68 protein-coding genes, 1 tRNA gene and 1 pseudogene are annotated in these 85,006 nt (G+C 33.9%); 39 read left to right on the top strand and 31 right to left on the bottom strand.

Going from position 1 to position 85,006, the window contains the following annotated elements:
- Window positions 1-137, top strand: a 137-nt coding sequence (locus E0F98_RS14150; RefSeq protein ID WP_165929304.1) for an ATP-binding protein, incomplete at its 5' end; no start/stop codon positions are given.
- 203 nt (window positions 138-340) lie between these two features.
- On the opposite strand, the gene E0F98_RS14145 is transcribed toward E0F98_RS14150, so the two are convergent.
- The 9 genes from E0F98_RS14145 to E0F98_RS16125 form a co-directional block, all read right to left on the bottom strand.
- Window positions 341-973 carry an ATP-binding cassette domain-containing protein gene (locus E0F98_RS14145; protein WP_132112593.1) on the bottom strand — a complete coding sequence of 211 codons (633 nt, stop codon included), beginning with the start codon at window positions 971-973 and terminating at the stop codon, window positions 341-343.
- A gap of 979 nt (window positions 974-1,952) precedes the next feature.
- Window positions 1,953-2,084 carry a class IIb bacteriocin, lactobin A/cerein 7B family gene (locus E0F98_RS14140; protein WP_132112591.1) on the bottom strand — a complete coding sequence of 44 codons (132 nt, stop codon included), beginning with the start codon at window positions 2,082-2,084 and terminating at the stop codon, window positions 1,953-1,955.
- A gap of 805 nt (window positions 2,085-2,889) precedes the next feature.
- On the bottom strand, window positions 2,890-5,058 hold the full coding sequence (locus E0F98_RS14135; RefSeq protein ID WP_132112589.1) for a peptidase domain-containing ABC transporter: 2,169 nt from the start codon (window positions 5,056-5,058) through the stop codon (window positions 2,890-2,892).
- Between the two features lie 78 nt (window positions 5,059-5,136).
- Window positions 5,137-6,273: an HlyD family secretion protein gene (locus E0F98_RS14130; protein ID WP_165929330.1), complete on the bottom strand. Its 1,137-nt coding sequence runs from the start codon at window positions 6,271-6,273 to the stop codon at window positions 5,137-5,139.
- Between the two features lie 248 nt (window positions 6,274-6,521).
- Complete coding sequence (locus E0F98_RS14125) at window positions 6,522-6,707, bottom strand: class IIb bacteriocin, lactobin A/cerein 7B family (protein WP_132112587.1); 186 nt, start codon at window positions 6,705-6,707, stop codon at window positions 6,522-6,524.
- A gap of 24 nt (window positions 6,708-6,731) precedes the next feature.
- Complete coding sequence (locus tag E0F98_RS16225) at window positions 6,732-6,905, bottom strand: bacteriocin (RefSeq protein WP_243699253.1); 174 nt, start codon at window positions 6,903-6,905, stop codon at window positions 6,732-6,734.
- A 456-nt stretch (window positions 6,906-7,361) separates the two neighbouring features.
- On the bottom strand, window positions 7,362-7,730 hold the full coding sequence (locus E0F98_RS14115) for a biotin/lipoyl-binding protein (protein WP_132112585.1): 369 nt from the start codon (window positions 7,728-7,730) through the stop codon (window positions 7,362-7,364).
- Window positions 7,731-7,776: 46 nt separating this feature from the next.
- Window positions 7,777-8,301, bottom strand: a complete 525-nt coding sequence (locus E0F98_RS16340; protein WP_132112583.1) for a CPBP family intramembrane glutamic endopeptidase — start codon at window positions 8,299-8,301, stop codon at window positions 7,777-7,779.
- A 214-nt stretch (window positions 8,302-8,515) separates the two neighbouring features.
- Entirely contained in the window at window positions 8,516-8,731 is a 216-nt protein-coding gene (locus tag E0F98_RS16125) for a hypothetical protein (protein WP_207917109.1), read from the bottom strand.
- Between the two features lie 483 nt (window positions 8,732-9,214).
- Here E0F98_RS16125 and E0F98_RS14100 point away from each other — a divergent pair, with 483 nt between their 5' ends.
- The 5 genes from E0F98_RS14100 to E0F98_RS14085 all read left to right on the top strand — a co-directional run bounded on the left by E0F98_RS14100 (window position 9,215) and on the right by E0F98_RS14085 (window position 16,042).
- On the top strand, window positions 9,215-10,933 hold the full coding sequence (locus tag E0F98_RS14100) for a helix-turn-helix domain-containing protein (protein ID WP_132112581.1): 1,719 nt from the start codon (window positions 9,215-9,217) through the stop codon (window positions 10,931-10,933).
- A 135-nt stretch (window positions 10,934-11,068) separates the two neighbouring features.
- Window positions 11,069-11,242, top strand: a complete 174-nt coding sequence (locus E0F98_RS16080) for a hypothetical protein (protein WP_165929328.1) — start codon at window positions 11,069-11,071, stop codon at window positions 11,240-11,242.
- Between the two features lie 30 nt (window positions 11,243-11,272).
- Window positions 11,273-12,985 carry a S8 family peptidase gene (locus E0F98_RS14095; RefSeq protein ID WP_132112579.1) on the top strand — a complete coding sequence of 571 codons (1,713 nt, stop codon included), beginning with the start codon at window positions 11,273-11,275 and terminating at the stop codon, window positions 12,983-12,985.
- Window positions 12,985-15,183, top strand: coding sequence for a lantibiotic dehydratase family protein (locus E0F98_RS14090; RefSeq protein ID WP_132112577.1), 2,199 nt, complete (start codon window positions 12,985-12,987; stop codon window positions 15,181-15,183). The genes E0F98_RS14095 and E0F98_RS14090 overlap by 1 nt, the downstream gene beginning before the upstream one ends.
- Window positions 15,184-15,187: 4 nt before the next feature.
- Window positions 15,188-16,042, top strand: coding sequence for a thiopeptide-type bacteriocin biosynthesis protein (locus E0F98_RS14085; RefSeq protein WP_132112575.1), 855 nt, complete (start codon window positions 15,188-15,190; stop codon window positions 16,040-16,042).
- A 917-nt stretch (window positions 16,043-16,959) separates the two neighbouring features.
- Here E0F98_RS14085 and E0F98_RS14075 read toward each other — a convergent pair.
- From E0F98_RS14075 to E0F98_RS14045, 7 genes and pseudogenes are all read right to left on the bottom strand, one after another.
- On the bottom strand, window positions 16,960-18,285 hold the full coding sequence (locus tag E0F98_RS14075) for a site-specific integrase (RefSeq protein ID WP_132112573.1): 1,326 nt from the start codon (window positions 18,283-18,285) through the stop codon (window positions 16,960-16,962).
- 292 nt (window positions 18,286-18,577) lie between these two features.
- Window positions 18,578-18,658: transfer RNA gene (locus E0F98_RS14070), tRNA-Tyr, on the bottom strand.
- Between the two features lie 174 nt (window positions 18,659-18,832).
- A pseudogene (locus E0F98_RS16335) lies at window positions 18,833-19,219 on the bottom strand (peroxiredoxin family protein); the annotation flags it as partial.
- Window positions 19,220-19,237: 18 nt separating this feature from the next.
- Window positions 19,238-20,014 carry a DUF4369 domain-containing protein gene (locus E0F98_RS14060; RefSeq protein WP_132112571.1) on the bottom strand — a complete coding sequence of 259 codons (777 nt, stop codon included), beginning with the start codon at window positions 20,012-20,014 and terminating at the stop codon, window positions 19,238-19,240.
- Window positions 20,015-20,374: 360 nt separating this feature from the next.
- Window positions 20,375-20,620 carry a hypothetical protein gene (locus tag E0F98_RS14055; RefSeq protein WP_132112569.1) on the bottom strand — a complete coding sequence of 82 codons (246 nt, stop codon included), beginning with the start codon at window positions 20,618-20,620 and terminating at the stop codon, window positions 20,375-20,377.
- Window positions 20,621-20,802: 182 nt separating this feature from the next.
- Window positions 20,803-21,243: a KTSC domain-containing protein gene (locus E0F98_RS14050; protein WP_132112567.1), complete on the bottom strand. Its 441-nt coding sequence runs from the start codon at window positions 21,241-21,243 to the stop codon at window positions 20,803-20,805.
- Between the two features lie 175 nt (window positions 21,244-21,418).
- The gene (locus E0F98_RS14045) at window positions 21,419-21,667 is read right to left on the bottom strand and encodes a hypothetical protein (RefSeq protein ID WP_132112565.1); all 249 of its coding nucleotides are present in this window, start codon (window positions 21,665-21,667) and stop codon (window positions 21,419-21,421) included.
- A gap of 93 nt (window positions 21,668-21,760) precedes the next feature.
- On the opposite strand from E0F98_RS14045, the gene E0F98_RS14040 reads away from it, so the two are divergent.
- Window positions 21,761-22,306, top strand: a complete 546-nt coding sequence (locus tag E0F98_RS14040) for a hypothetical protein (protein WP_132112563.1) — start codon at window positions 21,761-21,763, stop codon at window positions 22,304-22,306.
- A gap of 29 nt (window positions 22,307-22,335) precedes the next feature.
- On the opposite strand, the gene E0F98_RS14035 is transcribed toward E0F98_RS14040, so the two are convergent.
- Both E0F98_RS14035 and E0F98_RS14030 read right to left on the bottom strand, forming a co-directional pair.
- The gene (locus E0F98_RS14035) at window positions 22,336-22,731 is read right to left on the bottom strand and encodes a response regulator (RefSeq protein WP_132112561.1); all 396 of its coding nucleotides are present in this window, start codon (window positions 22,729-22,731) and stop codon (window positions 22,336-22,338) included.
- Window positions 22,728-25,568: a PAS domain S-box protein gene (locus tag E0F98_RS14030; RefSeq protein ID WP_132112559.1), complete on the bottom strand. Its 2,841-nt coding sequence runs from the start codon at window positions 25,566-25,568 to the stop codon at window positions 22,728-22,730. The genes E0F98_RS14035 and E0F98_RS14030 overlap by 4 nt, the downstream gene beginning before the upstream one ends.
- 393 nt (window positions 25,569-25,961) lie before the next feature.
- On the opposite strand from E0F98_RS14030, the gene E0F98_RS16075 reads away from it, so the two are divergent.
- From E0F98_RS16075 to E0F98_RS14020, 3 genes are read left to right on the top strand one after another with little or no spacing between them, the layout of a single operon-like run.
- Window positions 25,962-26,114: a hypothetical protein gene (locus E0F98_RS16075; RefSeq protein ID WP_165929327.1), complete on the top strand. Its 153-nt coding sequence runs from the start codon at window positions 25,962-25,964 to the stop codon at window positions 26,112-26,114.
- Between the two features lie 11 nt (window positions 26,115-26,125).
- Window positions 26,126-26,356 (top strand): hypothetical protein, encoded by a 231-nt coding sequence (locus E0F98_RS14025; RefSeq protein WP_132112557.1) that lies wholly within the window; start codon window positions 26,126-26,128, stop codon window positions 26,354-26,356.
- A 10-nt stretch (window positions 26,357-26,366) separates the two neighbouring features.
- Window positions 26,367-26,741 carry a YchJ family protein gene (locus tag E0F98_RS14020; RefSeq protein ID WP_132112555.1) on the top strand — a complete coding sequence of 125 codons (375 nt, stop codon included), beginning with the start codon at window positions 26,367-26,369 and terminating at the stop codon, window positions 26,739-26,741.
- A 144-nt stretch (window positions 26,742-26,885) separates the two neighbouring features.
- Here the strand turns inward: E0F98_RS14020 and E0F98_RS14015 are convergent, their stop codons facing one another.
- Window positions 26,886-28,121 carry an ATP-binding cassette domain-containing protein gene (locus tag E0F98_RS14015; RefSeq protein ID WP_132112553.1) on the bottom strand — a complete coding sequence of 412 codons (1,236 nt, stop codon included), beginning with the start codon at window positions 28,119-28,121 and terminating at the stop codon, window positions 26,886-26,888.
- Window positions 28,122-28,266: 145 nt separating this feature from the next.
- Here E0F98_RS14015 and E0F98_RS14010 point away from each other — a divergent pair, with 145 nt between their 5' ends.
- The 3 genes from E0F98_RS14010 (at window position 28,267) to E0F98_RS14000 (ending at window position 31,792) form a co-directional block, all read left to right on the top strand.
- Window positions 28,267-29,385: a vWA domain-containing protein gene (locus E0F98_RS14010; RefSeq protein ID WP_132112552.1), complete on the top strand. Its 1,119-nt coding sequence runs from the start codon at window positions 28,267-28,269 to the stop codon at window positions 29,383-29,385.
- A 180-nt stretch (window positions 29,386-29,565) separates the two neighbouring features.
- Window positions 29,566-31,029 carry an AAA family ATPase gene (locus E0F98_RS14005; RefSeq protein ID WP_132112550.1) on the top strand — a complete coding sequence of 488 codons (1,464 nt, stop codon included), beginning with the start codon at window positions 29,566-29,568 and terminating at the stop codon, window positions 31,027-31,029.
- A gap of 169 nt (window positions 31,030-31,198) precedes the next feature.
- Complete coding sequence (locus E0F98_RS14000; RefSeq protein ID WP_132112548.1) at window positions 31,199-31,792, top strand: 2OG-Fe(II) oxygenase; 594 nt, start codon at window positions 31,199-31,201, stop codon at window positions 31,790-31,792.
- A gap of 84 nt (window positions 31,793-31,876) precedes the next feature.
- Here E0F98_RS14000 and E0F98_RS13995 read toward each other — a convergent pair whose 3' ends face one another.
- A complete protein-coding gene (locus E0F98_RS13995; RefSeq protein WP_132112546.1) occupies window positions 31,877-32,608 on the bottom strand; it encodes a DUF4339 domain-containing protein in 732 nt (243 codons plus the stop codon).
- Between the two features lie 99 nt (window positions 32,609-32,707).
- On the bottom strand, window positions 32,708-33,850 hold the full coding sequence (locus tag E0F98_RS13990) for a saccharopine dehydrogenase family protein (protein WP_132112544.1): 1,143 nt from the start codon (window positions 33,848-33,850) through the stop codon (window positions 32,708-32,710).
- Window positions 33,851-34,299: 449 nt separating this feature from the next.
- Between E0F98_RS13990 and E0F98_RS13985 the strand changes: the two genes are divergently transcribed.
- A complete protein-coding gene (locus tag E0F98_RS13985; protein WP_132112542.1) occupies window positions 34,300-34,860 on the top strand; it encodes a DUF6642 family protein in 561 nt (186 codons plus the stop codon).
- A gap of 234 nt (window positions 34,861-35,094) precedes the next feature.
- On the top strand, window positions 35,095-37,068 hold the full coding sequence (locus E0F98_RS13980) for a glycoside hydrolase family 20 protein (protein WP_132112540.1): 1,974 nt from the start codon (window positions 35,095-35,097) through the stop codon (window positions 37,066-37,068).
- A gap of 79 nt (window positions 37,069-37,147) precedes the next feature.
- On the opposite strand, the gene E0F98_RS13975 is transcribed toward E0F98_RS13980, so the two are convergent.
- Entirely contained in the window at window positions 37,148-38,017 is an 870-nt protein-coding gene (locus tag E0F98_RS13975) for an AraC family transcriptional regulator (protein ID WP_132112538.1), read from the bottom strand.
- Window positions 38,018-38,130: 113 nt separating this feature from the next.
- Here E0F98_RS13975 and fucP point away from each other — a divergent pair, with 113 nt between their 5' ends.
- The 11 genes from fucP (at window position 38,131) to E0F98_RS13920 (ending at window position 49,357) form a co-directional block, all read left to right on the top strand.
- Window positions 38,131-39,504 carry an L-fucose:H+ symporter permease gene (fucP, locus tag E0F98_RS13970; protein ID WP_243699252.1) on the top strand — a complete coding sequence of 458 codons (1,374 nt, stop codon included), beginning with the start codon at window positions 38,131-38,133 and terminating at the stop codon, window positions 39,502-39,504.
- A gap of 52 nt (window positions 39,505-39,556) precedes the next feature.
- Window positions 39,557-41,176 carry a UxaA family hydrolase gene (locus E0F98_RS13965; RefSeq protein WP_243699251.1) on the top strand — a complete coding sequence of 540 codons (1,620 nt, stop codon included), beginning with the start codon at window positions 39,557-39,559 and terminating at the stop codon, window positions 41,174-41,176.
- A 163-nt stretch (window positions 41,177-41,339) separates the two neighbouring features.
- A complete protein-coding gene (locus E0F98_RS13960) occupies window positions 41,340-42,104 on the top strand; it encodes an SDR family NAD(P)-dependent oxidoreductase (protein ID WP_132112534.1) in 765 nt (254 codons plus the stop codon).
- Window positions 42,104-42,841, top strand: a complete 738-nt coding sequence (locus E0F98_RS13955) for a (Fe-S)-binding protein (RefSeq protein ID WP_132112532.1) — start codon at window positions 42,104-42,106, stop codon at window positions 42,839-42,841. Before E0F98_RS13960 ends, E0F98_RS13955 begins: the two co-directional genes overlap by 1 nt.
- Window positions 42,842-42,845: 4 nt before the next feature.
- Window positions 42,846-44,222: a lactate utilization protein B gene (locus E0F98_RS13950; RefSeq protein ID WP_132112530.1), complete on the top strand. Its 1,377-nt coding sequence runs from the start codon at window positions 42,846-42,848 to the stop codon at window positions 44,220-44,222.
- Between the two features lie 2 nt (window positions 44,223-44,224).
- Window positions 44,225-44,809, top strand: coding sequence for a LutC/YkgG family protein (locus tag E0F98_RS13945; protein ID WP_132112528.1), 585 nt, complete (start codon window positions 44,225-44,227; stop codon window positions 44,807-44,809).
- A 116-nt stretch (window positions 44,810-44,925) separates the two neighbouring features.
- The gene (locus tag E0F98_RS13940; protein WP_132112526.1) at window positions 44,926-46,458 is read left to right on the top strand and encodes an alpha-L-fucosidase; all 1,533 of its coding nucleotides are present in this window, start codon (window positions 44,926-44,928) and stop codon (window positions 46,456-46,458) included.
- An 86-nt stretch (window positions 46,459-46,544) separates the two neighbouring features.
- Window positions 46,545-47,399 carry a fumarylacetoacetate hydrolase family protein gene (locus E0F98_RS13935; RefSeq protein ID WP_132112524.1) on the top strand — a complete coding sequence of 285 codons (855 nt, stop codon included), beginning with the start codon at window positions 46,545-46,547 and terminating at the stop codon, window positions 47,397-47,399.
- Window positions 47,400-47,402: 3 nt separating this feature from the next.
- A complete protein-coding gene (locus E0F98_RS13930) occupies window positions 47,403-47,741 on the top strand; it encodes an L-rhamnose mutarotase (protein WP_132112522.1) in 339 nt (112 codons plus the stop codon).
- Complete coding sequence (locus E0F98_RS13925; RefSeq protein ID WP_132112520.1) at window positions 47,738-48,565, top strand: amidohydrolase family protein; 828 nt, start codon at window positions 47,738-47,740, stop codon at window positions 48,563-48,565. Before E0F98_RS13930 ends, E0F98_RS13925 begins: the two co-directional genes overlap by 4 nt.
- 12 nt (window positions 48,566-48,577) lie before the next feature.
- On the top strand, window positions 48,578-49,357 hold the full coding sequence (locus E0F98_RS13920; protein WP_132112518.1) for an L-fucose dehydrogenase: 780 nt from the start codon (window positions 48,578-48,580) through the stop codon (window positions 49,355-49,357).
- A gap of 241 nt (window positions 49,358-49,598) precedes the next feature.
- Here E0F98_RS13920 and nagB read toward each other — a convergent pair whose 3' ends face one another.
- From nagB to E0F98_RS13900, 4 genes are all read right to left on the bottom strand, one after another.
- The gene (gene nagB, locus E0F98_RS13915) at window positions 49,599-51,527 is read right to left on the bottom strand and encodes a glucosamine-6-phosphate deaminase (RefSeq protein ID WP_132112516.1); all 1,929 of its coding nucleotides are present in this window, start codon (window positions 51,525-51,527) and stop codon (window positions 49,599-49,601) included.
- 41 nt (window positions 51,528-51,568) lie between these two features.
- On the bottom strand, window positions 51,569-52,951 hold the full coding sequence (locus E0F98_RS13910) for a sugar MFS transporter (protein ID WP_132112514.1): 1,383 nt from the start codon (window positions 52,949-52,951) through the stop codon (window positions 51,569-51,571).
- Between the two features lie 80 nt (window positions 52,952-53,031).
- Window positions 53,032-53,910, bottom strand: coding sequence for a sugar phosphate nucleotidyltransferase (locus E0F98_RS13905; protein WP_132112512.1), 879 nt, complete (start codon window positions 53,908-53,910; stop codon window positions 53,032-53,034).
- Window positions 53,911-53,938: 28 nt separating this feature from the next.
- The gene (locus tag E0F98_RS13900) at window positions 53,939-55,015 is read right to left on the bottom strand and encodes a GHMP family kinase ATP-binding protein (RefSeq protein ID WP_132112511.1); all 1,077 of its coding nucleotides are present in this window, start codon (window positions 55,013-55,015) and stop codon (window positions 53,939-53,941) included.
- A 563-nt stretch (window positions 55,016-55,578) separates the two neighbouring features.
- On the opposite strand from E0F98_RS13900, the gene E0F98_RS13895 reads away from it, so the two are divergent.
- Window positions 55,579-56,619 carry a LacI family DNA-binding transcriptional regulator gene (locus E0F98_RS13895; protein WP_132112509.1) on the top strand — a complete coding sequence of 347 codons (1,041 nt, stop codon included), beginning with the start codon at window positions 55,579-55,581 and terminating at the stop codon, window positions 56,617-56,619.
- Between the two features lie 5 nt (window positions 56,620-56,624).
- On the opposite strand, the gene E0F98_RS13890 is transcribed toward E0F98_RS13895, so the two are convergent.
- Complete coding sequence (locus tag E0F98_RS13890) at window positions 56,625-57,272, bottom strand: sugar-binding protein (RefSeq protein ID WP_132112507.1); 648 nt, start codon at window positions 57,270-57,272, stop codon at window positions 56,625-56,627.
- An 879-nt stretch (window positions 57,273-58,151) separates the two neighbouring features.
- On the opposite strand from E0F98_RS13890, the gene E0F98_RS13885 reads away from it, so the two are divergent.
- The 11 genes from E0F98_RS13885 to E0F98_RS13835 all read left to right on the top strand — a co-directional run bounded on the left by E0F98_RS13885 (window position 58,152) and on the right by E0F98_RS13835 (window position 79,879).
- Window positions 58,152-61,478, top strand: coding sequence for a SusC/RagA family TonB-linked outer membrane protein (locus E0F98_RS13885; RefSeq protein WP_132112505.1), 3,327 nt, complete (start codon window positions 58,152-58,154; stop codon window positions 61,476-61,478).
- Between the two features lie 12 nt (window positions 61,479-61,490).
- On the top strand, window positions 61,491-63,056 hold the full coding sequence (locus tag E0F98_RS13880; RefSeq protein ID WP_132112503.1) for a RagB/SusD family nutrient uptake outer membrane protein: 1,566 nt from the start codon (window positions 61,491-61,493) through the stop codon (window positions 63,054-63,056).
- A gap of 34 nt (window positions 63,057-63,090) precedes the next feature.
- Window positions 63,091-63,735, top strand: coding sequence for a fasciclin domain-containing protein (locus tag E0F98_RS13875; protein WP_132112501.1), 645 nt, complete (start codon window positions 63,091-63,093; stop codon window positions 63,733-63,735).
- A 107-nt stretch (window positions 63,736-63,842) separates the two neighbouring features.
- Window positions 63,843-64,925: a DUF5007 domain-containing protein gene (locus E0F98_RS13870; RefSeq protein WP_132112499.1), complete on the top strand. Its 1,083-nt coding sequence runs from the start codon at window positions 63,843-63,845 to the stop codon at window positions 64,923-64,925.
- A gap of 169 nt (window positions 64,926-65,094) precedes the next feature.
- Window positions 65,095-66,414, top strand: a complete 1,320-nt coding sequence (locus E0F98_RS13865) for a hypothetical protein (protein ID WP_132112497.1) — start codon at window positions 65,095-65,097, stop codon at window positions 66,412-66,414.
- Window positions 66,415-66,539: 125 nt separating this feature from the next.
- A complete protein-coding gene (locus E0F98_RS13860; RefSeq protein ID WP_207917108.1) occupies window positions 66,540-68,921 on the top strand; it encodes a family 20 glycosylhydrolase in 2,382 nt (793 codons plus the stop codon).
- A gap of 106 nt (window positions 68,922-69,027) precedes the next feature.
- The gene (locus E0F98_RS13855; protein WP_132112495.1) at window positions 69,028-71,226 is read left to right on the top strand and encodes a TonB-dependent receptor plug domain-containing protein; all 2,199 of its coding nucleotides are present in this window, start codon (window positions 69,028-69,030) and stop codon (window positions 71,224-71,226) included.
- A gap of 911 nt (window positions 71,227-72,137) precedes the next feature.
- Window positions 72,138-75,260 carry a SusC/RagA family TonB-linked outer membrane protein gene (locus E0F98_RS13850; RefSeq protein ID WP_132112493.1) on the top strand — a complete coding sequence of 1,041 codons (3,123 nt, stop codon included), beginning with the start codon at window positions 72,138-72,140 and terminating at the stop codon, window positions 75,258-75,260.
- A gap of 9 nt (window positions 75,261-75,269) precedes the next feature.
- Window positions 75,270-76,967, top strand: coding sequence for a RagB/SusD family nutrient uptake outer membrane protein (locus tag E0F98_RS13845; RefSeq protein WP_132112491.1), 1,698 nt, complete (start codon window positions 75,270-75,272; stop codon window positions 76,965-76,967).
- Window positions 76,968-77,076: 109 nt separating this feature from the next.
- Window positions 77,077-78,405, top strand: coding sequence for a DUF3472 domain-containing protein (locus E0F98_RS13840; RefSeq protein WP_132112489.1), 1,329 nt, complete (start codon window positions 77,077-77,079; stop codon window positions 78,403-78,405).
- 157 nt (window positions 78,406-78,562) lie between these two features.
- A complete protein-coding gene (locus E0F98_RS13835; RefSeq protein WP_243699254.1) occupies window positions 78,563-79,879 on the top strand; it encodes a Gfo/Idh/MocA family protein in 1,317 nt (438 codons plus the stop codon).
- A 362-nt stretch (window positions 79,880-80,241) separates the two neighbouring features.
- On the opposite strand, the gene E0F98_RS13830 is transcribed toward E0F98_RS13835, so the two are convergent.
- The 3 genes from E0F98_RS13830 to E0F98_RS13820 form a co-directional block, all read right to left on the bottom strand.
- A complete protein-coding gene (locus tag E0F98_RS13830) occupies window positions 80,242-81,237 on the bottom strand; it encodes a metal-dependent hydrolase (RefSeq protein WP_132112485.1) in 996 nt (331 codons plus the stop codon).
- Between the two features lie 284 nt (window positions 81,238-81,521).
- Window positions 81,522-81,698: a histone H1 gene (locus tag E0F98_RS13825; protein ID WP_132112483.1), complete on the bottom strand. Its 177-nt coding sequence runs from the start codon at window positions 81,696-81,698 to the stop codon at window positions 81,522-81,524.
- A gap of 350 nt (window positions 81,699-82,048) precedes the next feature.
- Entirely contained in the window at window positions 82,049-82,516 is a 468-nt protein-coding gene (locus E0F98_RS13820) for a thermonuclease family protein (RefSeq protein WP_132112481.1), read from the bottom strand.
- 110 nt (window positions 82,517-82,626) lie between these two features.
- Between E0F98_RS13820 and E0F98_RS13815 the strand changes: the two genes are divergently transcribed.
- Complete coding sequence (locus E0F98_RS13815) at window positions 82,627-83,430, top strand: hypothetical protein (RefSeq protein WP_132112479.1); 804 nt, start codon at window positions 82,627-82,629, stop codon at window positions 83,428-83,430.
- 161 nt (window positions 83,431-83,591) lie between these two features.
- Here E0F98_RS13815 and E0F98_RS13810 read toward each other — a convergent pair whose 3' ends face one another.
- Window positions 83,592-84,014: a DUF6943 family protein gene (locus E0F98_RS13810; RefSeq protein ID WP_132112477.1), complete on the bottom strand. Its 423-nt coding sequence runs from the start codon at window positions 84,012-84,014 to the stop codon at window positions 83,592-83,594.
- Window positions 84,015-85,006 lie beyond the last annotated feature (992 nt).

The raw sequence follows: 85,006 nt of genomic DNA, 5'->3' as shown, positions 1-85,006 counted from the left end.
CGGTTCAAGGCTGGTACGACATTATTGGAGAGAAAACCATTGCCGATGCAATTCTGGACCGACTCATCCATAATTCACACAGAATTGAATTATCAGGGGAATCAATGCGTAAAAAAAGAAGTAAAAATATCGGATAAATTTTTAAGTATATTTGAATAAATTATAACATCAGAAAAAAGTAGTTTTTTAATGAAAATTAGGGTGGTCAATTTCAACTGGAATTGCATGGTCACTTTGAACTGGAATTAGGTGCTCACTTTAAACTGGAATGGGGTGGTCAATATAGCTGGAATTTGCACAATGGGGTCTAAACTGAAGTTCATTTATGTTTTTTTTATAATTACGCGAAAAGTGCATTATGAATTTGATTAAAATTTTCTTTCTCAAACTTTGAAATGTAATTGTTATTCAAAACAAAAATCTCTTCACAGTTATTATATAAAACATCTAAAATATGTGACGAAATAATAATAATACTTTCTTTGGACTTTTCAATTAAATACTGAATTAATATATAATTGGACTCCAAGTCTAATCCATTAAAAGGCTCGTCCAGAAAATAAATGGGATATTCTTTTTGAAAAATGGCATTTAGATACGTTTTCTTCATCATTCCTGTAGAAAAATCTCGTATCAACTTATCATCAACTACATTAAATATTGGTTTATTATTTGACTTTTTAAAATCTAATAAATGACTGTAAAAATCATAAAACTCATTGGCTGTTAGTTCTTTATATATTGAAGGTTCGGTTGGGCACCAAGCTACATTTTGCAAAGCAATATTGACATTATTAATCTGACTATTTCCGATATAACTTTCTAACTCCAAAACGCACTTAAATAAAGTGGTTTTACCTACTCCATTTTTACCGACGAGCCCATAAATTCCCGCCTTAGCAATATGAATATTAATATTTTCTAATATTATTCGATTTGCATATTTTTTTTCTTTGATATTAATGGTTAGCATACTTTATGGTATTAAGGTTTTTAATTGCTTTTTTATATAAGAAAGGAATTGTCAATAGAGGAATTCCATAAAGCATCATGCTTGATCCAATAAAAAAAATAAAGACAATTTGATGTAAGATGGAATTATTAAAGTATATATATTTCAAGATTATATTTATTAATGGAATTATAAATATAATTATCGAAAAAGACAAGACTTCCCACTGTAACAAAACACATAAGATTACTACAACAGGGATTACTAAATAAAAGGTGTTTATTATTGAGTTCTTAAATTGTCTTTTCAAATATTTTTCAGAATCAAAAGGATTTAATTTTATTTCTTCCAATTTCTCTCTTTCAAAGGATGGGATACATGAAATTACTGTTAAAATAATCAGTGTAAAATAAATAATATTTTCATTTTTATTCTCAATAGCCAAAAATAGTAGAATTATAATTATCGGTAAAGTGGAAATAAGTTTATATTTTCTAAAACTAATATGCCAAAACACATTAAAAAGTTGAAAGGGATAAGGGATTATTTTGAAGTACACTTTTTCGATACTTATCAAAAATAGTTTTAAAATTAGAAATCCAAAAACCAGAATAAAATCGTTCTTTAAAAAAAACACCAAATAGAAAGGTGAACTATAAAATAAATATTCCAATAATAGTATTGTTTTGTGATTCTTTTGTAGCTTTAAAAATTCTATATCAGATCTATTGATATGATATACCGCAATATCAATAAACAATATAAACATATAATCTCTAAAATAGCTATAGTTTTTATAGACTAAAACGGCACTTAAAATATATCCTATCGAAATTAAGAGAATAGCAAAATAATCGTCTTTAGAAAGTATTTTTCTAAATCTAATAAGAAATAAATATTTTAATATTTTAATCATGATTTTATAAAAAAATGTAAAATTTCATTGAAGACCTGATGATAAAGTGTGCTGAAACAGCACACTTTAAAAGTAATATCTTTATTAGTATAATTTATGAGTTCCCAATGGGCTAAACAAAATCATTGCAATAAACAATATAGGGATAATTCCCCCATCAACTTCTTGTACTTCCTGAGCATTAAGCTCAACTAAATTCAAATTTTCTAAATTCATAAGTTCTAGTTTTTAAAATTAAACGTTTTGTTTTTACAAAGGAGTTTCTCGAGAACCTTCTTTCTACTACATTCTTTATTCCGGCAACTGTAAATTCCGTTTGCTTTGTTTTTCAAGAAACAAATTAGCTTTATCTAAAACCTCTTGCTTTGCTTTTTTTTAAATGGTTACAAAACAGCTGAAGCAATCCATTATAATCTGGCCAGATTAAAATTTAATAAAGGAATTAATTTAACAGTAACGTCTTACTCTAAACCATTTCACTTTCTTGAGGTCAAAACTACAGTATGAAGTCGTTCAACGCAAATTATCTTTATCGAGATTCGGGAATTTCGATATGAATTTCCCGAATTTCGAGACTAAAAAATCGTAAACAATTAATTTTAAAATATTTAACAATGGAGACACCCTGAACATGATTCTATAAATCAATTGAAAGTATATGATTGGAAATTTTCTCTATATCTACATTTTCCTAGCTTCGCCTTTAAGAATTTTTTCAAAGTAAAAATGAAGTGCTAAATCAATAGACTTGCTTTAATAAAAACTTTCCCTTTTTCTTACAATCTTTAATAACTGAATCACCGCTTTTAAAATAATCGATTAAATTATACCGCTAGCTTCTACTTTATTTTAGTTTATTGACACACTTGACAGGAGTACCCGTTTTTTCAGTATGAATTAAACGATGTACTTTTTTCAATCGTTCTATTTAGGTAATAAAATTCATTTCTCGTAGACTTTTTATTGTAGTATTAAAATCTTCGTAGGTTTAAATTTATGATTGAAGGTTAATGAGCCTTTTTTAAACCAATCCTTGTTTGCTCCACAAATCATTATACTTTCCTTTTTGTTCCAATAAGTAGTTGTGATTTCCAGATTCAACGATTGTTCCGTTTTCCATTACTAAAATGGTATCTGCGTTTGCAATGGTACTTAATCTATGTGCAATAACAATAATTGTTTTTCCTTGCGCTTTAAAATCATCTATAACCTGTTTTACAATATACTCAGCGTTTGTGTCCAATGAAGAGGTAGCTTCATCCATTAATAAAACTTCGGGGTTTTTATATAGGGCTCTTGCAATTGCTAGACGCTGTTTTTGTCCACCTGACAACATCGCTCCATTTTCACCTATTTGAGTAGCAAAGCCATTTGGCAATTTTTCGACAAACTCCGTTATTCCTAATTGTTTTGATAGATCTAAAATGCGTTGCATATTCGGGAATGAATCTCCCAAGGCGATATTTTCTATAATATTTCCTGAAAATAAATTTAGCTGTTGCGGGATTACTCCAATACAATTGCGCAAACTTTGATAATGAATGAATTGAGCATCATATTCTCCTATATAGATTTTCCCTTCTTTTATGGGATATAAGTTTTGCAATAGTGAAATCAGCGTGGTTTTACCGCTTCCGCTTTCACCAACGATCGCGGTAGTTTCATTCTTTTTGAAAACAGCATTAAAGTCTTTGAATACTTCGGTTCTAGAGCCGTATCTAAAACTCACATTTTCAAATTTGATGTCTCCAATATTTTCTCTTTGCAGTTCCACTTTATTTTCGGTTTCTTCTCGCTCTAAATCCATAATTTCAAAAAGTCTGTCAGCTGCAATCAATGCATTCTGTGCTGTTTTGTTCATCCCTATTAAAGAGGCAACAGGTGATGTAAAATAGCCAATTAAAGCATAGAAAGAAAACAACTCCCCGGGAGTAATTGCCCGATCAATCACATAACCTGAACCAATCCACATTAAAATAACGGTAAAGATGGATGCTAAAAATTGAGTAGATGTTCCGGCAAAAACGCTATTCAAACCTGATTTATAGCCTGAAAATAACAATTTAACAAATTTGTTTTCTGTTTTTAGATTGGAGAATTCTTCGATTCCAAATTCCTTTACGGTTCTAACGTGCGTAACGCTTTCTACCAATTGAGTTTGCAATTCAGCCGCATTTTCCATAATACTGCGTTCCACCTTTTTATTGAATTTATTTAAGATAAAATAAATGGCAGTATAAAACGGAATTACCAATAAAATCACCAGTGCTAATTTCCAATAGTAGGTAAACATTAGTGTAAACGAAAATATAACTATAAAAATGTTGACAATCATGTCTATTGCAACCTCGTTAATAAAGGATCTGATTTTTACGGCATCACCAATTCGTGATGTGATTTCCCCCACTTGCATGGTGTCAAAAAAACGTTGTGGTAAATGCAATAAATGTTTATAGTAGCCCAAAATCAGTTTAGCATCAATTAACTGCCCGGTTTTCATCACAAAAATACTCTTTTTAGAACCGATGTAGGCTTGGAGTAAAATAATGGCAACCATGGAAACGCTCAGTAAATTAAGCAAATTCCTGTTACCTTCCACCAGAACATAGTCTGTTATTTTTTGAATGTAAATGGACATTGCTAATCCTAAAACAGTAAATAGTATGGCGCCAACCAATGCTTGAATCAAAATAGTTTTGTGTGGCTGAACCAAATGCCAGAAACGTCTTAACGGAGATATTTTTTCGTTATAAGTCCTGAAATCATCATTAGGTGCAAAAAGTATCAACACACCGGTCCAAATTTTTTGAAATTCATCATACGTATAGGTTTCCATTTTACCAAAAGCAGGATCCATTGCTTGAATTTCTCCAGCTGACTTTCCTGATGGGGAGGAGACTTTATAAATAACCACGTAATGATGTAGTTGCTCTTTGACGACAACGTGCGCAATGGCAGGAAGCGGAATCTTATCTATAGCATCTAAGCCTCCTTTTACACCTTTAGCAGAAAAACCCATTTTTTCGGCGGCTTCAATGATTCCAAGAACGTTAGTTCCTCGTTTATCTGTATTTGCGTATTGTCGAATTCGAGCTATGGGCAGATTAACTTTGTAATGATTTCCAATAGAAGCAAGACAAGCAGCACCACAATCTTTAATATCATGTTGTTTTATTTTTATAGAAGCCATAATTTATTTTTTTGCCACGAAGGCACTAAGTCGCGAAGTTCTTTATTTGAATTTTAAATCTGAAAACAGAGTAAATTATTACTTGTTTAGGTTTTTCGGGTTCAACCAATCATCCACCTTATCAAATAACAAGTCAAATAAACTTCTTCTGGTAATCATATATCGAGTGGTTAATGTCATTCCTTTTGACACTTTGGTTTTATAGCCTGATTGCAAGTTCATACTTGTTGTGTTTAAAGCTGATCGTACTTTAAAGAAAACTTGGTCTCCCTGAATGGTAATATTACGATCTATGTCAATTACTTTACCTTCCAGTAATCCCCATTGGTTGTAATTGAAAGCATCAAGCTGAAATTTTACTTTTTGATTTTTCTGGATAAGACCAATATCATTTGGTGAAACAGAGCTTTCTACAATTAGCATATCTGAAGCTGAGATAGTAGCAATGGGTTGTGAAGTATTTAAGAAGGAACCTATCTGAATACCGGAGAAGTTTTCAATAGTTCCCGACATGGGCGCAGTAATGACATAATTTTTTGCCTCAACTTTTATTTTTCGCAGTGTTCCATTAAGATTTTTGAGTTGTATTTCAAGTTCTCTTTTGTTATTTTGCCACATGCTTCGTTGGTTCTTCTCCAATCCAGAGAGCGCTTGCTGGGCATAGGTATAATCGAAACTGTATTTCTCGAACTCGGCTCTGGAAATTACCCCTTTCTCATACAGTCCTTTGTTGCGATCATAGCCTATTTTCGTTTGGGCAATTTTGCTTTGCAACTCGTCCCTTTTATTGACATAACTAAACCATTCCTGTTGTACAGCAGGGGTTCTTAAGGAAATATTTTTTCCTGAAACAACGTGAGACAAATCCCTAATGCGATCTTGTAAATCGATTGAAAGTTCATGATTGGTTGCTTCCTCCGTATCTAGATTTTCTTGAGTAAGTCTTATCAGGGTATCCCCTTGTTGTACCACTTGATTGTTTTTGAGTTTGACAAAAGTAACTTTGCCGTTTACCACGCTACTTAACGTTACATTATCGGTAGTACTTCGAATCATCCCTCGACTCTGACTGCTAATGTCAACTTTGATTAAGGGTAACGCTATCAAAAAAAGGAGTATTGCTAAAATGAGAACCAAATAGATAGAAATACTCTTGGTTTTGTTTTTAGAGATAAGATTTTCGAGGGTATTTATCGGGTCTGAGCTGAGGTTCATTTATTTTATTGTTAAATTTAATTGCCGTACTGTTAAGAAGTAAGAGTAAATATAATTCCAGTTAATTATATAAATAATACACTCCCCATAAATTATGAGGAGTGTAAAAGTAAACATTATAAGTACTTAAGTTCTTATCTTTTGGATATGAGCAATAAGTGCTCCGATAGCTATGCCTACTATAAATAACTTAAACCAATAAGGAGCTAAATATTGCATAATTTTATCAAAAGTCATTTTTTTGTTTTTTATGATGTTGCCCAATCTACGAACTTATAAATTCCATAACCAACTACAGCTCCAACAACAATAACTCCAACAACAGTTGCGCCGGCAGCAACAACTGCCACAGCCACTGGAACAGCAACACCGCCCTCTATTTCTTGTGATTCTTGAAAGCTAATTTCTTCTAGTTTTAACGCTTCTAAATTCATAATCTTATGTTTTTATGTTTAAAATTATTTTTGACCTTGAGCAACTGCTGCTCCAACACCTACACCTACGAAGAAAGCTGTAGCAACAGTTTCTGCTGATATCGCAATTCCCCAAATTAAAAGAGGGATAAACCCACCCTCTACTTCTTGTACTTCTTGAGCATTAAGCTCTACTAAATTCAAATTTTGTAAATTCATAATTTCTAAGTTTTTTGATTGTTAATTAATTCGTTTTAATATAAAAGGAGTTTTTCCAGAACTTTCTTCCTTATTCATTCTTTTTTATCGGGTTTTGTATTTCCGTCTTGCTTTGTTTTTATTAAGGAACAAATTAGCTTTATCTAAAAACCTTTGCTCTGTTTTTTTAAGGGTTACAATCCAGCTGAAGCAGTCCCTAATATTGGCCAATACTATTTAGAAAATGATTAGGTTTTTACAGTAACGTCTTACTAAGAAACCGTTTCATTTTCTGAGGTCAAAACTAGAGCAAGAAAGCACTCTAAGCAAACTATCGTTATCGGAATTCCTGAATTTCGATAAGAAATTCAGGAATGTCGAATTTAAATTGTGTTTATGTAATGGAAAAACAAGCAATTAAGTTGATTTATGAAAAGTTGCTTTTATTAAGTCAGGATTGCCTTATTTGACGTGTTTTTACCATAAAAGTGATAAATCCCGAATGCGATCTTGTAAATCTATTAGCAATTCCTGATTAGTTGCTTTCTCCGTATCTAAGTTTTCTTGCGTGAGTCGTATGAGTGTATCGCCTTGCTGTACTACTTGATTATTTTTGAGTTTGACAAAAGTAACTTTTCCATTCACCAAGGTGGTTAGCGGAACATTGTCTGTGGTAGAACACACGATACCGCGACTTTGGCTGCTAATCTCAATTTTGATAATAGGAAGTAATGCCAAAAAAACGAGTACAGCCAAAACAAGCACCAAATAGATAGAAATACTTTTAGTTTTGTTTTTGGCGATGAGGTTTTCTAGGGTGTTTATGGGGTCTTGACTGAAGGTCATCGATTTTTTACTTAAAATCTATAATAAGGAAATGTAAATTCATATTTTATTTTTGAAAAACATCATTTAGTAAAAAGGAGATAAAATTCATTAACATATGTAAAAAAGTAACATGTAAAAAAGGACTGACATCCTTTCTTTTCATACTTAATATGTAGAAAAACGAAAAATTTAAACCAATAAACATGATACCAATAAAATAGGCAGTAGAATAACAATGAAATGAAGCAAAAATTAAAGCAGAAATTATAATTGAAAAATACAAATTATATTGTGGGAATCTGTTAATAATAAATTCAATTATTACTTTTTGAAAAACAAAAGTTTCTATGAATGGAACAATTATGACTGTTAAAAAAAAAATTAAATAAATGTTCAAATCCCTAAGGTACTCAATGTCTTCTATATTATTAAATAAGATATTGATTACTAGCGAAGCTAAAAAAAATATAAATATGGTTATAATTGCAGAGGTAATTATGTAAGCTTTTTTATTAAGTCCACCTAATAGTTTACTTAGTAAAGAAATCACTATTTTTTTTTTGTAACAAATCTTATGAATTCTAGACATATAAATAAAATAATATTAAAGTAAAAAAAGCCTTTCAAATACGGGTAATCAATTTTAAAAAAAAATAAAAAACAAAGTACTATCGAAAAGATATAATATATTGAGAAAAAATACTTGGCCATTAAAAAATATTTTAAATTAAAAAAAGCTCGAATTATTCATAACAAAATTAATGAAAATAAATCGAGCTTCTATTGTTCAATATTAAAAAATATTATAATTTTGATCCTGTGGAGTTAGCAAGACTAGTCATTGTTGATCCAGCTGGTGCTGTTCCGGGAAAGTTCGCTTCAAGACCTTCAAAGTAAAGAACTGCTACCTGAGCAACATATGCCGCACCTCTCAAAAATGAACCAACAAGGTTTCCACCATCAACTTCTTGTACTTCTTGAGCATTAAGCTCTACTAAATTCAAATTTTGTAAATTCATAATTTCTAAGTTTTTTAATTGTTAATTAATTCGTTTTAATATAAAAGGAGTTTTTTGAGAACTTTCTTCCTTATTCATTCGTTTTTATCGGGTTTTGTATTTCCGTCTTGCTTTGTTTTTATTAAGGAACAAATTAGCTTTATCTAAAAACCTTTGCTCTGTTTTTTTAAGGGTTACAATCCAGCTGAAGCAGTCCCTAATATTGGCCAATACTATTTAGAAAATGATTAGGTTTTTACAGTAACGTCTTACTAAGAAACCGTTTCATTTTCTGAGGTCAAAACTAGAGCAAGAAAGCACTCTAAGCAAACTATCGTTATCGGAATTCCTGAATTTCGATAAGGAATTCAGGAATTCTTGTTTTGGTCTGTTTTTAAATACTGATAATTAGTAATTTAGGAGCTGATTGTTAAAATGTAATAAATCCAGTTATAACTGTTTAATATTAAATATTTGCCCTAGTTTTGTCAAAAATTACCTACTATGCCCCGTTTATTTTGGAATAAAAACCTATTATTTTTTTTATTGCCTATTGTTTTGTTTGCGCAAGTACATAAAAAAGATCTGAGCAAACTTCCTTATGATGATTTGAAAAAGTTGTTTTTCGATAATGTGAAAAATCAAACTAATCAAAAAGAATACGCTCATCTATATTTGGCTAAGGCCAAATATGAGAATAATTCGGTTGAAAAAGCAAAAGGCTATTATCTCTATTCTTTATTATCTGATGGTACGAAAGCTATTCGTTATTTGGATAGTGCCATCGCTTGCTCTAAAACCTCCAATGATATAAAGTTCCCCGCTTATGCTTATTCCCAAAAAGGATATGTCCTTAAAAATCAGTTTAAGTATAGAGAAGCAATCGATAATTTTATTATAGCCGAGAAATATGCCCGTAAAAACAATCCTGATTTTTATTACAAAGTAAAATTTTCTATAGCTGCCTTACGATCAGAAGAATTGGGCGAAGTGCCTGAAGCATTAGATTTGTATAGAGAATGTTTTAATTATTATAAGGATAAAGAAGTGCGAACTCCTAGATATTCTTATGCCTATCAGAATGTTCTTTTTGCCCTTGCAGATGCTCACAAAGCTTTACAGCAGTCAGATTCTGCTAGCTATTATAACAAGTTAGGTTTTATTGAAACCAAGTTCAATAATGATGATGAATATAATGCGCTCTTTATATTAAATGAAGGAGCCAACCTAGTGTTGAAAAAGAATTTTAGTGCAGCTTTAGATAGCATTAATAAAGCTTTGCCAAAAATGATTGCCTATAAGGATGTTGGAAATACTTTAGCAGCCTATTATTATTTTGGTAAAGCCTATGAAGGATTAGGGAGGAAGGATTTAGCAGTTAAAAACTTTCTAAAAGTAGATTCCATTTATAAAATAGCAAAAAGAATAACTCCGGAATTTATGAGCGGCTATCCTTATTTAATTTCCTACTATAAAAATAGTGGGGATAAGGAGAAACAATTGCAATACTTAAGCCAATACATGCTTATCGAAAGTACTTTGCAGAATAATTATAAGGAATTGACAAAAAAATTGCAGAAAGAATACGATAGCCCTTATTTGTTTTCTGAAAAAGAAGCCCTTATTCAGGATGTCAAGAAGGAAAAAACAGGATTCTATTGGGTAATGGGGATATTAGCATTGTTGGTTATTTCAACAGGACTATTTGGATGGTATCAGTATAATCATAAAAAGAAGTATCGTTTGCGGTTTGATACAATTATGAATAAATCAAAGTTAGTTAATGACAATAAGTTAGCTGATACTGAAACAAAGGAAAATAGGTCGAATGCCACTAAAACAAAAGATATTGGAATTGCTGAAGAATTGGTGAATCAAATTCTAATGAAACTAAATCAATTTGAAGACCAAAAAGGTTATTTAGAGTGTAATCTTACAGTGCAAATACTTTCTGTTGCATTTGATACCAACAGTAAGTATGTTTCGAAAATAATAAATATGTACAAAGAAAAATCTTTTATTCAATATATTAATGACTTACGGATTGATTATGCTATAGTCCAGTTACAACAACAAAAACAATTGAGAAATTTTAAAATGCAAGCATTGGCGGAGGAATTTGGATTTAACGGTGCCGAATCTTTTTCGGCAGCTTTTTACAAAAAAACAGGGATAAAACCCACTTATTTTATCAAAGAGTTAACAGAATTGAATAAAATATAAAGCATAGATTAACAATGTGTTACTTTTTTTTATCTATCGAAATTCCTGAATTTCGATAGATAAAAAGTTTTTTATTTATTTATATACCCAAGACACTATAAATTTGTAGACGTACTAACTGATAATATTTAAAATATGAAAACAAGTGATGATAAAAAATCAAACAAAAAATTTGATTTAGAAAAAATGAAAGTGGCAACATTGAAAGATTTGCATTTGATTAATGGAGGAGATGTTCTTGGAGATGATCCGAAAACTGTTACAGATTTAGGGAAGACTGGTAACGGCGCAGGAGGCCAAACTTTATAATTATTATAGTCACTTTTGTTTTGTCAATTTATGAAATCTTTTTATATTATTTTGTTTATCACTTTTCTGTTTATAGGTTGTAAAACCATAGACAACTTAAATACCGTTACTAAAAATTTATCTGCTAAAGATGAAAGCTTAAATGGCATATTGCAAACTTGGTATCAAAAAGATTATTTATTAGATAAAGTCCCAGGTATTTCTTTAGACAAATGGTATAAGCAAAATAAAAAGCAACCAAAAGAGAACAATAGCGTTATTGTTGCCGTCATCGATACTCAGATCGATTTGAAACATGAAGATTTACAAGATCAAATCTGGACGAATCCGAGTGAAATTGCTGATAACGGTATCGATGACGACAATAACGGATATGTTGACGATATAAATGGATGGAACTTTACTGCAACTAAAAACGGAGGTTATGTAGTTTGGGGTAATTTTGAATATGTACGTTTGATTAGAGATTGGGAGTCTTTATTTACGGGTAAGACAGAAAGCGAAATAGCTGCTCAAGATTTGCCTAATTATATAGAGTATCGAAGAGCGTTAAAAGTATATGAACAAGAAAAGTCTCATTATAGCAATTGGCTTACATCATCAAAATACAGCGTTGCCTTGTTTCCTATAGTAAAAGATAGCTTAAAACATTATTTTCCTAAAGAGGATTACAGCTATCAGCAGCTGGATAGTTTGTATCAAAAATATAAAATAAATGATAAAACATTCGGACAAAGACGAAAGGATAATGATAGAGATATAGGGGCTATGATCGGATTTATGAAAGTAAGATTTGATTATGACGAAAAAACAATAGAGAAAATGAAAGAAACAGAAATTCAACTTGACTCTATTGTTAATAAGAATCTGAATTTAGATTATGACGATCGTATTTCGATTGGCGATAATCCCAAAACGTTAGAAAAAAATTATGGTAGTAACAAAGTTAGTATTAATAAACCAGAGTATAGATCTCTTCAGGATCATTCTACAAAGGTAGCTGGTATAATAGCAGCTAATAGAGAAAATGATAGAGGTATAAAAGGAATTGTGCAAAAAGTAAAAATTATGCCCTTGAGTATTTCATTTTCTGGAGATGAACATGATAAAGATATTGCCATGGCGATATATTATGCTGTAGATAATGGGGCAAAAGTGATTAACATGTCGTTTGGTAAAGAATTTTCATTGCAAAAAGAGTGGGTATTTGAGGCGTTTAAATATGCGGAAAAACATAATGTATTATTGGTTCACAGTGCTGGTAATAACCGTTTTAGTGCCGATAAAAATCCATATTATCCAACTGATAACAACTTTGATGGTTCACAAGAAATATGCAAAAATTTTATTAATGTTGGTTCTATCTCCTCTAAATTGGATAGCACTTTTGTCTCCGGTTTTTCAAATTATGGCAAACTGAATGTTGATCTATTTGCTCCAGGGGAAGAAATATATACTACGGCCCCAGGCAATACATATATCTCAGATTCGGGTACTTCTTTGGCAGGCCCAATGGTTTCAGGGACGGCAGCTTTAATTTGGTCGTATTATCCTAGTCTTACGGTAACTGAGGTAAAGCAAATCATCCTAGATTCGGGTACTGCTTATGATATTGAAGTAATTGTTCCGGGAACAAAAGACAAAAAAGTTCCCTTTTTGGAACTATCAAAATCTGGGAAAGTATTAAATGTATATAATGCGATGCAAATGGCAGAAAAAATGAGTAAAAAGAAACGGCACTAATGCAATATAAAGTTCGGCCGTTTTCAGAGTATGTTATAAGAACACCTTTATTTCCAGTCTCTTTTTACTTTAATTTATTGGACAATTATTCTTCGGAAAGTGTATTGCAATTATTTACAAATCCTTTTATTAGCGAAGCAATTCGTATTGCTTCACCGGAACTTTTAGCCGCCTTAGACAATTGGAAGGCAAACCCTCACAGTTTGTCCGATAAAAAAAGAAATGCCTTAGTCTTTAGCCTGCTGAAATATATTGCAAGAATGTCAGCTCGATGCACTCCTTTTGGATTATTCGGGGGATGTAATGTGGGAAATTTAGATAGTGAAACTAACATTTTATTGGTGTCAACCAAAAAATTTACTAGACATACTCAATTTGACATGCAATTCTGGGTAGCTATGTTGCAAGAATTTGCTTCTCGAGATAACGTAAAGCCACATCTTAGGTATTACCCCAATAACTCTATATACGCTCTTGGCGATTTTTACCGCTATATCGAATACAAATATGTAAAAACAAAAAGAGAACATAGCATCTCAGCACTCCGAAAATCCCCTTTATTAGAAGCGTTATTAACTCAAGTAAATTCAGGGTTAAACATCGAGCAGATGGTTGACATTCTCGCAGACGATGATTCAGAAAAAGAAGAAGCTTTAGAATATGCCCATCAGCTTATCGATTTTCAATTTTTGGTCAGTGAACTAGACGCAAGCCTAACAGGCGGCGATGAATGGGAAAGGGTTTTCTCTCTCTTGAATAAAATACCAGCTTTAAAACCAGAAAACGAAATTTTACAACGGATAAAAAATCTTCTGTTTGAATTAGACAAAACCATTATACCTAAAGAAAAAACTTATGATACTATAAAATCAGAAATTAAAAAAATAGGAGTGGATTATGATGATAAATACCTTCTCCAAACAGATTTATATACCAGGACTATTGCCAATACCTTAAGTGATTGTATATCTAAAAAAGTATTGCAAGCTATCTCTTTTTTAAATGGAATTCAAAAAGGAAAAAAATCTGTACAGCAGTTAAATTTTATAAAAGCATTCACTCAAAGGTATGAATCTCGTGAAATGCCTTTGGCAACAGTATTAGATACAGAAACCGGTATAGGATACCTTCAGAACTCTGAAATGAATGATACATATGCTATTTTAGAAAAATTTTCTTTTAAAAGGAAGGGCTCCGAAGCTGCCACGCAATCTTGGACTGCGTATGATTATGTATTGGAAAAAAAGATAAAAGCATCGGTTTTACAAAAGGAAAAAGTAATATCGCTTTCTGAGAATGATTTTCCTGACTTTGACTCTAGCTGGGAGAACACTCCGGCTACATTCTCTGTAATGATAGGTCTTTTAGAAAACGAAGAAATAGTTATCGAGTCCTCTGGAAATGTGAGTGCCGCTAAATTATTGGGGCGTTTTTGCAATGGAAATACTGAGATATACAATTTAACAAATGAAATTGTAGAAAAGGAGAATAAACAGTATTCGGATAAAATTCTGGCTGAAATTGTTCATGTTCCAGAGTCTAGAACGGGAAACATATTAAGAAGACCTGTCCTGAGAGCATATGAAATTGCCTATCTCTCTAATCCGGGAGTACCACAAGATTTTACTATTGGTATAAATGATCTGACGGTCTCCGTTACAGACAATAGAATCGTTCTACGCTCTAAGAAACACAATAAGGAAGTTATTCCTTGTTTGTCTAATGCTCACAATTACTCCCATAAATCACTGCCCATTTATCATTTTTTATGTGATTTACAGATCCAAGATGTAAAACCTATTTTTAGTTTTAGTTGGGGAATTCTGGAGTCTCATTATGATTATTTTCCAAGAGTTTACTATAAAGAAGTGTTACTTTCAAAAGCAAAATGGATTGTATCTAAAAATGAGATTGAATCCTTTTTCAAGCTTAATGGTAATGAACTCTTTGAATCCTTTTCTATTTGGCGAAAGCAACGGCAAATAAACCAGTTTGTAAATTGGGTTGATTCTGACAACACTCTTTTTCTTGATTTAGAGAAAGTAGTTTGTATCGCCCTTTTTTTAAAATCAGTTAAAAATTACGATAGAATTATTTTAGAAGAATTTGTGTTTTCTGGAGAATCAGTTGTAAAAAACATTACGGGTGAGAATTTTACAAATGAGTTGATACTATCTTTTTATAAAGAACAATCGTAAAAGAATGAAAAGAGATTTTTGCATAGGAAGTGAATGGTTGTATTATAAAATATATACAGGGGTTAAAACCGCAGATCTAATTTTAACGGAAAAACTATATCCTATAATTTTAGATCTAAAAGAAGAAAAAATTATCGATAAATGGTTTTTTATTAGATACGACGATCCTAATGAACATATTAGAATCCGTTTTTATTGTAAAACCCCAGAAAACACAATAACTGTTATAGCAAAAATGCATCCTGTTTTATATGAATTGCTTAATGAAAATACTGTTTGGAAAGTACAGACTGATACCTATCAAAGAGAAATTGAGCGGTATGGTGAAAATACTATGATTGATTCAGAAACGCTATTTTGGTATGATAGCGAGATGATTTTAGAATATTTATCTTTAAAATCTTCTTTCAAAAAAAATGAAATGCAACTCTTTTTTAGCTTTAGTGCTATTGATAGTTTTTTAAACTCCTTTTCGTTGACCAATAGTGATAAGCTAGTTTTAATGGATGAATTACAGTCGTCTTTCAAAAAGGAGTTTAATGCAGATAAAGTTTTGAAAAAACAAATGGATACGCAGTATAGACAATTATCCCAGGTCATAAAAGGTTTTTTGTCAGGAACTGCCATAAATGATCACCCTGAAATTTTCAAACTAATACAAGAGAAACAAAATCGAACTCATAAAACAATTTTGTCGATTAACGATAACTTACAAGTTCCGCTATCTAACTTTTTAATGAGTCATATTCACATGATGATTAACCGGCAATATACCTCAAAGCAAAGAATGTACGAGCTGTTGATTTATGATCACTTATTTAGGCATTATAAAATGATTGAAAATCGATTAGACTTGTAAAGTTAGTAGCATTTGCACACTGAATTTGTGAATCAAATTTTGTTTTAAGTTCCATATTTTCATTTTAAACTTACCCATCATAATTTGTTCACTGATTTTATGGTCAAATATCTTTGCATAATGGTGGGTTATCCGCACCTATTTGTGACCAAACATTTTGTTAACATTTTCTATCGGAACTCCATTAGTAAGCGTTATAGACTTCGAAAATGAATGTCTAGTTAATGTTAAATGTAATTTCTTTTTAAATGTCGCAAACGGCTCTAATTTCATTCAAACAGCTATTCATTTTCTGATTACGAAAGACAGGTAGAATTATATCTGCATTAATGCATTTAGGATTGCTAGTATATCTTTGAATGATTTTCTACGCAATCGGTAATAATATAATCTTTGACTTTGCGTAGTTTTCTGTCTATTCTTAAATATCCGTTTATGAACATCCATACAAATTACTATATGATCCTTTGTAAGTTTCTGCACATCAATATGGACGATAAAAGACTAAACGTTTTGCATTTTGCTCTTTTACTTACTATATTAAGTTTAGGATATAGACAGGGACAAAAACAAAATATTAAAGTTAGCCGCAGCAAGATTATGGCTTTATCCCACATCATCACACTACCTAACTATCACAAGTACTTTAAAGAACTGCAATGTTTCGGGTAAATAGAATATACTCTCTCATACCATCCTAGTGTTAGGAGTGAAATTAAATTGAACAAAAAAGAGGTTATTTCATAATAGTTGAAACAACCTCTTATCTTGCATTTGATCAAAACAGCTAAAGCTTTACAAATTTAAATGTATTGTAAATTTAAATGTTTGACTGGGGGGGCATTATTATTATTATCTATTATTCATAACTTCCTACTTGTAAAGAATTACGGATATTTACCTGTATGTTACTTTTCCTAAAGTGCCTCCAAATTTTGATTAGATACATTATATTTTTTCTTGATATCTTTTATTTCTTTCTCTAATCTACGAAGAATAGCAGCATCTGATTCACACATGATTGGTTTAGTTTTATTTAAACGTTTATTTAAAAGTGCCATTTCCCGCCCAACTGTAATCTGCTCTGTTATAGCATATGCCTCCGTTTGTTTAACTGATGAATGTCCCAGCATTTCTTTAACTACATTAATAGGGACGTTATTTTGTAATGTTACAGTGCTTCCAAACGTCCTGCGAGCCATATGAGTATTTAGAGTAAAGGGAAAACCGCACAGTGCAGCAATTTCCTTTAGATATTCGTTCATTTTTTGATTAGAAGAAACGGGTAAGACTGTACCACGTTGCAAACAGATAGGATGTTCTTTATATTTTTCAATTATCTGTAGCGCCTGTGGTAGGAGAGGAACATTCGTTGAGGATCCCGTTTTTTGTCTTTCGGTCATAATCCACGATTGTGTGTCGACCCCCATTTTAATATCTGTTTTTTTTAATTGATATGCGTCGATATAAGCCAGTCCTGTATAACATTGAAAGACGAATACATCTCTTACTACATTTAAGCGTTCAGTAGTAAAATAATGTCGCTCTAATTCATATAACTCTTGAGTGGAAAGAGGCTTTTTAATGATTTTAGTTTTTTTGCTTTTAAAGTTCTTAAATGGATCTTTCAAGATAACTTCTTTATCGATAGCACGAATGACTATTTTTTTGAAATTAGCGATGTATTTAAGCGTTGTATTATTACTGCATTTGCGAACTGATCTTAAGTAAAATTCAAAATCCTTTATAAATTCGAGATTTAAATCTGTAAATTCAAGATCACTCGCATTAAATTTAAGTTCTGTAAATGCTCTTAAATGATTAATCGTAATAGTGAAACGATCGAGAGTTCCTTTCGCATATCCTCTTCCTAGTAATGCTGTCATTTCTGCATTGTGCTTTTCAAACTCTTCTAGCACTTTAGTTCTGGGAGTAATCTTACCTAGCAAATGATCCATAACCTTCTGGGAAGTTATTAGTTTTCCGCTGTACATAATTTCTGTCTTGTACTCATTGACTTTTAGAGTCAGAGAATCTAAAAAAAAATTAAGTGATTTTGCATCTTCTTTACTACCAATCGCCCTTTCTGCTTTTTGATCCCAACGTGCGATGTCCCATTTACGTTTTGTAGATGTTTCTTTTGGTATTCCATCTACAGTAATTCTAAGATAAACGGTTCTAATTTTACTTTCATTGCGGGGGATTTTCAAAAAGAAAACCAGCCCAAAACTGCTTTCTAACATAATTCAACGTTTTAGATTAATAAATGTAGAATTATAACTTCAAAAAATCAAGTCGTTAAGCACGTTAACCCCTATGTTTATAGGTGTTTAGATGGTATTCTGTGGCACATTTTAAAATATACAAATGTGCCACGATTCTGCCATAAAAACTTTGAACGATATTATAAATATTGACAAAGTGCAGAAAAACAAAAAAGCCTGCAAATCGTTGGATTTGCAGGCTTAACACGTTTTTTTGTGGGTTTTTGAAAAGATTGATAAACCTTGGTTTTACTATCTTTAACCCTTTTCGTGGGGAGAGCAGGATTCGAACCTGCGAAGTTTACACAGCAGATTTACAGTCTGCCCTCGTTGGCCGCTTGAGTATCTCCCCTAAGCCTTTGAGTACAACAGTTGGCTGTTGTTAGCGGTGCAAATATAGAAACAGTTTTCGTTTCTACAAACTAATTTTACACTTAATTTTAGTATTATTTTTAACGTGTTGGTATTGAATAAAATAAAAAAATCTCCACTAGGGAGATTTTTTTATTTTGGACTTCTAAACCGATTATTTGGCCAAAAGTTCGATGATTTTTGCTCTAAGTTCAGCACCTCTTAGATCTCTTGCAACGACTTTACCCGAAGCGTCAAGTATAAAAGTTGCAGGAATTGCTTGCACTCCGTATTGAGCTGCAATTGGCTCGTCCCAGAATTTTAGATTAGAAACCTGTGGCCAGGTTAATTTATCTTTAGCGATAGCTTCTTTCCATTTAGCAGCGTCTTTGTCTAATGAAACACCAATTATATTAAGACCTTTTGAGTGTAACTCTTTATAGATCGCAACGACATTTGGGTTTTCTTTTCGACATGGACCACACCATGATGCCCAGAAATCTACAATTGTTACTTTTCCTAAACTTTCTTTTAGAGAAATAATTTTCCCCTCAGGATTAGGCGCAGAAAAATCGGAAGTTCATTTAGCGTCTCCAACTGGAGCAGCAGATGCACCAACAGCAGGAGAATTTATCTCAGTAAGTCTTGTTTTAACTGATTTTCCAGCTTTAGTGTTTTTTAAAGATTCATCAAGGCTATTGAAAATTGTTTCAGTTTTTTTAATGTCAGCACTTGGGTCGTTAGCCATTCCTTGTACAATTAATACACTAATATATGATTTTGGGTGTGATTCAGCATAAGTGGTGTATTTTGCTTTAGTAGCAGCACCTACTTCTTCTTGGATTGCTGAGTAACCTTGCATTAATTTATTGATTACAGCAGTATCTTGTGCTTGTTGTGCTGTATTCATTGCTTGCATGTTTTGAGTTTGGAAGTCCATTAGTTTCTTTTGAACTACTTTAATCTCCTCGTTAAATTTAACGTACTCCTCATTACTATATGTACCTGAAACTTTAGATTTCTGGATACTGTCTTTATCAATAGCGATTTTGATTTCTCCGTTCTCCAAGATAAAAGGAACTTTACCGTATGGAGCTTGTCCTGCTACTGATTCTAATTGAATAGTATGGAAAGCTGGTTCAGTCACTTTTCCTTTGATTTCAAATTTACCGTTTTCTACTTTTACAGTGTCTAAAGCAATAATTGCTCCAGTGGTAGGGTCTTGAGATTCTAAGATTATAGTTTTACCATTTTCAATACCAGTTGCAGTACCAGTGATAAGGAATTCGTCTTTTCCAACTTTGTTGCAAGAAAATAAAACAACAGCAACAGAAAGTAATAAAATTATTTTTTTCATTATTAATATTAATTAGTTAATTAAGTTAAGTGTGCAAAAGTATTTAAAATTATCAAAGTACAATTAATTTTCATGCCTAAATTTTTGTTATTTTTTTAGTACTCATTTTGATAAATAATAGTGTGTCGCTGTTAAAATTCGAAATAAAATAGTGAAGTTTAGGAACGAGGTCTATAGGTAGTCAACTATAAGGTAGGATGATGTTTTTTGCTTTAGCCGTGTAGAATTAATGAGTTGGGTATAAATATTTAGTTGTGAAAATATTAAAATAAATAAGACATTCTCATTTGATGAAATTTTGGATATGTCAAAACACCTCTTCTTTAGTTCGTAGTGAGAAGGTGTTTTTAAGTTCTAGATTTAGAATGTATTTTGTTTTAATTTAAATTGCAATTCACATTGCTGTATATCGTCTTCAGCTTGTTCTAATTCATTCAAAGTAATTTTTATCTCGAGATTGACTGTTCTGAGTTTTTTATGTAAGTCAGCACTAATGGAGTCGGTTTGTAGTTTTAAGTCAATTTCTGCTTGATTTACTTTTAAAATAGCCAGAGTTTCTTTAGCTTTTTTATATTGCAATTCGTATTTACTACAGGGATTGGTCATCGTGATATGGTTTAGTTTGGTTTGGAGGACTAAAGTAGGAAAAACAAGTCGATTATACTAAATCCAAAGGTTTGTTTTAAAAATATTTTAAAAGAGTAACATCGTTACTATCTAGTTAGAAAAGTGATATATAAAAAAAGCACCCGTGAAGGGTGCTTTAGTATTGCTTATTTTTGTTTAGTCTAGTCTTGGTTCAATGTTTTTCTCCAAGTAAAAGAATTAAGAATATGTCTTTTTGCAAATCTTCCAGGAGAAGATGCGTTTACCATTTTAACATAAGTGGATTTAGGTACACTAATGTACTCATAAACGCTACCGTTTGAAAAATTGATAATTAATCTACCTTCAACAAATTTGTAATCTGTAATTGTTGCAGTTGAAATTGTTTCTGTGTATTCAGGTAAGTTCAACTTTGTAGTTTCTGGATTGATACTTACCAAGAAGTGGTAAGCCTCAATTACTTGTTTACTTTTTTCTTCAGCTGCTTTTAATCCAGCCTCATCACCTTGAAATTTATCAGGATGACATTCTTTCATAGAATTACGGTAGATCGTTTTTAAATCTTTAAGCTCTGCAGTTTTTTCTACATTTAGCAGTTTGCGGTATTCAACTATTTTTTTCATAAATATGGTAACTACTTGTCTTTTAATATAAAATCAATATAATTTGGTTTCAAAACCGACAAATTTTTTGCAAAGGTACACTTTTTTTTAATTTTTTAGTTTGTGACTAAAAAATATTCCCGAAAAAGAGTGTTCGATGATTTTTATTTGTCAAAAAAGAAACGCTTGTACAATATTATTGTTGCGGTTTGTTGTTTGCTTTATCGAAGTTCTTTGACTTCTTTGGGTACTTGTTGTAGCTTATGTCACTTGGGTTTTCTATAATGGATTTAATGGTGATATAATCACCTAACTTATGATTAGAAATTGCCATTTTATAATCTAAAAGATATTCACCACAAAAAAAATTGTTGTTTTCATCTTTTTCCATTATTCCGGTATAAACTCCTTTTTGTAACATTTTTTCTTGTGAAGACTTTGTCATGATCAATTTACTTTTATAAAATTCTAATTTGCAAAGTTAATCAAATATTAGTTCCCTCTGTTGCATTTTAGAGTTTCTGAGTACCTTTGTTCGATGGAAAAAATATTTCGCCCCAGTCCTAAATCTTTCAAAAATACTTTTTGTGTTTTTCAAGAGGTAGTATTAAGTAGTCTAGAAGGTCTAAAAGTACAATACGAAAGCAAGTCAGGAAGTAGTTATTACTATACAAAAGTAGGTATTTATCGGTTGTCAAATCATTGGGGAAGATTAGCTAACAGTAAATGGAGATTAGAAGCGATGGAGCCTGAGTCTGAATCGAAAACCAAATTGGGTTTTGCTCCTTGGACTCACTTTTATCCTGATAATGCGGAGGAGGAATTGTACTATTTAGAAATGAATTATTCGAAAAACACTGTTAATTATCAGCATAAAAATAATCCAGATTATAATGGAAAAGCAATTCTTCGTACCAGCTTTGAGACCACAAAAAAAATTAAGCAGATAAGAAACCTTCTCAATTTGACTTCTTGGGCTAAGTATTTTGAATATGAGGATTTAGATCTTTTGAGAAAAGAAATTATAGAGGAATTAATTTTTACAAATAAAACTTTAGAAGAAATCAAGAGAGCGCTTATTTGATTGCTGTCACTTAATTTCTTGCAGGTATTTTAATCGTTAGATGCTAACAATTGGATATCATTTATAGAAATAGGTTTAGATAAATAGCCTAAAATCGCAGGATAGGTTTTGGACTTCAACTTGTCTTCATAGGCAATAGAAGAGCTTGCAATATAGACGGTAATTGTTTTGTTTTTTAATGCTTCTAGTTTTGCCATTTCTTCCATGAACCCCCAGCCATCCATAATGGGCATGTTGATGTCTAGTAGTATAATATCTGGAAGAGATTCCTTATTTGCAATGGTGTCTGCCAGAGCCTCAATTCCGTTTTTTCCATCATAAAAAGATGAAATAGTCGAGAACAGATTCGTTTTCTGGATAATTTTAGTTACGATTATTTGGTAAATTGCATCATCATCGATGACCCATATTTTTTTCTTTTTCATCGAATGTAGATTTTAAATGTAGTTCCTTCGTTTGGTATACTATTTACTGTAATAGCCCCGTTCATAGCGTCAATTTGATTCTTTGTAATGAACAAACCTATTCCTTTTGATTCGGGATTATTGCTGAATGTCTTATACATTCCAAAAATTTTATCGGCATTTTTTACAAGATCTATTCCAATTCCGTTATCTGAGATTTGTAAAACGTTCATTTCGTCTTCAATTAGCCATTTAATATTAATAATAGGTAAACGGTCTGGGTGGCTGTATCTAATTGAGTTTGATAAGATGTTATATAATACGCTCTCTAAATACGCAGGATTATAATTGACCACTACATCCCTTGGAATTTGGGTTAGAATGGTTGCTTTCTTTGCTGTTATTTGTTCTGAAAGTACATTTTGTGCGGCTTCTATGTATTGATTTAAGTTTACAGATTCAGATACTAAGCCAATGTTGTTTCTAATATTTATAACCTCATTAAGATGAAGCATTGTTTCGTTTAATGAATTAGAAACCGACTTTAAAAGTAGTAGTAAGTCAGTTTTTTCTTCCTCAGAGTCAGACATCTCAATTAAAGATATAATTGATGTGATATTACTGGTGTGAGACCTTAAATTATGCGACACAATATAGGAGAAATTTAGAAGTCTTTTATTTTGCTCCGTAACTAGGTTGAAGGAATTATTCAAATCTTCTTCTGACTCTTTATTTTTGGTAATGTCAATCATGATACCACGCAGGCTTATTGAATTATCATTTTCAACAACTACATTTACGATATCCTTTAACCAAACAATTGATCCATTTTTGGCAATCATTCGATATTCAAAATCATGGTTTAATTGTTGGTTTGTTTTTAAGATGCAATAGTTAACGGTCGATTCGCGGTCTTCAGGATAAATATGGTCTGCCCAAAAAGTAGGACTTGCTAACCATTCCTCTGGCGTGTAACCTAATATACGTTCTACTTTTTTACTTATAAAAGAAAAACAAAAACTTTTACTATCACATTCCCAAACTATCCCATCGATAGTATTGATTAGGGACTCGATTTGTTTTTGTGAGTCAATAATCTTCTTTTCGGTGTTTTTTCGTTCCGTAATATCCTCTGTAGAAACGATAACTCTTTCTAAAGTGTCTTCATAACCGGAAATAATATTCCACCTTAAATTGATGTTGCGAAACTGGTTTTCATTGTCTATAATTATAGCTTCGAGATTTAATTTCTTTTTTTCCTGAGTAATGGCTACGAGTTGTTGAACAAATGTTGCAATAGACTCCTCATGAATAAAAGGAGATAAGCTCATTCGCAAAGCTTCTTTATTGTCAACTTTATTAAAACGAAGACATTCTTGATTGACGTTAATTACTTTAACTAACGCACTACATTTTTTAGTTTCATTAGGATTTTGTTGAAAATAAGCAGTAACTTCCTCTTCACTTTTATGCATTAATCCTAAAACCTCAAGATTCTTTTTTACTTCAGAAAAATCTTCCTCCCATAATGGTAATGGTGAGTCTTCAAATATGCCTTTATAACGATTTTCTGTTTTTTTTACTAATTCTTCTGCTTCCTTTCTTAATGTGATATCTTGAGTAACTGCAATTGTACTTGTTGGCTTTTCATTCTCGTTCCATAGCGGTGAAACGGATAGATTTACCCAGATAATATTTCCTTCCTTTGTAATGTATCTTTTTTCTATCGAATAATTGCGAATTAATCCTTGCTTAATTTTAGAAATATTATTTTCATCATTAGCCAAATCATCTGGGTGAGTAATTGACTGATAGGTTTTCTCCTTTAATTCCTGTTGAGTAAAACCTACAAGCTCACAAAATTGATTATTAGCTTCAATAAATTTTCCGGAGATAGGGTCAACATTTGTAATGCCAACTGCTGCTTGATCAAAAATTGTTTTAAATTTAATTTCACTTTTTAATAGCTTTTCAGCCTGTTGATTGATTAAAAGTTGAAGCTCAGCCGGTTTTTTTAGAATTAGCGTTATTAAAAAACCAAATAATGCAGCTAAAAATAAACCAAGAATTGTAGGGATTAACATTGCTGCAGTTAGGTAATTTTGCTGTTTAGCGGTGAGTGCTAATTTCCAATTCCCATCAGGTACGACTAAGGAAACACTATAGTTATTTGCGAAATTATTTTCTATTGGAAGAAAGTAGACTTCCTTTTTGGTAGTCGGATCTATTTTAGAAAATTGAAAGTAATATTTAGAAAGGTCCACATAAGCTAGTGAAGTCTGCAACAGCTCTTTTAGTTTGATAATTACTGCTGAAAAACCCCAAAAATCACCACCCTGAAAAACAGGTAGACGTCCCACAATACCTGTACCGCCTTGCTTTAACTTGATAGGGCCAGCAAAGTACATTTTTTGGTTTTTGATTGATTGTAATGCTTCTTCTTTAAGATACGGCGTCTCTAAAATATTTAATCCTATGGCGGCCTCATTGCCTTTCATTGGATAGACATACTTGACCACTCCTTTTGGGACTAATTGTATGGCTGATAAAGGTAAATTTGAGTGCAATAACTTCTTACTTATAGTGTCAAAATTTTCAGGAATTCCTTGATCATTTATTGTAAGTGCTACGGTAAGTGTAGAGGTATATGAGTTTTTAAGTGATTGCTCAATGTTTTGATGAATCACATGTAGTGTATTCTTCATCACGAGTTGTTCATCATCTTTAACAATTTTATATTGTTGAAAGCCAATGAAACCTACAATAGTACTTAGTAACAGGAAAGTGAAAAGACCGGCAGTCTTTGGTTTTGCTATAAGCCACCTGAAGAATTTTAATCTATAATTTTTAGATGTCATTTAATCTATATGATCGATTGTGGGATTTTTTTAACGTTTCCAAATATAGTTATTATAATAAAATATCCCGATAATTTTAAAAAATATATTAAAGTGTCAAATTAATTAAATTCTTGTTCAATAGCAGATTAAAAAAGGAGAAGTGGCGAAAAATAGACAAATGCAGGGTGTTTTTTCTTTTTTATGACGGATAGTTTGTCGAATGAAAACCCTATTTAACGTATGGGCTGTACTATTCGTTTAAATTAAAATGTCGAACTTTGCACAAGATTTTTTTTACTACTAAAAACCAAGGGTTTATTTAGTGGCTGTTTTTAGTTTTTAGGTTGAACCAATAAAAGCCTAGGAAACAGAAAGAAATTGGGTTTTAAGAGCAAATTAAAAACAGGAATTATGAGCAGGAATAACGAAAAGAATATTAAAAAACACAACGATAAGCTGCACAAAGCACAGGACAGGGTTAAAAATGCAGAAATTCTTAGAAAGGAAAAATTAAAACAAATTGCGAAAAAATTCCACGACACTAAAAATTCTGATACTATATAATTAAAGAAATAATGGAAAACGAAAAATTCATCGAATTAAAAGCAAATGTGCAAGAAATAATCGATTTGATTGCAGCCAAAAATGCAAAAGAAGCCAACAATAAATTAGTGGAAGTAAGTGATCAATTGGACGATTTTCTTGACTTTTCAGATGAGGATGAAGATTTGATTGAAATTAGTAAATACCAAGTTTTATTAAATCAACTGCAACAACGAATTATTGGTTTAAACGGACATTTGTAATTTACTTCGAATGATAAAATGTTATTGCGGCTCGCAACAAGATTTTGATAATTGTTGCAAACCTTATATCGAAGGAATAAAGAAAGCACCCACTGCAGAAGCTTTGATGCGCTCTCGCTATTCAGCATTTGCAACTCACAAAGCAGATTATCTGGTGGCGACAACTCACTTTTCGACCAGAAAACACCATAAAAAAGCAGCTATTCTAGAATGGGCTCAAAGTAATCAGTGGATTAGATTGTCTGTTTTAGAGAGTACTAAAAATACGGTTACCTTTAAAGCGTTTTATCTTGACGATGAATTAAAGGCACAAATACATTATGAACATTCTATTTTTATATTAGAAGATGGATCTTGGTTTTATGTTGACGGTCAGTTTTATTAGTTCTATTATAGGATAATCACTTTGGCATCTGCATATTGCGTGAGTGATTGCAGCGGAAATCCTCTATTGTCTCGTTCTTAAAACGAGACAATAGAGATTGAGAGCGCAAAGCACGCTCGTCACGCCCAAAAAAATAGTTGTAATTTAGATTCTAATTTTACCTCGAGAACCGTTTTCATTAGGTGTTAATTCATAAATGGCATTAGGAATAATATTGGGTTCAATTCTATGAGAAACGTATAAAATAGCCATATTTGGTTGTTGTGATAAAAGGGTGATGAGCTGTGCTACCATAGCAACATTTTCGTCATCTAAGCCTTCTACAGCCTCGTCTAAAATCAATAAAGGAGGATGTTTTATGACGGCACGCACAATAAGAGCAAGTCTTTGCTGGCTCAGTGAAAGCGTTTTAAAAGGTTTGTTTTTAAGGGAGCTTAAATGGATTAGATCAAGCCATTGCGCAACTATATTTTTTTGTAGATCCGTAGGTTGGGTGTACAATCCAATCGAGTCAAAAAAACCCGATAGAATCATATTTTCGAGGCTGTCGTTTTTTTGAAATAACTCTGTCATAGCCGTCGAAAAATAGCCAATATTTTTTTTTATGTCCCAGATATTTTCTCCACTACCTTTTTTCATCCCAAAAAGATATAAATCCTGTCCGTAACCCTTTGTATTGTCACCAGTTATTAAGGACAATAAAGTGCTTTTGCCAGAACCATTAGGCCCAAGTAAATGCCAGAAATCTCCTTTTTTAATGGTCCAATTGATATCGTTTAAAATAGGTTTTTCATTGTAGCTTACGCAAAGATTCTTCATTTTTATGAGAACCTCTTCAGCGAAAACTACAGGGTTAAGAGGAGTTGGGATTCGATTTGCTTCAAATATATTCTGCTCACTAAGCACTGGGTTTATTTCGTCTAGAACAAATGAATTGTCTTTGATGTGCGCTTTTTTTAGAAGGAAAGAAGGAAAATCACTTTGACGATTTACTAATAGGATCAATTGTGTTTTTTGAGCTAATTCCTCTAGTGTGATCCTAATCGTATTTCTTGAGTTCTGATCTAAATGGTCTAAGGGATTGTCAACGATAATAAAATCAGGTTTTTGATTGATACAATAATTCAAAAACACTTTCTTGCGCTCGCCCGAGGAATAAGTACTTAATTTTCTTGTGGTTTCAAGTGCAGTTGCTACAGCGTCATATTGGTATTCCTTTTTAATAAAATTGTCTATAGCAATGTCCGAAAAAAGGATTCCTTTTTTAGTGTTAAACGTACTTAATTGTGAACTAGATGTTCCAGAAAGTAGGGTTTCGATAAACGCATTTTTATCGACCTGATTGGATAAAAAGATTCCCCAATGTTCTAATTGTTCCATTTTTAATTTTTAAAACGGTAAAATTAAACTTATTTATTTTAGGGCAAACTGATTGTGACGGAATGTGTCAACAAACTCTATTTTAACTAAAAATTAATAATCGTTTGCCAAGTCACTGTTTTAAAATGATGTAATTTTAAACTCTATGGAAAATGTTACTAAAAAAGGTTTCTACTTCAAGCAATATGAGGCGCCAAATCAGTCTCCGTTTGATAAACTCTTTGGAATTTTCAAGGAATTGATCACACATACTTCAGGAGATTTTGACGAAGCAATTGACTGGTTGCGGGAACTAGACAAAGAATATAAACTCACCGATGAACATTATAGTATCGATGATTTTATTGAAGATTTAAAGAAAAAAGGGTACATCAGAGACGAGCTTAAGGACGATGGAACCTCAGGTATTGGAATTACTGCCAAAACTGAGCGAGCGATTAGGCAGCAGGCTTTAGACCAGATTTTTGGGAACTTGAAACGCTCTGGAAACGGAAATCACAAAACAAAACATTCTGGGAGTGGAGATGAGCATACGGGGGAATTCCGGGAGTTTCACTTTGGCGACGGTCTAGAACGAATTTCGCTCACGGAGAGTCTACGCAACGCCCAAATCAATAATGGAGTAGAAGATTTTATGCTCACTGAGAATGACTTGGTTGTCGAGGATACCCAATACAAATCACAGATGAGTACCGTACTAATGATCGACATCAGCCACAGTATGATATTGTATGGAGAAGACCGAATCACGCCTGCCAAAAAAGTAGCTATGGCGCTTGCAGAATTGATTACTACGAGATACCCAAAAGACACTTTAGATATCTTGGTTTTTGGGAATGATGCGTGGACTATCGCCATTAAAGATTTACCTTATTTAAAAGTGGGACCTTTTCATACCAATACCGTTGCGGGATTGCAGCTAGCTATGGATTTACTGAGAAGAAAGCGAAACACCAACAAACAAATTTTCATGATCACGGACGGTAAACCGAGTTGTGTTCGCGAAAAAGACGGCAGCTATTATATGAACAGTAATGGCCTGGACGAATATATTGTCGATAAATGCTACAGTCAGGCACAACAAGCCAGAAAATCACACATTCCTATAACCACGTTCATGATTGCAAACGACCCTTACTTACAGAAATTTGTCAATAAGTTTACGGAAGCCAATCAAGGAAAAGCCTTCTATACTGGACTGAAAGGACTTGGCGAAATGATTTTTGAAGATTATGAAGCTAATAGAAAGAAGAAGATAAAGTAGTGTTCAGTTGAGTAGTAGTATTCAGTCGAGGATATTAAGATAGAATGTAGAAATAAGAATAGAGATAAAAGGAAATAGTGAACTTTGCGTAAAGCTTTGTACTCTTTGCGGTTAAATATAATAAGTTGAGGAACTAGAATAAAGACTTCCCGCATTTAGCGGTTAATTAAACTAAAAAAAATGAAAATAGAAAATATAAATACTTTAGGCGAATTAAAAGCTTCAGGATATCAAAGTAAAAGCATTAAAGATGAGTTACGAACTAACTTAAGAGAGAAAATAAAATCAGGAAAACCAGTATTTGAAGGGGTTTACGGTTTTGAGAATACAGTTATTCCTGAGTTGGAGCGAGCTATATTATCGCGTCACAACATCAATTTATTAGGACTTCGTGGTCAAGCCAAAACTCGTTTAGCGAGAAAAATGATCGAATTATTAGATGAATATATTCCTTATGTGAACGGTTCAGAGATTAATGACGATCCATTAAATCCTATTTCGCGCTATGCCAAAGATTTAATAGCGATAAACGGAGATGCTACTGCTATCTCATGGTTGCACAGAAATGATCGTTTCTTTGAAAAACTGGCTACTCCAGATGTAACCGTTGCTGATTTAATAGGAGATGTTGACCCTATAAAAGCAGCTAATTTGAAATTGTCTTATGCTGATGATCGTGTGATTCATTTTGGGATGATTCCACGTGCCAATCGTTGTATTTTTGTAATTAACGAATTGCCTGATTTACAGGCGAGAATACAAGTGGCATTGTTTAATATTTTACAAGAAGGTGATATTCAAATTAGAGGATTTAAATTGCGAATGCCGCTAGACATGCAGTTTGTATTCACTGCAAATCCTGAAGATTATACTAATAGAGGGAATATTGTAACTCCGTTAAAAGATAGAATAGGTTCTCAAATATTAACCCACTATCCTGAAACTATAGAAATTGCTCGCGCGATTACGTCCCAGGAAGCAAATCTGGATGCTGATCAGAGTGATATGGTTTATGTTCCTTCCTTGGCAAAGGATTTATTAGAACAAATTAGTTTTGAAGCACGAGAAAGTGAATATATCGACAATAAAAGTGGGGTAAGTGCGCGAATGAGTATCACCGCTTATGAAAACTTATTAAGCACGGCAGAACGCCGCGCTCTAAAAGCAGGAGATGATAAAACCATCTTGCGTTTGTCTGACTTTATGGGAATTATTCCGTCGATTACAGGGAAAGTGGAATTAGTTTATGAAGGAGAGCAGGAGGGAGCGGCATACGTTGCTCAAAACTTAATTGGCTCAGCGATTCATACCTTTTTTCCAGGTTATTTCCCCAAAATTGAAAAACTAGAAAAGCCAGATGAAAAAACACCATATACGGATTTAGTCGAATGGTTTTTTGCCGAAAGTGGTTTTGAATTACTAGATGACGCTAAGGATGAGGAATACCAAAGCATTCTAGGAGCAATTGTGCCACTTGAGATATTAGTAAAGAAATACCAACCACAATTAGAAAAGGAAGACAAATTTTTCATGAAAGAATTCATTCTTTGGGCAATGGTAGAATATAAAAAACTAAGCAAGGATAGGATATCTGAAGGCTATCAGTTTAAGGATATTTATGGAAGTTATATTAGTAGATTGTAACAGCCAAAAATAGGATTTATATAATTGTAAAAGGATTCAGATTCATATCTGGATCCTTTTTTTGTATTTGTGTTTTCTTGATTATTAAGTTTAGTTCTAATTTGACTATTGCTATTTTTTTTTATTCTACCTTGCTCCGTTGACATCACTTTCCGTCAACGGAAAATAAATGGAAAATAGCTTTGAAGCTTTAATTACCTCCTACATTGAGAACAAGGTAGGTATCTCTGAAAATTTTTTAAGCAACGAACTAGCGAACAGCTTAAAGCAAAATTTACTCGCCTTAAACCAGCAAAACTTATTGATTGTCGCAGGAACTGGAAACTCAGAAGTGATTACGTATGACAACGCAGTGCGAAGTGATTCTATTTACTGGCTCGACAAAAAGCACAACAATGAATTTGAAAATGCTTTTTTTGTCCAAATAGAGGCCTTTATTGCCTACTTAAATGAGAGTTGCTTTACCGGAATTACCGGTTATGAATTTCATTATTCGCTGTATGAAAAGGGGGATTTTTACCTGCAACATTTCGATCAATTTCAGAATAATCCTAGTCGGAAATATTCGATGATTAGTTATCTAAATGATAATTGGCAACCCGAAGATGGTGGAGAGTTACTAATTCACCAAGAAAATAACAACCAAAAAATTTCACCTACTCAAGGAAAGACCGTCTTCTTTAAAAGCGATGAGTTACTTCATGAAGTTTTGGTTACTCAAAATACTCGAATGAGTATTACTGGATGGTTAAAATGTGATTGATGGTGTAATTGTTTAAGCCAACTAACCTACTTTTATATAAAAACTAGATTAGTTGGTTTAATTTTTAATCAAAGTCGTAATTTATTAACGAATCGTTTCCAGTATCAAATACAATCTGTCCGCCTCATTAGTGAGCTGGTCTGTTTCAGCTTTTATAGTTTGGATGTCATTTTGTATCAAATTGATCTCTTGCAATTTTTCATTTTCAGACCTAAGGAACGTAAAGGTTTCTGCATCACTTAACGCCCTTTTTGCATTTTCTAATTGATTTTTTTTATCAATAAGTATGCTCTTAATTTCATTAATACGACTATTAATCGAATCTCTTTTTCTTAGGTTATTATTTTCTAATTCAATTCTTTTTCTAATTTCCTCTTGAATGCGTTGCTCGTTACGTTCATTTTGCTCCAGATCAATTTTCTCGTTGCTAAACTCTGTTTCCTTATTTTTAAGGTCTATTTCGCTTCTTTTGTTATTTTGAATAACGTTGAGAACAACCACAGCTGTAAATATCGCTAGAAATAAGAGGGCTAAAAAAAAGTGACTTTTCTTTAATCCCAGGATAGTTGATTCTGATTCCTTTTCATCCTCAATTTTGGGAGTAGAAATAGTTTCGGGAGTAGGAGTGGTGAATTTTATAGGTGGCGGAACTACTGTGAAAAAAGAGCTAAGTTCTTCGATATCATGAGCATGTTTCCATTCGTCCATACCTTGATACCATACTAAAGTAGCTTTGTTTATTTGTTGGGATTTTAATTCTTCTAGTGTAAAAGGGCCACCATTTTCCTTTCCATTATTGATGTAGTAGATTCTCATTATTTGCAAATATTAACTGTGCTTTTATAGAACGTAATATTACAAAAAAATGTATTTCGATTGGGCAGAAAATGGCAGTTTGTTTTGTCTGGTTGTGCGCTATAGTTTTCCATATACTTTTGAAACAAAATGCCCGTCGAGAAATGCAGCTGAATCAATTTGGCTTTGAAGAACAGCACCTTTATGTTTTCCTTCTAGGAGTAATTGTGCGGCTTGCGCCAAAGGTGCTGCGGTAGTAGTTTGAATTGCTCTTAGTTGATGATTCCCTATTTTTTGCGGGAGAATAGTTTTAGCTATTTCGCGACGGCGTAAAACACCTTCGATATCTTTACCTTCTATGGCGGCATACAATATAATTTGGTCATCCTCTACACGAGGAATTACCTCTTGCATTTTTTGCTGTAAGGTTTTAATGGCAGCTTCGGTGGTTGCAGCTTTTTTAATTTGCTTTTCTACCCAAGCATAATGACCAGGATATCGCAATGTTTTATAATCAAGCCGACATACTTTTCCTGATAATGCATCGGGTAAATCAGCGGCACCTCCGGAGGTAAGATCTTCTTCATAAGAAATACCATCAATGATAATAGTAGCTCGCTCTGATAAGGATGGAAGTGTTGTTTTAACGTAGTCTCTTAATACAATTGTGTCTTTTAGATATTCGGTGGCAACACCAACAGGACTCCAGGTAAAACCATAAAAATGTGGTGCTACAGCATGTTTCGTTAGCGCACCTACTTTAAATTCCAGTGTGTGAACAGAGTTTACTTTGTAGTCGTTGCAAAATTGTAGGAACAATTCATGGGCTAATAAATCAATATATCCTGGTGCTAAACCAGTTTGTAATATAAAACCAGTTGTAGCATTTTTAGACAAGGCTTTAATCTCTTCGGTTTCGGCAACGTATTCTGTAAGGTTTGCGTAATGAAGGTTGAAGTCTTTTGCAAATTGAGCAATTCTCGGCGCTGCACTACCTGGCAAGCAATCCAGAACAATATCTCCTTGCAGAAAGATGTCCTCCATCTCGTCAGTTATTCCAGTTTCGACAAGATCAAAAGCTTTTATAGTGCAGGGTTTTGTAGTGCCTTCTTCAACCCATTTGGCTACTTTTTTAGCTTTTAAAAAACTCCTGTCCCCTATAAAAAGAGTAGGAGTGATATCACTCCATTCCGCCAAAATTAAACTAACTGCCTCAGCGATGCCACCAGCTCCCGCTATAATAATATTGTAATGTTTTTTCATAATCTAAAGTTAGTCTTTTTATCGAAAATAAATTGCGATATTTTTAAAATTCTCTAGTGATTTTGTTTTGTAAATTGTTGATAATTAATTTTTTGTGTATTTTTTATAATATAGAAGTACACTTTTTTTAATGATGTAGACAGACGGAATACTGCTATTTCGAAACATAAAATAATTACAAACTAGAATCAGAGAAAGTATTATATTCGAAATTAGAGGTAATCTGAAACTGTTTTGGTTTCGGGATAAAGTAATGTCTTGCATTAATTATTGGCCGTAAAAGACTCGCTATAATTTTCATTATTAGTATTTTTGGAAAATAAATAGCTAATAAGTTTTAGACCTCGTTTTTAATGCAAATAGAAGTCACAGTATAGTTATTTCATTAAGGAGTTCTTTTTTAGTAACAAAAAGTTGTTTGTTTAAAGCAATAAAAAAAATAAAATTTCATGGATAACGATAAATTTATTTTCTGTCTCGAAGTTGTTCCTGATGTAGAAACAGTTATCAATACTGAGGTTTTTAGAAATCTAGGTCAAATTGCTTTGGAACAAGGAATAACAAGTATTTATAGAACCTGCGATACGATTGAAGGAGTCGAAGAGGGTTTAAGTGCGTTGCGCTACGACGACCATAATTTTAAGGATTATGAAATAATCTATCTTGTAATGCCGGGTGAGGGAAATTCTATATGTGTCAATGAATATTACTACAGTTTAACAGAAATGGCTGAGCTTTTTGAAGGAAAGCTAACAGGTAAAATTTTGCATTTTGCCAATATAAAAGTACTTGATTTAGATCCAGAAGAAGCACAGTATTTTTTAGATGTTACTGGCGCTCGTGCAGTTTCAGGATATGGAGAAGCCATGCAAAATATTAATAGCATTAACTTAGATAAAGCTTTTTTCAGCTTATGCCAAGATCAAGATAATCTAATTGAAATCGTAGAAGAGTTGCATGAAAAGCATTATGGTCTCTGCAAATTACTTGATTTCAGACTGTATTATTAACTGTGGAATATCGAGTTTGAAGGGTGCAAAATTGTATGTGGTATAATGTCTGTTTTTTCTAGGAAACGTAATTTAAACGATAATTGGTTTTTTGTTTTTAATAAAATGAGATATATTTGGCAATTGTGGATTTTAGATTTTTTTCGAAATTTAGTATCAGACAAATCACACCACAGATTATTCATTTTTTAAATAGCAAAGGATAACTTCTATCCTTAAATTAGATTTCACTTTATGAAAAAAGTAATAATAATTAGCCTATTCTTAGGTATTGCAGTAGTATCTTGTAAAAGTCAAAAAACAGTAGTTGCAACTAGTACGGAATTAGCGATAATTCCGCAGCCCAAATTTGTAGAAACATATCAAAAGAAGCTGAATGTAAAATTACTGAATGAGTTAGAATTACCTTCTGATTGGCAACAGTTAGGCGAACAATATATTGCTTTTAATCAAAAAAATAATCTGGGTGCTATACAAATTGTCGATAAGGCAAAAAATACTGCTATTCGAATTAAAAAAGTTCAAAATTTAAGTCTTGAATCTTATACATTACAAATAAATGAGACTGGAGTTCATATAGAAGCTTCAGACTTTGGAGGTGCTTTTAATGCGTTTCAAACCTGGAAACAAATCGTGCTTAGTGCTGAAAACAATAGTGTAATGCAACTGAAAATTGAAGATCAACCGCGATTTAATTACCGCGGACTGATGCTTGATTGCAGTAGGCATTTTTGGACAGTCGATGAGTTGAAAGAAACGATCACGCAAATGTCTTTTTTTAAATTGAACAAACTGCATTTACATCTTACTGATAATAATGCTTGGCGAGTGGAGATTAAAGCCTATCCTAAACTTACATCTGCTGGGACTTATTACAAAGATTACCCAGAATTATCCAATAAGTTTTATACCCAAGAAGATTTAAAGCAAGTAGTCGCTTTTGCGGGACTTCACAATATTGAGGTAATTCCAGAAATTGATTTACCAGGTCATGCGATTGGTATTCTTGCTGCTTACCCTAATTTGTCGTGTACAGGCGGTGATTTTGAAGTGTTTCCGGAGGAAATGCCTATGAAAGATCGCAAGAGAATGAACGTGAACATGCTTTGTCTTGGGAATCCGGATACATATACTTTTGCAGAAAAAGTGATTCAAGAAATAGCTGCTATTTTTCCTTCTAAGAAAATACATTTAGGAGGTGATGAGGTACCGACAAATATTTGGGAAAAATGTTCGAAATGTCAAAAACTACATCAACAAGAAAATTTAAATACATGGGGCGAATTACAAGATGTTTTTACAAAAAAAATGTCGGCCGTAGTTAAGAAATACGACAAAACCATGGTGGGCTGGGATGAAATTAATGAGAGACATGCCGCTTCGACAGAGGATATTGTTATGGCGTGGCGTGACTATGGATTCAATCAAGCCGTAGAAGCCTTAGAAAGGAATGTTCCTGTAATAATGGCGCCGCAGCACGGCTGTTACTTCGATTGGGGCTACGCTGGAAATGCAACTAGGAAGGTTTATGAATGGGATCCTATCTCTGCGGAGATGGAAGCCTTAAAGAAAAACAATTTAGTTTTAGGAGGGCAGGCTTGTTTATGGACGGAGCGTGTTGCAACTCAAGATAGAGTAGAAGAGATGTTATATCCTAGAATTACAGCTTTGGCCGAAGTTCTTTGGTCTCCAAAGGAAAACAGAAATTGGGATTCCTATTTAAAGCGATTAGAGCAAAGTTATGATCACATGAAAACTTTGGGAATTAGCTATTATGTTGATGACGCCATAAATGAAAGCGAGTTTATTCCTAAAAAAGAAAAACCAGCCTTGGTGAGACATGCTTGGTTAACTACCAATCTTCCAAATCATGGAAATTATCACCTCGAGTACATTTTTGATGGAAAATCAAATACTTTTTATTGGGGAAGCAGAAGCATTGGAATTGGTGATTTTTACCAAATTCAATTGGGCGAACCTGTTCTGGCCAATAAAATTACAGTAATCACTGGAGATTCAAAAGACTATATTCAGCATGCTGATTTATTAGTTTCTGAAGATGGAGAAACATTTAAAAAAGTGGGCTCTTTTTCTGATGACGGAATGGCGGCAGTGGATTTAGGTGGCAAAACCATTCGTGCAATTCGTATTGAAGCTACAAAACAACATACGAGCTGGCCAGTTATTAAAGAAGTTAAAATCGAGTAGTATGATCATTGTAGAAGGCTGCTAGAAAACGTTCTTAATAGAGTAAGGCATTATTTAAGAATCCTAAATTTGAAAATAGTCAATAATTCTCAGCATTTTTCTTGTACTCTTTTGGGGTTGTACCTGTTAGTTTTTTAAATATTCTGTTGAAATTAGAGGCGGTTTTAAAGCCGCAATCATAAGCAACCTCAGACATGCCCATATCTGTTTCGATAAGAAACTTACAGGCTTTTTCAACCCTTATTTCGTTGAGGTATTCTACAAAGCTTTTTTTTGCTTTCAGTTTAAATGTTCGACAAAAAGAAGTCGGGGTGAGATTGGCAATTTTGGCAATTTCGACAAGTGAAATATCTTCCTTGTAGTTTTCTTGTACATATATAAAAACATCCGAAAGACGATCATTTTTAGTTTGATCGTTTAGCGGGGAGTAGGCTTCGTTGTTTACAAAAGTAAGGTCAGTACTTTCAGAAAGGATAGATAGTATTTCAAATAGTCCAATGATAATTTCGAAATTCTTTTTGTGAACGAGTTTCTCTAGTTTTTTAGCAATCTGTTTATTTGTTTTGCCGCTTATAGATAATCCTCTAATACCACGGTTGAACAACGCATTGATTTTTTGGGCTTCCTTCATCTCGTAAAAAGCAGGACCAAAGAGTTCTTTATTAAAGTAAACGACAATTGCCTTCGCTTTTAGATTATTAATATCTTGGTAGTACATTTCGTCGTTCAGCCATACATGTGGAATATCTGAACCCAAAAAAACCATATCGCCAGATTCAAAAGGAGCCACTGAATTCCCAACAATTCTTTTGCCATAACTTTCCTTAATATATACTAACTCAAGCTCAGGATGGGAATGGAAAGGCGATTGAAAAAACGGTTCTTCTCTGGAAATTACAGAAATTGAGCTGTTTAGATAGGATGTTATTTTAGTTTTTTCAATTTTCATTTCTAGAGCAAAGATAATTAATAATTAAATAAAGATAATATCGGATTAATATACATATCGTAAATATTATAACTTTCGACTTCTAAAATACTATCAATTTAATAAAAATAGGTATGGCATTAAATTCTCAGTCGGTTGCACAAAATAAAGCTATTTCTAATGAAATGCCAACAATAAACAATTATTCGAATGACAATGGAAAAGGAAATCCTAAGGATTCTAATCATAAAGAGCAAGAAACAAACGAATCAAAAAAGTGGTTGTTTCCGTTTATCTTAGTTACGAGTTTGTTTTTTTTCTGGGGATTTGTTCATAATCTGGATCCTATTTTAATTCCGCATTTAAGGAAGGCTTTTAATTTGACAGATCTAGAGTCTTCTCTTGTTGACTCTGCCGTTTTCATCGCTTATTTTGTCATGGCACTACCTGCAGGGTATGTAATGCGAAAATATGGATACAAATCTGGAATTCTAATTGGACTGGTTTTGTTCGGTATTGGTTCTCTTCTTTTTGTACCGGCCGCAAATTCTTTACAATATGTTTATTTTCTAGGCGCTTTGTTTGTAATCGCTTGTGGATTAACATTCTTAGAAACGGCAGCAAATCCGTATGTGACTATATTAGGACCTGCTGAAACCGCAACCAAGAGATTGAATTTTTCACAATCTTTTAATGGATTGGCTGCATTTATCGCGCCTACAGTTATAGGACCAATTATTTTATCGGGTAAAAACTTGACTGAAACCGAGATGGCGAGCATGTCGTCAACGGAATTGAATACTTATCTAGCTTCAGAAGCTGCAAGCGTAAAAATGCCTTACTTAATTTTAGGTTTGATAATTCTGGCTGTTGCAGTGGTATTTTATTTTACCAATATGCCAGATGTTAAGGAGAACGATAATGAGGGTGGTGAAGGATCTAGTTTTGGATCTGCCTTAAAGTCAATGAAATTAAGATGGGGTATTGTTGCTCAGTTTTTTTATGTAGGAGCTCAGGTTTGTGTGGCTAGTTTTTTTATAAAAATGGCTACTACTACAGCTGGTATAGAAGAGGCAACGGCTGCCAAATTCTTAGGGTTTTTTGGTTTGGCATTTATGCTAGGCCGCTTTGCAGGGACTTTTTTAATGCAGTATATCCACGCTCGAAAATTACTTATAATATACGCTACAATTAATATTTTGTTGACTATTATTACAATTACAGGAACGGGAATGATTGTAGTCTATACATTAATAGCAATTGCTTTCTTTATGAGTATCATGTTTCCTACTATTTTCTCTATGGGAATCGACGGACTTGGTCACAACACTAAAATTGGTTCTTCATTAATCGTGATGGCAATTGTAGGCGGAGCTCTATTGCCTCCTGTTTTAGGACTGATTTCTGACGCGACAGGAAGTATTCAAATGGGTTACCTTGTTCCATTAATCTGTTTTGCAGTGATATTATTATTCGCATTCAACGGACACAAAGCTAATAAAGCATAATTTTTATTTATATACAATGTTAAACAACGAAACGAAAAGACTGGTATTAAAAATGCACCCAAAAGACAATGTTTTGGTGGCTTTGACAGATTTACCACAAAATGAAAGAGTGATTTTCGAAGAAGAAACTTATGTTCTTCAGGACGCTATTAAAGCAAAACATAAATTTTATACAACAGATTTAAATACAGGTGATGAGGTAATCATGTATGGAGTACTAGTTGGAAAAGTGCAATGTGATATCGCTAAAGGAAGTTTGATGACTATCGAAAACCTCAAGCATGCGGCTGAACCTTATGCGTATAGAGAAGTAGATTATTCTTGGCAGGTTCCAGATGTGACCAAATATAAAGATAGAACATTTAATGGTTTCAAAAGAAAAGATGGCCGTGTAGGTACTGCTAATTATTGGTTGTTTGTTCCAACAGTATTCTGTGAAAACAGAAACTTAGATGTAATTAAAGAAGCATTGCAAAATGAATTGGGTTATTCTGTAAGTGATAAATACACACAGTATACGCATCAGTTACTAAAGGCTTACCAAGAAGGAGCCGATATGGATTCGATTCATTTAGAATTAGCACCATCAAGTCAAACGAATCGTATTTTTAAAAATGTTGATGGGATAAAATTCCTAAATCATCAAGGTGGATGTGGTGGAACACGTCAAGATTCAGCTACTTTAAGTGCCTTATTAGCGGCGTACGCTAATCATCCTAACGTAGCAGGAATTACGCTTTTGAGTTTGGGTTGCCAGCATTTACAGGTTCAGGATTTTATAAATGATGTAAAAAAACAAAATCCATCGTTTGACAAACCGTTGCTTGTTTTCGAACAACAACAAACAGTAAGCGAGGAACAACTAATTGCGGATGCAATAAAGCAAACTTTCGCTGGATTAGTAGAAATAAATAAATTAGAAAGATCTCCAGCACCACTAAGCGATTTAGTTTTAGGAGTAAAATGTGGAGGAAGCGATGGTTTTAGTGGCGTTTCTGCGAATCCAGCTGTTGGTTATACTTCTGATTTATTGGTCGCTTTAGGTGGTAAAGTGTTGCTAGCGGAATTTCCTGAATTGTGCGGTGTAGAACAGAATTTAATCGATCGCTGTACTTCAAAGGGATCAGCTGAGAAGTTTATTAATTTGATGCAATCTTATGATGCTTTGGCTCATAAAGTTGGTTCTGGTTTTCACATGAATCCATCGCCAGGAAACATCAAAGACGGATTGATAACAGACGCTATCAAAAGTGCCGGTGCTGCTAAAAAAGGCGGAACTGCTCCAGTGGTAGATGTTTTAGATTATACTGAACCTGCAACAAAACCGGGACTTAGCTTAGTTTGTACACCTGGAAATGATGTCGAAGCAACTACAGGAAAAGCAGCTGCTGGAGCGACATTAATTTTGTTTACAACCGGTTTAGGAACACCAACAGGAAATCCAGTTTGTCCAGTAATTAAGGTAGCAACCAACTCGGTTTTGGCTAAAAAAATGAGCGATATTATCGATATAGATTGTGGTCCGGTTATTAGTGGAGAAAAATCTATTGAGGAAATGGGAGAAGACATTTTAGAATATTGCATCAAAGCTGCAAGTGGAGAAATTATTCCAAAAGCAGTACAATTGAATCAAGACGATTTTATTCCTTGGAAACGAGGAGTTTCTTTATAATTTTTTACGCCAAAGGGTTAGTGATTTAATTTCAAAAAAGGCAAAACTAAAGCTATATGCTATTTGCGTCATTAAGGTTATGCTAAAACTTAAATGAACTTAAATTTCTTATATGGTTAAAAATCATATCATTATTCTTATTAAAAATTAAAAAACACATATTATGTTTTCATTACAAAATAAAATAGCAGTAGTTACAGGTGGTGGTAGCGGAATAGGAAAAGCGATTTCGGCTTTATTTGCTAAACAAGGAGCAACAGTTCATATTTTAGAATTAACAGAAGAAAGCTCTAAAATAGCAGTTGATGAAATCACAGCTGAAGGCGGAAAAGTTTTTGCTCATGCTTGTAATGTAGCGAGTCATGAAGCAGTAGTAGCAACATTCGAAAAAATTGGAGCTATCAATATTCTGGTTAACAATGCTGGTATTGCTCATATTGGAAAAGTTGATACAACGCCCGAAGCTGATTTTGATCGCATTATGAATGTAAACGTTAAAGGAGTTTACAACTGTTTGTTTGCTGCGATTCCGCAATTACGAAAAAGCAACGGTGGTGTGGTAGTAAATATGGCATCAATTGCTGCTTGGGTTGGGATTCCAGATCGATTTGCGTATTCCACGGCAAAAGGAGCGGTAATGGCAATGACATTATCAGTTGCTAAGGATTATCTTAACGAGAATATCCGTTGTAATTCAATCTCTCCTGCAAGAGTTCATACACCTTTTGTGGACGGATTTATTTCTAAAACATATCCAGGAAAAGAAGCGGAAGTATTTGAAAAATTATCAAAGTCACAACCTATTGGGCGCATGGGTAAACCAGACGAAGTAGCAGCATTAGCTTTATTCTTATGTAGTGATGAAGCAGGATTTATCACGGGATGTGATTACCCTATCGATGGCGGATTTATAAAATTGAACAACTAGTGCAAGTCGCCTTATTCATACCGTGTTATATCGATCAGTTTTATCCACAAGTGGGTATTGCTACTTTGCAATTATTAGAAAAATTAGGTTGCGATGTAAGTTTTCCATTGGAGCAAACTTGCTGTGGACAACCTATGGCTAATAGCGGTTTTGCTAGTTTAAGCAAAGGTTGTGATGCTAATTTTGTCGAAAACTTCTCTGGATTCGATTATATTGTTGCTCCTTCAGGAAGTTGTGTTTTACATGTGAAAGAACATTTACAAGACGCAGCACATCCAGAAAAAGCAGCGAATATTAGAAAGAATGTGTATGAGTTAACAGAATTTTTGACTGATGTTTTAAAGGTCGAAAAACTGCAAGCTCGTTTCCCTTTTAAAGTGGGTTTACACAATAGTTGTCACGGGCAAAGAGGTTTACATCTTTCGTCAATGACAGAAACAATGACGCCTTCTTTTTCTAAACCAGAACAGTTGCTGAATATGGTTACAGACATTCGGTTAAGTAAACCCAAGCGAAATGACGAATGTTGTGGTTTTGGTGGTACTTTTTGTGTGTTCGAAGAAGCCGTGAGTGTCAAAATGGGGAAGGACAGAGTTGCTGAACATGATGACAATGAAGTTGATTATATCAGCGGTGGAGACACGAGTTGCTTGATGCACCTAGAAGGAATATTAAAAAGACAAGGAAGTAAAATTAAAACTATTCATATTGCCGAAATATTGAATAGCTCATTATAAAAAGATGAAAATATCACATGCAGCATTAGCAGAGAAATTTATTGCGGACGAGCCTAGAACGGATTGGCACGACGATACCTTGTGGTTTGTTCGTGAAAAAAGGGATAAGGCAGCTCATGGTTTGCCAGAATGGGAACAATTGAGAGAGTGGGGTTCGCAAATAAAAGATCATACGCTTTCTAATCTTTCAAACTATTTAAAAGAATTTGAAGAAAAGGCTAAAGCCAATGGAATCATTGTTCATTGGGCTGGAGATGGAGACGAACACAATAAAATAATCCATACCATTATTCAGAAACACAAGATTCAAAAAATTGTGAAGAGCAAAAGCATGCTTACTGAAGAATGCCATTTGAATGATTATCTACAAGAAAAGGGAATAGAAGTGGTAGATACGGATCTAGGTGAGCGCATTGTTCAGTTTAGAAAGGAGGCGCCGAGTCACATTGTATTGCCGGCAATTCACTTAAAAAGAGAAGATGTTAGTGAAACTTTTCATGAGCATTTACAAACAGAAAAAGGAAATAATGATCCACAATATTTAACTGAAGCCGCTAGACAACATTTACGAGATAAGTTTGTTCAATCTGAGTTAGCGATTACCGGAGTGAATTTTGCCGTAGCGGAAACTGGTGGTTTTGTGGTTTGCACCAATGAAGGAAATGCTGATATGGGTGCACATACCGCTGCAGTACATATCGCCTGCATGGGTTTTGAAAAAATTATTCCAAAGGCAGAACATCTAGCGGTATTTTTGAGATTATTGGCAAGAAGTGCGACAGGGCAACCTATCACCACCTATTCAAGTCATTTTCATAAACCAAGACCGGGTCAAGAAATGCACCTTGTAATTGTCGATAATGGACGCAGCAAACAATTGGGGCGCGAAGATTTTAGAAATTCATTAAAATGCATTCGTTGCGCTGCTTGTTTTAATACTTGTCCGGTGTATCGTCGAAGTGGCGGTCATAGTTATCAAACTGCTGTGGCGGGTCCAATTGGTTCTATTTTGAGTCCTAATTTAGACATGAAAGCCAATGCCGATTTGCCATTTGCGTCTACTTTATGCGGTAGTTGTACCAATGTTTGTCCGGTGAAAATTAATATTCACGAGCAATTGTGGAAATGGAGGCAAGTAATTGTAGCCGAAGGTTATGCTGACTCCACTAAAACAATTGGTATGAAAACAATGGCTTATCTTTTTTCTAAACCAAGTCTTTACCGTTTTGCGGGAAAAATGGGTAGAAGAATGATGAAAGCATTTCCATTTATGACCAACAATAAATTTAACGTGTGGTACAAGCAAAGAGAAATGCCGAAGCCACCGAAAGAGTCATTTAGAGAGTGGTATTTGAAAAACGGAAAAATCAACAGAAAGTAATAATGAGTGTAAGAGAAAATATATTGAACGCCATAGCCACGAACCAACCGACATTAGTTCCGCTTCCTGTTCTTAATCGTACTGCTGTTATTAGCTATGAAGATAGATATGCCCAGTTCAAATCGGTATTAGAAAGCATTGGTGGTAAAACAGAATTGATTTTGAATATAGAGATTGTAATAGAAAAAATTAGGTCAGATAAAGCTAACGATACTTTCATAATTGATACAATTTCTGCTGAATCAATAGATACTGCAGATACCATTGCCCTGTCAGCTTTCGAATTAGAAAAAGTAGAACGAGCTTATATAAAAGGAACGGTTGCGGTTGCTGAAAATGGGGCAGTTTGGGTTTATGAAAGTCAAATGAAAAACCGTTTACTGCCCTTTATTTGTCAGCATTTGGTTTTAGTAATCGATAAAAACGATATTGTAGCCACGATGCACGATGCTTATGATAAAATTAATGTGGGAAGTGAAGGTTTTGGAGCGTTTATCGCTGGGCCGTCAAAAACAGCCGATATTGAGCAGTCGTTAGTTATTGGTGCACATGGAGCGAGAAGTACTACGGTTTATGTAGTGGAGTAATAGTAAAAAATCAATGGCGTTGACAATGGTAATGGCAAAAATCAATAGCAAAAGTCAATGTCGATACCAATTGCAATATTAAATTCAAATTCAATAAAAAATAAATAATCAGTAATATGGGATACAATAATATTAGGAAAAATAGTTTAAAGCGTGCAACAATAGGATTGGCACTTTCGTCAATTGTGTTATCTTCCTGTGCACAACAAAAAAACTTTGTAGTAATTAATCCATCGATGTCTGAGACGGAATTGGTTGAGATTGCGGCAAATATTGTTCCTACGCCAGAGCAGTTGCGCTGGCAACGTTTAGAGTTAACAGGTTTTATACATTTTGGAATAAACACTTTTACCGGAAGGGAATGGGGAGAAGGGAAAGACGATCCTAAGTTATTTAATCCAACAGAATTAGACGCGAGACAATGGGTAAAAGCCTCGAAAGATGCTGGTATAAAACAAGTTATTATTACAGCCAAACATCACGATGGTTTTTGTTTATGGCCAACAAAAACAACCGAATATTCCTTGAAAAACAGCCCGTGGAAAGATGGGAAAGGTGATGTTGTTAGAGAAGTTGCTGATGCTTGTAAGGAACTTGGAGTTGGATTTGGTGTTTATGTTTCACCTTGGGATAGAAACCATCCAACTTATGGTACTGAAGCTTATAATGATGTTATGGTCGCTCAACTTACAGAATTGTTGACGCAATACGGTCAAGTAGATGAGGTTTGGTTTGATGGTGCCAATGGCGAAGGTCCTAACGGAAAAAAGCAAGTGTATGATTTTGAAAGATGGTATGCTTTAATTCGAAAATTACAACCGCAAGCAGTAATTGCTGTTTCTGGTCCTGATGTACGTTGGGTAGGTACTGAAACGGGACACGGTCGTGAGGAAGAATGGAGTGTAGTTCCTGTTGGAAAAAAGAATAAAACAGATAATGGCTCTCAAACCAAGGTTGATACTCCACCCGCAGGAGATATGAGAGGAAGTGTTCTCGGAAGTCGCAGCCAATTGAAAGATGGTGATGCCTTAAAATGGTATCCTGCTGAAACAGATGTTTCCATTCGACCAGGATGGTTTTACCATGAAGCAGAAGATAAAAAAGTGAAAACTCCAGCCTATTTGAAAGAGATTTATTTTCATTCAGTAGGTAGAAATGGTGTTTTACTATTAAACATTCCACCAGATAAAAGAGGTTTGTTTACGGATTATGATGTAAATGCTTTAAAAGAATGGCGAGGAAAACTGGATGAAATCTTTAAAGAGAATCTTTTGAAAGATGCCAAGGCTGTTGGAAAAGTAAAGAATATTAAATCGCTATTAGACGGGAACGATGCGACTCATCATTTATTTTCGATGAAAGGGAATGATAATGAAATTGAAATGGATTTAAAAGGAGAAAAAACATTCAATGTATTGTTGCTTCAAGAAAACATTAGCAAAGGACAAAGAGTAGAAAAATTTATTTTAGAGTATTGGGAAAATGGACAATGGAAAAAAGCAGCTGAGGGAACTACGATCGGTTTCAAACGCTTGCTTGAGTTTCCTACGATAACTACTTCTAAAGTTCGATTGCGCATTTTGTCAGCTAGATTACAACCAGCATTGGCAGAAATTGGATTGTATTTAGACACAACAGATAAAAAATAAAATAAGGCTAATGATAATCCGACACAAGCGCGGTTAAAAAAAAATATTAATTACATTTAATAAGCAAGAATAAAAAAAACATACATATGAAACTTATACGATTTGGAGAAGAAGGACACGAAAAACCAGGAGTAATAATCAACGAAAAAAGATACGACGTATCAGCAATTGTTTCCGATTTTGACGAATCTTTCTTTGAGAATAATGGATTGGAAACCCTAAAAGCAGCTTTGGAAAGCAATCCAGTTTTGCCTGAAGTTGATCAGAATGTTAGATTAGGTTCGCCTGTAGCGAGACCTTCAAAAATAATTTGTATCGGTTTGAACTATGTGGATCACTGTAGAGAGACTGGTGCGCCAATTCCAGCGGAACCAATTATCTTTTTCAAATCGACTACTTCTTTATGTGGTCCAGATGATGATTTAATTATCCCGAAAAACAGCACCAAAACAGATTGGGAAATCGAATTGGCTTTTGTTGTTGGGAAAAAAGCAAGTTATGTTGAAGAAGCGGACGCTTTAGATTATGTGGCTGGTTATGCTTTACTAAATGATTATAGCGAAAGAGCGTTTCAAATTGAAATGGGAGGGCAATGGGCTAAAGGAAAAGGTTGCGATACATTTGCTCCACTGGGTCCATTTTTGGCAACCCAAGACGAAATAGTAGATGTAAATAATATTCCAATGTGGTTGACTGTAAACGGAAAGAAATTCCAAAACAGTAATACCTCTAACTTAGTTTTCAAAATTCCATTTTTAGTTCATTATTTAAGTCAGTTCATGACTTTACTTCCGGGTGATATTATCAGTACAGGAACTCCTCCGGGTGTAGGATTAGGGATTAAACCAGATCCAATTTATATTAAACCAGGTGATGTTATTGAGTTAGGAATGGACGGACTAGGTTCTAGTAAACAAGTAGCGAAAGCATATTCTAAATAAATTATGGCAGCACAAAAATATTGTTTGGCATTAGATTTAGTTGATGATGCGCAGCTGATGGCAGAATATAAATCCTATCATCAAAATATTTGGCCGGAGATTGCAAAAAGTATTAAAGATTCTGGAATTGAGGTGCTTGATATTTATTGTGTGGGTAATAGAATGTTTATGATTATTGAAGCCAATGAAGGATTTTCATTTGATGAAAAGTCAAAAAATGATGCCAATAATCCTAAAGTTCAAGAGTGGGAAGCACTGATGTGGAAATTTCAACAAGCCCTGCCATGGGCAAAGCCTGGAGAGAAATGGATGCTTATGGAAAAAATATTTGAATTGAAATGAGAATAGACAGCCATCAACATTTTTGGAACTATCATCCCGTAAAAGACGCTTGGATTAGTGATGATATGAAAGTAATTCAGCAGGATTTTTTACCAGATGATCTACTTCCATTATTGGAGAAAAATAATATTGATGGCTGTGTTGTTATTCAAGCAGACCAGAGCGAAGAGGAAACTCATTTTCTGCTCGAACTTGCAGCGGAGAATCATTTCGTAAAAGGAGTAGTAGGTTGGGTCGATTTTAGGTCGGAAGATATAGCGGAACGACTAGGGTATTTTTCACAATTCGAAAAGTTAAAAGGTTTTCGACATATAGTTCAAGGCGAATCTGAGGACGATTTTTTACTAAGGGACGACTTTTGTAATGGTATAGCACAGTTGGAGAAGTATAATTTCACTTATGATTTGTTGATTTTACCCAAGCATTTGTCTGTTGCTGCTGAGTTTGTGAAACGTTTTCCAAAACAAAATTTCGTGATTGATCATTTGGCTAAACCCAATTTCAAAGAGGGACATTTTACAGAATGGGAAACGGGAATAAAAGAACTAACAACGCATAAAAATGTAGTTTGCAAGCTTTCTGGAATGGTTACTGAGGCTGATTGGATTAATTGGAAACAAGAAGATTTTAGCTATTGTCTGGATGTGCTGGTAGCCAATTTTGGAATCGATCGTTTGTTGTTTGGAAGTGATTGGCCTGTAAGTTTACTGGCAGCATCTTATGATGAATCATGCAGTATCATTGGCAAATATTTTTCGGATTTTTCGCAGGAAGAACAGCGTAAAATTTGGGGTGGAAATGCAGTGAAATTTTATAATTTATAAAATAGAAGAGAAATGAATTTACATTTAGAGAATAAAATAGTCATTGTAACTGGTGGTGCCAAGGGAATTGGTTTGGGGATTTGTAAGGTTTTAGTTGCTGAAGGCGCAATTCCGGTTATCATTGGAAGAAGAGATAGTGACAATCAAATTGCAGTAAAGGAAATTGAAGCACTTGGAGGAAAAGTAGGATCAGTTGTAGGCGAATTGACAAAACCTGAAGACTGTGAAAATGCCGTTAAGCAGGTTATTGCACAGTATGGACGTATCGATGGACTTATCAACAATGCAGGTGCAAACGACGGTGTTGGATTAGAAAATGGAAATTACGAGTCGTTTATGGAGTCATTGCATAAAAACTTAGTACATTATTATCTGATGGCACAATATGCCTTGCCTGAATTAAAAAAATCAAAAGGAAGTATTGTTAATATTGGTTCGAAAACTGCCGATACAGGACAAGGAGATACTTCTGGTTATGCTGCTGCTAATGGTGGGCGTAATGCTTTAACCAGAGAATGGGCGGTTGAACTATTGAAATACGGTATTCGTGTAAATGCAGTGATCGTTGCTGAATGTTATACGCCATTGTATGAAACGTGGATACGAACTTTTGATAATTCAGAGGAAAAACTAAAACAGATTACAGATAAGATTCCGTTAGAAAACAGAATGACAACTGCCGAAGAAATAGCTAGTATGGTAGTATTTCTGTTATCTGAAAAGTCGAGTCATACTACTGGACAATTGATTTACGTTGATGGTGGTTATACTCATTTAGACAGAAGTATATAGTATGTTTATCGTAGTTTTTCTAGTTTTCTCTAAGAACCATAGGGTGAAAATCGTGCGTATTCATACTAGAACAGCCAAATTTGTTGCCCCAGTGATTGCGGTGTGCTTAAAATGCTAAACTAATTCTTGAGAAAGATAATAAAATAAAAAATCGTCCGTAAAAATCGACTCCGTTTAAATGAAGTCGGTTTTTAGGACAATTTTTTTATTGAAATAGAAATTAACTATGTTCAGTCTTTTGTTAGAATTCCCATCTCACAAAGGCTTCCATAGCTGCATAACATGACATTCCTAATTGATCGTATAGTATAGCTGTTTCTTGATTTCGGTCTTCGGCTCTTTGCCAAAATTCCCTAGCATCAGATCCTTGGAATACCACACCGTCTTTTTGGGATTGGTGTTTAAAGATTCCATGTCTTTTAGCTAAAACTTGGTCTGGACTCATAGGAACAGCCATTTCGATTTCGTCGATTCCCCATTCTTGCCATGCACCTCTGTACAACCAAACCCAGCAATCATCCATATAATCTTTAGATTTTAGATTTTTTACGGCTTCAAAAATAGCATCAAGGCAAACTTTATGCGTTCCGTGTGGATCAGCTAAATCTCCGGCAGCATAGATTTGGTGCGGTTTGATTTTATCGATAAGATCCATAGTTAATTGGATATCTTCAGCTCCTAACGGCTTTTTCTCGATAGTTCCTGTTTCATAGAAAGGAAGTTCCATAAAGTGGATTTGATCGTCTGTCAAGCCTACAAAATTACTAGTAGCACGTGCTTCTCCTTTTCTTATTAATCCTTTCAAATGTCTAACTTCAGGAATATCTATTTCGCTATTCTTTTTGTTTTTAAGGAATTCGATTGATTTTTTATAAATATTTTCAGCTTCAACGCTTTTGATTCCAAATTTATCATTGTAATCAATTACAAAACGTGCAAATCGAAGGGCTTCGTCATCAGCAACTGCAATGTTTCCAGAAGTTTGGTAAGCTACATGAACCTCGTGACCTTGCTCTTGCAAACGCATAAAAGTTCCTCCCATACTAATGATATCATCATCTGGATGCGGACTAAAAATTAATACTCTTTTTCTAGCTGGCTCGGCTCTTTCTGGACGATTAGAATCATCAGCATTAGGTTTTCCACCTGGCCATCCCGTAATCGTATTTTGTAATTTATTGAAAATTTTAATGTTGATGTCATAAGCAGGACCTGAGTCAGCTAATAAATCACTCATTCCATTTTCGATATAATCAGCATCAGTAAGCTTTAAAATTGGTTTTTTGAGGTCTAAAGCTAATCCTAATACCGCTTTTCTAGTCAATTTATCAGTCCACTCAATTTTTTCTACTAACCAAGGTCTATTGATTCGCGTTAACTTAGAAGAAGATTCCTTGTCCAAAACATAGACAGCGTTATCATGTTCTTGTAAGAAAGAAGCAGGGATTTGATTGGTTACAGGTCCTTCGGCAGAAGCTTTAACAATATTTGCTTTTCCTTCCCCCCAAGCCATTAAAATCACTTGTTTGGCTTCCATTATTTTTTTAACTCCTAACGTAATGGCAGTTCTTGGTGTATTATTCAGTCCAGAGAAGTCTTTACTAGCGGCTACTCTTGTAATATGGTCTAATGCAACTAATCTCGTTTTAGAGTTTTGTAGTGAACCAGATTCATTAAATCCAATGTGTCCATTTCCTCCAATTCCTAATATCTGCAGATCGATTCCACCTAAAGCTTCAATCTTGTCTTCATAGGTAGCACAGTAACCCGCAATTTGTTCTTTAGTTAAAGTTCCATCAGGGATGTTGTAATTTTCAGGTAAGATATCAACATGATCCAATAACAATTCTTTCATAAAACGCACATAGCTATTTATGGAATCAGGCTCCATTGGATAATATTCATCAAGATTGAATGTAATTACATTTTTAAAACTCAGTCCTTCCTCTTTGTGCAAACGAACTAACTCTGCGTACAAACCTTTTGGCGTTGACCCGGTAGCTAATCCTAAAATACAGGACTCATTGTTTTCTTGTTTTGACTTGATAAGCGCAGCTATTTGCTGTGCAACAGATTTAGATGCTGCTGTTGAGTTTTCAAAGACTACAGTATCTATGCTTTCGAATCTTTTTTCAAAACCGGTAGCCTTATCTACATTACTTTTTAACATTGTTAGTTTTATTTTTAAGTTGTGTTATTCTGTTTTAATTTTTATTTTTTTGACCAGCTTCTGTATTTATGCCCTTTTACAGCAAAAAATAGAATCATCATATAGGCCGGTAAAAGCATTAAGTAAGCAATTTGGTTTCCACTTTTTGCCGTTGCTGTTATTCCTTCGGCTTCATTGGCTAAATTAATAGTTTGTGCGATATATCCATAAAGTAATGGAAAAATTGCACCACCTATAATACCCATGATCAGAATCGCACCACCGATTTTTGTGTATCCTCCTAAATCTTGTAGCGCTAATGGCCAAATTGCCGGCCAACAAAGAGCGTTAGAAAGTCCCATAAGCGCCACTAATATAATCACTAATGGTAATTCTGGTATTAGAGGCAATTGAACCATAATGTCAGGAGAGATGGATACAATTAATAGCACCAATACGATTCCTAAAATTCCAGAAGCCGTTAAAGCAGCTACTTGAGAAACATATTTTGGTATCATTGTAATTCCAAAAATATATCCTATCACCATTGCAGTCATAGTAAACGACGTAAGTTTTAGGTAAAAATCACCATGATCACCATAAACGCCTAATTGTTTTCCAAATGTTCCAATGGTGTCTCCTGCGATAACTTCGGCAGCAACATATAATATCAAAGAAATTACTCCCAAAACTAATTGCGGGTATTTAAAAGCATTTGCCATTTGTTTGAAAATGCTTAATTCAGAAACACTCCCATCCTCATCCAAATCGATTTCAGGTAATGGAGAAAGGCGAATTAACACTGCCAAAACCAATATTACAATTCCCATATAAATGTAAGGAGTTTGTAATTGTAATGCAAGTAAATCCAAAGCTTGTTCTCTTGCAACGCTATCAAGTGCTGCAATTTTCTCAGCCGTGTAGTCTTTCATATTTGATAACACCAAAGTAGTAAGTGCTAAGGGTGCTATAAAACCAGCTAACTTATTAGCTACTCCTAAAACACTGATTCTCGCTGCAGCACTTTCTCGAGGGCCAATAACCACTACATAAGGATTTGCGGCTGTTTGCAAAATTGCTAATCCAGTTCCCATGACAAATAAAGCCACTAGAAAAAAGACAAACGTTCTTGTTTCGGCTGCAGGATAAAACATAAACGCACCTACTGCAATTACAATCAATCCAAGAGAAACCCCGTTTTTATATCCTACTTTTTCGATTACCCAGGATGACGGAATTGCCATAATAAAATAAGCAATATAGAAGGCGAAAGCTACAAAATAAGCTTGGGATTCAGTTAGTTCACAAGCCAATTCAAAAAATGGGATAAGCGGACCATTTAGCCAGGTTACAAATCCTAAGATGAAAAATAATAAGGTTAAAATAATCATCGGAATCAATACGCTACCTTGGTTTTTATTTGTAGCACTGTTAATTTGGGACATAATTTATGTTTTTTAGCAATAATTAAAGGTATTCTTTCGAACTAATAATAAATTCTTAACAAAAATAGAAGATTATTCTATTAGTTTTCCCAATTTAATGAAGGATAATGTTGTTTTAGGTATTCCTTTACCTCTGCGATATCTTCTTTAGCAGTTAAATCAGGTACATGTTCTGAAAATGGGATCCCTAAAGCCGTATTTGGATGATCTTTTAAAGAGTTTAAAAGTACTGTTGGCAATTCTTTTTCATCTCTTTCCGGATGTACAGGGCAATTTTTTAGGTAAGGATATAAAAGTTCGCCTTTGAATTTAAAAGCATTCATACTTACTCTTAATTTACCTTCGCTATCCTTATATTCGTCGAGAACATCAGCAGATGGTTTTTCAAGTATATCAAGCAAGAAGCCGTCCTCATTAAGTTTGGCAATGGCAAATCGAGAAATTCGTTCCAATGGAAAGTCCATCGCATCTCTATCATAGCTGATGAATGCACTAGGACTTTCTGTTTCTCTAAGTGCCAGTAAGGCAGCAGTAGAATACAAATTATCACTATTACAAACAGAATAATATTGTGTATTTAATTCTGGATATTGTTCTACCGCCTGAAACAATGCATCAGCAGTTCCAAATGGTTTTACTCTTCCTTCAGGAATATATTGTGTAGCAAAAGAGATGTTTAAGCCATGAAAATTATTGTTTTTATTTTCAGTACCATAAAATTCTTTAAACAAATCTCCTTGTTCACCTATGATGATGTAGATGTTTTTATATCCAGCTCTTTTTGCATTTAATAAAAGGTAATCCAATAAAGGTCTACCATTTGGGCCAACACCGATTAGTCCTTTACTTCTTTCGTTAGCCTGTGCAATTTCTTCAGCGCTTAAGCTGTTTACTGCAACAACTTGTTTTTTCATTCTAGAAGATGCGCCTCCAGCTAATATTACTAAATTGTCATGCATAATTATATTTTTTAAAGATTTATTATATTTATTGAATTCTGCATCCTGGGTCAACAGTTACAGGGTAAGCTGCAACTGCGCCTGCAGCAAGTAAAGCTTCAACTACGGGAGCTTCTTTTCCTGGCTCAGCCATAACGACAATGCTTCCTCCGCCTCCAGAACCAACAATTTTGGCACCATAAGCGCCCGCGTATAAGGCTGCTTTAATCATGGCATCAATTCGGGGTACTGTTATTTTTAATTGATCTCTCAATACGGCATGATGTTGATTCATCAATCCTCCAATTTTCTTTAGATCCAATGTTGGTTTTTGAAATTCGATCAAAGCCATTTTGGTATAATGATGATTTTTAATGGCAGCTTCGAAGAATGGAATCAAACGATCTGGTAAATAATTACAATATTTATCTAAATCTTCAATTTCAGCTGTGTTTAAGTCGAAATCGGGAAAATGTTCTTTTACTTTGCTAATTGCCAATAATGCATTGCCTTTCAAATCACCAATTAGTCCAATAGTTTCTTTTGGCACACCTGAAACACCAGTAATTAGTCCACCTAATTCAGTCCCGATAATCGTAAAAGAAAAAGGATCACGAGTATCAATATGTACAATATTCCCCACTCCGATGCTGTAATGATCCATCATTCCGCCTGGTTCTCCATGTTCTACAACTTCAGATAAGTAACCCATTTTCGAAATGAACTCCGGAGTTACTTCTTCGTTCACGCCAAATGCATTTACTAAGAAATTTATCCAAGCCATTAATAGGGCAGAAGAACTTGAGGTACCAGAATTAATTGGAATATTTCCAGTTATTGTGATGTCATATCCAACATTTGGGATACAGCCGTGTCTTCTAAGAACTCTTAAGGACGAAGCAAAATAGTCGCGCGGTGCTAGCTCTGTAAATGTTTGATTGATATCTATGTTTCTGACTTGGTCAATATCTATCATATTCAATTTGAATAGGCCAGTATCGTTTTGTACTGCTGTAAGTTTGATATTTCTGCTGATGGCACAGGCAATGACAGGTAGTCCAAGATAATCTTGATGATCTCCAAAAAGACAGGTTCTGCCCGGTGCTAATGATATAATTTCCTTCACTTTAAATATGTTAAAAATATTATTAAATTCTTATGTAATTTGTGTTTTTTCTAGTAATAAGATATGTTGTTTTCTAATAAATATTGGTGATTTAGTAGTTTACTGATACGAAACTAGAATTATTATTTTAATAAAACAAGAGAATTCATTAAAAATGTGTTCGAACACATTTTTTAGATAAAGAATCGTTCTGTATTTAAATTTTTAATAAGAAAATAATTTAAAAAATCCTTTGCGTTTAGCTTTTAATAGATGATTCTTTAGAAATCAATTGAAAATCAGTAGGCTTGTTTTTGTATTAAAAACTGAAATTACTCTTAATTTAATTACCCCATTAAGTTTAATAACAGTCAGCAAAAATAATGTACTTTTTAAAGATCGATAAATATACCTACCAGTTTTTTATGAAATCTAGTTCGGTATTTGTATTTCAGTAAAAAGTACGAGAAGTAGCTTGATGATTATAGTATTTTTAGAATTGCGAGTGTTTTTTGGCGAGATAAATATTGTACTTTATTAAAATCAAAATATTTTATACTAAAGTTTTTATATATTTGCCCGCTATGGATAAAAAACTTACTATTAAAGATATCGCTCTGTTAGCCGGAGTTTCAAAAGGGACAGTTGATAGAGTATTGCATAAAAGAGGCAAGGTCTCTAAGAAGGCTTATGATAGTGTTAACGCGGTTCTTAATGAGATTGACTACGAACCTAATCTTATTGCAAGGAACTTGAAAAATAATAAAAACCACTCCATTAGTGTTATTCTTCCTGATCCTACTTATGACGCGTATTGGCTTCCTTGTGTAAAGGGAATCGAAGAGGCAATTAAGGAATTTAGAGCGTTTAATTTGTCTATAAAAACGCATTATTTTGATCCTACAAGTACAAAATCTTTTACAAAGGTCAACGAGAGTGTTTTAGGCTTATCACCAGATGCGGTCTTGCTTGCTCCCCTGTTTTATAAAGAAGCCTTGCAAGTAGTGGAGAAATACAATGAAAAGGGAATAATCGTAAATACCTTTAATAATCAAGTACAAGCGCAAGAAATTAAGAGCTTTGTTGGGCAGGATTTATATCGCAGCGGTAGGGTAGCGGCTAAATTGTTGGCTTTATTCTCCAATAAAGGTCAGTTTGCGATCATTCATATTGACGAAAGTTATAAGAATGCGGTGCACATGCAGGAAAAAGAAAGAGGGTTTAGGACTTATTTTACTGAAAAAGGAGTCGAAGATTCACATATCAGTACTTTAAAATTAAAGAACTCTACTATTGAGACTAAATTTGTAAATTTTCTTGACGAGAATCCTAACTTGGAAGGTGTTTTTATTACAACTTCTAAAGGATATCAGATAGCTAAAATAATTGCCGAAACAAAACCCAATAAAATTGCCATTATCGGTTATGATTTGATAGCTGAAAATGTGGATTATTTAAATCAAGGAACAATCGATTTCTTGATACACCAGAATCCAAAAAGACAGGTTTACCTGGGTATAACCTGTCTGGTTGATCATTTCATATTCGGTAAAAAAATACCGGATACTATACTTTTGCCTATTGATATTGTTAACTCTGAAAACGCCAGTTTTTATATGGAATAATAGTATTACTTTAAATCTAAAACCCCAAATGAAGATGCAATATGGAAGTTAGGGGTTTCTGTGTTAGGATTGACCCATGTTATCCAAGTGGGCTCAAAATTAATATTGTCCGTTGAATTATATTTTGCTCTAAAAATTCCAGTTTCGATCTTATTATCCTTAATCAAATTAAACTTTTTTAGAGAGTCAATACTAATTGCACCTTCTACGGTAAAACTTGTTTCATTTTTAGATGATCTCACATCTATATCTCCTTCGGGCCACTTCCAATCGTAATTGAATTCTTTATTAGGGTAGGCAATAAAGTCCATTATCCTTGCGTCAGTATCCATTTCAAGACAATAATAAGGGTTTAGACTGCTATCTGGTCTAAAGAAAAGCTCTACTCGGTCTGAATTGCCAATGCTGACAACAGTATCGTCTTTTTTGTCGATATGAATTTCTGTGTCAAAAACAGTAAAGTAAAAAAACAGCTGATTTTCATCCCAAAGCGCCTTAAATTCAATTTTTGAAGGTGTCTCGCTGTCCCAAGGCGATATAAAGTTTGAAAGAACTACGGCTTCTTTCCATAAGGCACTTTCACCTTTACCGCTAATTTGTAATTGGTCTTTTGAAATTCGCTGTACTTCGTAGGTATTAGTATTTTGTTCCATAATTATTCGAATATATTTTTTTTATTGAATGAAAACTACAAAAGCGTTTACTTGTTTAGTAGTCTATAAAGCGTTTTTGTGTTTTACAAAAGAAGCTAAATTTTGAAAGAAAACATATTTATAGATTATTTTTTTATAAAACAGTTAATAAGATATACGGTGTTAAAAAAAGCTTAAAACTTAATTTCAGTCTTTTTGTAAGGCAAACAACTATTGTTTAAATTTTTGAAATTTTATTAAGTAATAGATGTTTACGAATTAATTTATTAATGAAATAATGTATTGATAATTAGTTGTTTTTTGATTGTTAATTTTTTTGTTTTTGTTTTTAATGCATATGTATAATGTTTTGTTATGTATAGAGAATATTATAGATATGTGTCAGTAGGTTGTGTTTTAAATGTTAATTAAGTTGTTTATAACACAGTATTTTATCACAATTAAAAGACATAATGTTTTTTTATGTGCACGACAACACATATTTCATGTGTTCGTGCACATTTTTAACATTTTTACTTGCTTTATTAAAATTTAATATATAGTTTCGTTAAAAAATAGGAATTTGCTTCTACAAATTGTGTTAATGAGGTTAGTTTCTATACCTATTTAAGTGGGATAACATTAGTAAATCGGTGTGTTTTCTAAAGATGGAGTAAAAAGGAATAGGTAATGATTGTTTTTTGGGAGTAGGATATTTTGACTATATGAAGAACAATATAGTCTTTGAAATAAAGTAAAGAAAAAGAAGCGTTTTTTGTTTTTTTAAAAGGCGACGACTTTTTTACTAATTAATGTTTTTATAAAGATTGTTATAATTAAACTAAAAAAAAACTCTAAAAAAAAAGAGCTAATTAATTAACCATTAACCAAACCAATTTTATGAAAAAAAATCTACACTCGCTAGAGTCTAAAATGTTTAAGGAGAAAAAGAGATTAGTTCCTTGGATGTTAAAGAGATCGACGATGTTATGTGCTGTGTTGTTCAACATGTCGGCTGTTGCAAACACCGAAGATTTTCCTACTAACAAGCAGAAAGAGTCCATTAACAAGAACTTTGAAAGAATCTCTGTAGAACAAAGTATGATCACAGGGAAAGTGAGCGGCGAATTAGGAGAAAGTTTACCTGGTGCAACTGTTAGAATTAAAGGGTCTACAAAATCTGTTTCTACAGATAGTGATGGAAATTTTTCTATCGAAGCTAAGGATACAGATGTTTTAGAAATTTCTTTTATAGGCTTCGAGACTAAAGAAATTACTGTTGGTAATAAAAAAGATTACAAAATCAAACTTAAACCAGCGCAAAATGAATTAAGTGACATTGTGGTTATTGGATACCAAAAGGCGCATAAGAAAAATGTGAATGCTGCGGTTGCTACTATTAGCAGCAAACAATTAGAATCGATACCAGTTTTGAGTGTATCGTCTTTAATTGCAAGCTTGTCTACCGGGGTTTCAACCCCAACTCAAAGTGGGGCTCCTGGAGGACGTAGTTCTGTTGTTATTCGTGGTAATTCGAATATGTCAGGGAGTGTAGATGGTACTGGATATAGTAATCCATTGTATGTAATCGATGGTGTACAAACTTCATTGGAGGATCTCGCGGGATACAATACATCTAATACTGATTTTTTAGCTTCTTTGAACCCAAACGACATTGAAAGTATAGACATGTTGAAAGATGCTTCAGCAGCTGCTATTTATGGTTCTCGCGGCGCAAATGGAGTAATTATTATTACAACTAAAAAAGGAACTGCTTTAGATAAACCAGAGTTTAATTTTTCTGTTAATACTGGTTTTTCTCCAATTCCTGAACTAGTGCCTATGCTAGTGGGAGCAGCAGAAAGAAATGCTAAAATTGGAATGATTGACAAATGGTGGAAATCACAATATGCTCAAGGTAGAGAGGTTCCAATGGTTTTGTCTGATAGTTTGAATCCGGCATTCAATAATAATGTGGACTATCAAGGGTTGTTTTATAGAACTGGTGTTACTCAAAAATATAATTTAAGCGTTAGAGGCGGTTCTGAAACTTCTAATTATCGTGTGTCTTTAGGTTATGATAATGCTGAAGGTGTAGTGCAAAATTCTGGTTTCAAGCGTTATACTTTTGCAAGTAACCTTAACACTAAAGTTGGGAAAAGCTTTGAAAATCAACTTCGCGTAAACCTTACTTATACTGATAATAAAACCGGTCAAGGAAATCCTTATGGAGGGAATTTTAATTTTAATTCAACTTTACCTTCAGATCCTGCTAATTTAAATTCATCATTATTTTTTATATCTGACGCTAAAAAGCAAGCGATTAAAGGACAATTGAGTGAGAAACTGAATACAGATGAAAGTATCCAAACGACTATTTCTAATTTCTCTAGATTCAACATAATAGATGCTCTTACTTTTAATACTCAATTTAATTTTGTTTATAGTACGGAGAAGAAAAATTTCTACGAGCCTTCTATACTTCGCGAGGAAGGGGACGGTTTTGCTAGTTATGCTTTATATACAAGAAAGAACCTATCGTCTGATGTATATTTAAGTTATTATAAGACTATTAGTGATCATACCATTACAGGTATCTTAGGTACTAAAACAGATTATAATAAATATGAAGATATAGGGATTTCGGCTCAAGGTTTTGGAAGCGATGCAATCCAGGTGATAAACGATCGCTATACTCAGGAACAAATAAATGGTTATACTAGCATAGAATCTAATGCATTATTGTCTTACTTCGGACGTGTTGGGTATAGATACAAGGAACGATATATGATTGATGGAAGTTATAGTATCGATGGATCTTCCCGTTTTGGTAAAGATGTTCGTTGGGCTAAATTTCCTTCGGTATCTATAGGTTGGATTTTTTCAGACGAAGCGTTTGTTAAAGATAATATCTCAAATATTTTAACCTATGGTAAGTTTAGAGCTAGTTACGGTGTCAATGGAAAACAATTTGATGCTAATTTTTTAAGATATGGTTCCTATAACTTGGGTTATGGTGGAAATCCATTATGGTCAAATACAATGAATGTTTCTTCCTATGGAGGAGTAACAGGTGTTGTCCCGAATTACAATGCTATTGGAAATTCTAAGCTTTCTTGGGAGAATTCTACACAATGGAACTTAGGTGTCGATTTGGATTTGTTTAATAACAGAGTCAATGTCACTTTCGATGCTTATAATAAGAAAACAGATAAGTTATTTTTTGATATTCTTTTCCCTTCTTATTCGGGCTACAATAGTGCTAAAGCCAATGTTGCTGGGGTAATGAATTACGGTTGGGAGACTATGGTAAAATGGAATGTATTTCCAAGAACAAATGATTGGAATCTTGAGTTAACGGCTGGTTTTAGCCAAAACAAAAATTTTGTGACTAAGCTTCCTAACGGTAATAAAGATTATTATGGGGTTGATGGTAACTATAGAGGTTTCGGATATGTCGTAGGTATGCCACTTAATCTTCCCGTCTTATTCAGGAATGAGTATATATTAGATAACTTGAATCAATTGCCAACTAATCCTTATACAGGTCAACCACTGAAAGGAAAAGATGCATGGGCTACTATAGCTCCGGGTTTCCCTATCTGGAAGGACTATAATGGGGATTACTTGCTATCTGATGATGGCGGACTTAGTGACAATATATTAGATACTAAATTTAAACCAACTCCAGATCTTATTGGTTCTTTTAATGTGAACTTGAAATACAAAGGATGGTACTTACAAGCTTATAGTCAATTCTCATTTGGATCTGATATTTTAAATTCGGTGTTACAAAAGTATATGGATAGTTACGATAGAGGAGGAACATCATGGGCAGAACGTGGATTAGCTGATTTAAGTGACCTAAGCTTCTGGCAACAACCAGGTGATGGTGCAGCTGGTGTTCGATTTCCAGCACTGTATCCATCTACAACAGGCCTACCTTCTTTTTACAGATTTAGAGATGGACAATCTTTATGGATAGAAAGTGGTGATTTTTGGAAAATTTCCAATGCTTCGATCGGATATACCTTTGATAGAAATCCTATCTTAGAAAAGCTACACTTGTCTCGTGTGCGTATTTACGGTTCTGTCTTAAATCCGTATCAATGGCAACGTTCTAAGACGGTAACAGATGCCTCACTTGTAGACGAGCATGGATATACTTACGGAAATGGATATCCACAAGCAAAAACCTTTTCCTTTGGATTGGATGTTAAATTTTAAATGAATTAAAAAATGAAAAATAATATAAAAATTAAAATTGGCGCTATGGTTTTTGGTTTGTTCAGCATGATGGGCTGTACTGACATTTTAGACCAAGAACCCGTAAGTATTACAACTCCAGATAATTTTTGGGTATCTCAACCAAATGCGGAATCAGCTGTTGCTGGTTGTTATGGATTGTTAAAAAACACACTAATAGATAATAGTGCTTTCTTATATTGGGGTGAGTTTACAGGGATGACCTTTATGAATAGCCGTAGCTGGATTTCGGATTACATTGAAGGAAGTGGAAATTATGTATTAGCTTATAGAGATAATACTCGTGACTGGAAAGGTTTTTATAGAGCTGCTAACTGGGCTCTTGCTATTGAAAAACATGTTAGTGACATGCCTGATACTAAATTTAAATCAATAGCTGAAAAAAACAGAATTATTGGTGAGGCTGCTTTTATTAGGTCGCTGTCTTATTTCTATATGGCTCGTATTTGGGGTGATGTGCCTATTGTTACCGATGTTATCGAGTCCTCAGATCAATTAGTTAAAGATGGTTATATTGTATCCCTACCTAGAGAAGATGAGAAAAAAGTGTTGGCTTACGCTTTAGAAGCAGCTAATAAATCAATTAGTTTATTACAGTATTCGTCGCCAGGAGATCCTACATGGGCGATTCAAGCCAATAAAGGAAGTGCCGAAGCACTAAAAGCGCACATAGCCTTATGGTACGCTAGTAGAGATAATGATAATCCACAAATGATTGCAGAAGCGATTGCTGCAGCAACTGCTGTAATTAATAATAGCAACGCATCTCTTATTGATTATACTTCTAATATTGTTTACGACCCTATAACTGGAGCAGCTTCAAATGTTGATTTTGATAAAATGTGCATTGGACAATCAAAAACCGGTCTTTTCGAAATAAATATTAGTTCAGATGTGAATGAATCTTTCAGAGTATCTAGCGGCGATAACACACATACTGGGTTAACCCTTAACTATCCTATTTTTAAAACAGTTAGTGGATCGGCTCCTTATATCGACCCTGATTTTTACGGATCTGAAATGATGGATTCGAATAGTGATAGAGATAATGATGTACGTAAAGATTTATTCTTCTCTGAATATAATAGAACAGACGAGTCTTATTTGAAGAAATATTCTCAACGTACAAAGGATGCAACTGCAACTGATGCTTATGCAAATTTTTCGGAATCTAATATTTTGATTTTTAGATTGGCTGATATCTATCTAATTAGAGCAGAGGCAAATATGAAGTTGAATAAGTCGTTAGAGGCAGTTGCAGATATCAATACAATTAGAGGTAAAGCAAATGTTCCCAATTATACCGGCGCTACCGATAGAGCTTCATTAACTAAAGCTATTTTTGATGAACGTGCCATTGAGTTGGTAGGAGAAGCTCAATCAGGTTTCGATAGAATCAGAATGAATTATTTCACTGGAGTGAACTGGTCTAATCCAGCCAGAAATGCGAAAGAAGGTTATTTTTGGCCAGTTGCCCCTAATATTATATCCATCAACCCAGCGATTACTCAAACAGATTACTGGAAAGGGAAATTGTAGTATAGTTTAAAAATAAATAATAAAGGATAAAAATATGAAAAATACAATATTATTACTAATCACATTATTCGGTTTATATTCATGTTCAAGTGATGATTATCTTGTTGATGGAGGTTTAGCCGATCCGAATGTAAATATGAGTACTTATGATTTTTTAAAATCAAATAAGCAACTTGACACTTTGGCTCTATTGATTGATAAAGCGGATATGGTTGAAGTTGTGAATGCTAAATCAACAACTCTCTTTGCTCCAAATAACCTATCAATCAAAAATTATGTAATTGCAATTCTAAGTCAAAAGCGGAAATTAGATCCAACGGCAACATTTACAATAAATGATATTACTGAGCCAGAACTAAAAGTAATGCTTGGTGGTTATATTTTCGACCAAACTTTGGATCGCAGTAAACTTGTAAAGCAAGGAAAAGTTTATGTAGCCCGTAATGGGGAAGAAAGGCTGTTATCATTGGAGCCTGTAGAAGAATATACGGGGCAATTGGATAATTTCCCAGAATATGTTTATTATACATTCAAAGTTGGTGCTGACTGGGATGCTACTGATGACATAGTTGATGACAAGAAAACGGTAGTGAGAACTTCTAATTTAGTTTCTACTAATGGTATTATACATGTTCTGCAAGGAAATCATATTTTCTCGAATTATATACCTATTCCGTAAATTGAATATTAATCTAAATAATCAACAGAAATAGGAAATAGACCCTGTGGAAAATATTTTCTAAGGGATTAATACCTATAATCTAAAATTAATAATAACTATTACATATGAAAAAGATAATCTATTTTTTAATGATTACTGTATTTGTATCATCATGTGAACAACCAGAAGTGGGCTACATTAGTGATAATATACATTCGTTGCAAGATAATATAGACGTTCCACGCGGGGTATTTATAACCTCACCTCCGCCAGCTTCTGAGGGCTCGACCTATCCCTTGGAATGGAAAATTACAAGTATTACAGATAAAGATGGAAAAGTAACTACTGAGTTGCAAGAGGAACATGATATTTTAACTTGGTTGAAACCATTTGATCCAAATACGGATACTACATTGGAACTAGCTATGAAAAAATTGGAAATAAGTAAACAGCCATCAATTCTAATGAATCCAGTTAGTGGACAATTTGCATTTACACAAGCAACAAGAATGGTTGTTAATGATGATTTTGATGTCAATGTCAATGTAAAAAATGTTCGTGGAGAGCGTCAATTGGATAAATTTACCCACATAAAATTACGACCTTTTAAACAAGTTGAATTTCCTACAGAAATGAGGTCAAGATTACAACTTGGTAAAGGAGCAGGTGTATGGGATATTGGATCTACTTATACGGTTTTGAATGATAATGACCCTGAAGTACCAAAAGTATTGAACGGTACAAGTCGTTATATAACAATAAAAAAAGTCAGTGATGAACCTAAACAGGCAATCAAAGTGAAAATGATCATAGCTGATAGTTATGGGGTTGCATTAGATCCTTCTAAAGTTCTTTTTTATCCTGATGGAGCTAGTTATTTACAAAATTATCATGATAACAGTATCGGAGTTGTTAATGATGCCGAAGGTAGTACGTTTGGACTTCCAGCTCCACCTTTCCCGCAATACGGAAGAACATATAGTTCTGGAACCAATTCTTATTTAATGTACTATTTGACCACTGATGATGCGTTTACTGTGGATAAAGTAGCTTATGAGGCCGATAACGGTCTCAAAAACTGGTCTGCATATATTGATCCCAGTACTGGAGAGATTCGTAATAGAGCATATATTAGATGGGGTGTGAAAATAAATGATACAGGTACTTGGGAGATTAAAATGAAAATTCCATATACTAAAAAAAAATAGTTTTATTTTTTTAAAAGAGAAGATTATTTTTTAATCTTCTCTTTTTTGTTGTTGGAATATTCCAACTATAAAAACAATTTAATTTAAGGGTTTTTATTCAAATCCAAAAGAATAAATAGGGAGCGTTAAAAACTTTCTAATCACTATTAACTATTTTAAAAAATAAAAAATGAAAAAGGCAAGTTTAACTTTTTTGTTATTTCTATTTTTCGCATCGTTAAGTGCTCAAAGTATAAATGACAAAATATACCCTTCTAATACAGAAGTAGTAAATCCAATACGTAAAAAAACGTTTAATAACGAAGGTCAGTGTAAGGAAAGAATACAAGGTGGTAACCCACAAATGATAAATGGATACCAAGTTTTTAATGGATCAATGGATGGTGACCGACAGGTAGATCCACAAATCGCCGTTGGAGGTGGTTATGTTTTACATGGTACAAATAGTGGATTGATCATTTATGACAAGAAAGGGAAATTTATTCAAGGAGTTTCTCAAAATTGTTTTAATGACGGAATAGATCCTAAAATGTTTTTTGACATTCATAACAAAGTTTTTGTTTTTGACTTGTGGTGGTATTATGACAAAGCGAAAACCAAACCAGTAAATGTTTCGGTTTCAGAAAGCGATGACCCAAGAGGAGCATGGAATACGTATCCTATATCAAGAACTGAAGAAGTCGATGGCGGCGGAATTGGCTACAGCAAAAAATGGATTGGTTATTCCTATCCTGGTGGAGAAGAAAACACATTTGTTTTAAAGATGAATGAGGCAAAAGCAGGAAAACCAGCAACTATATATCATTTTAAAGGGAGTTTAGGTCATCCGGTTTTTATGCAAGATGCAATTGATGATCTCTACTTCTTTAGTATCGAAAGTAAGAATTTTGTAATTCGTAAAGTAACTGAAGATGCTGATGGAAAACCATATGCGGTAGTTGTTTCTAGAAAACCACACCAATTAAAAAACATGACATATCCGCCGCAATCAGATCAAAAAGGAACAACACAAAAAGTTTCAAGTGGAGATCGAAATCCTAAAAATGTAGTTTTTCAGAGTGGCCATATTTGGTTCTCTCAAGCGGTAAATGTTGATAATCGTTCAGCTGTGCAATGGCATCAAATAAATGCAAAAACAGGTGATATCGTTCAAACAGGAATAATAGGTAATGTTGATACTAATTATATTCAAACAACGATAGCCGTTAATAAAAAGCAAGACGTGTTAATAGGTTTTCAAGAAGCGAATGAGAACTCTTTTATCAGTCCTAGATTCGCTTTTAGGAAAAAAAAGGATAAGCCAGGAGCAATTCGCGAAATTGTAAGTGTAGGAGAAGGAAAAGGAGCAGCTGATGGCGTGGCTTGGGGCGACTATAGTGGTAGTATTATAGACGGAGATAATTTAACTGATCTGTGGACAATTCAAAGTATCGCCAATGAGGAAGGTAAAGGGGAAACCGTAATTGTAAAGGTTCCTTTTAAAAAGTAAATACTGAAGTTCTCTATAATCCAGGAATAGCTTTAACTCAATATAAGGACAAACTTATTTTAGTCAGCTTTAAAATTACTCTATTTTCTCTAGAGGTTTAAAAATAATTAATAATAAAAATAATTATGACATACAAACAGCATGCTTTAGCAATTTTGTTTTCGTTTGTAGCCATCCACGGATCAGCTCAAACGAGAATGACTAAACTTGATTCGATTTTCCTAAGGGATAAAATGATTGTGGAAACAACTATTGTTAAAGGGATTTCAAAATATAAAATGCCCATCGTTCCTAATGACTTCACTTTACAGTTAATTGGCTCAGATAATCTTTCGGTAATTACAAAAAATGGGACTGTTTTTACGCCACTAAATAAACTTCAGGTTAATCTTTTGTTTAAAGCAACTAAACTAAGTGATAAGTCCAGTATAGAGATTCCTATTGCTCTAACTGTGGAAGGAAGTCATAAAGATAATGGAATAAATGCAAAACCTTTTATAATTCCTTCTCTCAGGGAATGGGTGGGTGCGGAAGGTAATTTTGTATTAACAACCAAATCCAGAATTGTGGTAGATACTAAAGATGCTAGTACATTAATGCAGGCTGCTACAGTTTTTCAAAATGATTTAATTGAACTTGGAGCACTAAAACCAACTGTTGTTGTGGGAGTCCCAAAAACGGGGGATATTTTCATTTCTTTAAACGGTAATAAGGAGGAATTAGGAGTAGAAGGCTATTCGCTCTCTATAGCGAATTATATTTCCATAAACGCCGCTCAATATAAAGGTGTTTTTTGGGGAACACGCACTATTTTACAGATGCTGGAGCAAGATGCTAAGCTGAGTTCGTTGCCAAAGGGTATTTCGAGAGATTATCCCAAGTATGAAGTTCGTGGGTTTATGCTCGATGTAGGGCGCAAATATTTCACAATCGATTTTCTCCGTGACTATGTAAAGTTGATGGCCTATTATAAAATGGGAGATTTCCAGTTGCATCTTAATGACAATGCTTTTGTAAAGCACTACAATAATGATTGGGAAAGCACTTATAGCGGATTCAGATTAGAAAACGAACGTTATCCAGAGCTTCCTACTAAAGGGGAGTTTTATACCAAGAAAGAATTTATTGATTTGCAGATATTAGCCGAGAGCTATGGTGTAAATATTATTCCTGAAATTGATGTTCCTGCTCATTCTTTGGCTTTTAGCAAAGCTTTTCCGCAGATTGCGAGTAAGGAATATGGTAAAGATCATTTAGATATCAATAATCCAGAAACGTATACAATTGTTGAAAACGTATTTAAAGAATATTTAGAAGGTGATTCACCTGTTTTTCGTTTCAAAGAAGTACATATTGGAACGGATGAATATGACAAAAAGGAATCGGAATCTTTTAGAAAGTTTACTGATCATTTCATAAAACATGTTCAAAGTTTTGGTAAGGAAGTTCGAGTTTGGGGTGCTTTGACTCATGCACAGGGAATTACACCTGTGACTTCCAAAGGGGTGACTATGAATGCTTGGTACAATGGCTATGCAGATCCTTTAAAAATGAAGGAATTGGGCTACCCGTTAATTAGCACACCAGACGGTTTGTTGTATATTGTTCCTGCAGCGGGATATTATTACGATTATTTGAATGTAAAGCATTTATATAATAATTGGGAGCCTGTTACTATTGGGAACACCGTTTTTCACATGGGGGACCCTTTTATACGAGGAGGCATGTTTGCCGTATGGAATGATGTAGCTAAAAACGGAATCACGGCTCAGGATGTTACAGACAGAGTATTTCCGGCAATTCAAGTTTTGAGCGAAAAAATGTGGAGCGGAACCAATAAAGTAGTAGCGTTTAATGAATTTTCTAAAAAAGCAAAAAATATAAACGAAGGTCCAGGCCTGAATTTGAGAGGGTTGATTAAGTCTAAGGACTCTTTGGTGTTAAACTTTCCTTTAAATGGTAAAGACAAGATAAAGAAAGGCAGGCACACCAAGTACGTTTCTGACGGGAAAATTAAAGTATTGAATCTAAAGAAACACAGCAGTCATGTGAAACTTCCGTATAATGAAATAGGGTATAATTACACGGTAGCTTTTAAAATTAATCCTTCGAAGAACAACAAGGAAAACGCTGTTATTTTTCAATCGAATCATGCGACGGTAAAGTTAAAGCAAGGTAAAACAGGAAATCTTGGATTTTCACATGAAGGCAATGACTATGATTTTGGCATTTCTATTCCAGAAGATAAGTGGAGCAGCATTGCCGTTACAGGAGACAATAACTCAACGACATTGTATCTTGACGGGATATTAGCAAAAAAACTAACCAGAGAAAAAGTTTCTACGGGAAGCGAAAAAGACTCGATTTGGGTTATGAAAACCTTGTTTTTTCCTTTAAATACAATAGGAAATGAAAGTAATTCTTTTGTGGGAAAAATTAAAGATTTAAAAGTATTCAACACCATTTTATCGACCGCACAAATTCAGGCAATCAAAGAAGAAGAGTAATTTCTATTGCTGTAGATTCGCAGAGTATAATATTTTAAAAGGAAGCATAGTCAAGATACATAGGGCTGTGCTTCTTATTATAAAAGCATTAATAATTAATTAAAACATGAGAATAACGATCTTTTTTATGGCACTAGTATGTTCTTTGGCAGGTTTCTCGCAAACTAAAAAAGACACCACAAGCTCAATAAAGTTAGATGCAGTTGTTGTAAGTTCGCAACGTTTTGCAAAATCTAAGAGAAAAATCACCCAACAAGTTGAAAGTATTTCAAAGAAAGAAATAGAATCAGGTAATTTTCAAACTAGTGCCGATGTTCTGGCTAACTCTGGAACTTTAGCTGTTCAAAAATCGCAACAAGGCGGCGGCAGTCCTAATATTCGTGGGTTTGAAGCGAGTAGGGTATTATTAGTGATTGATGGCATTAGAATGAATAATTTAATCTATAGAGCAGGACATTTACAAAATAGTGTTTCTGTAGATAAAAATATGCTGCAGAGTATCGATGTGCTTTTTGGTCCGTCTTCAACCATTTACGGAAGTGATGCGCTAGGTGGAGCTATTTTTTTTCAAACTAGAAACCCAAAACTACTTTATGAAACTGAAGACAAGAAATTTGCTGGAAACTTTATAACGAATTATAGTACTTCTAATCAGGGAGTTTTAGGACATGGAGACTTGAACTTTGCGTCTGATAAATGGGCTTCTTTGACATCGTTTTCTTATAATGAATATGGAGATTTAAAAATGGGAAAACGTAGAAATGGTTCCAATGATTTTTTTGGAGAAAGACCGTTTTATGTACAAACTACAAATGGAGTTGACGAAGTTGTTGCAAGTGAAGATCGCTATTTGCAAAAATATTCAGGGTACAAACAATATGATTTTTTACAAAAAATCATCTATGAACAAAATTACAATACCACACACAGTTTAAATTTACAGTATTCGACCAGTACAGATGTTCCAAGGTATGATAGACTAACAGATTTAAACTCCAGCGGAAAACTAAAATATGCAACGTGGTATTACGGACCACAAAAAAGGTTACTTTCGGCCTATAAATTATCTCGAAAGCGATTGTTCTTAAATAGCGATTTAAACTTGACTGCAAGTTATCAAAACATTGAAGAAAGTAGAATTAATCGAAATTTTGGTAACCCAAATCAAAGCGCTAGAACCGAAAATGTATCGGTGTTTGCAATCAATTCTGATTTTAAAACTAAAATAGGAAAAGCTGATTTTATTTATGGCGCCGATGTCTATTATGATGATTTGAACTCGGTAGGAGTGAAGAAAAATATAATTACAAATGAGGAATCCATCACTGATTCTCGTTATCCAGATGGAAAGAACAATACTTTTAGAGCAGAAGGTTTTGTTTCTTTTAGTAATGATTTTAGTAGAACAGCTTCATTTAATGCGAGTGCCAGAGCGGGTTACACTTCTTTGAATAGTGAGATTGTGACAAACTTTATGAATTTGCCCTATACCACTGTGTCGCAGGAAAATTTCATTTATAGTGGAGCTGTTGGTATTGTTCATAACGCAAGTAAAAACAGTAAAATAGCATTCAATCTGGCTTCGGGTTTTCGTGTGCCAAATATTGATGATTTGTCTAAAATTTTTGATTCTTCGGCAGGAACTTTAATTGTACCTAACAAAGATTTAAAACCAGAGAAGTCGGTTACAGCCGATTTGAGTATTACGCTTTGGCAAGGAAAGCATTTCCAGTTAGAGAACGTATTTTATTACACCCGACTTTACGATGCGATTGTCACGGGACCTTTTACATTAAATGGTCAGAATTCGATGAATTATGAAGGGCAGAACAGTGTGCTTTATGCCAATCAAAATCAAGGAAAAGGAGAGATTACAGGTATTTCTTCGACCTTTAAAAGTTATTTAACAAAATCATTACTCTTGTACGGTACTTTTAATTTTACGCATGGTCGAATTCAGCATGACGGCCTTACGGAACCTTTAGATCACATTGCCCCATATTATGGAAAAACGGGTTTTAAATATGAAAGTAGGCTTATGAATTTGGATTTATATATGTTATACAGTGGAAAGAAAAAATTGAGTGAGTATTCTCCAAGCGGAGAGGATAATTTAAAATATGCACCCGAAAACGGGACGCCTTCATGGGAAACATACAATCTGAAAGGAACTTTATTTTTATCTGAGCAATTCACTTTTTTCAATGGTATCGAAAATATTTTAGATACCCAATACCGTACTTTTTCTTCGGGAATTAATGCCTCTGGTAGGAATGTATTCTTCGGAGTTAAGTATGAGTTTTAATCTTTATTGATCTCAAATAAAGTTTAAAAACTATGCACTTTTAGTGGGTCTCGCTTTAGCTTCTAAAAATTTTATTAGCGCAAATTCGCGGATTTTAAAATATTTATAATTGGAATAATTTGCGAATCTAAGGCATAAATTTGCAATTCAACTTTGCAGACTTTCAATCCATGGTTTAGTTTTTATAACCCCATCAATTATACCAGGCAGTAATTGCGATGACAAAGTACATTCTATCGTAAATACAGATACTTTTTATGAGGGACTTCAAGTCCCTCATTTTTTGTAGTACAAGAGATTAGTTTATGGTTAGTCACTTCTGATTTTTTTGTCAAATTATTGAACTATTATTAGCTTTTTTTTGATTTTAATTAGTCGCGATTATTCAATAAATAAGTGACTCTACGAATATAAAAAAGTGAAAAGTTTTTTTTTTTTTTAAATCTGATATTTATGCACTTTCGATTCATGGAAATTTTTGTCACTTACTTAATTTCTAAATTGAATAAGACCTTTTTTTTCTTTATTAATTATCAATAACACTAAAATTTACGATTAAAAATATTTTAACAGGAAATTTTGTGTTCGAAAACACAAATATTATGTGTTCGAACACAATTTAATTGAATTTTCTTTGTTTATTAAAATTTAATATTTAGTTTCGTCATTCTTAAGAATATGCTAACAAGAAAAAGACTCGGAATTTTTCTTAATTATTGCTGGTTTTAAGAGCTAATTTAATTCTAGATACTTTGTAATTATCTGAATATAAATGTGTTGTATTTTATTGTTTAGAGTAGATTTACTGAGCCTGGTTTATTCGAAAGAATGTGTTTTTTAAATTTTACCAATATAAAGAATAATTAAATGAAGAATAGTAATCCAATATTAACCAAAACTAATTCACAAGTATGAATTTATTAAAAAAACGCAAACAGGCCAATTTATGGGTAGCTGCGATTACGCAAAAAACCATAAAACTAACGAGTCTATCTTTGCTAACATTAGCGCTTCCTATTTCGGTTTCAGCTGCCGAAAACAAGATTTCTAAAATAGCTTTAAAGGAGAATAAGAGTCTTTTCATTGTTAAAGTAGCAGAAGAGCGAGATGCTAATACTAGTTTTCAACAAGTACAAAAAAGAGTAACCGGTACTGTATATGATAGTAATGGGGAAACTTTACCAGGTGCGAATATTATAGCAAAAGGAAGTACGGCTTCTACACAAACGGATATTGATGGTACTTTTACTTTAAATATTCCAAATAATGTTACAACACTTGTAGTTTCTTTTGTTGGTATGGAAGACCAAGAAGTTACGGTTACTAATACTCCGCTTCGTATTGTTTTACTTGAAGGCGGTCAAAAACTACAAGAAGTGGTTGTTATGGGTTATAGCAGTGTAAAGAAAGAAAGTCTTACTGGTTCTTTACAAACTCTTGATAATAAAAAATTAGTAGATGCCACCACTTCATCTGTCGAAAACTTATTAGCAGGTAAAGCAACTGGAGTTTCTGTTAATACAGGTTCTGGTCAGCCGGGTGGAACTGCTAAAATTATTATTCGTGGAAAAAGTACTGTGAACGGAAGTACAGATCCGTTATGGGTTGTTGATGGTGTGATTGTAGGATCAGGCTCAAGTAATGTCAATCCTTCGGACATTGAAACGATGACTGTTCTTAAAGATGCTGCTTCTACTGCAGTCTATGGTTCGCAAGGTGCTAACGGAGTTATCGTTGTAACTACGAAAAGTGGTAAGTCTGGGAAATCAGTTATAAGTATCTCTTCTAAGATGGCGGCAACTACGCTAAACACTGGAAACTTCAAAATAATGAATAGTGCTGAATTATATGATTTATATGATGCATTTTCGAATAAAAGCCAATTTTCAGGTAATAGTTGGTGGACTCCTGCTTTAAGAGATCAAAACTTCGATTGGTGGGATAATGCTACAAGAACTGGATTAGTTAGAGATCATAACGTATCTATAAGTGGTGGTAGCGAAAACATTAAGACTTATGTATCTGTAGGAGCTTATGATGAAACTGGAGCGGTGAAAGGGTATGATTTTAATCGTTACAACTTACTTTTGAAGTTAAGTTATAAAGTAAATGATTGGTTAACAGTACGACCTCAGGTTAATGCTACTAGAAAAGATGTCTTAAATAAACAACACTCTGTTGGAGCTATGTATGGTAATATGCCTTGGGATAGTCCTTATTTAGCTGACGGTAGTTTGGTTGGAAACTCTCCAAATCCTACGTGGGTAAATACTACAGGGTCTAATTATTTGTATGACTTACAATGGAATTACGGAGAATCACAAACATATGACGTAAGAAGTAACTTCGATTTTGATGTGAAATTTACAGATTGGTTAACGTTTACTTCGACAAATAATTATATTTTTTCTAATGGAGAATCGATGTATTATTCAGATCCTCGTTCTTCAAGTGGTTTAGCTGTACAAGGAAGAATTCAACAAGATGCCTCATCTTATAACAGAGCCTATACAAATCAACTTTTTAAATTCAACAAATCTTTTGGAAAACATGCTGTTAATTCAATTGCAGGTTATGAGTGGAACGAATACAACTCAAAATGGACAAGCGGAATTGCAACTGGGGTAGCTCCTGGATTTGTAGTTGGAGATGTAGCTTCTATTCCTGAAAAAGTAAGTGGAAACAGATCGCAATGGGCAGTTCAATCTTTGTTAACAAATACGAATTATTCTTATGACAACCGTTATCTAGGACAATTCTCTATTAGACGCGATGGTGCTTCTAATTTTGGTCCTAACGCACAGTATGGAAATTTCTACTCTATAAGTGGGGGATGGAACATTCACAATGAGTCTTTCTTTAAGGCAGACTATATTACAAATCTTAAACTAAGAGCTAGTTATGGATCTGTAGGAAACCGTCCTAATAGTTTATATCCGCACCAAGCATTATATTCACTAACAACGGGATACAATGAAAATCCAGGTGCGCTTATTTCTCAAATATCTAATCCAGATTTAAGTTGGGAAAAAACATTTACTACAGGAATTGGATTAGACGTTTCGTTTTTGAAACGTTTTAATTTGACTTTAGATTACTACGACAAAAATACTTCCGATTTATTATATCAAGTGCCTTTGCCAGGTGTAATTGGAGTAACAAGTATTTGGAAAAATGTTGGAGCCGTAAGAAACAAAGGTTTTGAAGCTGCCCTTAATGTAGAAATTGTTAATAATGATGACTGGAAATGGTCAGTAGATGCTAATATCGGTTTTAATAAAAATAAAGTTACAAGTTTATATGGTGATAGAACCCAAATAATCGTTGGAGACGGTAGTGGTATTGCTGGATCAGCTTCAAAATTATTGAAACCAGGATTGGATGTAGATAGTTGGTATTTGCCAGAATGGGCAGGAGTTGACCCTGAGACAGGAAAGCCACAATGGTTTGAAACGAATACGGCTGGAGAACGCGTAAAAACATTTAGCTATAGTGAAGCGGCCAAAGATCAAATTGTAAAAGGAGCTTATACCCCTGATTTCTTTGGAGGTTTTTCAACTAGTGTAACTTATAGAAACTTTGACTTAGCAGCTGTTTTTAGTTACTCTGTTGGTGGTGAAATTTATAATTATGCAAGAGCAGAATTCGATTCTGATGGAGCTTATACAGATCGTAACCAAATGAACTTACATAAAGGCTGGAGCCGTTGGGAAAAACCAGGAGATATAGCTACACATCCTCAGGCTACTTATGGTAATTTAACTGGGTCGAATAAAGCATCTTCCCGTTTCTTAGAAGATGGTTCTTACTTAAAGATGAGAAATCTTACTGTAGGATATAACGTGCCAACTATTAAAGCATTAAGCTCTACTAATATCAGAGTGTTTGTGTCTGGAGAAAACTTATTTACAATTACAGACTTCTCTGGAGTTGACCCTGAAATTCCGCCAGCAAATGGGCAAGTTACAGGAGTTGCTACTTCAGTATATCCACAAACACGTAGAATTGTGTTGGGTCTTAATGTTACACTTTAAACTAAAATCATGAAAAAAATATTTATACTAATTTTATCCGTTTCATTTCTATCTTCTTGTGAATTAGATCGGGAACCCTTTAATTCCTATACTGAAGATAAAATCCTAGCCGATAAAGAAGCTTCAATTGATGTGCTTTTAAATGGTTGTTATGCACAACTTAAAGGTTGGTCTGATGTTATGCACCGTGTTGGAGAATATCCAGGGGATAATATGATGATTAGAAGTACATCTACAGATGCTTTTTATTCTTTTATTTCCTACCAACACATTCCAAATAATGATAGGTTATCCGTTTTCTGGAATAATAGTTACAAAATTATTTCACAATCAAGTGACTTAATAAAAATTATTCCTGAAGGAGAAAACACTCAAATTGATCAAAAATTAGGCGAAGCGTACTACTTAAGAGGAATGATTTATTTTTATTTAAGTCGTGCTTATGGAAGACCTTATTATGATTCTCCCCAAACTAATTTGGGTGTGCCTATTGTAAATGGGATGCCAAGCAGTATTGATAATTTACAACTTCCGGATCGCGCTACTGTAAAAGAGACCTATGAACAAGCAATCAGTGATTTGAAAAAAGGAGAGGCCTTAATGAATGAAAACAGAAATGCTGCTTATGCTACTAAAGAAGCTGCTCAAGCAATGCTTTCTAGAGTGTATTTATACATGAGCGGTACTTATGAAAATCCAAATCAACAATACGCTGATCTGTCTATTGAGTATTCTAATAAAGTAATCAATAGCGGAAGATACAATTTGTTGGGAAGATCAGAGTTCATGAAATACAATACGTATGCTCCTGATGATGCTGCACAAACGGAAACAATTTTTGCTGTAAAACGTGTCGCTTCAGAATATTCTGGATACGATCATTATTATGGAATTGGTGGTATGTACGCAAACATTCAAGGACAAGGTTGGGGAGAAATGTACGCTAGTGGTGAATATTTAGATTTATTGCGTAAAGCAGGTAAAAGGAATGACGCACGTTGGGCATTTATTGATCCACAGTATGTAGTAGATGCAGCAAATAAAAAGACGGAAGCATTCCGTTTTATCTACGATTTAAAAGACAATAGTGGTTTACAAACTGGTTATAATTATTTACAACAACCGCTAGAGACTAATACTGATGGTTCCTTTTTTATAACTATTGCTAACGTTAAACATAATTTAACTGTAGTTGACGCAAGTGAAAACCAATATTCAATCAATTATCAAGGTAAAACATACGTTGGAGAGAAAGATTTCATGATGCTCTTGAATCAAGGTTATCCTATGTACTATATTACTAAGGCTTCTTTACAAAACAACGATTCGCATTTGCATTCTCCAATTATTTCAAGATTAGGCGAGATGTACCTGAACTTGGCTGAAGCATATGCGAAAAAAGGCGATTATCAAAATGCACGTATTAATGTTAACATAATTAGAGAAAGAGCAATTGTAGGAGGAGGGTACACTTCACTTACAGCGACAAATGCGTCTAAATTAATTGATGAAGAGCGTCAATTAGAATTAGCTTTTGAAGCCCATAGAGGTTATGATGTTTATAGAAATGGACAAACGATGACTCGCCCTTATCCAGGACCACATATGCCTTTAGTAGAATTTCCAGCAACCAGTTTGAGAGTGGTGCAATACATCCCCCAATCTGAAATTAATGCTTATCCTGGAACTTTGACGCAAAACCCATAATTAGTTAGTTTTTAGTTAGTTTTTTTAACCCTTCTAGTTTTAGAATTAGAAGGGTTATTCTAAAATCAAAACGCTTTTTAAAATGCCATTAATTATTTAATCTTATAGAATGAAAAAAATATTTTATTTATTTTTTGCTTTTTTATTACTATCCGTTTCTTGCGCTAGTAAAAGTGATGGCCTTCCGAAAACAGAGTCTATTAAAGCGTCTGATTTTCATATTTCTATACCTTTAGCAGGGAATGCTTATAGTTCAAAACATATTGAAGGAAACCGAACGATCACTAACAATGGAATTGTTAACTGGACGAATCCTGATGAGTATTTTACTACTTATTTTAGAGTTTCTAAGGCAGGTACTTTCCAAATTGCAATCGAAGAATTAGCCGTTATTTCAGGAAAATCGGAGTTAGAATTTTCAATCAACAGCATATCTAAAAAAGTAAAACTAGATGCTTCTTCTGCTAATAAATTAATTTCGGTTGGTAGTTGGAAAATAGCGAAGGAAGGTTATGTTGCACTTGTAATTAAAGGAATTAAGAAATCAGGTGCTAGCTTTCCATCTATTAGCCGTTTGACAGTAAGCAGTACTGATTTTGACGGTAAAATCGCTTATGTTCCCAATAACGAAGGAGGTTTTTACCATTGGGGAAGACGAGGTGCATCAGTACACTTAAACTATCAAGCTCCGGCGAATGTGAATGCAGAGTGGTACTATAACGAACTTACAGTTCCTGTGGGCGAAGATATAATAGGTTCTTATTTTATGGCAAATGGTTTTGGCGAAGGGTACTTTGGTATTCAAGTTAATTCAGCCAATGAAAGAAGAGTTTTGTTTTCGGTATGGAGTCCATTTACGACTGATGATCCTAACAGTATTCCAGAGTCACATAAGATAAAGTTATTGCGAAAAGGAAATAACGTAACAACAGGAGAATTTGGTAACGAGGGATCCGGCGGACAAAGTTATTTGAAATACAATTGGGTTGCTGGAAATACCTATAAGTTCTTACTTAGAGGAACTCCAGAAGGAAATAATTCGACAAAATACACCGCGTATTTTTTTGCACCTGAAACAGGACAATGGCAATTAATTGCTAGTTTCAGTCGTCCGCAAACGAATACTTATCTAAAAAACTTCCATTCGTTTTTAGAAAATTTCATTCCTGAACAAGGTGATTTTTCTCGAATGGTATCATTCAACAACCAATGGTTTTGCGACGACAAAGGCAATTGGAACGAACTGAACACTGCTCGCTTTTCGGCTGATAATACGGCTAAACAAGGATATAGAATGGATTATTCAGGAGGTTTAAACGCCGATGGATTCTATCTTCAAAACGGTGGTTTCTACAATGATTTCACAGTTCCCGGCGTTATATTTACGAGGCCTCTTACAAATAAGAAACCAAAAATAGATTTTAACAGCCTACCGTAAAAAAGAGTATTATTTTTGAAAGAGAATAGAAATTGTACAATACAAAATAGATGCAATTTGAAAGCATCACCCATAATTTAAACTAAATTAATTTAACATGAGAAGTAGTATTTTTAAATTTTTCCTGATAGCTTGTCTATTTGTAGGATGGGCTGATATGTCAGCCCAAATGATTAAATCCCCAACGCCTAAGCGTGCAAAGGGGCAAACAGATGTTTTGCGTTTAGCACTAGACCCAATTCCAACAGTTCGTGTGGCATTTATAGGTTTGGGAATGCGTGGACCAGGTGCAGTAGAACGTATGACACATATTCCAGGTGTCGAAATTGTTGCACTTTGTGATTTATTAGAAGACAGAACAAAGTCAGCTAATACAATATTAGAAAAAGCAGGTCTTCCAAAAGCACAAGAATTTTTTGGAGAAGAAGGTTGGCGTAAAGTAACAAAGCTTCCTAATGTTGATCTTGTTTACATCGCTACCGACTGGAAACACCATGCAGAAATGGGAGTTCAAGCAATGAAAGACGGTAAAAACGTTGCTATCGAAGTTCCTGGAGCGATGACCATGAAGGAAATTTGGGATCTTGTCAATACTTCTGAGAAAACACGTAAGCACTGTATGATGTTAGAAAACTGTGTGTACGATTTCTTCGAATTGACAACATTGAATATGGCTCAACAAGGTTTGTTTGGAGAAATTCTACATGCTGAAGGAGCTTATATTCACGGTTTACAACCTTTCTGGGGATCGTATCAAGGTAACTGGAGAATGGACTATAATAGAAAACACCGTGGTGACGTTTACGCTACTCACGGAATGGGACCTGCTTGTCAAGCTTTAAACATTCACCGTGGTGATAAAATGAACTATTTAGTTTCTATGGATACTAAGGCAGTTGGAAACCCTGCTTACATCAAAGAAAAAACTGGTGAAGATGTGAAAGATTTCAGAAATGGAGACCACACGATGACTATGATTCGTACCGAAAAAGGAAAAACAATCCAAATTCAACACGATGTAACTTCGCCTCGTCCTTATAGCCGTATGTATCAGTTAAGTGGAACTAAAGGTTTTGCTAATAAATACCCGACAGAAGGATATGCTTTGGATTCAAAAGCAATTGGGTCTGATGTAGCTCCAAATCACGAAAATTTAAACGCGCACAGTTTTGTTCCTGCTGAAGTGAAAAAAGCATTGATGGAAAAATACAAACACCCAATAGCTATTGGTTTAGAGGAAAAGGCTAAAAAAGTAGGTGGTCACGGTGGTATGGATTTCATCATGGATTCCCGTTTGATCTATTGTCTTCAAAACGGACTTCCATTAGACATGGATGTTTATGATTTAGCTGAATGGTCTTGTCTTGCTCCATTGACTGAAATTTCTCTTGATAACAATTCTGCACCAGTTGAAATTCCTGATTTTACTCGTGGAGGATGGAACAAGCTAAAAGGTTTAGAATTTGCTAAATAGTAAATTTGGATAAAAGGGCGGATTTATTTTAAATTCCTGTCCTTCTAACCTTAAAAATAGAAAATACCCTCAAGAATTTGTTTTAAATTCTTAAGGGTGTTTTTTTTTGTAGCTGTTTTTCGAAGAAACCACTTTTTGTTTTGAATGTGGATTAGATAATGGTATTATACTATTTAAGCTTAGAAATTACCATGAAATTTTTCATATCCTAAATCTAATTATTTAGTTTATTCCGACGAAGGAGAAATCTTCCCAAACTGCTCACATAAAGGGGATACCTCTCTCGATCCAAAAAAAAAAGGAGATGGAATGACAAGTATGTGGTTATTGTTTATTGCAGTATTTTCAAAAGGCAAATAGTCTTAATTCCCTTTTAACCGTTTAAAAATTTTCTGTAGTAATAGTTTTCCATCTCGTTTTTCTTTAGGCACTTCAATAGCTTTTAATCTGGAATTAGTTTTGATAAATTGATAACTGAAAGCAAACTGTGGCTGTTTTGGATTGGCGTTTAACAGACCAAAGCGCAAATCATTGAAGTACAATGATTCATTTTTTTTCGAAATAATGTACCAGCCTTCACTGATTATTTTTAGTTTTTCGAAATCTGAATTTCCTTTTAGTTTCAATTCTAATTCAGCGTTTTTTGCGTAAGCAGTAAATGAAATAGCTTCGCTATCAAAAAGGGAATAATCGCCCAGTAAATAATCATCAGGAGTGGAAACATTTGCGTTCCATAAAATAATATTGAAAGCGGTGGGTTTTACTATAATTTCAGAATAAGTAATTCCTTGTTTTTGCAGTGCTTTTTCAAATTTATTTAAAGCATATAGTTTAATAAAACAAGATAACAGCAAATAGCTGCTGCTTATGACCAAGCCTCTCTTTACATATTTTCTTCGAAGAAATGCATCTTTTGTTCTCCAAACCATCACTAATGCAATCAGCAAAGGAATTGTATAGAATGGATCAATTACAAATATTGTTTTTAACGCAAAACGATCACTTAGTGGCCATAATATTTGGGTGCCCCAAGAAGTAAACATATCGAGTAAGACATGGGTAAATAAGCAGAGAAAGACCAGGAAAGTCGCACGGAGAATGTTGATTTTATTCTTTTCAGTTTTCGAAATTATCCAACCAAATAATGGTGACAAAAACAGAAATAGTACTAAAGAATGGCTGATGCCGCGATGAATCATGACCCCATCTACTGGGTCTAAAAATAAACCAACCACAACATCTAAATCAGGGAGAGTTCCTAAAATGGCACCGTACAAAAAGGTCTTGTTTTTTAATTGCTTGCCAGCACATATTTCGGCAACGGCTATTCCTAAAGCAATTTGTGTTAATGAATCCATTTATTATTTGACTTCCAGATTGATGAATTTCCCTAAATACTGTGAGTGACAATAGTAGTATTAACGGAGCTTTAGGTTGCAATATACAAAAAAGGGATAAGTAATTTTTGCCTTGATATTTAGTGTAGAGAAAATAATCACCGTCAAAAAAAAATTTCTGTTCCCTGTTTTTTAATGAGAGTAAAAAATTAATTAAAATAGCATTACAATTGAAAACGACTTAATTGCTTTAAAAACAAAAGTCCTTAGTTTTGCTAAGGACTTTTATGTAAAATAAAAGAGAATTATTTTTTAGACTCTTCAATAGAAAGTTTTCTAAATTCCTTTAGCATTTTTTCCATTTCTAAAGTTGACTTACGTGCTCTTGCTCCAGCAGCTTTTACACCTTTTTCAATTAGAGATTCTGTCTCTGTACTAAATGTTTCAAACTCAGCGTTAATCTTTGCTACTAATTCTTTCATGTGTTTTTTATTAAATTAAAGACACAAAAATAGAATTTTGCCACAGATTGTCAAGTAATATTGTGTTAAAAATAGTCTGTATGTATAGATTTTCCTCAAATAATGTTCTAAACTTGCTGTTTCCTCTGACTAAAAGTCTTTATACTATCAAGGATAAAATCTGAATCTACCATTTTATACTTTATTTTTTTTACTGAAGTCTAAGGCTGAAAACCACAACTGCATATTTATTTCCCAATACAATATTTGAAGGTGTGAGTTTTTACAATAGTTGCCGAAGATTGGGCAACAAATAGCCAACACAAAGGCTTTAATAAGGCTAAATACAGGACAAAAATAAGCAAAATATCTTAAAATTTATCTACAATAGAATACAATCCTTTTTTAGCCGTTTTAGCCTGTAAATTCCATTTTTGATACTTGGGTAGCATTTCACAAAAAACATAGTTGTATGGCTTTGCATATCCTTTCTTAATCATTATTTCATTCAATACAGTCCCGTTTTTTAAAACCAAATAACCTAGTGTTCTACCGTATTTATCCATAAGGTTATTATCTTCCTGAATTAATGTACATACTTCTCCGATAGCTAGCTGTGTTTTCAAAAACTCAAATGATTTATAACCTAATTTAATTAGCAATGCAGCAGGAATATGTAATTCCTTTTCATCCTTTTTAACCTTATTACAATAATTTACTTCAGGAGCATCTATACCGTATAAACGGATTTCGAACTCTTTTTTGGAATGAAAATCTTCTGCTATAAGACCATCACCATCAACAAATCTTTTTACTTTAAGAATAATATTTCGTGTCATAGGTACAGTTGCGCTAAAATGCTTTAAATAGCATTATTTAATTGATTGATTTAAAACTGTTTATATTGTAAATTTATGTAAAATATTTTAATAATTTAAAACAAAATAATATGGCAAGACAGAAAGGACATATCAAATATGTCGGAACACTCGGAGAAGTGAGACACTTCAAAATTAAAGGTAATGAAGGTTACTTTGCAGGACTAAAAGGTGGCCCAACAGCAGAGCAAGTTAAAACAGCACCAAACTTTATTCGTACTCGTGAAAATATGAGTGAGTTTGCAGCTTGTGCCAATGCAGGGAAATCATTGCGTGTGGGTTTATCTTCATTGATGAAACAAATGTCCGATAGTCAATTGACAGGAAGACTAACTGCAATTATGAAAAAAATCAATATTGAGGATGGTTCTGAAGCCAGAGGACAAAGAGCTGTTCTTATTTCACAACAACCTCAGTATTTAAAAGGATTGGATTTTAATCGTAACATTTCTTTCAATGGTATTTTTAATGCGCCTTTCACATTAACACCTGATCCATCAAGAATTGAAAGTACATTGAGTATTCCAGCATTTAATCCGCTGAATTATTTGAATGTACCATCTGGAGCTACACATTTCAGAATGATCAATGCGGTTTCAGTAGTTGCCGATTTTATTTATAATGCAGTTACAGGAAATTATGAGCCATCTGATTCCGTTTTAAATCAAATGTCAAATGTTGCTTATTCGGATTATTCCCCTGTGGATGTTGTTACTTCATTAATTGAAGTTACAGCCACTTTACCAGGAGCACCGACTCTAAATACAGATGTATCTGTTATTGGTAGTATCGGTATCGAATTCTATCAAAAAGTTGGTAATAACTACTATTTATTCAATGCCGGGAACGCTTTGAAAATAGAAGATATTTTCTAAAAATACCATCAGTTTGCAAGACTGCAAACATTGCAAAGCTGCAAACTAAGCCCTTTCTAACGAGAGGGCTTTTTGTTTTGCTGTAATTCATCTATAATGTGGACTTATGGGTGAGATATGGTGCAAATAAAGAGCAAATATGTATTAGTCGGTAAATTGTTCTACTTTTTAAAATAATGGCTTAAAATCGTCTTTCTCATTTGTTCTATCAAAAGTAAACTTTCTTGAAATTGCCTTTCTTTGATTTCGATGATTTGCAAGGCTTTGATTTGTTTCTCATGTTGCTCCAAATTGTTTAACATGGAGTTCAGTTTTGGGATAAAGTTTTTCTTGAATTCGTGAATCCGTAAAAATGGAATGACTGAACCACAAAGGTACTGATGCCAAAAATTAGCTTTCCATAAGCTGTAAATCAGCCAATATACATTTTCGGCTTCCTCTTTGCTTGAAAATGTAATTACAAAACTGTTTGTATAGGGATTTTTTTGAGGTTTTCCGCTATTTAGTTCTTTGTTGAGAATATAAATTTGATTATCTCGGCAAGGAGCATTTTTTCGGTGCGTTTTAATGATTGGATTCGGCATAACATCTGGTATAAAATGATGCTGTCGCTACGCTCTGCACCATATCATTTTTAAAAGAAAAAGAAAAAAAAGAAAGCCATCTCTAAAGTGAAGGTTTCAAAAGAGGCAAGTTTGTTTGATGAAATACTACCCAACTGTTGAACTGAAAAACAGTCGGTTATAAGTAGAAAAAAAGTTGATATGAAAATGTAAGGGTGGAGATTTTATCAAACACCCGTAGGGCTTGAACTTGACGATTTGAAACCGAAACTTACCTTAGCTTTCTTTTTATTTATTTTTTTTATTTAGTCAGGAAAACTGGATGTTGTTGAAATCCTATTCTGGGAACGTTCTGGTATAATCGGCAATCAAACACCCCCAAGCACCGCAAGGAATGGAGCTAAAATGTAGCGATAGCGGAATTATAGCGGAATGTATGAGGAGCGCCGTGGCGGTGTTGCGGCAATCGAACAGCCACACTAGACCGAGAATGCAACGAAGCGATAGCGAAGTGGAATGTAGGGATAGTAGCGTGTAACGGCAGGGAAACAATAAAAGACTGCCTTTGGCAAACCTTGATTTAGGGCAAAGTGAGGTTTTTCACCGAACGGAGCCAACCCCGATGGCTGAGCGAAGGAGCAACCGCTGAAAAAACTGAGGGCGGCAGACATAATACTGCTGGAATGTAGTGTAGCGTAGCTTGCGGAGCGAAACTGGATATCTCGGTTCGATTTGTGCCACTGATTTCGGTTAGACCGTGCCACCCATTTCGGTCAATTTGTGCCACTATTTCGGTTCGATTTGTGCCACTTGACTAAAAAGTCACAGTATTCCGGTTCGATTTGTGCCACTATTTTGGTTCAATTTGTGTCACTTGACTAATAAATCATGGTATTCCGGTTCGATTTGTGCCACTTTGAAAGATCAAAATCAGCTACTATCTTGTTGTTATCTAAAACAGTACGATATGGCTAATAAACTTGATCCTATGGACTTAAAACAAATCATTACTT

The sequence above is a fragment of the Flavobacterium hiemivividum genome (assembly GCF_004349145.1).
GTDB lineage: Bacteria > Bacteroidota > Bacteroidia > Flavobacteriales > Flavobacteriaceae > Flavobacterium > Flavobacterium hiemivividum.
This window is presented reverse-complemented; position numbering and strand designations above follow the sequence as displayed.

Excerpts from the sequence above, each read along its gene's own strand:
- E0F98_RS13855 (WP_132112495.1), top strand. The coding sequence starts at position 69,028 with ATGAGAATAACGATCTTTTTTATGGCACTAGTATGTTCTTTGGCAGGT.
- E0F98_RS16225 (WP_243699253.1), bottom strand. The coding sequence starts at position 6,905 with ATGAATTTACAAAATTTGAATTTAGTAGAGCTTAATGCTCAAGAAGTA.
- E0F98_RS16080 (WP_165929328.1), top strand. The coding sequence starts at position 11,069 with ATGAAAACAAGTGATGATAAAAAATCAAACAAAAAATTTGATTTAGAA.
- E0F98_RS14115 (WP_132112585.1), bottom strand. The coding sequence starts at position 7,730 with ATGACCTTCAGTCAAGACCCCATAAACACCCTAGAAAACCTCATCGCC.
- E0F98_RS13840 (WP_132112489.1), top strand. The coding sequence starts at position 77,077 with ATGAAAAAAATATTTTATTTATTTTTTGCTTTTTTATTACTATCCGTT.
- E0F98_RS13820 (WP_132112481.1), bottom strand. The coding sequence starts at position 82,516 with ATGACACGAAATATTATTCTTAAAGTAAAAAGATTTGTTGATGGTGAT.
- E0F98_RS13815 (WP_132112479.1), top strand. The coding sequence starts at position 82,627 with ATGGCAAGACAGAAAGGACATATCAAATATGTCGGAACACTCGGAGAA.
- E0F98_RS13990 (WP_132112544.1), bottom strand. The coding sequence starts at position 33,850 with ATGAAAAAACATTACAATATTATTATAGCGGGAGCTGGTGGCATCGCT.
- E0F98_RS13830 (WP_132112485.1), bottom strand. The coding sequence starts at position 81,237 with ATGGATTCATTAACACAAATTGCTTTAGGAATAGCCGTTGCCGAAATA.
- E0F98_RS13850 (WP_132112493.1), top strand. The coding sequence starts at position 72,138 with ATGAATTTATTAAAAAAACGCAAACAGGCCAATTTATGGGTAGCTGCG.
- E0F98_RS13935 (WP_132112524.1), top strand. The coding sequence starts at position 46,545 with ATGAAACTTATACGATTTGGAGAAGAAGGACACGAAAAACCAGGAGTA.
- E0F98_RS16075 (WP_165929327.1), top strand. The coding sequence starts at position 25,962 with ATGAGCAGGAATAACGAAAAGAATATTAAAAAACACAACGATAAGCTG.
- E0F98_RS13825 (WP_132112483.1), bottom strand. The coding sequence starts at position 81,698 with ATGAAAGAATTAGTAGCAAAGATTAACGCTGAGTTTGAAACATTTAGT.
- E0F98_RS13905 (WP_132112512.1), bottom strand. The coding sequence starts at position 53,910 with ATGCATGACAATTTAGTAATATTAGCTGGAGGCGCATCTTCTAGAATG.
- E0F98_RS14050 (WP_132112567.1), bottom strand. The coding sequence starts at position 21,243 with ATGAAAAAAATAGTTGAATACCGCAAACTGCTAAATGTAGAAAAAACT.
- E0F98_RS13975 (WP_132112538.1), bottom strand. The coding sequence starts at position 38,017 with ATGAAAATTGAAAAAACTAAAATAACATCCTATCTAAACAGCTCAATT.
- E0F98_RS14045 (WP_132112565.1), bottom strand. The coding sequence starts at position 21,667 with ATGACAAAGTCTTCACAAGAAAAAATGTTACAAAAAGGAGTTTATACC.
- E0F98_RS13960 (WP_132112534.1), top strand. The coding sequence starts at position 41,340 with ATGTTTTCATTACAAAATAAAATAGCAGTAGTTACAGGTGGTGGTAGC.
- E0F98_RS13965 (WP_243699251.1), top strand. The coding sequence starts at position 39,557 with ATGCACCCAAAAGACAATGTTTTGGTGGCTTTGACAGATTTACCACAA.
- E0F98_RS13930 (WP_132112522.1), top strand. The coding sequence starts at position 47,403 with ATGGCAGCACAAAAATATTGTTTGGCATTAGATTTAGTTGATGATGCG.
- E0F98_RS16125 (WP_207917109.1), bottom strand. The coding sequence starts at position 8,731 with ATGAATTTACAAAATTTGAATTTAGTAGAGCTTAATGCTCAAGAAGTA.
- E0F98_RS14140 (WP_132112591.1), bottom strand. The coding sequence starts at position 2,084 with ATGAATTTAGAAAATTTGAATTTAGTTGAGCTTAATGCTCAGGAAGTA.
- E0F98_RS13995 (WP_132112546.1), bottom strand. The coding sequence starts at position 32,608 with ATGAGAATCTACTACATCAATAATGGAAAGGAAAATGGTGGCCCTTTT.
- fucP (WP_243699252.1), top strand. The coding sequence starts at position 38,131 with ATGGCATTAAATTCTCAGTCGGTTGCACAAAATAAAGCTATTTCTAAT.
- E0F98_RS13985 (WP_132112542.1), top strand. The coding sequence starts at position 34,300 with ATGGATAACGATAAATTTATTTTCTGTCTCGAAGTTGTTCCTGATGTA.
- E0F98_RS13895 (WP_132112509.1), top strand. The coding sequence starts at position 55,579 with ATGGATAAAAAACTTACTATTAAAGATATCGCTCTGTTAGCCGGAGTT.
- E0F98_RS14025 (WP_132112557.1), top strand. The coding sequence starts at position 26,126 with ATGGAAAACGAAAAATTCATCGAATTAAAAGCAAATGTGCAAGAAATA.
- E0F98_RS14130 (WP_165929330.1), bottom strand. The coding sequence starts at position 6,273 with ATGAACCTCAGCTCAGACCCGATAAATACCCTCGAAAATCTTATCTCT.
- E0F98_RS14060 (WP_132112571.1), bottom strand. The coding sequence starts at position 20,014 with ATGAAAAAAATAATTTTATTACTTTCTGTTGCTGTTGTTTTATTTTCT.
- E0F98_RS14000 (WP_132112548.1), top strand. The coding sequence starts at position 31,199 with ATGGAAAATAGCTTTGAAGCTTTAATTACCTCCTACATTGAGAACAAG.
- E0F98_RS14020 (WP_132112555.1), top strand. The coding sequence starts at position 26,367 with ATGATAAAATGTTATTGCGGCTCGCAACAAGATTTTGATAATTGTTGC.
- E0F98_RS14100 (WP_132112581.1), top strand. The coding sequence starts at position 9,215 with ATGCCCCGTTTATTTTGGAATAAAAACCTATTATTTTTTTTATTGCCT.
- E0F98_RS13880 (WP_132112503.1), top strand. The coding sequence starts at position 61,491 with ATGAAAAATAATATAAAAATTAAAATTGGCGCTATGGTTTTTGGTTTG.
- nagB (WP_132112516.1), bottom strand. The coding sequence starts at position 51,527 with ATGTTAAAAAGTAATGTAGATAAGGCTACCGGTTTTGAAAAAAGATTC.
- E0F98_RS14015 (WP_132112553.1), bottom strand. The coding sequence starts at position 28,121 with ATGGAACAATTAGAACATTGGGGAATCTTTTTATCCAATCAGGTCGAT.
- E0F98_RS13890 (WP_132112507.1), bottom strand. The coding sequence starts at position 57,272 with ATGGAACAAAATACTAATACCTACGAAGTACAGCGAATTTCAAAAGAC.
- E0F98_RS13945 (WP_132112528.1), top strand. The coding sequence starts at position 44,225 with ATGAGTGTAAGAGAAAATATATTGAACGCCATAGCCACGAACCAACCG.
- E0F98_RS14040 (WP_132112563.1), top strand. The coding sequence starts at position 21,761 with ATGGAAAAAATATTTCGCCCCAGTCCTAAATCTTTCAAAAATACTTTT.
- E0F98_RS13845 (WP_132112491.1), top strand. The coding sequence starts at position 75,270 with ATGAAAAAAATATTTATACTAATTTTATCCGTTTCATTTCTATCTTCT.
- E0F98_RS13885 (WP_132112505.1), top strand. The coding sequence starts at position 58,152 with ATGAAAAAAAATCTACACTCGCTAGAGTCTAAAATGTTTAAGGAGAAA.
- E0F98_RS13810 (WP_132112477.1), bottom strand. The coding sequence starts at position 84,014 with ATGCCGAATCCAATCATTAAAACGCACCGAAAAAATGCTCCTTGCCGA.
- E0F98_RS13860 (WP_207917108.1), top strand. The coding sequence starts at position 66,540 with ATGACATACAAACAGCATGCTTTAGCAATTTTGTTTTCGTTTGTAGCC.
- E0F98_RS13920 (WP_132112518.1), top strand. The coding sequence starts at position 48,578 with ATGAATTTACATTTAGAGAATAAAATAGTCATTGTAACTGGTGGTGCC.
- E0F98_RS14085 (WP_132112575.1), top strand. The coding sequence starts at position 15,188 with ATGAAAAGAGATTTTTGCATAGGAAGTGAATGGTTGTATTATAAAATA.
- E0F98_RS16340 (WP_132112583.1), bottom strand. The coding sequence starts at position 8,301 with ATGTCTAGAATTCATAAGATTTGTTACAAAAAAAAAATAGTGATTTCT.
- E0F98_RS13870 (WP_132112499.1), top strand. The coding sequence starts at position 63,843 with ATGAAAAAGATAATCTATTTTTTAATGATTACTGTATTTGTATCATCA.
- E0F98_RS14145 (WP_132112593.1), bottom strand. The coding sequence starts at position 973 with ATGCTAACCATTAATATCAAAGAAAAAAAATATGCAAATCGAATAATA.
- E0F98_RS13875 (WP_132112501.1), top strand. The coding sequence starts at position 63,091 with ATGAAAAATACAATATTATTACTAATCACATTATTCGGTTTATATTCA.
- E0F98_RS14055 (WP_132112569.1), bottom strand. The coding sequence starts at position 20,620 with ATGACCAATCCCTGTAGTAAATACGAATTGCAATATAAAAAAGCTAAA.
- E0F98_RS14075 (WP_132112573.1), bottom strand. The coding sequence starts at position 18,285 with ATGTTAGAAAGCAGTTTTGGGCTGGTTTTCTTTTTGAAAATCCCCCGC.
- E0F98_RS14125 (WP_132112587.1), bottom strand. The coding sequence starts at position 6,707 with ATGAATTTAGAAGCGTTAAAACTAGAAGAAATTAGCTTTCAAGAATCA.
- E0F98_RS13835 (WP_243699254.1), top strand. The coding sequence starts at position 78,563 with ATGTCAGCCCAAATGATTAAATCCCCAACGCCTAAGCGTGCAAAGGGG.
- E0F98_RS13910 (WP_132112514.1), bottom strand. The coding sequence starts at position 52,951 with ATGTCCCAAATTAACAGTGCTACAAATAAAAACCAAGGTAGCGTATTG.
- E0F98_RS13980 (WP_132112540.1), top strand. The coding sequence starts at position 35,095 with ATGAAAAAAGTAATAATAATTAGCCTATTCTTAGGTATTGCAGTAGTA.
- E0F98_RS14090 (WP_132112577.1), top strand. The coding sequence starts at position 12,985 with ATGCAATATAAAGTTCGGCCGTTTTCAGAGTATGTTATAAGAACACCT.
- E0F98_RS14005 (WP_132112550.1), top strand. The coding sequence starts at position 29,566 with ATGAAAATAGAAAATATAAATACTTTAGGCGAATTAAAAGCTTCAGGA.
- E0F98_RS13925 (WP_132112520.1), top strand. The coding sequence starts at position 47,738 with ATGAGAATAGACAGCCATCAACATTTTTGGAACTATCATCCCGTAAAA.
- E0F98_RS13940 (WP_132112526.1), top strand. The coding sequence starts at position 44,926 with ATGGGATACAATAATATTAGGAAAAATAGTTTAAAGCGTGCAACAATA.
- E0F98_RS13865 (WP_132112497.1), top strand. The coding sequence starts at position 65,095 with ATGAAAAAGGCAAGTTTAACTTTTTTGTTATTTCTATTTTTCGCATCG.
- E0F98_RS14135 (WP_132112589.1), bottom strand. The coding sequence starts at position 5,058 with ATGGCTTCTATAAAAATAAAACAACATGATATTAAAGATTGTGGTGCT.
- E0F98_RS14010 (WP_132112552.1), top strand. The coding sequence starts at position 28,267 with ATGGAAAATGTTACTAAAAAAGGTTTCTACTTCAAGCAATATGAGGCG.
- E0F98_RS13950 (WP_132112530.1), top strand. The coding sequence starts at position 42,846 with ATGAAAATATCACATGCAGCATTAGCAGAGAAATTTATTGCGGACGAG.
- E0F98_RS14035 (WP_132112561.1), bottom strand. The coding sequence starts at position 22,731 with ATGAAAAAGAAAAAAATATGGGTCATCGATGATGATGCAATTTACCAA.
- E0F98_RS14030 (WP_132112559.1), bottom strand. The coding sequence starts at position 25,568 with ATGACATCTAAAAATTATAGATTAAAATTCTTCAGGTGGCTTATAGCA.
- E0F98_RS14095 (WP_132112579.1), top strand. The coding sequence starts at position 11,273 with ATGAAATCTTTTTATATTATTTTGTTTATCACTTTTCTGTTTATAGGT.